This is a genomic window from Pseudoalteromonas sp. SR44-5, from assembly GCF_014163675.1.
Taxonomy (GTDB): Bacteria; Pseudomonadota; Gammaproteobacteria; order Enterobacterales; family Alteromonadaceae; genus Pseudoalteromonas; species Pseudoalteromonas rhizosphaerae.
This window is the reverse complement of sequence record NZ_JACJDT010000003.1, coordinates 1-114,509: the sequence shown is the minus strand read 5'-3', so window position 1 is coordinate 114,509 and position 114,509 is coordinate 1. Positions and strand designations below refer to the sequence as shown.

At 39.1% G+C, this 114,509-nt stretch carries 77 protein-coding genes and 1 pseudogene; 32 read left to right on the top strand and 46 right to left on the bottom strand.

The window, feature by feature from the left end; translation table 11 throughout:
• Positions 1–549 precede the first annotated feature (549 nt).
• The 3 genes from H5154_RS02535 to H5154_RS02525 all read right to left on the bottom strand — a co-directional run bounded on the left by H5154_RS02535 (position 550) and on the right by H5154_RS02525 (position 6,325).
• The gene (locus tag H5154_RS02535; RefSeq protein WP_182717282.1) at positions 550–3,696 is read right to left on the bottom strand and encodes a DEAD/DEAH box helicase; all 3,147 of its coding nucleotides are present in this window, start codon (positions 3,694–3,696) and stop codon (positions 550–552) included.
• Positions 3,697–4,108: 412 nt separating this feature from the next.
• Positions 4,109–5,071 carry a transcriptional regulator gene (locus H5154_RS02530; protein WP_182717281.1) on the bottom strand — a complete coding sequence of 321 codons (963 nt, stop codon included), beginning with the start codon at positions 5,069–5,071 and terminating at the stop codon, positions 4,109–4,111.
• A gap of 15 nt (positions 5,072–5,086) precedes the next feature.
• Positions 5,087–6,325 (bottom strand): AAA family ATPase, encoded by a 1,239-nt coding sequence (locus tag H5154_RS02525; protein WP_145239012.1) that lies wholly within the window; start codon positions 6,323–6,325, stop codon positions 5,087–5,089.
• Positions 6,326–7,096: 771 nt separating this feature from the next.
• Between H5154_RS02525 and H5154_RS02520 the strand changes: the two genes are divergently transcribed.
• Entirely contained in the window at positions 7,097–8,311 is a 1,215-nt protein-coding gene (locus H5154_RS02520) for a replication protein A (protein ID WP_145239015.1), read from the top strand.
• A 57-nt stretch (positions 8,312–8,368) separates the two neighbouring features.
• Here the strand turns inward: H5154_RS02520 and H5154_RS02515 are convergent, their stop codons facing one another.
• Entirely contained in the window at positions 8,369–9,244 is an 876-nt protein-coding gene (locus tag H5154_RS02515; protein ID WP_145239018.1) for a DNA replication terminus site-binding protein, read from the bottom strand.
• Between the two features lie 1,277 nt (positions 9,245–10,521).
• Between H5154_RS02515 and H5154_RS02510 the strand changes: the two genes are divergently transcribed.
• Positions 10,522–11,871, top strand: coding sequence for a class II 3-deoxy-7-phosphoheptulonate synthase (locus H5154_RS02510; protein ID WP_145239021.1), 1,350 nt, complete (start codon positions 10,522–10,524; stop codon positions 11,869–11,871).
• Positions 11,872–11,965: 94 nt separating this feature from the next.
• On the opposite strand, the gene H5154_RS02505 is transcribed toward H5154_RS02510, so the two are convergent.
• The gene (locus H5154_RS02505; RefSeq protein WP_182717280.1) at positions 11,966–12,775 is read right to left on the bottom strand and encodes a pyruvate, water dikinase regulatory protein; all 810 of its coding nucleotides are present in this window, start codon (positions 12,773–12,775) and stop codon (positions 11,966–11,968) included.
• Between the two features lie 154 nt (positions 12,776–12,929).
• On the opposite strand from H5154_RS02505, the gene ppsA reads away from it, so the two are divergent.
• Positions 12,930–15,305, top strand: coding sequence for a phosphoenolpyruvate synthase (gene ppsA, locus H5154_RS02500; protein WP_149980298.1), 2,376 nt, complete (start codon positions 12,930–12,932; stop codon positions 15,303–15,305).
• A 77-nt stretch (positions 15,306–15,382) separates the two neighbouring features.
• On the opposite strand, the gene H5154_RS02495 is transcribed toward ppsA, so the two are convergent.
• The gene (locus H5154_RS02495) at positions 15,383–15,592 is read right to left on the bottom strand and encodes a PGPGW domain-containing protein (RefSeq protein ID WP_145239030.1); all 210 of its coding nucleotides are present in this window, start codon (positions 15,590–15,592) and stop codon (positions 15,383–15,385) included.
• A gap of 149 nt (positions 15,593–15,741) precedes the next feature.
• On the opposite strand from H5154_RS02495, the gene H5154_RS02490 reads away from it, so the two are divergent.
• A complete protein-coding gene (locus tag H5154_RS02490) occupies positions 15,742–18,798 on the top strand; it encodes an FAD-binding and (Fe-S)-binding domain-containing protein (RefSeq protein WP_182717279.1) in 3,057 nt (1,018 codons plus the stop codon).
• 55 nt (positions 18,799–18,853) lie between these two features.
• Here H5154_RS02490 and H5154_RS02485 read toward each other — a convergent pair whose 3' ends face one another.
• Both H5154_RS02485 and H5154_RS02480 read right to left on the bottom strand, forming a co-directional pair.
• Positions 18,854–20,044: a sodium:proton antiporter gene (locus H5154_RS02485; protein WP_182717278.1), complete on the bottom strand. Its 1,191-nt coding sequence runs from the start codon at positions 20,042–20,044 to the stop codon at positions 18,854–18,856.
• Complete coding sequence (locus tag H5154_RS02480; protein WP_149980295.1) at positions 20,045–21,256, bottom strand: tyrosine-type recombinase/integrase; 1,212 nt, start codon at positions 21,254–21,256, stop codon at positions 20,045–20,047. It abuts the gene before it with no gap.
• Positions 21,257–21,398: 142 nt separating this feature from the next.
• On the opposite strand from H5154_RS02480, the gene H5154_RS02475 reads away from it, so the two are divergent.
• On the top strand, positions 21,399–21,962 hold the full coding sequence (locus tag H5154_RS02475) for a YSC84-related protein (RefSeq protein ID WP_145239042.1): 564 nt from the start codon (positions 21,399–21,401) through the stop codon (positions 21,960–21,962).
• Between the two features lie 665 nt (positions 21,963–22,627).
• On the top strand, positions 22,628–23,011 hold the full coding sequence (locus H5154_RS02470; RefSeq protein ID WP_182717277.1) for a hypothetical protein: 384 nt from the start codon (positions 22,628–22,630) through the stop codon (positions 23,009–23,011).
• Positions 23,012–23,146: 135 nt separating this feature from the next.
• Here H5154_RS02470 and H5154_RS02465 read toward each other — a convergent pair whose 3' ends face one another.
• Both H5154_RS02465 and H5154_RS02460 read right to left on the bottom strand, forming a co-directional pair.
• The gene (locus H5154_RS02465; RefSeq protein ID WP_182717276.1) at positions 23,147–24,193 is read right to left on the bottom strand and encodes a patatin-like phospholipase family protein; all 1,047 of its coding nucleotides are present in this window, start codon (positions 24,191–24,193) and stop codon (positions 23,147–23,149) included.
• 73 nt (positions 24,194–24,266) lie between these two features.
• Positions 24,267–25,673 (bottom strand): sodium:alanine symporter family protein, encoded by a 1,407-nt coding sequence (locus H5154_RS02460; RefSeq protein ID WP_182717275.1) that lies wholly within the window; start codon positions 25,671–25,673, stop codon positions 24,267–24,269.
• Between the two features lie 295 nt (positions 25,674–25,968).
• Here H5154_RS02460 and H5154_RS02455 point away from each other — a divergent pair, with 295 nt between their 5' ends.
• Both H5154_RS02455 and H5154_RS02450 read left to right on the top strand, forming a co-directional pair.
• Complete coding sequence (locus H5154_RS02455; RefSeq protein ID WP_259398438.1) at positions 25,969–26,616, top strand: helix-turn-helix domain-containing protein; 648 nt, start codon at positions 25,969–25,971, stop codon at positions 26,614–26,616.
• 50 nt (positions 26,617–26,666) lie between these two features.
• Positions 26,667–27,533 (top strand): DMT family transporter, encoded by an 867-nt coding sequence (locus H5154_RS02450; protein ID WP_182717273.1) that lies wholly within the window; start codon positions 26,667–26,669, stop codon positions 27,531–27,533.
• Between the two features lie 83 nt (positions 27,534–27,616).
• Here the strand turns inward: H5154_RS02450 and H5154_RS02445 are convergent, their stop codons facing one another.
• From H5154_RS02445 to H5154_RS02435, 3 genes are all read right to left on the bottom strand, one after another.
• The gene (locus H5154_RS02445) at positions 27,617–28,597 is read right to left on the bottom strand and encodes a patatin family protein (RefSeq protein ID WP_145239058.1); all 981 of its coding nucleotides are present in this window, start codon (positions 28,595–28,597) and stop codon (positions 27,617–27,619) included.
• A gap of 239 nt (positions 28,598–28,836) precedes the next feature.
• Complete coding sequence (locus tag H5154_RS02440; protein WP_182717272.1) at positions 28,837–29,832, bottom strand: LLM class flavin-dependent oxidoreductase; 996 nt, start codon at positions 29,830–29,832, stop codon at positions 28,837–28,839.
• Positions 29,833–30,092: 260 nt separating this feature from the next.
• Positions 30,093–30,851, bottom strand: coding sequence for a rhamnogalacturonan acetylesterase (locus H5154_RS02435; RefSeq protein ID WP_182717271.1), 759 nt, complete (start codon positions 30,849–30,851; stop codon positions 30,093–30,095).
• A gap of 421 nt (positions 30,852–31,272) precedes the next feature.
• Here H5154_RS02435 and H5154_RS02430 point away from each other — a divergent pair, with 421 nt between their 5' ends.
• The 9 genes and pseudogenes from H5154_RS02430 (at position 31,273) to H5154_RS02390 (ending at position 47,995) form a co-directional block, all read left to right on the top strand.
• Positions 31,273–33,987 (top strand): TonB-dependent receptor, encoded by a 2,715-nt coding sequence (locus H5154_RS02430; RefSeq protein WP_182717270.1) that lies wholly within the window; start codon positions 31,273–31,275, stop codon positions 33,985–33,987.
• Between the two features lie 533 nt (positions 33,988–34,520).
• The gene (locus tag H5154_RS02425) at positions 34,521–37,544 is read left to right on the top strand and encodes a TonB-dependent receptor (protein WP_182717269.1); all 3,024 of its coding nucleotides are present in this window, start codon (positions 34,521–34,523) and stop codon (positions 37,542–37,544) included.
• Between the two features lie 241 nt (positions 37,545–37,785).
• The gene (locus H5154_RS02420) at positions 37,786–39,255 is read left to right on the top strand and encodes a glycoside hydrolase family 28 protein (protein WP_182717268.1); all 1,470 of its coding nucleotides are present in this window, start codon (positions 37,786–37,788) and stop codon (positions 39,253–39,255) included.
• Between the two features lie 22 nt (positions 39,256–39,277).
• Positions 39,278–39,901: a bifunctional 4-hydroxy-2-oxoglutarate aldolase/2-dehydro-3-deoxy-phosphogluconate aldolase gene (gene eda, locus H5154_RS02415; protein ID WP_145239081.1), complete on the top strand. Its 624-nt coding sequence runs from the start codon at positions 39,278–39,280 to the stop codon at positions 39,899–39,901.
• Positions 39,902–39,992: 91 nt separating this feature from the next.
• A complete protein-coding gene (uxaC, locus tag H5154_RS02410) occupies positions 39,993–41,441 on the top strand; it encodes a glucuronate isomerase (RefSeq protein WP_182717267.1) in 1,449 nt (482 codons plus the stop codon).
• 49 nt (positions 41,442–41,490) lie between these two features.
• Positions 41,491–44,040 carry a glycoside hydrolase family 88 protein gene (locus tag H5154_RS02405; RefSeq protein WP_182717266.1) on the top strand — a complete coding sequence of 850 codons (2,550 nt, stop codon included), beginning with the start codon at positions 41,491–41,493 and terminating at the stop codon, positions 44,038–44,040.
• A gap of 106 nt (positions 44,041–44,146) precedes the next feature.
• Complete coding sequence (locus H5154_RS02400) at positions 44,147–45,361, top strand: glycoside hydrolase family 105 protein (RefSeq protein WP_259398437.1); 1,215 nt, start codon at positions 44,147–44,149, stop codon at positions 45,359–45,361.
• Between the two features lie 3 nt (positions 45,362–45,364).
• Positions 45,365–47,032: pseudogene (locus H5154_RS02395) on the top strand (glycoside hydrolase 43 family protein).
• Positions 47,033–47,038: 6 nt separating this feature from the next.
• A complete protein-coding gene (locus tag H5154_RS02390; RefSeq protein ID WP_182717264.1) occupies positions 47,039–47,995 on the top strand; it encodes an alpha/beta hydrolase in 957 nt (318 codons plus the stop codon).
• Positions 47,996–48,064: 69 nt separating this feature from the next.
• Here H5154_RS02390 and H5154_RS02385 read toward each other — a convergent pair whose 3' ends face one another.
• The gene (locus H5154_RS02385; protein WP_182717263.1) at positions 48,065–49,492 is read right to left on the bottom strand and encodes a polysaccharide lyase family 1 protein; all 1,428 of its coding nucleotides are present in this window, start codon (positions 49,490–49,492) and stop codon (positions 48,065–48,067) included.
• Between the two features lie 190 nt (positions 49,493–49,682).
• On the opposite strand from H5154_RS02385, the gene H5154_RS02380 reads away from it, so the two are divergent.
• Positions 49,683–52,646: a TonB-dependent receptor gene (locus H5154_RS02380; protein ID WP_182717262.1), complete on the top strand. Its 2,964-nt coding sequence runs from the start codon at positions 49,683–49,685 to the stop codon at positions 52,644–52,646.
• Between the two features lie 78 nt (positions 52,647–52,724).
• Positions 52,725–58,895, top strand: coding sequence for a pectinesterase family protein (locus H5154_RS02375; RefSeq protein WP_182717261.1), 6,171 nt, complete (start codon positions 52,725–52,727; stop codon positions 58,893–58,895).
• A gap of 609 nt (positions 58,896–59,504) precedes the next feature.
• Here the strand turns inward: H5154_RS02375 and H5154_RS02370 are convergent.
• From H5154_RS02370 to H5154_RS02345, 6 genes are all read right to left on the bottom strand, one after another.
• A complete protein-coding gene (locus H5154_RS02370; RefSeq protein WP_145239108.1) occupies positions 59,505–60,524 on the bottom strand; it encodes a LacI family DNA-binding transcriptional regulator in 1,020 nt (339 codons plus the stop codon).
• A 190-nt stretch (positions 60,525–60,714) separates the two neighbouring features.
• Positions 60,715–62,016 (bottom strand): TRAP transporter large permease, encoded by a 1,302-nt coding sequence (locus tag H5154_RS02365; RefSeq protein ID WP_145239111.1) that lies wholly within the window; start codon positions 62,014–62,016, stop codon positions 60,715–60,717.
• The gene (locus tag H5154_RS02360) at positions 62,016–62,504 is read right to left on the bottom strand and encodes a TRAP transporter small permease (protein ID WP_145239113.1); all 489 of its coding nucleotides are present in this window, start codon (positions 62,502–62,504) and stop codon (positions 62,016–62,018) included. Before H5154_RS02360 ends, H5154_RS02365 begins: the two co-directional genes overlap by 1 nt.
• Positions 62,505–62,513: 9 nt before the next feature.
• Positions 62,514–63,491: a TRAP transporter substrate-binding protein gene (locus H5154_RS02355; protein ID WP_259397119.1), complete on the bottom strand. Its 978-nt coding sequence runs from the start codon at positions 63,489–63,491 to the stop codon at positions 62,514–62,516.
• A gap of 41 nt (positions 63,492–63,532) precedes the next feature.
• On the bottom strand, positions 63,533–64,375 hold the full coding sequence (gene kduI / locus H5154_RS02350; protein WP_145239116.1) for a 5-dehydro-4-deoxy-D-glucuronate isomerase: 843 nt from the start codon (positions 64,373–64,375) through the stop codon (positions 63,533–63,535).
• Between the two features lie 23 nt (positions 64,376–64,398).
• On the bottom strand, positions 64,399–65,163 hold the full coding sequence (locus tag H5154_RS02345; protein WP_145239119.1) for an SDR family oxidoreductase: 765 nt from the start codon (positions 65,161–65,163) through the stop codon (positions 64,399–64,401).
• A 185-nt stretch (positions 65,164–65,348) separates the two neighbouring features.
• Between H5154_RS02345 and H5154_RS02340 the strand changes: the two genes are divergently transcribed.
• From H5154_RS02340 to H5154_RS02330, 3 genes are read left to right on the top strand one after another with little or no spacing between them, the layout of a single operon-like run.
• Positions 65,349–66,806: a tagaturonate reductase gene (locus H5154_RS02340; RefSeq protein ID WP_182717260.1), complete on the top strand. Its 1,458-nt coding sequence runs from the start codon at positions 65,349–65,351 to the stop codon at positions 66,804–66,806.
• Between the two features lies 1 nt (position 66,807).
• Positions 66,808–68,295 (top strand): UxaA family hydrolase, encoded by a 1,488-nt coding sequence (locus H5154_RS02335; protein WP_182717259.1) that lies wholly within the window; start codon positions 66,808–66,810, stop codon positions 68,293–68,295.
• On the top strand, positions 68,296–69,252 hold the full coding sequence (locus tag H5154_RS02330) for a sugar kinase (RefSeq protein ID WP_182717258.1): 957 nt from the start codon (positions 68,296–68,298) through the stop codon (positions 69,250–69,252).
• Positions 69,253–69,492: 240 nt separating this feature from the next.
• Here H5154_RS02330 and H5154_RS02325 read toward each other — a convergent pair whose 3' ends face one another.
• Positions 69,493–70,245, bottom strand: coding sequence for a siderophore-interacting protein (locus tag H5154_RS02325; RefSeq protein WP_182717257.1), 753 nt, complete (start codon positions 70,243–70,245; stop codon positions 69,493–69,495).
• Between the two features lie 110 nt (positions 70,246–70,355).
• Here H5154_RS02325 and H5154_RS02320 point away from each other — a divergent pair, with 110 nt between their 5' ends.
• The 3 genes from H5154_RS02320 (at position 70,356) to H5154_RS02310 (ending at position 72,521) form a co-directional block, all read left to right on the top strand.
• A complete protein-coding gene (locus H5154_RS02320; RefSeq protein WP_182717256.1) occupies positions 70,356–70,775 on the top strand; it encodes a MarR family winged helix-turn-helix transcriptional regulator in 420 nt (139 codons plus the stop codon).
• A gap of 82 nt (positions 70,776–70,857) precedes the next feature.
• Positions 70,858–71,271, top strand: a complete 414-nt coding sequence (locus H5154_RS02315) for a LexA family transcriptional regulator (RefSeq protein ID WP_145239137.1) — start codon at positions 70,858–70,860, stop codon at positions 71,269–71,271.
• Entirely contained in the window at positions 71,259–72,521 is a 1,263-nt protein-coding gene (locus tag H5154_RS02310) for a Y-family DNA polymerase (RefSeq protein ID WP_182717255.1), read from the top strand. Before H5154_RS02315 ends, H5154_RS02310 begins: the two co-directional genes overlap by 13 nt.
• Before the next feature lie 22 nt (positions 72,522–72,543).
• Here H5154_RS02310 and H5154_RS02305 read toward each other — a convergent pair whose 3' ends face one another.
• From H5154_RS02305 to H5154_RS02280, 6 genes are all read right to left on the bottom strand, one after another.
• Positions 72,544–73,008: a hypothetical protein gene (locus H5154_RS02305; protein ID WP_145239144.1), complete on the bottom strand. Its 465-nt coding sequence runs from the start codon at positions 73,006–73,008 to the stop codon at positions 72,544–72,546.
• A 106-nt stretch (positions 73,009–73,114) separates the two neighbouring features.
• On the bottom strand, positions 73,115–73,633 hold the full coding sequence (locus tag H5154_RS02300; RefSeq protein ID WP_182717254.1) for a DUF4240 domain-containing protein: 519 nt from the start codon (positions 73,631–73,633) through the stop codon (positions 73,115–73,117).
• The gene (locus tag H5154_RS02295) at positions 73,630–73,824 is read right to left on the bottom strand and encodes a YwbE family protein (RefSeq protein WP_145239148.1); all 195 of its coding nucleotides are present in this window, start codon (positions 73,822–73,824) and stop codon (positions 73,630–73,632) included. Before H5154_RS02295 ends, H5154_RS02300 begins: the two co-directional genes overlap by 4 nt.
• Positions 73,825–73,979: 155 nt before the next feature.
• On the bottom strand, positions 73,980–75,869 hold the full coding sequence (locus tag H5154_RS02290) for a bifunctional diguanylate cyclase/phosphodiesterase (RefSeq protein ID WP_182717253.1): 1,890 nt from the start codon (positions 75,867–75,869) through the stop codon (positions 73,980–73,982).
• 287 nt (positions 75,870–76,156) lie between these two features.
• Positions 76,157–76,435, bottom strand: coding sequence for a hypothetical protein (locus H5154_RS02285; protein ID WP_182717252.1), 279 nt, complete (start codon positions 76,433–76,435; stop codon positions 76,157–76,159).
• A complete protein-coding gene (locus H5154_RS02280) occupies positions 76,428–76,673 on the bottom strand; it encodes a hypothetical protein (RefSeq protein ID WP_182717251.1) in 246 nt (81 codons plus the stop codon). The genes H5154_RS02285 and H5154_RS02280 overlap by 8 nt, the downstream gene beginning before the upstream one ends.
• Before the next feature lie 102 nt (positions 76,674–76,775).
• Between H5154_RS02280 and H5154_RS02275 the strand changes: the two genes are divergently transcribed.
• Together H5154_RS02275 and H5154_RS02270 are read left to right on the top strand one after the other, a co-directional pair.
• Complete coding sequence (locus H5154_RS02275; RefSeq protein ID WP_182717347.1) at positions 76,776–77,582, top strand: ion transporter; 807 nt, start codon at positions 76,776–76,778, stop codon at positions 77,580–77,582.
• Between the two features lie 186 nt (positions 77,583–77,768).
• Positions 77,769–80,018 carry a bifunctional diguanylate cyclase/phosphodiesterase gene (locus H5154_RS02270; protein ID WP_182717250.1) on the top strand — a complete coding sequence of 750 codons (2,250 nt, stop codon included), beginning with the start codon at positions 77,769–77,771 and terminating at the stop codon, positions 80,016–80,018.
• Positions 80,019–80,123: 105 nt separating this feature from the next.
• Here the strand turns inward: H5154_RS02270 and H5154_RS02265 are convergent, their stop codons facing one another.
• Complete coding sequence (locus tag H5154_RS02265) at positions 80,124–82,082, bottom strand: methyl-accepting chemotaxis protein (protein ID WP_149980254.1); 1,959 nt, start codon at positions 82,080–82,082, stop codon at positions 80,124–80,126.
• Positions 82,083–82,262: 180 nt separating this feature from the next.
• Positions 82,263–83,405, bottom strand: a complete 1,143-nt coding sequence (asd, locus tag H5154_RS02260) for an aspartate-semialdehyde dehydrogenase (protein WP_182717249.1) — start codon at positions 83,403–83,405, stop codon at positions 82,263–82,265.
• Positions 83,406–83,671: 266 nt separating this feature from the next.
• Between asd and H5154_RS02255 the strand changes: the two genes are divergently transcribed.
• A complete protein-coding gene (locus H5154_RS02255) occupies positions 83,672–84,091 on the top strand; it encodes a hypothetical protein (RefSeq protein ID WP_182717248.1) in 420 nt (139 codons plus the stop codon).
• 183 nt (positions 84,092–84,274) lie between these two features.
• Here H5154_RS02255 and H5154_RS02250 read toward each other — a convergent pair whose 3' ends face one another.
• The 13 genes from H5154_RS02250 to H5154_RS02190 all read right to left on the bottom strand — a co-directional run bounded on the left by H5154_RS02250 (position 84,275) and on the right by H5154_RS02190 (position 103,548).
• Complete coding sequence (locus H5154_RS02250) at positions 84,275–86,854, bottom strand: AAA family ATPase (protein WP_182717247.1); 2,580 nt, start codon at positions 86,852–86,854, stop codon at positions 84,275–84,277.
• Between the two features lie 458 nt (positions 86,855–87,312).
• Entirely contained in the window at positions 87,313–90,036 is a 2,724-nt protein-coding gene (locus H5154_RS02245) for a TonB-dependent receptor plug domain-containing protein (protein WP_182717246.1), read from the bottom strand.
• A 72-nt stretch (positions 90,037–90,108) separates the two neighbouring features.
• Positions 90,109–91,728 carry a hypothetical protein gene (locus H5154_RS02240; RefSeq protein ID WP_182717245.1) on the bottom strand — a complete coding sequence of 540 codons (1,620 nt, stop codon included), beginning with the start codon at positions 91,726–91,728 and terminating at the stop codon, positions 90,109–90,111.
• A gap of 312 nt (positions 91,729–92,040) precedes the next feature.
• A complete protein-coding gene (locus H5154_RS02235) occupies positions 92,041–93,348 on the bottom strand; it encodes a lipopolysaccharide assembly protein LapB (protein WP_182717244.1) in 1,308 nt (435 codons plus the stop codon).
• 18 nt (positions 93,349–93,366) lie between these two features.
• The gene (locus tag H5154_RS02230) at positions 93,367–93,972 is read right to left on the bottom strand and encodes an energy transducer TonB (protein ID WP_182717243.1); all 606 of its coding nucleotides are present in this window, start codon (positions 93,970–93,972) and stop codon (positions 93,367–93,369) included.
• 10 nt (positions 93,973–93,982) lie between these two features.
• Positions 93,983–94,393 (bottom strand): biopolymer transporter ExbD, encoded by a 411-nt coding sequence (locus H5154_RS02225; RefSeq protein WP_145235576.1) that lies wholly within the window; start codon positions 94,391–94,393, stop codon positions 93,983–93,985.
• 50 nt (positions 94,394–94,443) lie between these two features.
• A complete protein-coding gene (locus H5154_RS02220) occupies positions 94,444–94,971 on the bottom strand; it encodes a MotA/TolQ/ExbB proton channel family protein (protein ID WP_182717242.1) in 528 nt (175 codons plus the stop codon).
• Positions 94,972–94,974: 3 nt separating this feature from the next.
• Positions 94,975–96,342: a MotA/TolQ/ExbB proton channel family protein gene (locus H5154_RS02215; protein WP_145235582.1), complete on the bottom strand. Its 1,368-nt coding sequence runs from the start codon at positions 96,340–96,342 to the stop codon at positions 94,975–94,977.
• A gap of 9 nt (positions 96,343–96,351) precedes the next feature.
• The gene (locus H5154_RS02210) at positions 96,352–97,104 is read right to left on the bottom strand and encodes a DUF3450 domain-containing protein (RefSeq protein WP_182717241.1); all 753 of its coding nucleotides are present in this window, start codon (positions 97,102–97,104) and stop codon (positions 96,352–96,354) included.
• A 215-nt stretch (positions 97,105–97,319) separates the two neighbouring features.
• Complete coding sequence (locus H5154_RS02205; protein ID WP_182717240.1) at positions 97,320–97,937, bottom strand: DsbA family protein; 618 nt, start codon at positions 97,935–97,937, stop codon at positions 97,320–97,322.
• 110 nt (positions 97,938–98,047) lie between these two features.
• A complete protein-coding gene (locus H5154_RS02200) occupies positions 98,048–99,937 on the bottom strand; it encodes a methyl-accepting chemotaxis protein (RefSeq protein ID WP_149980244.1) in 1,890 nt (629 codons plus the stop codon).
• A 424-nt stretch (positions 99,938–100,361) separates the two neighbouring features.
• Positions 100,362–101,633: a sugar MFS transporter gene (locus H5154_RS02195; protein ID WP_149980243.1), complete on the bottom strand. Its 1,272-nt coding sequence runs from the start codon at positions 101,631–101,633 to the stop codon at positions 100,362–100,364.
• A gap of 214 nt (positions 101,634–101,847) precedes the next feature.
• The gene (locus H5154_RS02190; RefSeq protein ID WP_182717239.1) at positions 101,848–103,548 is read right to left on the bottom strand and encodes a M1 family metallopeptidase; all 1,701 of its coding nucleotides are present in this window, start codon (positions 103,546–103,548) and stop codon (positions 101,848–101,850) included.
• A gap of 250 nt (positions 103,549–103,798) precedes the next feature.
• Between H5154_RS02190 and H5154_RS02185 the strand changes: the two genes are divergently transcribed.
• Positions 103,799–105,529, top strand: a complete 1,731-nt coding sequence (locus H5154_RS02185; protein ID WP_182717238.1) for a hypothetical protein — start codon at positions 103,799–103,801, stop codon at positions 105,527–105,529.
• A gap of 71 nt (positions 105,530–105,600) precedes the next feature.
• Here the strand turns inward: H5154_RS02185 and H5154_RS02180 are convergent, their stop codons facing one another.
• The 3 genes from H5154_RS02180 to H5154_RS02170 all read right to left on the bottom strand — a co-directional run bounded on the left by H5154_RS02180 (position 105,601) and on the right by H5154_RS02170 (position 108,514).
• Complete coding sequence (locus H5154_RS02180) at positions 105,601–106,101, bottom strand: RNA methyltransferase (protein ID WP_024605233.1); 501 nt, start codon at positions 106,099–106,101, stop codon at positions 105,601–105,603.
• Positions 106,101–106,598 (bottom strand): YcgN family cysteine cluster protein, encoded by a 498-nt coding sequence (locus H5154_RS02175; RefSeq protein ID WP_149980241.1) that lies wholly within the window; start codon positions 106,596–106,598, stop codon positions 106,101–106,103. The genes H5154_RS02180 and H5154_RS02175 overlap by 1 nt, the downstream gene beginning before the upstream one ends.
• 95 nt (positions 106,599–106,693) lie before the next feature.
• Positions 106,694–108,514, bottom strand: a complete 1,821-nt coding sequence (locus H5154_RS02170) for a DUF885 family protein (RefSeq protein WP_182717237.1) — start codon at positions 108,512–108,514, stop codon at positions 106,694–106,696.
• Positions 108,515–108,660: 146 nt separating this feature from the next.
• Here H5154_RS02170 and H5154_RS02165 point away from each other — a divergent pair, with 146 nt between their 5' ends.
• Both H5154_RS02165 and H5154_RS02160 read left to right on the top strand, forming a co-directional pair.
• Positions 108,661–109,929, top strand: coding sequence for an amidohydrolase family protein (locus H5154_RS02165; RefSeq protein WP_182717236.1), 1,269 nt, complete (start codon positions 108,661–108,663; stop codon positions 109,927–109,929).
• Positions 109,930–110,138: 209 nt separating this feature from the next.
• Entirely contained in the window at positions 110,139–112,553 is a 2,415-nt protein-coding gene (locus tag H5154_RS02160) for a TonB-dependent siderophore receptor (RefSeq protein ID WP_182717235.1), read from the top strand.
• Positions 112,554–112,600: 47 nt separating this feature from the next.
• Here H5154_RS02160 and adhP read toward each other — a convergent pair whose 3' ends face one another.
• Complete coding sequence (adhP, locus tag H5154_RS02155) at positions 112,601–113,611, bottom strand: alcohol dehydrogenase AdhP (protein ID WP_182717234.1); 1,011 nt, start codon at positions 113,609–113,611, stop codon at positions 112,601–112,603.
• A 285-nt stretch (positions 113,612–113,896) separates the two neighbouring features.
• Between adhP and H5154_RS02150 the strand changes: the two genes are divergently transcribed.
• Positions 113,897–114,442 carry a GbsR/MarR family transcriptional regulator gene (locus H5154_RS02150; RefSeq protein ID WP_169018523.1) on the top strand — a complete coding sequence of 182 codons (546 nt, stop codon included), beginning with the start codon at positions 113,897–113,899 and terminating at the stop codon, positions 114,440–114,442.
• Positions 114,443–114,509: the final 67 nt, after the last annotated feature.

Genomic DNA, 114,509 nt, shown 5'->3' with positions numbered 1-114,509 from the left:
AAAAAAGCCAGCTCAAAATGGGCTGGCTCAATCATTACTAAAATTAGTAACCAAATAGGGAAATCAACATGATGCTTGCGTAAACTGCAATTCAACAACAAGCAAAAGAGTAGACGCCCTCAAACCACTTTAGTTCAAAATAAATTTAAAATTGATGAAAATAATACTGCATGCGCCAAATAGCAGACATAAAAAAAGCCAGCTCAAAATGGGCTGGCTCAATCATTACTAAAATTAGTAACCAAATAGGGAAATCAACATGATGCTTGCGTAAACTGCAATTCAACAACAAGCAAAAGAGTAGACGCCCTCAAACTACTTTAGTTCAAAATAAATTTAAAATTGATAAAATAATATTGCATGAGCCAAATAGCAGGCATAAAAAAAGCCAGCTCAAAATGGGCTGGCTCAATCATTACTAAAACTAGTAACCAAATAGGGGGAAATCAACAATGATGCTTGTGTAAACTGCAATTTAACAACAAGCAAAGAAGTAGACGCCCTCACGCTAATTTAGTTCAAAATAAATCAGGCTAATTTGAAATAATGCTAACTTTTTATCAAAGAAAGCATTTGTTGTTCATCAAATTTTGTAAAACTCATTGATTTTTCAGTAAATAATGCATCAACAAGCGCTTGCTTATGTTGTTGCATTTTAAATACTTTTTGCTCAATTGAATTCGCCATTATCAGTTTATAAACAAAAACAGGATTTGTTTGACCGATTCGATAAGCACGATCTGTCGCTTGTTTTTCTACTGCTGGATTCCACCAAGGATCAAAATGGATCACAGTGTCCGCCTGAGTAAGATTAAGCCCTGTACCGCCAGCTTTTAAACTAATTAAAAATACCGACGTTTGACCACTGGTAAATTCTTCGATCATTTTATCGCGATGACGCGTTTGCCCCGTAAGCAAGCTGTAATTGATCTCCAGTGATGCTAGCTGCTGCGCAATAATATCTAATGCAGAAGTAAATTGGCTAAAAATAATAATATTACGACCTTCACTTAACATTACTGGTAAATGGCTACTCAACCAGTCAAGTTTTGCACTTCTAGCTGAGGTGTGTTCGTCAATCAAACGCGGGTGACAACATATTTGTCGTAACTTTAATAACGCCTCTAAAAAGGCTAATTTGCTCTTTTGCGCGCCTTGGGAAGCAAACAGGTCGACCATTTTCTCTTCTAGAGAATCAGTAATACTTTGGTAAATGTCTTTTTGCTGTGCTTCGAATTCAAACTCTTTGATCAACTCTGTTTTAGGTGGTAGCTCTTGTGCTACTTCAGCTTTTGTACGGCGTAAAATAAAAGGCAAGATCAGTGATTTAAGCTCTTTAGCACGATCACTATCAGCGTCACGCTCAATCGGAGTCTGAAAATGCTGTTTAAAATGAGCCTGTGAACCAAGCAATGAAGGCATTGCAAAATCTAACAATGATTTCAATTCAAATAAATTGTTTTCAATCGGTGTACCACTTAAACATAAGTTAAATTGTGCATTTAAACGCTTAACTAAACGAGATACTTGCGCACTGTCATTCTTTATATACTGCGCTTCATCAAGGATAATATTCTCAAAATACAACGGCGAGTAGTAAGCGATATCACGCTTGAGTAATGGATAAGTAGTAAGAATGCAATCTGCCTGGGCTAAATGTTGTAATTGCTCAATCCGCGCGCTACCAAATAGGGTCGTCACTTTAATACTACTGGCGAATTTAGCCATTTCATTTTGCCAATTACTTACCAAGCTCGTTGGGCAGACAATTAGCGTTGGGCCTGCTTGCTCTCGTTGCCGTGCGTTAGCTAAAAATGCAATAACTTGTAAGGTTTTGCCTAATCCCATGTCGTCGGCGAGGATTCCGCCTAACTGATGGCGTTTTAAGAACTGTAGCCATTGAACGCCTTGCTGTTGATACTCTCGAAGCCGCACGCCCGCATTCAAGCCATGTAACACTGTAGTAGCAGTAGCTGGTGCATCTAGCTCAGCTAAATAAGACTCTAAGCTGTCGTCGACTAAGTTAACCGCAAAACAGCTCATCTTCATTAAATGTACTAAAAATGATAAAGGTATAAGTAATTCATCGCGTGTTTTTATAAACTCAAAACGATCTTTAAAATCAGTAAGCGTATCAAAAGCTGGTTTTGTTATTACTCCAAACTGTTTACCATTTGCATAATAATAAAAAAGTTCGCTTTGACGATTAAGTGATTGAAATTCTGAATTATCGTTTGCTAATACGGTGGCAGCTTTAGCGTTTGAGATCATTATTTTACTAACAATTTGATGACCTTTACCACGTTTAACATCCAAGCTGACATTAGTGATTGATTTTTTTATCACTAGTTTTTTATCAGTTACCTTCCAACCACGCTGACGAAGTTTAGGCAAAACCTCGTATTTAAACCAATGCTGATGAATAACTGATTGTTTATTAAAAACAAACTCATTTTGTAAAGCCCCTTTACATAGTTCAAAGCCTAAATTTGTGAGCTCTGTGATAACGGTATTTTCAAGCGATGCATTGAGAATATTTGCTGGTGCTGAGTTTGGAGCGTAATTACCATCTTGATAGTTAAAGGTAAGCGTAAGCTTTAATTGGTTATTGCTATTACTAACATCCACAACAGCACAAGTATCTGCTACCCGTTTTATTTTTTTACGTTCAGATGATTGGTAATGAGGTATTACACCGTCACCAAAATTTGCAGCTAATTGCTTATAGACACGATCAAAATTAGCAGTATGAATGGCTGGGATCGCTTTGATATGAGCAACTTCTTCACCACTTAGTGGCGTACGTAAACGGCCTATGCGTAGTGACTCTGTATCAAGATAAGTCGGTGGTGTGGTTTTAAGTAAGAACCAAGATTGTTTACCCGTTAAACTTACATTTAATTGAATAAGATCTTTTTTGTGTGACCACGAAAAACTCAGATCTTCAGCACTATCTGCTTTAATCGACTGACGAGAGCGCCCAAAAAACAAACGCTGAGAAGCAATCAACTGCTGCAATGCGTTAAATCCCCATTGCCCTCTAAGCTCTAAATTACCAAGTGCATTTTGAGAACGGATCCAACTGTATAAACGAAAATCAGTTTCGAGTAAATCGGATGGTGTTACAAAACTATTAAGCTGCTGATCAGTAAGGTTTCTACCGAGGGTATACTGATGTTCTGCAGAGAAAGCGGCAATTTTTGGTGTTAAAATAACCCGATTGTTTTCTACATCAAGCACAAATAAAAGTACATTTTTAGCTTGTGCTGACTGGTTTTGCTTAAGTGTTGTTAGCTCTTCAAACCAATCATTAATTATATAGTCTTGGCCGTAATCACCAGAATGATCAATCTTCAGCTTTAACAATACAGCAGCCAAGTGGCGACAGTTAGTTTTGGCATTACATGAACAGTGTCGATCAACTGCAAAACCATTGGCTAACTTCTTTATCTCTATATGTTGGGTAAAAGTACTGCCTTGATTTCCAAACACCGAGGCATCAATGACAGAGAAATCATGATTATGCTCTAACCAATTAATTTGACCATTTGCTACGTACTCTTTTGCTTTACTGAGCACAGGAGGCTTAAACAGCTGTTTTATAAATCGCTCAGATAAAGGAAATTGAGTCGCTTGCTCTTGCTTGATCTCTTCAAAAATAGCGAGTAGGTCATTCTTAGATAAGTTAGCAGACATATTGCTCAGGGCAGTAAAAAATAAAAATAATTTTACCAGTATATGATTTATCGGCGTCGAGCTAAAGCATTAAAATGATTAAAAAGACTGGTTGGAGCTGATAAGTTAGTAAAAAAATGATCTCAATACAAAAACAGCTGAATTTAATAGTTAAACACAATTAACCAACAATAAACCCACAAGTTATAAACATATCGTTAATTATTAAGCGCGTTTACAGATCACATTTTTACTAAGGTATAAAAAAATAGCGGTAAGAGTGAAAAATATAGCTAATCAGTTAGTAAAAAAATGATCTATGAGCTCAATAGTAAGGTTTATTGATATTTCAGATCATTATTTTACTAACAAAACACAGTTTGGGATCAGAATTTTACTAACAAAAAAAGCCTTCAGATCAGATTTTTATTAACTAGTTAAATGCATTTAATAACTTAGTTAGCTGTTCTAAGCGCTTGTCAGTCATCACTTTATTATCAATTTTGATTGATAAATCACCACTTTTTAAATTACGTTGCAAGCTGATATAATTATTTTCTAGTAGTGCTTCTCGACGTTGAGCTGACTGTGGCTCAGCGGTAAGTAATTTAGTGATCGTCATTGCACGCTTATCATCACCAATTATATCTTCTAAGCTATTATCGTGTGTCAAATGATTTACTTGCTGATTAAAACTATGCTCATCACGTTCTTTTGCTGCAATCAGTTTTTTAGCTACTTCACGGCCAACATGATTTGCTGTTGGATAAAGGGCAAGTACGGCAGCAGGAAGCTTCTCAAAGGCTTTAATTGCATCAGCAATAGCTGTATGCGATACACCTTCAATGGCGGCTACTTCACGATAAGAGCCTTTTTTTCCCTGTGCAACTAATTCATCTTTTGTTTGTTGATATGCTTGGCCAAGTTCCCAGAGGCTCGGCGCAATATATTGGTCTGACGATACAGCTAAAATCTTAGCATCTAAATCTGTAAAATCACTCGAACTAAGAACCATGTAGTCAGCATTGCCAATTATACATGCCATACGACGACGTGAGCCGGCTAATACCAGTGTTTCATCACCTTTGTCCCAACATAGGGCGGGGTGTTGGTTACGACCATCTTCGGCTATTGCAGGGAGTATATCAGCAACAGACTTTTCATTGAGTAACACTTGAACACGACGATTTTTTGCGTACACCTTGGTGGTACTTTCTATTTCAGCATGCGGGATCACTTTGCAAACAAGTGTGATCTGACGATTAGGATCACTTGGTGCAGGCATTTTGATCACATCGCCTGCGTTTGCTTGTTCTAGTAATTCATCAAGATTACTATTACCAATTGAAGTAGCAAAAGGATCTAAGCTGGTGTCATTTTTACGTTTTTTAGCCATTTTTTGTTAACTACCTTACTTAGTTTCATTCAATTGAGATTGTGTTGATTGCCAGTTTGAACGGATCAGCATTTCTAATTCATCAACAACATCTTTTATATTTTCTTGAGCTCTGATCAGTGATTCTCTACTTGCTAAACTGTCAGATGTTTTTTGATCAAAAATAGTATTGAATGACGAAGAGCTCGCTGTAATTGCCGAGCTGTGGTTAATTGGGTAACTCATTACCTGACGACCAAATGCACTGCGTACATCTTTAACGATGTCACGCTGTGAATGATTGCCTTTTACGTAATTAGTTACTAAAAATTGCATAAAGTCCCAACCTTCATGACCTAAAGATGCAACGGTATGATAGATTTCGCCTAAGCGTTTTAAATATTTGTTATTAGCATCGAAATCAACGGCTTCAGGATGTACCGGGATCAGCATTGCCGTAGATGCCATTAAAGCATTGTAAAACATAAAGTTAAGAGATGGAGCTGTATCAATTAAAATGATATCGAATTGATCCTTAACCGGATCAATGACTTTTTCTAATAGTTTATGGTAATGACGGGTTTTTTCATAACTTGAACTATCTTTTAGCAACGTTGCAGTTTCGTGTTCAAAGTAAAAGTCATCCATACCAGAAGGCAAAATGCGTATATTTGGGATATGCGTAGGCAAAAAAGCATTTGTAACAAGTTGCTGCCAAGTTTCATCTGGATCTAAGTCAATGCAATCTCGCATTAAATCACCGACCGTGATCGGTTCAGGTTCACTGGGTGGGAAAAAACTCGATGATGACCCTTGCGGATCTAAATCAATAATACCAATACGGTAACGTTTAATGTTAGTTGTAGCAAGGGCTGCAGCAATATTTACCATACTGGTTGTTTTACCACAGCCGCCTTTTAGAGAGTTAATAACAATAACTTGTAATTTATCGTCAACATTGCGGTGATCTGGCTGAATATCCATTATATCTGCCATAGCAAATATATTTACCAAGGTGTAAGCGTAATGGCCGTTAGCACCGCGTTTAATGTTTAGCTCATCAAAATCACCATTGTCATGGCGGCGTTTTAAGGTACGATTGTTACAACCTAACAGATCTGCAGCTGCTTTTTGAGTGTAAGTTCGAAGCTCTTTTTCTTCAGATTTTAAGTGGGCACGATAATGCTGAATACGTCCTGCTAATGATTTTTCTGCGACTTCTGCAGTTGCTTTTAAAAGCCGATAGGTGGATAGCGCATTATTATGAATTGACATACTTTATTCCTCAAAGTTAGGTATTAAGTATAATGTCCATTCAATTGACTGTAAACAACTATTTATGACGACATGGCTTTTAATAACAAGACATTTAGAATTAATTTGTAATTTTAAAATTGCTTAGTATAAATAAAGAAGTTTAAAGGTGGTTAAATATATAAGGTAGTAAAGGTTAAGGGCATAAAATAGACATCTAAGTTTCTGATATATATAAATAATAGTAAAAAAAGTGGATCAGGTTTATACTTGGTTAAGATCAGATCTTTAGTAACTGACAGATCGTAATTTTACTAACTCTGAATCAGATACTTAAGTTATACACAGTTTGAACACAGGTTTACGCACAAAAACCGCTGTTGAGATCAGTTTTTTACTAAGATAATTAAGAACTTATCCACTTACAATCGGGATAAATAGGCTGTTCAATTAGTATAGATCTGATCTGTAGTTGGTATAGATCAGATCTATGCTAACTGATTCGATGATTATCCACAGGCATTAGTAAAAATTAGATTTATGTCGTGTATTTTTGGTTAAAAAACAAAAATACACGGACAAAAATACGCGTGAGTTAGTAAAATTTAGACTTATAACCGTAGTGTTAGTAAAAAACTGATCTGAAAATCAAGATCATTAAGGTTACTTAGTAAAATAGTGATCTGAACATATATTTTAATCCCAGATCAGTTTTGTACTAACTTAAACATTTAACTTTTTCTGTTTAATGTGTTGTTATTAGCTGTCGCAATAAAATTGGAAATAAGAACAATGAACCGAAAGGTCAACATCTCGGTAGATAACTTACCCGATACATTACGGGGTCAGATCCACGGGGTGGAAAGTGCAATAGATAACGAAAGCCTCGCATTATTTACAGACAATAAAGATGTGCGGGTTTCATTAGAAAATGCAGCGCATGGACTAAGGGCCTATTCGAATACTTTTAATCATTATGATTTGTGGGGACGTTTTGTTCGCTCAGGCCATAAAAAATTACCACTCGAAGAAGCACCTAAAAAAACCATTATTACTCGAAAAATATCCGAAAAAGTGGATGGCATTTTGTATGATGGTGAAATTAAAATTACTCCAGCGGTAGTAAGTACCCGTAAAGACGGTGAAGATGTTGAATATTTAGTTTGGCCATCAGATCGTGAAGAAAAAGTAGAACGTGCATTAATCCGTTTAGCTTCTAAAGGTAAAATTGTTAAAATCAATTTTAAGTCCGGTATTCAATATGCCGTGGTTTTTTCGATGAACGAATTAGCGCAAGAACTTAAAGCTGTTGGGCAATCAATGCCTTACCCACAAATCAAAGAAGCATTAGAAGCACTGCAAGGTTCTAAGCTATCGTTTAAGTATTCAGCGACAGATACTAAAAATACCAATATTGATGATTCATTTTACGAATCAAATATGAACTTTCTTTCTTCTTTGCACTTTAGTGGTAAAAAAGGGCAGGGCGGTAATGTTAAATGTGTTGCGTGCTTGAATGCGTTTGTCCATAACATGATCGATAACCTCGAATACAAAGGTTACTATTTCAATAGTGCGCAAGAATTAAAGCGCGGATTATCTCGCTGGATGATGTTGCGTCTTTATCATCTTTGGCGCTATGCGGCACCAGGAAAAACATATCATTTTAGATTGTTATCTATCATGGAAAAATATGGCTCAATCTATTCAACTGACGATATCACTGAAAATAAATTAAAAGCATTGCGTCGTGATATGACCACTACGATGAAAGATCTTATCGAAAAAGGTGCTATTTCAGAATATAGCATTACGAATGTTAAAGATGATAAAACTGGTAACATTGTAGATTATACATACGAGATGCATCCTTCAGATCAGTTTTGTGATGAAATACTTACTTTGAATAAGCATAACAAACGTATTGAAATTCAAGGTGGTAAACGCATAGTTGAAAATGCAGTTTTAATCGACGAAGATAAAATTGAAGAAATAGTCAAAGATTAACTTACCGCTTAAGCTTATTCTGACTAAGGCCGCTATATAGCGGCCTTTTTAACATAATTATTTATCAACTTGTTCCAAATATAATCTATCAACAAGAAAATCATACTCTCGTTTACGCGGATGGCTTTGTGGTTTTTGATAATCTGATAACGTACCTAGTTTTACATCCGGTTCAGGGTTTATCAAAATAAAAGGTAGTGCGGCACTAACATGATAACGATTTTGCGCGGTGTATCTCACATTTACTTGTGGGCTAACGCGGGTGGGGCGTCTTATTCGTAACTTATCTTTATCTCCTAAACTAGCGACACGTAATTGTTCTTGAGCAACGAGTGTTTGCCAACTGAGTTGATCTATCATTCTAGGATTGGAATAACCGGCTGATTTTTCGAGCATGGCTAGTGCCATCTTTTTTGTCAGTGTTTTAGTCGCGTGTTTGTGCATCCAGGTAAAACGAACTGAAAAAGGGGAGTTTACTTCAAAATGAATTTTACGGTACGCGGCGAGTGTTATTAAATTTGGTATCGCATTATGAACCGCTTCAAAGCGAGCATCATTATTATCAATGGCTAGAATACATTCTTTAAATGCAGCTTTAGCTTTATTTAATTGTTGAATTCGAGCAACAAGTTGTTTTTGATCCGCATTTTTTATTACCAGTAACCCAGGGTGACGTTTTAAAACACGACTACTTAAGCCTGATTTTTTATAGATATCGTTAAATGAATTTAAAATCAACTTTTGGCCCGTAGCACCTGTAATTTTCGTAACATTGATCGATTGAGGGACTATCTTTTCATCGTTACTATCAATATCAGGCAATTGATAATAATCAGCCTTTGAATAATCGCATTGCATTAAATCATCAATAAAGTGATTAGTTAAATCACTAAGTAAATCGAACTGACTGCGAATTTGTACTTTAGTTACCATAAGAACACATCATACAATATAGATGATAATAGTCTACCATAGCCGCAGTTAAACTAAAAACAAAGCAGCGCACAATCACCTGTTTATCTATCGTTTAATTTTACTCGATGCTAAGTATATATTATAAATCAAATAAAGTATGATGTGTTCTTTGTCTTGGTAAGGACCTTATAACGGATAGGTTGATAGTTTTTCTAACTTAAAAGTTCGATCATCTCTAAATAAGTATGTTTAAATATTGCCTTTGAGCTGATGATTAAGTACATCATGTTGCTGCAATTGTATAATCTCCGATGCGATATAGGTATTTACCTCAAGTATAAGTTGTGTAATTAAAGGGTGAGGACTAATTCTATTGTAGTTTTCAGTTGCCAATGGATACTGGTATATCAATGCAACAATTTACGGGAGCTTATTGATGTGACCAATTCTATAAATTACTCATAGGCACAATTTCAATTTTGCTTCAGGGGATTATCTAATTTGAAACAGCTTACAAATTATCAGTCGTGCAGTTGCAGTGAGTAAGTTTATGGCTGTGAGCACAAAAATAAACTGCGCTTACAGACTTTATAACCATGAAGCTTAAGTAATCGTCGATATAGTTAAAGAGCTGAACTACAGTGATAACAAGCTGCTAAACCTATCTAGTTTAAGCCAGGCATTATAAAAATGTTATATGAACGCTGAGAAATAGGCCAATAAGATGTATAGGAGTTGGAGTCAAACCAGCGCTCGAATTTTACAATTACATACTATTGCCTTAATTTAATTGCAGTGTCATTCAGGCTTGAATTGACAACTATCAGTAATTTGAGATACGTGCCAACATGAATCAAACAAGGTAGTTACAAGCAACATCAGACGAACTGAATTTCATTTAATTTAGGTATACCTCTTTATTACTCAGCACCCTTAGCACATATTTTAAACTTCAGCCATTTGATATAAAAAATAATCTAATTTCATCTGTAAAGTTAAGGTTACATAGCATTACAATTTAAGTATGATGTGTTCTTATTTTCAGTTGTAGAGTAGGCACTTAGTTTATTTACTAAGGTCTCGCTGTATTATTTAATTTTATGTTTTATATTAATAAGTTAAACAATACCCTGTGCATATTTTAAAAAATAAAAAGGTGGCAGAACAGTGCAAATCATCAATAATATTTATCTCATAACTAAATAATTGATAATTAGCGAATATAGTCCTTGAACAGGGGCACTGCATACGTTAATTTTCATCTATCAGGTAAATGTAGGAATGAGGAAATTAATATGCAGTCGTGGAACCCAAATAGCTGGAGAGAGCTCCCAATACTTCAGCAGCCACAGTATCCAGATCAAGAAGCGCTGAAAACTGTTGAAGGCCAATTAAAGAGTGCACCGCCACTGGTCTTCGCAGAAGAGACCCGTAGTTTATTTAAACAACTAGAAGACGTTTGTGAAGGCCGTGCCTTCTTACTTCAAGGTGGTGATTGTGCTGAATCATTTAGTGACTTTAATGCCGCTAATATTCGTGACACATTTAAAACAATATTACAGATGGCAGTCGTACTAACTTATGGCGGTAAATGCCCTGTAGTTAAGATTGCGCGCATGGCAGGGCAATATGCTAAACCACGCTCAGCAGATTTAGAAACCATTGATGGGGTATCTTTACCTTCATACCGTGGTGATATCGTAAATAATTTTGAGTTTACTGAACAAGCGCGTATTCCCGATCCACAACGCTTAATGACGGCTTATCATCACAGTGCAGCAACATTAAATTTATTACGCGCATTTGCACAAGGTGGACTTGCAGATTTACATCAGGTAAATCGCTGGAACATGGGTTTTGTTGCAGCAAACCCACTTAAAGAAAAATACCAACAACTTGCGGATAAGATTCAAGATGCGCTTGAGTTTATGGAAGTGTGCGGTATTAACTCAACAATTGCACCAAGCCTTAAAGAGACTGATTTATACACCTCTCATGAAGCGTTATTACTGGGGTATGAAGAAGCGCTTACTCGCCGTGATCATCTATCTGGCGATTGGTATGACTGCTCAGCACATTTTGTTTGGATTGGTGAACGTACTCGCCAACTTGATCATGCACATATCGAATTCTTTAAAGGTATTAAAAATCCAATTGGGGTAAAAGTTGGCCCAGGAATGGATCCTGACGACTTAATTCGTTTAATTGATGCGCTTAATCCAGATAACATCCCAGGGCGCTTAACATTAATTACACGTATGGGTGCTGATGTACTTCCTGAAAAGTTGCCGGCCTTAGTACGTCGCGTTCAACAAGAAGGCCGTAAAGTAATTTGGAGTTCTGATCCAATGCACGGGAATACTGAAAAAGCGACATCAGGGTATAAAACCCGAAGCTTTGACAATATTTTGCGTGAGATCAGTCAGTTCTTCGCAGTTCATAAAGCTGAGGGCTCGTATGCAGGTGGTGTTCATTTAGAAATGACTGGCCAACATGTTACTGAGTGTACAGGTGGTGCTTACGGATTATCTGATGACGATCTAGCACAGCGTTATCGCACACAGTGTGACCCACGTTTAAATGCTGATCAGGTATTAGAACTTGGCTTCTTAGTTGCAGATTTATTAAAAGACGCACGTAAGTAGAGTTTGTCCAAAAAATTAAAAGCCGCAGATGCGGCTTTTTTAATGTCCGATATTATTTTTATACCTAGTGTAACTAAAATTAAAAATATTGAAGTTAGTACTTACGTCGCTCAAGGTTAGTATCAGAAATGATCTTAGCGGAAATTTCTTCTACAGAATGATGGGTCGAATTTAAATACGCCAGCTTATATTTTTTATACAGCATTTCAACTTCGCGTACTTCGATTCGACATTGCTTAAGTGAAGCGTATTTTGAATTAGCCATACGGCGTTGGCGAATATCAGCCAACCTGACTGGATCAATCGTTAAACCAAACAGCTTATGCTTATAGGCTACTAAGCACTGTGGTAAGTTACCCGAATCTAAATCTTCTTCAGTGATAGGGTAGTTAGCTGCTTTAATACCATACTGTAGCGCTAAATATAAACTAGTTGGCGTTTTACCACTTCGGCTTACGCCGACCAAAATTATATCGGCTTCAGCATAGTTACTTATATTAGCGCCGTCATCATTCGTAAGCGCATAGTTCACGGCATCAATTCTGAAGTCATAACTTTTTTCATGCATTGAGTGAGTACGATGAATTTTAGGCACCGGCGCTACTTTCAGTTCTTGCTCAATTTTCTCACTAAATGTAGTTAAGAAATCATAAGTAACGGCGTTCGATGAGCGAATAATTTCACTTAAATTGTGATTAACAAAAGTAAAAAAAACCAAAGGTTTTTCGCCTTCGCGTTGTGCCGTTGCATTGATCAATGCTTTTATTTCGTTCGCTTTTTTTTCAGTTTCAACAAAAGGGATAGTTTTATGATTAAATTCAACGGGAAATAATGACAAAGTGGCGTGGCCAAATACTTCAGAAGTAATAGCAGTACCGTCAGAAATATAAAATGCAGTTCTCATATTAACCTTTTTATTACGTTTAATAGTTAAAATAGCCACCCTACGGTTTACGTAAGGTCTATTGCCAGTGTAGAATGAAGGTGACCTTTTTAGAAGGTTTTCTTTCTTAACTCTCACAGTTATTACTACAATTTGTTTTTTTGGAGAAAGATCCGTGCAAGAATACGTTCTCTGGTATCAAGAGCTTGGTATGCAAGATGTTCCTCGTGTTGGCGGCAAAAATGCCTCACTCGGCGAAATGATTTCTAACCTAGCAAACGCTGGTGTACAAGTCCCAGGTGGTTTTGCTACTACCGCAGACGCATTTAATGAGTTTCTTGAGCAATCAGGACTAAATGCAAAGATCCACGACATTTTAGACACACTGGACGTGGAAGATGTAAATACACTAGCAAAAGTCGGCGCTGATATTCGTCAGTGGATTATCGACACCCCATTCCAACCTAATTTAGACCAAGCCATTCGCGACGCATACAGCCAACTCCACGGCAATGCAGCAGACGATGTTTCATTCGCAGTACGTTCATCAGCAACAGCTGAAGATATGCCTGATGCATCATTCGCAGGTCAGCAAGAAACCTTCCTAAATGTACGTGGTATCGACTCAGTAATGGTCGCCATCAAGCATGTGTTCGCATCGCTTTTCAATGACCGTGCCATTTCATACCGTGTTCACCAGGGTTATGATCATCGCGGCGTAGCATTATCTGCGGGTATTCAACGCATGGTACGTTCTGATAAGTCATCGTCTGGCGTTATGTTCAGTATTGATACTGAATCAGGTTTCGAAGATGTCGTGTTTATCACCTCAAGTTATGGTCTAGGTGAAATGGTTGTACAGGGCGCAGTAAACCCTGATGAATTTTATGTTCATAAACCAACACTTGCTAAAGGTAAGCCATCTGTAGTGCGCCGTAATATTGGCTCAAAAGCGATTCAAATGATTTACTCTGCCGATCAAGCGCATGGTAAACAAGTAGAAATCGTAGATGTAGATGCAGCCCTTTCAAATAAATTCTCAATTACCGATGCCGAAGTTCAAGAGCTTGCAAAGCAAGCTGTGATCATCGAAAAACATTATGGCCGCGCGATGGATATCGAGTGGGCAAAAGACGGTAATGACGGCAAGCTATACATTGTACAAGCTCGCCCTGAAACAGTTCGTTCAAACGAAGATACGAATGTTATGGAGCGTTTTCAACTAAATGGCAGCAGTGCTGTTGTCGTTGAAGGACGTGCCATCGGTCATAAAATTGGCTCAGGTGTTGTTCGTGTACTTGATTCGATTAAAGAAATGGATCAAGTTCAACAAGGTGACATTTTAGTAACCGACATGACTGATCCAGATTGGGAACCTATCATGAAACGTGCTGCAGCGATTGTAACTAATCGTGGTGGTCGTACATGTCACGCGGCAATTATTGCCCGTGAGTTAGGTATTCCAGCAGTTGTAGGCTGTGGTAATGCAACTGACCTGATTAAAGCAGGCCAAGAAGTAACCGTATCATGTGCTGAAGGCGACACTGGCTTTATTTATGAAGGTATTTTAGATTTTGAAATCCTCACTTCACGTGTCGATAAAATGCCTGAACTACCAATGAAAATCATGATGAACGTTGGTAACCCAGATCGTGCATTTGATTTTGCACGCTTACCACACTCAGGTGTTGGTCTTGCTCGCGTTGAATTTATTATCAACCGTATGATTGGTGTGCATCCTAAAGCATTGCTAAATTTTGATGCTCAAACAGATGAGTTAAAAGCTGAAATCACACAGATGATTGCCGGTTACGAATCACCGGTTGAATTCTATATTGCTAAATTAGTTGAAGGTATTTCGACCTTAGGCTGTGCATTTGCACCAGAGCGTGTAATTGTTCGTATGTCTGATTTTAAATCAAATGAATATGCCAACTTAGTTGGCGGACAACAATACGAGCCTGAAGAAGAAAACCCAATGATTGGTTTCCGTGGCGCAGCACGTTATATTTCGGAAGATTTCCGTGACTGTTTCGCACTAGAGTGTGAAGCAATCAAACGTGTTCGTAACGACATGGATATGGCCAACATTGAAATCATGATCCCATTCGTACGTACCCTTGAAGAAGGTAAACGTGTTATTGAATTACTTGAAGAGCATGGCCTTAAACGTGGCGAAAATGGCTTAAAAGTAATCATGATGTGTGAACTTCCATCAAATGCATTACTTGCTGATGAATTTTTAGAACATTTTGATGGCTTTTCAATCGGTTCAAACGATTTAACGCAACTTACACTTGGTTTAGACCGTGACTCAGGATTAATTGCCCATTTATTTGATGAGCGTAACCCTGCAATCAAAAAACTACTTTCTATGGCAATTCAAACTGCCAAAGCAAAAGGAAAGTATGTTGGTATTTGTGGTCAAGGTCCATCAGATCATGAAGACTTTGCTGCGTGGTTAGTAGAGCAGGGCATTGATTCTGTTTCACTAAACCCAGATACAGTACTTGAAACTTGGTTATACCTTGCTAAAAAATTAGCAAAATAATCGTTAAAGTATAAAAAATGCCAGCGTTATTGTTGGCATTTTTGTTTACTCAATATGTTATAGCCTATTTATAACTTTTATCGGGCTAACTTCTTATCTAAGAACGCGCAAGATTTTGTCAGCGCTTTTTGGCAAATTGCTAAATAATGGCGTGCTTTAGGGTAATAAAAAGAGAAACACATAAGCCCTGCAATAAAAAAGATCAAAGAAGGGCCTGGTACAATAGCAAAAAATAATCCCAGCAACATAAATAAACTGCCGACTAAAACTAATACACATTTTTTCATTTCAATTCCCTCGCAATTAAGCATCTACTATGAGTATAAGTAATCACAGTCTTTTTACGATAAAAAGAGTGTTACAAACTGTAAAATCTTCAATTTCTATTGCTCTTTAGCATGATATAATCGAACAAATGCCTTAATTTACTACCGTCATGATAGCAACTATTAGCCAACAAGATGCCGCGACCGATTTAGTCGCAAGTTACTTAAAAACTATAATTAAACAAGGGTTTACTGGCGACACTGATGCAAGTTATGCCACTCGTATAACTGCATCAACTGATAACAGTATTTACCAGCAGTTACCGCAAAGTGTTATTTTTCCTAAAACTGAAAAAGATATTCAAATTGCCCTGCAAACTGCTGCACAAGACCCTTATCTATCGCTGACTTTTGGACCTCGCGGCGGTGGTACAGGCACCAACGGTCAATCATTAACTCCCGGGATCGTAGTCGATTTATCACGTTATATGCGAGAAATCCTCGAAATTAATCCTGAAGAAGGTTGGGTTAGAGTGCAAACGGGCGTGATTAAAGATCAACTAAATGATTTTTTACGCCCTTATGGATTTTTCTTTGCACCTGATTTATCAACGAGTAATCGCGCAACAATCGGCGGAATGGTTAATACCGATGCATCAGGACAAGGCTCACTGGTGTATGGTAAAACTAGCGATCATGTTTTAGGACTTACCACTTATTTAGTCGATGGCACACAAATGTCAACGACACCAATAGACATTGATAAAGCCAAACTAATTGCTGAACAAAACACTACAATCGGTAAACTGTACGCAACAGTGCTTGATATTTGTTTGTCTGAGCGTGATGCAATTTTAGCCAAGTTTCCACGTTTAAATCGCTTTTTAACCGGATATGACTTAGAACATGTGCTAAGTGATGACTTACAAACCTTTGATATGAGTAGGCTAATAACTGGCTCAGAAGGTTCGCTTGGTATTGTTACTGAGGCTAAATTAAACATCACACCTATTGCTGAATTCAAAACCTTAATCAACATCAAGTATGATAGCTTTGATTCGGCACTGCGGCATTCACCGTTTTTGGTCGATGCTCGTGCTACCTCAGTTGAAACCGTTGACAGCAAAGTTTTAAATCTTGCACGTGAAGATATAATTTGGCATTCAGTATCGGACTTAATAACCGATGTGCCAAATAAAGATATGCAAGGGCTTAACATGGTTGAGTTTAATGCTGTATCGCCTGATGACATAAAAGACAAAGTTGAGTCGCTTTGTGCATTACTCGATGATTGCGTTGCACAACAAAAAAATGGCGTAATTGGTTATCAACTTACCAGCAGTAAGGCTGATATTTTAAAAATTTATGCCATGCGTAAGAAATCAGTTGGCTTGTTAGGTAATGTTAAAGGCGCACAAAAACCTTTGGCGTTTGCTGAAGACACCGCCGTACCACCTGAGAATCTTGCAGATTATATTGTTGAATTTAGAGCTTTGCTCGATAGCCATAATTTACAATACGGTATGTTTGGTCATGTTGATGCCGGTGTATTACATGTTAGACCGGCACTTGATATGTGTGATCCCGAACAAGAAAAATTACTGCGAGTGATCTCTGATGAAGTTGTTAAACTCACAGCTAAATACGGTGGTTTAATGTGGGGCGAGCACGGCAAAGGGTATAGAAGTGAATATGGCCCTGAGTTTTTTGGTGAGCATTTATTTAAGCAATTACGACTTATAAAATCAGCTTTTGATCCTAACAATAGGATTAATCCCGGAAAAATATGTACTCCGATTGAAAGTAAGGACTCACTAGTCAGTGTTGACGGTCAAAAGCGTGCGTGGTTCGACAGACAAATTTCGGTTGATGTTAAAACTAGTTTTAATAATGCAATGACATGCAATGGTAATGGTATTTGCTTTAACTATGATGAAAACTCTCCTATGTGCCCATCATATAAAGTAACCGGTGATCGTCGTAATTCACCTAAAGGTCGCGCAAGTTTAATGCGCGAATGGTTACGATTACAAGAAGCAAAAGAGATTGATTTAATTGAGGTTGAAAAAGAACTTAACAAAGGTGAAGTGATCACCTGGTGGGAACGTTTTCAACATAGCCGCGATAAAAAGAAAGGCGTATATGATTTTTCTCATGAAGTTAAAGCCTCAATGGATGAGTGTTTAGCGTGTAAAGCATGTACCACAGCGTGCCCAATAAAAGTTGATGTACCGACTTTTAGATCACGTTTTTTAAATTATTATCACAGTTACTACGCGCGCCCACTTAAAGATTATCTAGTCGGTAATATTGAAGCCAGTGCACCATTAATGGCCAAATTTTCAAATGTAATAAACCCAATTGTAAAAACTAAATTAGTCAGCTCATTAATAAAAAAATCTGTTGGCTATGTTGATACACCCGTGCTTAGTTCACCACGTTTAACAAAACGGATTAATAAAACACACGAATTTAATTTTGCACAACTTTCAGGCTTATCTCCCGAGCAACAAAGTGAGTATGTACTAATTGTGCAAGATCCGTTTACCAGTTTTTATGAAGCTGAGCTGGTAGAAAGTTTTATAAAAATAATTTCCGCACTAGGTAAGAAGCCAATACTGTTACCGTTTAAGCCAAATGGAAAACCGCAACACGTTAAAGGTTTTTTAAATGAATTTAAGATCACAGCAAAAAATGCAGCAACATTTTTAAATTCATTATCTGAAATAAATGCACCACTTGTAGGTTTAGATGCATCATTAGTAATGTGTTATCGGGATGAATATAATTCTATTTTAGGTGATGAACGTGGTGAATTTGAAGTGCTACTTGCTCATGAATGGTTAGCAACACAATCTTTTAAATCATTAGCTAACAAAGTTGATAGCAATATAACATTTACGTTATTAAGTCATTGTACTGAAACAACCGCTTTACCAAAAGCGGCGAATGTATGGCAAACAATTTTTACTGACTTAGGCCTAAAACTTAATACAACAGCAACAGGGTGTTGCGGTATGGCAGGTACATATGGACATGAAGCGCAAAACCAGAAAAACTCTCGAGCATTATATGAAATGAGTTGGCAAGGTGTTGTAGAGAAAAATAAACCTGAGCAATTATTAGCAACCGGTTTTTCTTGTCGTAGCCAAGTTAAACGCTATGAAAAATTCAAACCAAAACACCCAATAGAACTACTAGCAGATAAGCTAAGCAATAACATTTAATATAAAAATGCCGCACGCTTTTAAAAAAGAATGCGGCATTTTTTATATCGTTTTTTTATTTTAAATAACTATCAGCAATAGGCTTGGTGCTCATACCATGAATAAAAACACTAAATAAAATAGTTGTCATAGCAATCGTAGCTATAAGGTATTTATTTTCGATGCCGCTATCGATCACCATTAAAGTAAATACAATAGATGCTAAGCCTCTCGGGCCAAACCAAGCAAAAGTAAAACGTTCTTTCATTTTTAATTTAGTAAATTGTAATGACAACATCACAGGGATAATTCGAATAAGCGTTGTACTCAGTAGTGCAAATACAGTAAGTGGCCATGATAATTCTGGCAAAACTAAATAGCTGCATACAAAACCAAATAAACACCAGATCAACAAACCAGTAAAGTCCGCGATGTGTTCACTATCTTCAACGAGTTTTAAGCGTAAAGCCTGATCGGTAAATCTATCAAAAATTAATCCAGCAACAAACACCGCAATAAAACCACTGCTATGCAAACTTTGTGCGATTGAAAAAATGGCCATTGCCATACCAACCACTAAAAATGGGCTACTATTATTTGAAAAATAATGACGTTGCATGGCAAATTTAATCGCGGGAATGATCAATCCCATTGCAGCAACTGCAACCAGAATAGCCACACCTAATTCACGCGCAAAAACAATGACCGTATCAAAAACCGAAAATGTAGATGCAGGCTCTTTTGCTAACAACATCAAGACTAAAAATATTGGCACACATAAACCATCGTTTAAACCACTTTCAGTATTGATCCCTTCACGAATTTTTTCAGGCACCGCGCTGCTATTTAATAATCCTTTACTAAGCGCTGCATCTGTCGGCGTTAATATTATTGCAACTAGTGCAGCTTGAATAAGTGTCAGCTGGGTAAACATTAAACTCGCAATAATAATTCCAGCAAACAAGGTAAGTGGTAAAGCAATAAAAAGTAATAGGCTAGGGTATTGAAAACTGTGTTTTAAAACCATCAGTTTGGTTTTTGCGGCATCAGTAAATAAAAATATGCTCAGTGTTAATTCTATTAAAGGTAATAAGTGATCTAAGTCTCTGGTTAAATATGCCGTTTTACTTGGTAGCATAAACCCGATCAACGCACCGATAATAACAAAAAACATAGGTCCGGTAATTTCAGCTCGCTCTAATTGATGCATAGATAATGAATAAATTAAAAAGGCTAAACCCACTGCAGCTAATACAACATATTCCATTTAGATTTTCCTTTTAAGTCCAGATTTTGCTCGTTCTTTGATATTTGTCTGAATATATATTTGATCGGTGGTGGCAATTTTTGCATGTCCTAAATCTTCTGATAAATGTTTTAAAGGGCGAGTTTGTGCATCATGCGTAGCACCAGTATGTCTGAGCCAATGCGCTGTTGCCGATTCTAGTTGCTCGGCATCATCAGTAAAGCCATCATCAAGTAAAGATTGTTTGGCTAAATCAAAACTTTGTTGAACTAAGCGACGAATTTGTCGAACGGTCATTCCGCCTTGACCACGAATTTTATGCACCAATGGATCAGATTCATCAACGCGGGGCAGGGCTGGTAAACCTCGGTACAACCTATAACGTTTTAAATAAGTTACAAAATCTTCACTGAGTGTGACATCGCGTAATTTATTTCCTTTGCCCATAATTCTTAAAAACCAAAAGCCATCATTATCTTGCCAAAAATGAGACATAACAGGCGACCATTGTGGTCGCTCTGATAGTTCAGAGATCCGTAAATAAAGACCTTTTAAACACGCTAAGGTAAATAAATTTCTTTCAAGATCAGGTTGTTGCTCACACTTATCACGTGTGACACCAAATACATATTCCCATTGAATATCACTCAAGGTATCAGGAATTTTTATTTGTGATTGCACAACTAAATAAGGGCTATTCTTTTTTACAACCGGTACAAAGTTAGCAAAGGTTTTTTCTTCTAAAATAGCAAACTTGTAAAATACATTTAAAGCAGTAAACATGGCCGCTAATGTTTGTTGGCTAGCAATAGATTCTTTGAGCATAAAAGGGCGCCAATTTTCGTTTAATCTACGGATCCCTTGCTCATCTTTATAGCGCCATTGCACTGAAGTCATCGCCCAGCTTTTATCGGGTTCGACCATAAAATCGACATAGGCTTCTATGTCTTCACGTTTTAATTCAAATACTGATTTTTCTGCGACTAACCAAGACCATAGGTAAAAGCGTTCGAGTTCGTTCCGAAAACGATTATATGTCGCTTCTGATTTTCGACCATAAACATATAAAAATTGATACAAAAATACTAATTCTTGCTTAGATTCAGCGACAGTCAAGCCAACTTGCTGTATAAAGGTGGCAAGTTCTGGGTATTCTGATTGCATTGTATCATCTTCAAGATGGGCAATTTGATACCGTAATTGTTTTAATGTATCGACCAAAGCAACAAGCATAATATAGTTATTTCTAATAAAATAAAGTAGTTACAGTTTAACTTTAAAGTCCGATACTGTCTAGTATTGGACTTAGTGAATGATTATATTGTTAAGCTGATCAGATAATATCAAAGCAATGTTGCTGGTTTAAGGAAGGCATATGAAAAAGTTAATAGTTTTAAGTTTAGTTGCACTAACATTAGTCCTGTCTGGTTGTGCTACAACAGGTAGTGCTTCTCCAACTGAAAAGCGTAATCTAGTGCAAAATATGCGAGCAGATACACTAAGTAAATTATACAAAGAAAAACCAGATGTTAAAGAGCAAATTAAAAATGCCGCTGGTTATGCAGTATTTGATAATGCTAATGTCAATGTTGTTTTAGCCAGCTTTGGTGGCGGCTATGGTGTGGTTAAAAATAATTTGACGGGTAAATCCACTTATATGAATATGGGTGAAGCTGGTTTAGGACTTGGTTTAGGTGTTAAAGACTTTAATGTTGTAATGGTTTTTCATAATCAAGCTGCGTTAAATCGTTTTATTGAAAATGGTTGGGCCTTCGGTGGCAATGCCGATGCAGCGGCAAAATACCAAGATAAAGGCGGTGCACTTGTTGCCGAAGCCATTGCAGATCAAGTAACTGTTTATTCATTAACCGAAAATGGCCTTGCATTACAAGCCGTACTAAAAGGCACTAAATTCTGGGTAGATTCTGAGCTAAATTAAGACCTCAAAACCCTTCTAAAAGTGGGCTAGTTCGTATGATTACGCCCACTTTAATTTATTTTAGACTATTTAACATAACGTAATTTATGGGGTATCAGCTAAAATAACTTATAGCTTAAATTTTCAATTAGTTTTAATTCAAATTTTTTATAGCTATACTTTTCAAACGCGTCAGCCAAACCAAATCTCAATTATGTATCGGGGCTATCTTCCTCCAACTGGCCCATCATTACCGTATAATGACTACGCCTTGGGGGAAAGTTAAACCGTCCGATCTTCGCCAGCTTTTAGATATAATTGGTGAAATATCGCAAAGAACAGGAAGTTAATATGAACGAAGAAGGTATTAATATAATTTTATTTATATTAGGCTCAATTGCTATTTTTGTAGCAATTATTTTTTATAACAGTCGTCCCGATTTACATAACTGTTATTCATGCGGGAAATATTTAACAGTTAATGCTCACAGGTATTGGTATAAAGTGAATGGTAAAGACGTACCATATTGTGCAAAATGCAACCGAAAGCGCAGATAACAGCTTCATAATATAGGAGGGGGTAATTCCCCTTTTTATTTACAACAAACTAAAATTTACTACTCACTTTACAACCACTAAAAGACAAAATTGTTATATTTTCAATTACACTATTTAAAGGATTAAATATGAATTTTAATGACCTGAAACTATACCTTATCATAGTCGTTGCTGGCGCTACTCTATGGTTTGCTAAAGAGGCATATGAATACAATAAGCTTCAGAACTACTTAAACAATATTGAAGAAAATCAAAAAACCATTAAACAAAGCAAGGAGCTTACATTTGATCAACAGCTTGAACTTGCTATGGAACGTCAGAGAAAATTTCAGATTGCGTCGAATAAAAATAAAGCTGATAAATATATGCGTGAAGTACGCTCTAAATATACCAAAGAAGGATATGAGGAAAAGCTTGCAGTCTGTAATTACTTCACCGATTTATATAAAAAGAATCGAACAAAAGAAAATGAATTAAAATACGTTAAAGCCTGTGACCCAATATATCACTAAGTCAAACTATCAAATATTACAGCAACACTAACCAACTAATAAAAAAGGGCTTTCGCCCTTTTCTTTTATATTACGTACCGTAATTTTTGCGTTGTTAACTATCAGTCATAAAACTACATTACTTGATAGATTAGATCATTCAATTATTTTCAGCTCAATATTTTCGCTATTGAGTTTTTTATCAAAATCATCGGCTAGTTTTTCAGTCTCGCTAAATACTGTTCGCCAATATTTTATACGTGTATCCGCATCGAGATCTGTAAAGTCGTTTCTGTCGGGGATTTTTCCGTAAGGTAAGCTGGCGATGAATTTTTTAGAGGGTGTGATCATAACCACGTTATCGTAATTTTCAGCGGCGACTTTACGTTTTAAGCTTTTATCAAACCACCCTGCTTTTGGATCTGAATTGAAATGTGGATATAGAATAAGTCCAGGATTGTTAATTTTAAAATCAAAGTGGTAATCAACAATACCACCATCGCGATACATACCAGGCGGCGATCCAGCTATATTTTTAATGCCTTGCATAACAAGTGGTATTGAGCCCGATGCGAGTAACGCATCCTTTAAGTTATCCGTTGTTAAGTCTAGTTGGGTGGTTTTAAATTTATAATTATCTTCAAGTTGAAAGTTACTGTTTGGAGCTTGATATATAAACCGCTCATATTGCTTTGTCAAAAATCGACGGTTAACTCGATTACTTAAATAGCTTTTTGTCAGCCCAAGCAGTTGCAACGCTTTTTGCTCACTGGCTACTAAGCCATTTGATTTAGCAACAATAAAATGTGGTTTGAAAACTGGATTATTAATTATTTCAGCAACACCATTGTCGCCAAATACATCTTCTAGTAACGCACGGGCTTTAGTGGTTATTTCTTGCGGTGTTGGTTTATTACTCGAGTAACGAGTTTCACTGTATGATTTTGCTAACCGCGTAATGGCGGCAACGGGATCATTTTGTGAAAAACACGCAGCGCGAAAAGCGCCAGCCGATGATCCAATTAAATTGAGTTGTGATGATCGGTTTTTAAAAAACTCACCAAAAATATACTTATCTAAACCAAATAAAGTAAACCATTTAGGGCCACCGGATGCACCTAAAAAGGCATTAAAAAGGTCGGGCTTAAAACCTTGTTCTGTAATTATTTTTGCCGCAGTTTTACCTGCATATATATCAATCATAAAAATACTTAATCATTTTCAACAACCAGCAAGGTGAATACTTATGCAAAAAACCTCGCAACAATAGTCATGTTTAGTGCCAAATACCCTGCTCGGTTTTACCTTGAATGAGCACATTTTTTGCATTAAATTCAGGCTCAATACCTTCAGCTCGTTGCCTATTATAATCGTCTGTGACATTTAAAATAGTCGGGGTGAGCAGTATTATGGCAATTACATTGACAACTGTCATCAAGCCAAGAGCAATATCGGCTAAATCCCATACTTCTTTTAATGTGGCAGACGCCCCCCACATCATCATTGATAGATATAAAAATGTGTAAATGCCGCGCCCTACTTTATTATCGAGCTTAAATAAATGTAGGTTACTTTCGGCGTAAGCGTAATTAGCCACTACCGAGGTAAAGGCAAATAAAGTAATGGCTGCTGCTACAAAGTACACGCCCCCTTGTGCTAAATGTGCGGTCATTGCCGCTTGTGTTAAGCGAATGCCTGCCATCTCACCACTGATATCAATATCAGCCAATAAGATAATCACAGCGGTACAACTACACAACACTATAGTATCAAAAAACACCCCGAGCATTTGAATATACCCTTGCGTTACTGGGTGATTTGGAATAGGCGACGCACTTGCTGATGCATGCGGCACACTACCTGCACCGGCCTCATTAGAATATAAACCACGTTGAATACCGTTTTTGATTGCCGCGCCCATTGCGCCTGCACCGGCTTCTTGCAGCCCAAAAGCAGATAAGAATATATCCTTCAACATAGCAGGCACTTGGGTGAAGTTAATCAAGGTAATAATCACAGCTGCCAGTACAAATACAATGCCCATCACCGGCACTACTCGCTCAGCAAAGCGGGCAATAGCTTTAAAGCCACCGAGTATAATAGAGCCTGCAAGTAGGGTTATGACTATGCCTGAATATAAGGTTGGAATTTCAAAAGCGAAATTAAGCGCATCAGTAATGGTGTTGGTTTGCATCGCGCTAAAAGTAAAGCCATAACCTAAGAACAAACACAACGCAAACGCGATAGCGAGACTACGACTGCCTATTCCTTGTTGAATATAATAAGCGGGGCCACCTCTAAATTCGCCTTGACTATCGCGTACTTTATACACTTGGCCAAGTACGCTTTCTGCAAAACCGGTCGCCATGCCCAGTATGGCAATCACCCACATCCAAAATATGGCGCCACTGCCACCTAATGATATCGCAACAGCAACACCGGCTAAATTGCCAGTTCCAACCCGCGCACTTAATCCGGTGCACAGTGCTTGAAACGAACTAATGTCGTTTTTATTGCATTTGCTACTGCCTTTGAGAAGGCTGAACATGTGTTTAAATTTTAAAATTTGAATCAGTTTTAAGCGTACTGAAAACCAAATACCTGTAAACAGTAAAATGTAGATCAGTATTTGTCCTTCACCCCAAAGCAGGTTATTTATACTGCCTACGATTAAATCAAACATGTTTGCCCTTGTTATTATTTTTCAACCTGCAATAGAATATATATGCTGAATTTAAGAATATTTAGTTGAAAATACTTTATCTTGCTGATATAAATTAGCAAGTATTGAGTGTATTAAAATAACAAAAAGTTATTTACAACACCCTACAATTCCCTTCATGATTGTTTGTCATAGCAATTATTAAATTTAATAGATGAATAGCTTATCGATTCGATACTACACACGAAAAATCCACAGCCACCAGCACCACTATCACCAACTTGTTTTACCACTTTGTGGCTATATAGAACTTGAAATGAATAATTTCGCGGCGCCTGTTGGTGTTGGTCAATGTGTTGTGATCCCTAAAAATACTCTACATGCGTTTAAATCAGATGAAAATGCACGTTTTATAGTGGCCGATTTATTAGAGCTCCCAAATAACTTAACGACGATGAATGCCCCCTGTTTCAGTATTGACGATAAATTAATGAGCTATCTAAGTTTTACCCAAAAGCAGTTGCAAGGTGTAACTAACATAGATGAAGCAGCGTTATGTTTTAATTTATTTTTGGTGTTACTCAGGCAACAAACTACCAATGCGACTATTGATCCGCGGATAAATAACGTTTTGTTATTAATAAAAAAAGATTTATCGATAGACTATACATTGAATGATATGGCTGCGGTTGCATGTTTAAGTGTTACTCAATTCAAAGCGGTTTTTAAGCAATGTATGCACACCAGCCCGGTTAAACATCACACGCAATTAAGAATGGAACATGCACGTTCCTTACTTTGTTACTCTGATTTACCTATAGCAGTAATTGGTGAACAGGTTGGTTATAACGACCCATCAGCTTTTAGTCGCGCCTTCACTTGCTACTTCAAACAATCCCCCACGAGACTTAAAAAAGCAGCTTTAACGTCAACAATATCGTCTTTTAAGCACAGTGTTAGATAGTAAAATTGATAAACTACCTTTATCAATTAATTTTTAATTAAATGTTTGCTATGTCTACAATTTTCGGCGTATTAGCTATTTTTTTATGGGGTGCATTAGCACTGTTGGGTAATTTAACTAAAGCATTACCGGCTTTTCAATTACTATTTATGTGCTTCTTTGTGTCGTTCTTATTGCTGTTTATTAAACGGCTTGTTACCAAGCAGCCTTTGTTAACTCTGCCTACACTTGGTAAGGCGCAAACAATTATTGGTATAGTTGGCTTATTTGGTTTTCATTTTTGTTATTTTATGGCACTTAAATATGCACCATTGATTGAAGTTAGCCTGATTGTATATTTATGGCCATTGTTATTGGGTGTTTTTGTCGCACGGTCTGAAAACAAAATAAATGCGATTATAGGCGGGCTGGTTGGTTTTATAGGGATCGTGTTTTTAATTAGTGATGGCAGTGGTTTTACTATCAATAGCCAGTACTTTTTAGGCTACCTATTTGCTGCGAGTTGTGCGCTATTATGGTCGAGTTATTCATTGTTCATGACTCGCTTTGATAATCACGTTGATGATATTGGTTGGCTTTCTCTTTATGTAGCTATTTTGGCCTTATTGGCACATATATATTTTGAACAAACAGTCACGCGTTTTTCATTAACGCAGACTGTAGGTATTTTTTTGTTAGGGTTAGGACCTGTCGGTGGCGCATTTTACTTATGGGACATCGCTTTAAAAAGAGGTAATAAAACGTTACTTGCCTCTTTGAGTTTTTTAACACCGTTACTTTCTACCGTGTTACTGGTTATGGCTCAACAAATACATTTTTCATGGGCAATTTTAATTGCATTGGCATTTGTTTTAATTGGCGCAGCGATCAGTAATTATAAATGCAGGCCTCGGAGCGTTAATGCGAGCCATTTATGACTCGCTTATTAATTACAAACTAACAACACCGGATACTTATCCAACTCACATACAACTGATCGGAATAAATTTATCAATACTAATTAGTTAGCTACAGCAACAGGATGGGTATTGTTTGCTGGGTATTGCTCAGTAAAATAGTTATTACCTGCCAATAAACCTAATTTATAATCACGACGTAGATCATTGGTTGAGCTACCAAGTAATTTGCTCGAAAGCTTTTGGTTTGCAAAAATTTGTATTATTTCTACATCTTTCGGAGGATTGGCAATAAATGCTAACTCATCCTCATACGCTTGTTCGTGTTGTAATAAGTAATCTAAGGTTTTTGGGCAATATCCTGATGCACAAACAAACGCTTTTAACTTGTTTACCCATGCCGATTGCGCTTGAAAGTCTTGATCAACTGTGCGGATCACCACAATTTTACGTGCACCACGATTGTAGGCCTCGCGCACTGGTAGTGGCGCAGCAAGGCCACCATCTAGGTAAAAGTCTGACTCAGCGTGTACGTCGGTTTTATCTATTTCATTAGCAGCTAATGCATTTAACCATGGCGTGAGTTTTACACCTTGTTTGTATAAGAATGGCAGTGCACTTGACGCTTTTAAAAGATCTCGCCATTGCTGGCCTTCACCGGTTGGTGATAAAAAATAAGGTTTTCGATCACGGGCATTAGTGGCAGTAATAAGTAACTCCCGTTCACCCAAACTGGCTTTTGCAGTTTTAAAATCAAGTGCTCTGTTAACTTCGGTAGTTTTATCAAAGTACCAGTCTAAGTCGACTATATGTTTACCTACTAAACCACGGCCTAATTGAAAAAATCGTTTGTGACGCGAAAGCCCTCTTATTAAGCGTTTGGCATACCCTTTTTGACGAGCTAAATAGCTAGTAAGGTTTTGTGAACCTGCTGAAGTACCAATAAATAAATCGAATGGGTCATATTCATGTTCAAGCCATGCATCTAGTACACCTGCGGTGAAGATCCCTCGTTGCCCACCACCTTCCGCGATCAATGCTGTTTTATCGAAAGTATTTGTGATTTTGGGGTCTTGAGGTTTCAAAATATGCCTTCCTTTGTAATTAATTTACTGGTTTATACCTTCATTTTAATGTGTTTAAATCAAACGTTAAAATTGATTATATAAATCGAATTGATTATAAAAACAGAACGCAAGCTTAAATAAGATTAGTGCTGTGTTTTGCACTTTTAAGTAGAGTTCAGAAACTAGTAAACTTTGTGTATTAGCTAGTTTCTGTATTGTAACGGGAGTTAAGTGTACCTTAGCTTAATTTTCAGTGGTTATGCTTTTATTGACCGTAAAATCTCCAACGCGTGATGACGGTCGCTACTTTGGTAAAGATCATTGGTAAAAATGAATTCATCGACACCAAGCTCTTTGACTATCATATTTAGCTTATGAGCAATGGTCACAGGACTCCCTACCACAGATAATCCTAAAAAGTTTTCAACTTGAGCCTGCTCTTGCTCATTCCATAATCCAGCCATGCTTTTAACGGGAGCTTTTAGCCATAAAGGATCACCACGTAACAGTGCTAAGATACGCTGTTTTGACGTGGTTGCTAAAAACTGTGCATGTTCATCGCTATCTGCTGCAACAATCGGTAAGCCAAGCATTACATAAGGTTTGTCTAACACATCAGAAGGTTGAAATTCACGGCGGTATAAAGCGATTGCATCATAAACAAAACGCGGTGCAAAGTGGCCAGCAAACACATAAGGGAGGCCTTTTTTAGCTGCTAGTTGCGCACTATATAAACTGGAACCAAGTAACCAAATAGGTACATTGGTATTCTCGCCAGGAATAGCGCGAACAGGGTGACTACCATCGTAAGGGCCAAATAAAGTTTGCAGTTCAGTGACTTCATCGGCAAAGTTTTCAGCGCGTCGTTCATCTCGGCGCAGAGCACGACTGGTTATATGATCGCTACCTGGTGCGCGACCTAAACCTAAATCAATACGCCCTGGGTATAAACTCTCTAACGTGCCGTATTGCTCTGCAACAATCAGTGGCGGGTGATTTGGTAACATAACGCCACCAGCACCTACTCGTATAGTTTTAGTTTGCCCTGCTATGTGGCCAATTAATACAGAGGTTGCCGCGCAGACAATTCCCGGCATATTATGATGTTCAGCCATCCAAAATCGGTTAAAACCGAGTTCATCAGCTTTTTGTGCATAAGCGACACTATTTGCAAGAGTACTTGAGACGGTGGCATCTTCTTTCATTGGGCTAAGCTCAAGTAAAGAAAACGGTATTGCAGATAACCCAGACATGCGTACTCCTCATTGCCTTTAATTAAGTGATAAAGATAATCAAAATAATTTAACCATCATTACATTAATGGGTCTGTTGGGGGGGGTAATTCAATCATTAATTTTAGCTAATCAATTAATCCAGTCGATTAAGCTAAGTGCACAGAAGTTATTGCATTGAATGTATTTACATCCATCCAATGCAATAACACTACACTAAATAAACTACATACGTTATTAGCTACATCATGCTTAACCGAAAAATTTATAGATAATTACTTTTATTTTAAATGTTTTGGATCAGGTATGCGTAATTGTTTAACGAGTGGGTGATTTATTTTTTTCATTTCAGTTAATACTAATTGAGCAACTTCTCGAGCACCAAGTTCATTGAAATGGGTATTGTCTTCTACGCCCATAGGGTAATTTGGATGTAAGTTAGGTGCTATATGCATAAAACGTAAGCGTGAGTTGATCCCACCAAGCTTTTGAAAATACTGTTGGGTCACCCGTTCCATGTCAATAAAATCGACCCCTGTCTGTTTAGCTACATCTCTTACTATATCAGCGTAAATAGGATGGGTGTCCTTGATCTGACCTTTTTCATCAAAATAACGACGCGTTACCGGGGTCATCAGTAATGGCTGTGCCTGCTTTGCTCTTACTTCAGCAATAAAATTAACTAGGTTTTGCTTATATTGCTCTGGTGTAGTGTAGCGGTCTACTTTCTGTTTTGACTGATCGTTATGACCAAATTGAATGATCACAAAATCATCTTTATTAAGTTCATTTATAATGCCCGCCCACAAGCCTTCACTGATAAAGGTGCGTGTACTACGACCATTTTTAGCACGATTTTTAACGTCAATTCTGTCATTAAAAAAGATACTAAAGGGCATTCCCCAACCTGTTTCAGGGTAATCCTTCACTTCTTTAATTGACATGGTTGAATCCCCTGCCATAAAAAGCTGAACTTTAGTAGTTGCTGACATACTTGAAAAACTCATCATGATAAATATTGCTGCAATTAATTTTCCCATTCTACTCGCTCTTTGTCGTTTTTAAAAAATCAGTTTAGCTCGTAATAAAATTATTTTTTGTAATTGAGTGAAAAATAATTTTATTAAAATGTAGTTTCAGTTATAAACATACCACTAACTGCCACCGGTAGCAAATAGCAAGTTAAATCATAGTGCTGAATAAAATTGAACCAGTCCTTAATGTACTTTTACTGCAAAAAAATGTAAATAAACCATGAAAAATGTAATTTATTAGGTTTGACAATACGCTTTTTTAGATATAGCTTGATTTCTATGCCACCGGTAGCATTCGTATTTAGCTGATATTGCTATCGATTCAAATCATAGTTTTATGACATTTAATCATAGACTTATATTTGACTGGCTAAATAAAGTAATAAAAATAAAAGCTCAAATCAACAGCATAAAAAAGGAACACACAATGAAGACTGCAAATAAGTTCGTTCTCAAGCCACTTAACTGCATTGTTAGTGCCTTACTACTGGGCACAACATCGTATGCAATCGCAGCCGATGAACAGCCACAAACAGATACTAAAGCCCAAAATGACATTGAGTTAATTCAAGTAACTGGATTTAGATCATCATTAAATAAATCGTTAGCAACTAAACGTTTTGAAGTAAATACCACTGAATCTATCGCGGCTGAAGATATTGGTAAATTCCCTGATCTGAATATCGCCGAATCATTACAACGTATTCCTGGGGTAGCTATTTCTCGTGAAGGTGGTGAAGGACGGCAAATTACCTTACGTGGTTTAGGTCCTGCATTTACACGTACTACCTTAAACGGTATGGAAGTACCTGCTAGTACCGATGGCACCGACTCTGGTGGCGGCGTAAATGGTGGCCGTGCATTTGACTTTAATATATTTGCATCCGAACTATTTAATCGTGTTGATATCCAAAAAACGCCCACGGCCGCAACTGAAGAAGGTGGTATAGCCGGGACTGTTGATATGTATTCTGCACGTCCGTTTGACACAACAGGCTTTCATGTTGCAGCGTCTGCGCAAGCCGGTTATAACGACCTCACTGAAGAAGTCGACCCACGGATGGTATTTATGATCAGCAACACATTTGCTGATGATACAATCGGGGCTTTATTCTCTGTCGCAAAATCTGAACGCACCGTGCGCCAAGAAGGCTTTGGGACTGTGCGCTGGACCACCCCCGTACTCGATGGTGGCGGTATTTATGCTGACACCTCTAGTACAGAAGTTATTGGCACACCCAATACTGGGGAGTGTGAGTTCGAAGGTCAAACAGTCGATGCTGTGAACTGCTTATATACGCCACGTCTGCCTCGCCCTGATTTTTTTGGTAATGAACAAGACCGTTTAGGCTTTACCGGTTCATTACAATATGCTCCTAACGATGATCTGGTCCTTACGCTAGATACATTACATTCAACCCTCGATAATGATCGTACTATGTACAACTTTTTCGAGATGTTTAGAAACACATTCAGCGAAATTACCCCTGAATCGATTACCGTGGCTGACAATGGCAAACAGATCCAAGCAGCGACATTTAACGGCGTTAAATCTCGAGTAGAAAGCCGTCAGCAGATTTCAAAAACAAAATTTCAACAATACGTATTCTCAGCTAAATATCATTTATCTGATTACCTTCGATTAGACGCTATGGTGGGCACTGCTGAATCGGATGCTCGCTCTGAGCAGTATCGTTATAACATGACTAATAACACACCTCATAGAGTATCGATGGATTTTGGCACCAGCAATAATACCGCTGTGATGAATTACGATTACGATACTCTAGATGCCAACTCTTTTGATTTAGCCGATGGGCGCTTACGTGCAACCGATGTACTGCGCGAAAATGACACCGCTAAAATTGATTTATCATACGAGATGGATATGATGAATATCAAAGGCGGTATAGCCTATAACGACAGAACGGTTAGTTACGATGAATCACAAATAAACGGTTTTCCTGATCAAGATTCTGCAGCTGGATTTTCTCAGTTAATGCCCTACGATGATTTTGGCACCGGTTATGACGGCACGTTATCACCCTTTATAGTGGCTGATTTTGATGCAATAAATTCACAGCTTTTAGTTAAAGAGTGGGTGCCACGCAGTGCACAAAGCTGGAAAGTTGAAGAAGAAACAATGGCTGCCTATGTGGAAACTAATTTTGAATATGAAATTTCCGATATGCTACTACGCACCAATGCAGGTGTTCGCTATGTAAAAACTGAAACCACATCAACAGGTTTTATTCAAACTGATGCGGTATCAATCGACAATAGCTATGACAATGTTTTACCGGTGCTAAATTTAGCCCTTGATGCAACCGATGATGTGATTGTAAGGCTGGGTTTATCTAAAACCATGACCCGCCCGAGTTTGAGTTCACTCAATCCAGGTAATCCATCGTTTTCTTATTTAAACGGCACTGTTAGTGCGGGTAACCCATTCTTAGACCCTTTCACCTCTACCAATACAGACGTTGGTGTTGAATGGTACTTTGCAGAAGAGTCGCTATTAGCAGCAACAGCGTTTTACAAAGACATTGGCTCTTTTATAAAAAGTGATAGTGAAGAAAAACTCGTCGATCCTGCTTATTTACCCTTTATTGATAATGATCCGCAATATGATCCATCAAGTGCGCTCGATCCTAGAACTACCCCTTACACACATTTCGTCCCTGTAAATGGACAAGGTACTGTGATCAAAGGGCTTGAACTTATTTATCAGCAACCTTTTTCATTCCTACCTGGGTTGTTAAAAAATATGGGGTTAGTGTCTAACTATACGTATGTCTCTGCAGGTGAAATTACCGGCCTTTCTAAAAATTCTTATAACTTTACCCTGTATTATGAAGAAGAAAACTATGGCGCTCGTGCCTCAGTAAATAAACGCGACAATTACATCACAGATTACACGGGTAACAATGGTAATGCCGAAGAAGCGACATCTGGTCCAACACATTTTGACCTATCTGCTTTTTATAATATTAATGAAAATGTCACTGTAACATTTGAAGCTATTAACCTTACCGATGAGTATGAACGCCTATATACAACAGGTGATGGCAGTTTAGATTTACCGCGTGAATATAATCATACCGGCCGACAGTTCTTTTTAGGAATACGCTACAACTTGTAAAACAGTATTTAAATTTTAAACTCCCCTAAGGTAAACAGCTTAATTAACATTTTAATTAAGCTGTTTTTTTACGCACAATACCAACAACTCAATGTTAATTGCCTTTCTTAATTGATAATCAAAAATTACTCACATACTAACAAAAATATTCTTATATTGTTTTTATACGACTAAAGTAGCGCATCCATTATTTATAATTAAAATACAATGCCACCGGTGGCAAATAATCAGTTAAATCATAGTACTTATAGATAATGTTGCACTTGAATGGTATTCGTATGCTGTTCTAAATGTAAATTAATGATGAATAATGTTATGTTTTTCATTTGACTTCGCATCAATAACGCTATATTTTTCATTTTGTGCCACCGGTAGCAAGCCATTTCATAAAACACTTTGCTACTTGCTTTCTCGTTGTTTTTCCCATTATGGATTATGAGGTTAGGTGCAATAAAAATCAGAACAAGGACATGACAAACACTCTCTTTTAAGTCATGTTAACTTAATAACAATAAGTAGAACGTGGAACCACTATGACAACCAGCACACACAATTTTAAACTTAGTAAGTTAATGACCAATTTAATACTCAGTGGCGCATTGACCAGTGGCTTAGCATATGCAGCCCCTCAAGATGAAGCTGTTGCTGATGATCAACTTGAAGTGATCGAAGTAAAAGGTTTTCGCGGTAGTATCAATGCCGCTTTAATGTCTAAGCGTGAAGCCGTAGGCACCCGTGAAACCATCATTGCAGAAGATATTGGTAAATTTCCTGACTTAAATGTGGCAGATTCTCTTTCACGCGTACCTGGTATCTCTATTGAGGAGGATGCGGGTGAAGGTCGTCAAATTACCATTCGCGGTTTAGGTTCTCGTTACGTTAAAACCACAATTAATGGCATGGAATCAGCATCTGCTGGTGCTGCTACTGATGCGGCTGGTGGTTCTAATACCTCTCGTGCTTTTGATTTTAACGTATTCGCATCTGAACTGTTTACCCAAATAGATATTAATAAAACCGTTTCTGCTGAACTTGAAGACGGTGGCATCTCAGGCAATGTTAACTTACAAACGGCGCGTCCATTTCAATATGATGGCTTTAAAGGCGCTTACAATGTCAATGCTCGTTATAGTGATGTTGATGAGGATGTATCGCCTCGTGCTTCTTTTATGCTCAGTAATAACTGGGATAATAAGTTTGGTGTACTTGCCTCTATTGCATACTCTGATGGCACAGTACAAAGTGAAGGCTCTTCAACTGGACGTTGGACTGTAAACAATCCAAGCTTTGTCGAAGATGGTTTACCTGTTGGTCAAGGCGGCTCAAATTATCTTACCGTAGCACCGAAAACATTACTAATGCCAAACGGGAATTACACCAATGAAAATTTAGATGGATTATATTTACCGCGTATTCCTCGCTATTCATTGTATTCAAAACAACAAAAACGTCTTGGTGCAACAATTGCTTTTCAATATGCGCCTACTGATGATCTCTCATTCAACTTAGATGTGTTGCATGCAAGCTTGGATAATGATTCTGAAGAATATCACTACGAAGTATTATTACGAGATCAAAAAGATATCGTCCCTGAAAACATTTATGTCGATGCCAACAACACCATAGTCGCAGGTGCATATTCAAACGCCATTATCCGTTCAGAAACACGCAAAGATACATCTGAATCAGCATTTGACCAAGTTAGCTTTACTGGAAATTGGTTTATTAACGATCGTTTTAAAATGAACTTCCTGATAGGCCAGGGTAAATCAGATTTAGACATTCCGAATATGACCACCTTTGCCCTAGATAGTAATCAATCTACCGTGGCCTATAGTTTTGATAGTAATATAGACCCATTATCATTAATTAATAACCCAGGCGGACAAGCGATTGGTAGCGGTGAATTAAACACTAATATGCCATCATTTGCATTTGCAGCAGGTCAGCCACCTGGCGGGAATTATAGTAAAGATGAAATAGCGTCGGTGATGACAGATCCAAGTAATTACACCGCTGGTTTAGTACGTAATCGCTCGCAAACAATTGAAAGTGAAAACAAAACTATTAGAGTTGATTTTACATACGAGATTAACGATGAATATACGGTTAAGTTTGGTGTGGGTCAGCGTAGTTTTGAAACAGAACAACACTATAATTTAAATAACTGGAAAGACATCAATAAAGAAACAAACAAAACATCAGGCGCAATAGCAGAAGAGCGTGTTATATCGCTAGATGCAGCCCAAATTGATGGCAGCTTGTTCAATACCACTTTAGATAAACAAGGTGTAAGTTTTGGTAACAACGCTTCAATTCCTGGTTCATCAACGCTTAACAGTAGTACTTGGTTAGCACCTGATTATAATGCCATGTACAACGCCTTTGCTGGGGCAGACTTTTTTCAAGCCAAAGAAGATTTTAGACGCACTTATTATATTAAAGAAGAAGTTGCTACAGCATTTGTCCAGTTAGATTTCAGAAACTACATATTTGATAAAGAGCTACGTGGTAATGTTGGTGTGCGTTATGTTGATAACAAAAACACCAGTCGTATCGTAAATTTAGATCATATTTACAAAGATGGTTTCACTGCGGGACGTGGCGACGGTGCAAACTATGCTGCAGGTTATGGTTGGCGTGAGTCTGTGAGTGAAGGAGATGAATGGCTGCCATCATTAAACCTTGCTTACGATATCACTGAGGACTTAGTCGGTCGCTTTAGTTATTCACACGCAATTACTCGCCCAAAACTATCTGATTTGCGTTCTTCAATCAGTATTAATACGCCGAGTATTGATGATCCATCAGCGACAATTAAGATGGGTGCAGGCCCGTCACTCAAGCCTTATAAAGCGAAACAATACGATCTAGGTTTGGAATGGTATTTTGCTGAAGAGTCACTGCTTGCAACATCACTGTTTTATAAAAATATTTCGGGTTTAACAAAAGCAAGCTCTGAGCAGGTTTTATCACAAGCCGAACTTGATAGACTTGGTATCGACCTTGGCGACACAGATCCTAGCACTGTGACTTGGCAAGTATCGCAACTTGTCAATACCGATGCTGAAGGCATGTGGGGCGCAGAATTTATTTATCAACAGCCTTTTACCTTCTTACCTGAACCATTTAATGCCTTAGGTTTACAAACTAACTACACCTATATTGATTATACACGTGATATAGAAGACCCATTTTACGGCACGCAACTTAACTTAGTAGAAGAAGAAACATCAAAGAACACATACAACATAACCTTGTACTATCAAGTAGACGATTGGTCGGCTCGTTTTTCTTATAACTACCGAAGCGGCTATAACAAACAATATTTAGACGAATATAAAGATGAATCAACCTTTGTGCGTGGTTATGATGCAAAGGCGAAGCTTAATTTCTCTGCCCGCTACAAGTTAACAGAGAAAATGAGTGTTTCATTTGAAGCCGTTAATTTAACAGATGAAAAACAAGATATGTGGAATGATATTTACACGCCACGCCCTTACGAAAACCTTTCATCAGGTCGCCAGTTCTTAGTGGGTTTAAGGGGCACTTTCTAAACTTAATCAACACATAGCCTCGTTAACTGAGGCTATGTCTGCAATATAATACTCTCCCCCGTGCATAATCGATGATTTTTACTATCGATTATTTTATTAGTCGCTAATTTTAAATAACTTTTTCAAAAACAATAAGTCTTTGAAAATTTAAACTTTGTAGTAAAATCACATTGCCACCGGTGGCAATAACTGCTAATGTTAACCTATTATAATAATTCCAATTACAGCAGCAGGATACAAAATGAATAATCAACGACGGTATTTTCTTAAAGCATTGGCTTCTAGCACGTTGGTAACAGCAACCTTAGTTGGCTGTAAGTCAGCCCCTTTGCTCAATGTTTTTGACGCGCCTATTAGCGCAGACGATTGGCAAATGGCTGAACATATAAAAGCTAAGATAGTCGTCCCAACCTTCCCTGCTAAGCAATTTAATATTAAAGACTTTGGTGCAAAAGAAAATGGCCAACATGATTGTACACAGGCCATTAAAAACGCCATTGAAGCCTGCCACTCACAAGGAGGTGGTCAGGTCTACATTCCAAATGGCACCTACTTGACCGGTGCGATTCATTTACTTTCTAACGTAAATTTACACTTGGCTGATAAGGCAATATTAAGTTTCAGCACTGATCCTAATCATTACTTACCAGAGGTATTTACTCGCTGGGAAGGCTTAGAAATGATGGGCTACTCACCACTGATTTATGCTTATGAACAAGAAAACATTGCCATCACAGGTAAAGGAACACTGCAAGGAAATGGTGATAACCAAACATGGTGGCCTTGGAAGGGACCACACAAGGAAGGTCATTGGGATTTAATTAAAGATAGCCAAGGTAAAGTATTGCACCAGCGTGAAGCACGTGATCAGTTAATGGTTGATGCCGAAGCTGGTGTGCCTGTCAGCCAACGTATATACAGTACTGGTGCCTATTTACGCCCTCCTTTTATTCAACCGTATAAATGTAAAAATATTTTAATCGAAGGCGTAACAATTAAAAACTCACCTTTTTGGTTAGTGAACCCGGTTTTATGCCAAAGTGTTACAGTTGATAACGTCAATTTTTCAAGCCATGGTCCTAATTCAGACGGCTGTGATCCAGAAAGTTGTGACCACGTGCACATTAAAAACTGTGTCTTTGATACCGGTGATGATTGTATCGCGATCAAATCGGGCCGAAATGCTGATGGTCGCCGTGTTGGGGTAGCATCGCAAAACATTGTTATTGAAAACTGCCATATGAAAGAAGGCCATGGTGGTGTTGTGATCGGCAGTGAGATATCTGGCGGTGTAAATAATGTCTTTGTGCAAAACTGCACCATGGACAGCCCCCACCTAGAGCGCGCTATTCGTATCAAAACTAACTCAGTACGTGGCGGTTTGATCGAGCATATTCGCATACGTAACATCGAAGTTGGCACGGTTAAAAATGCTGTTGTGATCAACTTTTTTTATGAAGAAGGCGATGCGGGACAGTTCGACCCAACAGTTCGTGATATTCAAATTGAAAACCTACATTGTAAAAATGTGTTGAGTAAGGCTTTTTACCTCAATGGCTTTGCACGCGCACCAATGAACGATATCCATTTTATCGACTGTCATTTTGACCAAGTGGGTGATGATTCTATTGTTGCTAATGTGAATAACATGAGCTTAACCAATGTCACTTTAAACAAACAGCCGTTAACTATGGCTCAATTACAAAAATAATAAGTATTAATAGGAAAATTGTATGACCGTGTTTTCAACATTATTAGGCAACCAACCTATATTGCCTATCATCCAAGCAAACAGTAGTGAAGAAGGTGTGGCTATTGCCACTGCAATGCACAAGGCTGGCATTCATTTAGTGGAAGTTGTGCTGCGAACGCCAGCTTCCCTTGACGCATTAATCGCGATTAAAAAAGCACTACCCGATTTATGCGTTGGTGCCGGCACGATTACTGATCAAGCATTACTTGCAAAAAGTCTTGCCGCCGGCAGTGATTTTATTGTTACTCCTGCGGTATCACCACGATTACTCGATGCCCTTAGTCAATCTTCTGTGCCCGTTGTGCCGGGTGTTTCAAACACCGCCGATATTTTACTTGCTAAAGAATATGGCTTTACTGAGCAAAAATTATTTCCTGCCTCTTTGTGTGGTGGCGAGCAGTTTTTAAAAGCAGTCAGCAGCGTATTTGCTGATATTCGCTTTTGCCCAACAGGTGGCATTAATGAACAAAACTTTAAAGACTATTTAGCACTTAATAATGTGATGGCCGTGGGGGGTACTTGGGTTGCACAACCACAATGGGTACAAAGTAAAGACTATGACAAAATCACGCAAGCCTGCCTTCAGGTACTAAACAACAACTAATTAACATATTGACTGCCATACGTTGTCAGTGTAATTTACCTTTACATGCCACCGGTGGCAATAAACAAGCAGAACAGTTAAGGAATCTTCAATGCCGAGCAATATCGAACCTTTAGAATTGCACCCAGATCGTTTATTTTCAAGCGATCCTAGCGTCGTTGCTATCGCTAGAAAGTTATATGAATCAATTAAAGACTTACCGATAGTTAGTCCGCACGGTCACACTGATCCACGTTGGTTTAATGAAAATGAAAACTTTGGCAATGCTACTGAGCTATTTATAAAACCCGATCACTACGTGTTTAGAATGCTCTACAGTCAAGGTATCCCAATGACTGATTTAGGAGTACCTGAGCATGGGCTGCAAGGCGATATGGCTCGTTCAAAAGCAGCTGATCCTGAAAAAGTATGGCAAATCTTTGCTGATAACTATCACCTGTATGCCGGAACGCCAAGTGGCTATTGGTTAGATGCGGTATTTAGTGATGTGTTTGGGTTTACTGAAAAACTTTGCTCGGAAAATGGTCAGCACTATTATCAAAAAATTACAGCTGCGTTAGCAACACCCGAGTTCAAGCCTCATGCACTGATGGACCGCTTTAATATTGAACTAATTGCCACAACAGAAGGTGCACTTGATCAGCTCCCGCACCACCGCGCAATTGCAGGCTCTGCAATGGAAAAACGTGTGATCACCACCTTTAGACCTGATGATGTGGTTGATGCTAGCCGTGAAGATTTTATCGACAACGTAATTAAACTTGGTGAGATAACCGACCAAGATACAACAACTTGGCAAGGTTATTTAGCGGCAATTCAAATACGTCGTGATTACTTTCGTATTGAAGGACGTGCAACAGCAACCGATCATGGCCACCCTACTGCATTAACTGCTGACTTACCTACCGCAGAATGTGAAGCATTATTTGAAAAATGTCGAACAGGCCATTCAACAGAGCAAGAGCAAGAATTATTCCGTGGCCAAATGCTCACTGAGCTTGCCGGTATGAGCATTAAAGATGGTTTAGTGATGCAAATTCACCCTGGCGCGCATCGTAATCATAACCAAGCGGTATTTGATCAATTTGGCCGTGATAAAGGCTGTGATATTCCAAGCCAAACTGAATACGTTAATGCACTCAAACCACTATTGAGTAAATACGGAAATCACCCTGATCTTAAAATCATCCTATTTACATTAGATGAAACGACCTATAGTCGAGAACTTGCGCCACTAGCGGGTCACTACCCTAGCCTCAAGTTAGGTCCTGCTTGGTGGTTCCATGACAGCCCCGCCGGTATGCTTCGTTTTAGACAGCAAACAACTGAAACAGCTGGTTTTTATAACACCGTTGGCTTTAATGATGACACCCGCGCATTTTTATCAATTCCAGCTCGTCATGATGTTGCACGCCGCGTTGATTGTCGCTATTTAGCAGAGCTTGTAGCAAATCATCAAATTAGCGAAAGTACTGCCCAGACTCTGGCTTATCAACTAACCTATGGGCTAGTGAAAAAAGCATACAATCTCGATAAATAACAATAATAGAGCCACTTAATTTAAGTGGCTCAACCATTGAGGACACACAATGACTTTAAAAACATCACTGTTATCAAAGCGCATTTTGATGGGAACAGCTCTAAGCTCTAGCCTATTATTGATTGCATGCCAAGAACATGCAGATCTTAAAACACCACTGCAAGCGAGCGAAACTAACTCCCTTGGAAGCGCATTAGTTGCTAAAGTGGACATTGTTAATCCATCTTCGTTTAAACGCCCTGACGAGCCTATCTATCTTAGCTATTACGATTTAGGTCTTAGCCAAACTGCTGCTTTAACTGTAAAAACAGCGCAGCAAGTATTACCAAGCCAAGCAGTAGATATTGATTCAGACGGTGAACTTGATGGTGTGTATTTTATTGTCGATTTAAATGATAAACCGATTGAAGTCACCATTACACAGCAAAGTAGCCCATCAATCACAGCACAAACAAAACGTGTTCAAGCTGATCTTGCCCATAAACAAGGTGGTCAATGGCAGCCTCATTCTCGTCCGCCAAAACACCAAGTTGGCACAGGTAAAAAAGAGTATGTAGGCGGTGAATTTAAAAATGTTGATGAGTTAACACCACCAGATTATTACACCGATCATTCAAATTGGATCCGTTATGAAGGCCCAGGTATTGAGTCGGATAAAGTCGGTTACCGTTTTTATCTAGATTGGCGTAATGGTTTTGATATTTTCGGCAAATTAACAACACAACCTGTGCTACATACTGTCGGCCTTGATGGTTATTCTTCGTATCATGACAAACAAGACTGGGGCATGGATATCCTTAAAGTGGGTAAGTCTTTAGGTGCTGGCGGATTTGGTTTGATGGGTAGTAATGATGAGCTGGAACATGTATCTGATGTTAGCAAACGTACAGCACGGATTATTGAAAATGGCGATTTACGCGCCAGTATACAAATTGAGTATCAAGGCTGGCAAAACAGCTATCAACAGCAAGATTTAATAGCCAATATTAGTATGCACGGCGGCTCACGTTTGGCACATGTAGAACTGAACACTGATAAAGATTTGCCTAATTTAGTGGCCGGTGTGGTCAAACACCCAGATACTGAGTTTATTCAAGGTGATCTGGATGCAATGAGTAATTATGGCTATAGCTATATTGCCAGTTGGGGCAATCAGAGTTTAGATAAATCAGCTTTAGGTATGGCGGTATTTTTTAAAAAAGGTGATGTTATTGATGTACGCCAAGACAAAAATAACTACCTTGCAGTGCTTAAACCTAAAGGGCAAAATACACTGCATGCTGATTACTATTTTGCCTCTGTTTGGCAACCTGAAAGTGGTATCAACGATAAAGAAAGCTTTATTGAGTACCTTGATCAACAAGCTGAAAGATTGACAATTAAACCACGCATTACTTTGCATACCACAGTTACAGCAAAAAAAACGACGCAACCGCTTAATGATAAAATAGCCCTTGAATGGGCCCGCGCCCTTGCCGATTCAGAGCTGAAAAGAAAAGCACTAGGCTATCATGCCAATGGCTGGGATGTGAACCGTAAGCGCAGCCCAAAGTTTGAATACGACATTATCGGCTTACAGCCATATGCTTACTACCAATTAGGGATGGCAACTGATGAGCAAACTTATAAGAATGTGATTGCCCAAGTTACTGGTAGCTTTATTGATCAACAAGGCAAAATCACCGCCTATAAACAAAGCAATTTTAACATTGATAACATTCCGCCTGGGCGTAATCTTATCCAGCTATACCAAGATACCCAGCAGCAACAATATTTATCTGCCGCAAAAGCTTTACGTGCACAATTACAGTTACAGCCACGTACATCACAAGGCGCATTTTGGCACAAAAACAAATATCAACATCAAGTGTGGCTAGATGGCGTTTATATGGGTATGCCGTTTTTAGCCCAGTACGGTAGCTTATTTGAAACGGGCCATCAGCAACAAGAAACCTTCGCCGAGGTTGTAAACGAATTTAAGCTCACTCGTGAAGCACTACGCGATCCAAAAACAGGGTTGTACTATCACGGTTGGGATGAATCTAAACAGCAAACATGGGCGAATAAACAAACCGGTGTTTCCGCAGAGTTTTGGGGCCGTGGTATGGGTTGGCTCGCTATGGCGGTGGTTGATGTACTCGATTACATCCCAGCAAAAAACACAGAGCAACGCGATACCTTACTCGCTATGGTAAAAGAGTTGGCCACTGATATTGCCAAAGTTCAAGATACTGATACTGGCACATGGTGGCAAGTTTTAGACAAACCAACGGCTTTAGGTAACTACCAAGAATCAACTGCAACAGCCATGTTTGCTTACTTTTATGCAAAAGCACTTAATAATGGCTATATCGATGCTGATTATCAAGACACTGCCCTTGCAGCGTATCAAGGTTTACTTAACCAATTTACATTAGTACATAGCGATGGCACGGTAAGTATGACAAACCAATGCTATGTTGCAGGCCTTGGCTTTGGTCGTGATGGTAGTTATCACTATTATATGAGCGAGCCGGTCAGCAAAAATGATCCTAAAGGAAATGGTCCCTTCATTCTAGCAAGCCTTGAAGTAGCAAAGCTTCTAGCTGGTAACAACTAACCAGCCATAGATTATTCAGCCGGAAAGCAAAGTCCATCGCATTTTGCTTACCGGCCAAAACTCACTTCCCTTCAACAACATCAGCACACTAAGCTCATAAGGATTTATGATGCGTATAATCAAAATCAATAAAAACAGCGTAAATAAAAATATTTTTTCATTTTTGCTCTGCTGCTTATTCTGCTCAATAATGAATGTGTCTGCGCAAAATAATAACAACTCTCTGAGCTATGCCGTGCAAATGGCTAACTCTGAGATGATCCGTAATCCACAGGCCTACACCATTGATTGGCGCACTGAACCGCGCTGGGATTACACCCATGGCTTAGTATTACTGTCATTTGCCAAGCTCTATCAGCATCAACCAGAACAACGCTATTTCAATTACATTAAAGAATATGTAGACGCGTTAGTAATGGAAGATGGCAGTATTAAAACCTACGTAATGAGCAAATATAATCTCGATATGCTCAATGCCGGCAAGTTACTGTTTTTTATGTTTGATGAAACAAAAGATCGTAATTATCGTCTTGCCCTCGATACTTTATATGCACAGTTCAAATTACAACCTCGCACAATTGATGGTGGCTTTTGGCATAAAAAACGCTATACCTCGCAAATGTGGCTTGATGGTTTATATATGGCAGCGCCCTTTTATGCCGAATATATCCGCCGCTTTGGGACAGTCGATCAGTATGATGATGTTATAAAACAGTTTGAATTAATTGAACAACATACTTATCGCAGTGACACCTCTCTACCTGTACATGGCTGGGATGAATCTAAACAACAGCGTTGGGCTGATAAAAAAACCGGACAATCACCTAATCATTGGTCGCGCTCTATCGGTTGGTACGCCATGGCAATGGTTGATGTATTAGATCAACTACCGAATGATCACCCTAAAAAAGCGTGGCTATCACAGCGCTTTAATACATTGATAGATAACATGTTAAAGCTGCGTTCTGACTCCGCTGTATGGTATCAAGTTACAGATAAAGGTGAATTAGACGGTAATTATTTAGAATCCTCTGGCAGTGCTATGCTCAGCTATGCGATTGCAAGAGGTGTTAATCAAGGTTACTTGTCTGATAGCTACCAAGTGATTGCAAAAAATACCTTTAATGCTGTAGTTAGCAACTTTATCAAACGTGAAGCAGATAACACCTTATCAATCCAACAAGTATGTGAAGTAGCAGGACTTGGCGGTAAACCATATCGAGATGGCAGCTTTGCTTATTACATCAGTGAAAATGTACGCGCGAACGATCCTAAAGCAGTCGGCCCTTTTATTCTTGCTAGTTTAGAAATGGAGAAATAACCGATGCTAAGCAACAAATACTATTTCTATTTAGCACTTTTTCTCGTTTGCTTAAGTAGCAGCCTAGGTTATGCAAAAGAGTCGCAATTACTATCGTCAACACACACTCAAAGCCCGTGGCAAGCAGATCTAGGTAATGGCGAATATAAAAACCCAATCTTGCATGCCGATTATTCCGACCCGGATGTAGTAGCTGTTAATGGCGATTATTACATGACAGCATCTAGCTTCAACTCTGCACCTGGCTTGCCTATTTTACACTCTACCGATTTAGTCAATTGGCAGTTAATAAATTATGCGCTGCCAATACAGCTGCCACAAGCCCACTTTGCAAAAGTACAACATGGCAACGGCGTATGGGCACCAACAATCCGTTTTCATGATAATAAATTTTGGATTTTTTACCCTGATCCTGATTTTGGTATTTATGTAACCACAACAGATGATCCTGCTGGAACTTGGTCAACCCCACAGCTTATTTTAGCGGGTAAAGGATTAATCGACCCGGCACCTTTATGGGACGACAATGGTAAAACCTACTTAATACATGCATGGGCAAAAAGTCGTGCTGGCTTTAACAATGTACTAACGCTGCGTGAAATGAAAGATGACGCAAGTTGGGTCAGTGATAAATTTACACACATTGTCGATGGTAAAAATCACCCTGGATATCGCACCATTGAAGGTCCTAAATTTTATAAACGTAACGGTTACTACTATATTTTTGCGCCTGCAGGTGGGGTAGATTTAGGTTGGCAATCGGTATTTAGAGCAAAAAAAATTACCGGTCCCTATGAAGCCAAAGTAGTAATGGCGCAAGGTAATTCAGTGATCAACGGTCCTCATCAAGGTGCGTGGGTTCACACCCAATTTGATGAGGACTGGTTTATTCACTTTCAAAGCAAACAAGCGTATGGTCGAATCACCCATTTACAACCTATGCGCTGGGACAATGATTGGCCAATCATAGGCATAGATAAAAATGGTAATGGAACTGGGCAACCGGTTTTACAGCACACTAAACCTAGAAGCAAAATTAACCCACAACCCACCAGCATAGTGAACAATGATGAATTCAACAGCGCTGAGCTAAGCTTATTATGGCAATGGAATGCAAATCCAAGTAACAGCTGGTATTCACTGACAGACAACCCCGGCTTTTTACGCTTACACTCGTAGCAAATTACAGCACAAAACAATACTAATTTATGGTCAACGCCTTCATTGTTACTACAAAAAATTCCCGCAGAGCAATTTGCTTTTACGACCACATTGCAGGTCAACAAAACAAGCTCAGCGAGTTCCTCAGGACTAATTTTATTTGGTGAAGACTATGCATGGATTGGTATCAAAACATCTTCTACTGGCGAACAACAGCTAGTCTATGTGCACTGTTTTAATGCGAGAAAAGGCTGTAAAGAAAGTATCGTAGAGCAACAACCACTGACACAACCCTATCTTGAACTAAAAGTCGTTCTACAACCAGGCGCCACAGCCATTTTTAGTTATAGAACCGCTGCAAGTGCTGAGTTTCAAATTATTGGTGAACACTTCCAAGCTAAAAAAGGCCGCTGGGTAGGTGCTAAGTTAGGCTTATTTAGCCTGTCGCAAACTCCCGGCGCTAGCAGCTATGCCGATTTTGACTATGCCCGTTACGACACTTTGGATTAAATGAATATGCTAAAACATCAAACGTTGAACTTTTTTGCCGTATTATTGCTCTGTGTTCAGCCATGCATAGCAGCTGATTACACCGTTGAAAATACTTATAAAAAACTAATCAAACACTATCCTCACATGCAGGTGCCCGCAACGACACTTCCTGACTCTGTAATCGCTCATAAAGCACTGGTTTACAAACAAACTAAAACCAGTGCACAGACTTTAGATATTTATCAGCAAACACAGCAAACACAAACGGCGCCTTTGATTATGTTGATCCACGGTGGTGGCTGGCAATCAGGCACCCCCGCATTAATGACAGCACTTGCAATTGCGCTGGTAGAACGTGGTTATGTTGTTGCAACACCCAGTTACCGCCTCAGCGACGAAGCGCCTTATCCTGCAGCAGTTGAGGATTTAGTTAGTGCGTTTCATTGGCTTAATAATAATGCTGCTCAGTATAATATAGACAGCACTAAGATTGCTTTATCGGGCGGCTCTGCAGGTGGCCAATTAGCCGCGCTGTTAGCCTACAGCGGCGGAATTGTTGATAGCAGCGACACTAACTCCAAGCGATTTAATGTCCAAGCGCTGATCAATATAGATGGCTTAAGTGATTTCACGTCTCCAGAAGCACTACCTTTTGAAAACAACTCAGCCAAATCCGTCACTTCAGCCAGCAAGTGGTTTGGGGGTAGGTATGAAACTATCCCACAGCGTTGGCACGACGCATCGCCTATTTTCTATATTGATAAAAACGCGCCTGCAACACTTTTCATTAATAGCTCAGTGCCACGCTTTCGTGCAGGTAGAGACAGCGCAATACAAAAGTTGCAACAGTTGCATATACCCAGTGAAGTTTACCAGTTTGATGATGCGCCGCATTCATTTTGGTTATTCCAGCCGTGGTTAACGCCTACGACCAGTGTTATTGATGACTTTTTAACAGCACAATTTGCTAAAACTCGTTGATCATTATTGTTGTTAAAATTAAAGCCTTGATGAGTTAATGGTTATTTTAAGTCATCAAGGCTTTCTTTGTTAGTCGCTAAGCGAATTTAAGTACTGCTGCAAAACCTGCGCTGTAGTTGCATTTTTTAATTGCAGCTGATGCTGTTTGAACCAATCATCCGCAACACCATCTTCATTAGCATCAACGATTGCAGGAACCCCTGTAAATTCCTGTTTATATGCATCCCAATTACCAATTAGCTCAAACTCATGATCAATCAAACCATTTTTCTTTATCGCGACACTATCAGCGAGCTGTTGATAAACAAGCGTATCAATACTGTCATGGAAATAGCCATGTGCATTACGACTTGCTCCTATATGTTGCCCTTTAATGGCATCACAAAATGCTTGCTTTGCACTAACATAAACCATGGTTGTTTGCATGGGTGATGTAATGATTGGTTTATCACTTAACCACTGGCTATTTTCATCACTGATAGTGCGTTTTGCTTTGACTGCTTTGCGATAATTTACACCTAAATAATTATGCTCAGTCAGTTGTGGGTTATTCTCAAGTACATTTCCCATAATATATGCCTGATTTTCTTTGATCTCTGAGGAATACCAAATATCAGCAAACTGCATGATCTTACTTGCTTTACCTGGTTTATAATAATTGTTGATCAAGTTAAAACGACCATTTTCTGATCCATAAACATTATTATGTCCCCAGTTAAAAATAATATTATTGATAAGCTCAACAAACTCTTCATCTTGTGCATACGGTGATTTAAGTCTATGACCATTGAGCCTAGGCGTTCTACTGGCATGATTGGCAATTATATTATTAATAAAGCTCGCATTTGCCCCGCCCCAAATGCCACCATAGCCATGATCGCCTTTAGGGTGAATTGAATGGCTTAAACTATGTGAAATAATGGAATTTTGTAATGTAAAGTTACGGTTATTATAGAAACTCGCAGTTTCATCCACTGACCAACTCAATGAACAATGATCAATAATGACATTCTCACTGTTACGCACCGTTAATGAATCATCAGCATAGCCAAATGTACCTAAGCGAAAGCGCATATAGCGGATAATCACATTATCTGCGGATGAGACCGTCACAGGAGCACCAACAATGGCAATCCCACCTGGCGAACTTTGCCCCGCGATGGTTATATTACCATGTGATATTTTAAGTTCCCCTGCCAATTTGATCACACCTGATACCGCAAATACGACAGTGCGAGGATGTTTTTGCACAATTGCATAGCGAAGGCTGCCTGGTTGGGGCTTATCTAAATTATCTTCCAATGTAGTCACTCTATAAAGCGTGCCATTAACTCCCCCTGTTGCGTATTTACCAAATCCTTTTGCCGTTGAAAAAGCCAATGTTGTATTGACTTGTGCAGCGTATAAATTAGTCGAAACAAAAACCGTCAACACAGTAATGATGCTTAGTATTACGATATTGAGATAGTTTAAATTATTATTCTTCAGAACTTGCATAATGTTCCTTGGCTATTTCGTTTTTAATGCTGGTTAAAATAAAAAATTGTCAATATGTAAATTGACAGTTTCATTAATACAGTGTTAACTTCATGTTATTCCATTTTGCCACCGGTGGCAAGTTGGGATTTGAATCAACGGGAATCGCATATCTTGCACACACAATTATAAGCCTGAAAAAGGAACAAAGATGAAGAGCATGAGATTAAGCACGATCGCAGCAGCATTAATGGTAGCTATGCCACTTTATGCGCAAACAACTGATCCTGCACAGCCAAAGGTAGAGAATGACAAACCAACAACAAGCGCCGAGAAAACAGCAGCTAAAAAAACCGTAGAAGCTGAAGATGATATTGAAATCATTGCTGTAACAGGCGTTTATCAAGCAGATTTAAAAGCACGTGCCATGGAGCGCGATGCTAAAGCGTTTAGCTCAGTGATTGCCACGGATGACATGGGAAACTTTGTTGATCAAAATGTCGCAGAGTCATTACGCCGTATTCCTGGTGTCACTTTAGAGCGCAGTGAAGGTGAAGGAAAATACATTGCAGTACGGGGGTTAGGTCCTAAATTCGTATCGGTGAGCATGAATGGTGCAGAACTATCTGGTGCGGGTGATGAACGTAAAATTGGCCTTGATGGTATCACTAGTGATTCATTAGGAGCCATTGAAGTATTTAAAACCCTTACCCCTGATATGAATCTAAATTCGATAGGTGGCGCAGTAAACGTCAAAGCTATCTCAGCATATGACCGTGGTAAAAACACCCTAAAAATGAAGCTGCAAGATTCATACAGTGAAATCAGAGAAGAACACTCGCCGAAGTTTAGCCTTGATGGCACACAGCTATTCTTAGACGAAAAAATAGGCGTTGGTTTTGCACTTTCTTATGAAGATAGGAAAACTCAAGTAGATGAGGTACGCCATCATAGCACTCGAGAATTAAACTTTTTACAAGGTGGCATTGGCCTCAGTGAAGAGCAATTAGGTGTTGCACCAGAAATATTGATCCCCGCGCAACTCGAAAACCGCCGTGAAATTGCTGATCGAACACGTACCACCGCAACTTTAAATGTTGAGTTTAAGCCAACCGCAGACAGTTTTTATTACATTCGTGGTAACTACTCTAATTACACTGATGATGACGTTGCACAAAGAGAGTTTTATAACTTTTATAATGGCGACCAAGCCGATGAAATTATTTATGTAAATGCTGATACAAAAGAGTTTGCCCTGTCTGATATCGATATTTATAACCAATTTTTCATTCAAGAAGGTGAAACGACTACAACCAATTACAGTATCGGTGGTGAAAACTATATTACCGACACTTTACGCGTAGATTATGAATATGCGTATTCAAAAACAGATGATAAATCAGTGTGGGATCGCCGAGTTCAGTTTCGTGAGCGTGAGAATATCGTTTACGGTCAAGCAACTAAAAACAATATTGTTGCACAGGTGCTAACTCCTGAAGAAGCTGCTGCCCTAGGTGGTTTTGCGTTAGATCCAGATAATGATGTTTTTGCCGGTGAAGCCGATGGTGATATCAGCGATTTATCAAATATGGAATACGACAACTTATTTATGGAAGACAGTGTCCGCACTGATGAAGTCACTAGTATCAAGTTAAACTTACAAAAAGACTTTGATTTTGAGTACCTTAATTTCATTAAAATTGGTGGCACTTATAACGAACGCGAACACTTCCGTGATAAAGATCGCTGGAGCTATGCAATAAACCCTCTCGATTGTGGAACGGATGAAACCTGTATTACAGTCGCCAACTCAAATGTTACTGATTATAACTTTGCGGTTCCTGAGGGTGGCTTATTTACCTATCCTTTTGTTAGCAACGAAGACCTTGAGTACATAGTTGACTCAACTAAAATTACGCGCGACAGTGCCACCGGTGGCGAGGTGTCAATTGACAGCACCAAAGAAGACTATACCTTATACGAAGATACCTACGCAGCTTATATTATGACTGAGCTGCAGCTATCAGAGCAGGTCAGTGTTATTACCGGTGTACGCTATGCACATACCGAATTTTCATCAACTGGTTATATGTCATTATCAAATGATGATTGGAATTTTGGCGGTGATCACACCTTAGATATTTCGGTACCTTTACCTGAAGCATCTATTACCTACAGTGAATTTTTTCCAAGTATGCATATACGCTACGAACCAAATCCTGAAATGTTGGTTCGTACATCACTGTGGACTAGTTATACCCGCCCTTCGTTTAAGCAAGCGCGTGGTTATGCGCGTTTTGATAGTGATATTAGTTTATGTGATCCAACGACTAATGAATGCTACAACTCACCAGATGGACAAAGCGCAATTGATTTACAAGGCTATATTTTAGGGCCAGACAATGCGTTACAAGTAGGTAACCCAAATTTGGTGGCAATGACTTCGGATAACTTTGACGCTTCGTTTGGCTGGTATCCATCAAAAGAGTTATTTATGGAAGCTGCAGTATTTTACAAAAATATTGATAACTTCATCGTCGATGTCACCGGTATTCAAATGAGCATAGATGAGCTCCCGCTTACTTTACCTGTAAACCAAGTATCTGATTTTGCAATTCCTCAAGATCTTGCTCTAAATCAGGTTGATATCACCCTCAATGGTGATAAAGCCACAGTCTACGGGATTGAGCTTAGTTACAATCAGTTCTTCGAAAATGGCTTATTTTGGCAAAGTAATATGACCTTTGTAAAAAGTGAAGCCGAACTCGACGCCACTATTCGTCAAGACAAAATGCAGCTACCAGGCCAAGCAGATATCACCGGTAACATTGCTGTTGGTTGGGAAGATGAGACTTTCTCGTTACGCCTAATTAGTAATTACCGCTCAGATATCCTTGAAGAGGTTGGCTCTTGTCCAGTATCAGCTTCTGTATCAGACCCACATACCTGTAAGTCATGGGCTGATATATACCAAGACGATATCTTAACCTTTGATATAAAAGTGAAATATGATTTTACGAAAAGCCTCAGCGTGTATTTTGACGCGATTAACTTAACCGATGAAGCAGATTTACGTTATTTCAAAGGTAATGATTTATCCGGTGGTGAAATCCTCTATCAACGTGAAGATTATGGTCGTACGTTCCAGTTAGGTATGAATTATAAATTTTATTAACAGCTACTAATAATGAAAAACGTTAATTTCACACACAATTAACGCGTTAATGACGCGCTTTCATCCTTGGAGGGATGCATGAATAATACAATAAAAATACCATCGTGTTTGCTGATCACCGCGATCTTAGCAGGCTGCGGTGAAGATAGTTCTATCAATGTCAAAGAAGCCCCGTTACCACCAATGCAAGGGGTATTTGTTGACAGCCCTGTTGCTGGTTTAACCTACAACAGCCCATCAATAAGCAATGGTGTAACAAACGCAAATGGACAATTCGATTACTTTAGAGGTGAAGCTATCGATTTCTCAATTGGTGCACTTACCTTCCCTACGGTCTCTGCCGCCAATGTATTAACTCCACTTGCTTTATTTTCGACAGATACCGTGTTTCATCCTGCTGTTATTAATAGTTTGCGTTTATTACAGTCACTAGATGTTGATGGTGATCCTAGCAATGGCATCACCATCAGCGAGCAAGCAGCACAAGCAGCCGTTATGACTTTAGCCGAAGGACAAACGATTACGGACTATTTTAGTAGCGATGAGTTTGAGGCAAACGTTAATGCGTGGCTCGCTGATGCAGGCTCAGCTAATAATACCTTAATTCCAGCTGATCAAGCGATTGTGCACTTTGTTGATTTTATTTTTAAGCAATACAACAGCACCCAACCTTTAGCATTTAATACTGCCGATTTTAGCGGAACATTGTATAACCCATTAGTACAAGGCAGTGAGGCAAGTATTGCACAGTTGATATTAACACCCGTTGATGAAGCAAACCTTAGTGGCACATTCAGCCAAGTAGTGGATGGTAGCGAAACAGTAACAGGCAATTATTCGTTTTTATTTGGTAATCGCGTACTTGCACTGACCTCAGGTGAAGGCGAATCAGCTACCACAGAGTATATAATTTCTCGTTCCCATAATACGGTTAATAATACCTATAGTGTTTGTGCCACCATCGATCCAAGTGCATTGGCAACACTGGTGCTTACTTGTGATAGTAATGATGATGCTAAAAACAATATTTTAGTGTTCTCCGAACAACAAGCTCAAGAAGAGTTAATCAAACTCAACGATTTAGCTCAGCAAGCTGGTTTAGCCTTAATTGAAGAGTTTGATACTGACACTGAAACATTTTTCTCATCGAGCTATAAAAGCTTATCGGATGAGCAAGGCAGCGGCCCGTTATATTTTAAAAGTGGCGGTAGTGCAAAAATTGACGATGTAGCAGGCCAACTAATTCTTGAAGGCGACCGTATTACCATCGGTAATACCCTGCCCGGCAAAGAATCAACAGCGACTGATAGCTCAGGTGTGGGGATTTATAATTTAAGCGAAGGGTTTACCATTAGCTTTGATGTTGTTTCTCATAATAGTGCTGGTGGATTATCGCTTTATGTTGATAATAATACTGCCAGTCAAAGTAATTCAGTGCATGGCGGTGCTTCAAAGTTTTATGGTAAAGACATAAACGAAACCAACACCCCTGCAGGTCAACGGTTTTCATATACCTACATTCCAGGCGAAGATGTAAATACTGGCCCTGATCTGACTCATGTCGATGCCCGCGGTATTTTAAATCCTGAGATTAAAAATTCATATTTCCAAATACGCACTGATTCAGCGGCAATGATTGTCATTGATAACTTAACCATTGAAACAGTGGCAACCGACGTACCAGATGTTGAACCACCGGTTGAACCACCGATTGATCCTCCTGTGGAAGGTGAGATCCCAACAGTAGAATTACCAATTACCACTGACTTTACCGCACTTACTGCGGATATTTTCTCTGTTGATCATCAAAAAATTATTGATGCAAACGGCGATGAAATCCCCATGTTTAGCAAAACAGGCGGCTCAGTCACTGTGATTGATACTGGATTAGAACTCAATGGAGGTCGTTTCACATTAGGTAACACCACCCCAGGTATTGAAACAGCAGCAACGGATACCACCACCAGTGGAGCGCTGGATTTGTCTCGTCCTTATCAAGTGGTGATGGATATTGTCAGTATAAGTGACCCTGAAGGTGATAATAAATTCCAAATTTATGTGGATAACAACTCATCAAGCAGTTCTAAATCAATCCATGGTAATGACTCACGTTTTTATAATGAATTGATCAACTCGCTTACTGCTGGTCAAACTTTAACAGTACCCGGAAAGCTTGCGACTAAAAACTCATTTTTACAGTTACGTACCGAAACAGGCGGCACTGTGGTTATCAATAACCTCAGAGTTGAGTATGTTAAAGATCCATCTGTATTTAGCTGCACGGATGCACCTGAACTGTATTTTTGTGATGACTTTGCCAATGGTGATTTAAATAATTGGCAAATTTTAGCCAAGCCAGATAACACTGAAGCCCCAATGGGTGAGTTTGATGTACTTGATATCATGGGTAATAACATGATGCGATACACCGCAGGCGGTGCTGGGGGCGAGCTAATTTTAGCCACTGAAGAAGCTATGGCAAACGTGCCTTCGACAGGTAACTACTTTGTTGAAGCGAAAATTCGCCCGCGCCAGAACTCTACCACGGCCAATAAGCAGATCTTTTTGATGGCACGCTATTTAAATGCCGGTAATTGGTACGCCGGTGGCTTAAATGTGCAAAACTCATCAAGCAGTACGCAAGTGGAAGTTGCCGTTAGTAGCGAAGGGTCGATTGCGCGTCCAGTGCAAACAAAATCACCAATCTTACTCGGTGAAAAAGGCGCTACAGAAGACGGCGTTTGGTACACCACTCGATTTGAGATGATTGATGATCAACTTACCGTATACTTAGATGGTGAGAAAATGGGCTCTGCGACTGATACCAGCTATACAGCGCGTGGCTTAATTGGTGTGTTTACGAATAATCGTTCGTTTGAAATTGATGATGTAAAAGTGGGCGACCCTAGTATCAAGCCAATTCAGTTAACCCTTGATTACAAAGAGCCTAATTGGGACACAAGTACCAGTATGGATCCATTGTTGATCAACGTTACAGCGATTAAAAACGACGGTATCACAGCCGACACCTACACGGTCACTTCAAGCAATGAAGCAGTGGTGAGCGTTACAATCGATGCAAATACGATCACCCTTACACCGATTGCTGCAGGCGATGCAATGATCACATTTGTATCGGATTCAGACCCAAGTATTACCCGTACTATTAAAGTCTCTGTTGCAGAAGGCTTTGTTATGCCAACTGCTAACTATGGTGATTTAACAGCTAAAGTAATGCCAGCGATTGCTAGCGATAACCAATTTGTTGATACCCAATTATCGCTTACTTTTGATAACGCCCCTACCTTTGGTAGTTTAGGTGAAGTTCGTATTTATAAGCAAAACGACAACACCCTAGTTGATACCCTCAAAGTGGGTAAAAATGTCGATGTGATAGGCTACACCGGCCAGGATAAAGTCCGCTCTGTGTACTACTACCCGCTCACAATTGAAGGCAATACCTTAACCATTAAACCGCATAATAATGTGCTTGAATATGGCCATACTTATCGTGTTGTCATTGGTGATGATGTGGTATTAGGCGCACAACTCAACGGTACTGATTTTATTGGCCTCGGTGATAATAGCCAATGGACGTTCACCACTAAAGTGACAACGCCGGCAAGCAATCAACTATTGGTTGATGATGACGGTGTAGCTGACTTTAGAACCGTGCAAGGTGCACTTAACTTTGCAATGGCAAATCTTGCTAAAGATGAGCAAACCACCATTTCAGTCAAAGATGGTGTATATAATGAACTGCTATTCTTACGTAATAAAAATAACGTAACTATACAAGGGCAAAGCCAAGACAATACTATTATTCAGTACGAAAACTTCGAAACACTCAATGGTGGCTCAGGTGGCAGTGCGCCTGTAGGTTCTGGCACACCGGGTGGCGGTCGTGGTGTATTCTTAGTTGAAGGTGCGGATATGTTAGTGATCAACAACCTAACATTGAAAAACACGCATTTGCGTAACAAGGTTGATTCAAACCAAGCTGAAACAATTTACTTTAATAGTAATGGTCGTTTAGTGGCTAATAATGCCAGCTTTATTAGCGAACAAGATACCCTATTACTGAAAGGTTATAGCTGGTTCTACAACAGCTTAGTTGCTGGTAATGTTGACTTTATTTGGGGCTACCCAGTTACCGCATTATTTGAAAGCAGTGAAATACGCACTATAGGTGACTCTAAAGACAATGACCCAACGAAAGACACCTCTGGAGGCTATGTATTACAAGCACGCGTACCTGTGCAAACAGATCCTGGCTTTATCTTTTTAAACAGTAGTTTTACTCATGGCCCAGGACCAATTGGCAATGATGTGTTAGATAATTCAACCTATATTGCACGCAGTGGTGGCAGTGACACATATTTCGATAACATAACGCTTATCAATAATAAGTTTGATACCCACATTGCAACCTCAGGTTGGGCTGTGCAAGGTGTTAACAGTCAACCTGCACCAAATCCAGAAATTGCAACGGCTACCAGTGGCTGGCGCGAGTATGGCAGCATGGATTTAGCAGGTAATGCCCTTGATTTAAGTGCCCGTGTTGGCGGTTACATTATGCAAGACAGCGACGTGGTTAACTTACTTGAGCGTAATGCTATTTTTGCAAGCTTTAATGATGGCCAAGGTTGGACACCAGAACCACTAGCAATCCCAATCTTGCCAGATGAGCCAATTGCAATAACACCGGTGAATAATAGTCTGGGTTTTGCTGGTTATAATTTTAACCTAACCGGTGGCGAAGGTGGAACAGTCGTGACCGTAGATAATGGCACAGCGCTTAAATCGGCTTTAGCACAAGCAAAATCATCAGGTGTTCCAGTGACTATTTATGTCGACGGTGTCATTACTGATGCAAACAGTGGCGGCGATAATTCTTCTATCGAAATTAAAGATATGGATAATATCTCAATCATTGGTGTGGCAGATCGTGGTGAGCTAAGTGGTATCGGCATTGCTATTCGTCGTGCTAATAACATCATTATCCAAAACTTAAAAATCCATGAAGTACTTACCGGCGGTAAAGATGGTATTTCGATTGAAGGTGATGAAAATAAACCTACCGCGAATATCTGGATTGATCATAACGAACTCTATTCATCGTTAAATGTTGATCAAGATTATTATGATGGTTTAATCGATTCTAAATCGGGTGCTGAAAACATTACCATTTCATATAACTATATTCACGATAGCTGGAAAACGTCACTCCATGGTCACAGTGATGATGACTCGAGCAGCAACAAGAATCGTCATATTACCTTTCACCATAACCGCTTTGAAAACATCATATCGCGTGTTCCGTTGTTTAGATTTGGTCTAGGCCATATATTCAACAACTATTATAACAATATCACCTCTAGCGCGATTAACTCACGAATGGGCGCAGAGCTACATATTGAGAATAACTACTTTGAGCATACTAAAAATCCTGTGGTCTCTTTTTACTCAAAAGTAATTGGTTATTGGAATACCTCTGGTAACTACCTAGGTGAAGGCGTTACTTGGGGTGATGTGGCTGACGGCGATGTGGCAGCAGAGGTTACTGCTACAGGTATGACACCCACCAGCTCATACCAAGCACCTTACGAGTATAAGTTAACTCCAGTAATGGACGTTAAAGCGCATGTTATTGGCCATGCCGGTATTGGTAAAATAGATCAAAGCGATTTAGACATCCCAGACATTGCAGCGCCAAGTGAGCCACCTGTGCAACAGCCGCTTGGTTTACCATTTACTGAAAATTTTGCCGCAGCAAATGCTGACGAATTTTTTAGTAATAGCTACCGCGACCTATCAGGTTTAGCGGGTACGGGGACCCCGCTGTTTCATCGTGTCACTGGCACAATCGATGTATCCGCTGGGCAACTAACCATGACAGGTGCACGTATTAGCATTGCCAATACCACCCCTGCGGTGAATACCACCTCAGCGGATGCAAGCACAACGGGTCTACTTGATTTAAGTAACAACTATCAAGTGAGCTTTAAAGTCGCGGCTGTAGCAGGTAACACCGCAAAAAGCTTCCAAATATATGTAGATAACAATACCTCAGGTAGCGCTAATTCGATCCATGGCGGCTCTTCAAAGTTTTATTCAGTAAAACTTGAAGAGCTCGTCCCTGGTCAAACGTACACAGTCGATGGGTTGGTAGCCACAGCAACCTCATTCATCACTCTCAGAACGGAAAGTGAAGCAACCATCACATTGGATGAGATAACCATTCAGTAGTTGTAATGAGAGCAGCCAAGCGCTGCTTTAAGACAATTTGATAGTTACCAATACCCTTGCCCCGCACAGCAAGGGTATTTTTTTATCCATATCATTCCTTTCTCTTTGCGCAACAAAATCTTCAAGTTAATAATTCACAAAGAGATTAACAGGCGCTGCGGTTAAAGAGCTAGGGCATGAAGTTAACGTTATTAAATTGAGTTAGTAATTTTTCAAGTACGACTGCATAGATGCAGGAGGTAGAGCAATGCAGGAGTAATTGCCAAGAACTCCCTATCAAAATTTCTGCCTTGTTATCACTGTATTTATCTGTCGCTATAAATGGTCAGTAACTTAATACAATTGATATCAGCCGGGACTTACAGCGCTCAAAATGTTCCAGATATTAAAAATGGGCGCTATGCATTTTATCCTTTAGGCAGCATATCGGCCGTTTCGTTTAACACCGATATTTCATGCTATTTTATCAAAGGTGCTCCTCAGATTTAATTAACTCATGAATTAAATCAAAAAAGTATTATTGGATTACGGATAGAAGTAAGCGCCCTACTGTCAGTAAGGCGCTTTGAATGTCTGTAACAAAAATATTCTGAGGGGGGTTAATCGGTACTATTTAGCGCATCTGTTGGTAGATTCACGCTTCACTAAGTAAGGAGTGACTACGTCATCTAATTTAATTTTTTCACTTTGTGTCGATTGGCTTTTATTGATGAGTTTTTGTACCGCCAAACATGCCATATTTTGTACAGGTCTTCGAATAGTCGTTAGCGATGGAATGATCCGTGAAGCCAAAATATTATCATCAAAACCTGCTACTGATAGCTGTTCTGGTACTTTGATATTTAAATTACTGGCAACCCGTAATACCCCCGCCGCCATTTCGTCGTTGTTAGCAACAATGGCCGTTGGTCTTGGTTCAGTGCTTAACAACGTCATAGCGCATTCTATACCACTTTCGTAACTATTTTTGCCTTCAATAATACGATTTCCAGGCAGTTGCACATTACATTGTTGCAGTTCAGCTAAAAAGCCGGCTAAGCGTTCAATTGAAGAACGATAAACCTGCGGTCCAGAAATAAAACCAATGTCTTTATGGCCAAGTTCAACCAAGTAGCTGGCCATTTCTTTCATTGCTGCGCGTTCGTCTGAGACCACAATGTTATCAGCATCATCTAAATCTACCGATGCTAAGCGCACATAAGGACAACCTGCTTCACGAATTGCTGCAGCTAACTCTTTGTTTTCAGATACTGGCGGTAAAATAATCACGCCATCAAGTTTAGAGCGAGAGATAAATGACAGGCAATCGTCAATAAATTCAGCACTTTTAGAGTAACTAGGATGAACAACCAATTCATAGCCAAGTTCAGAGCAGACGCTTAATGCACCTCGTTGCACCTGATCAATATACAATGCATCGGGGTTATCATAAATTAAACCTAATAAGTAAGAACGACTTGATGCCAGCCCCCGTGCTTGTTTGTCAGGAGAAAAACCAACTTCGCTGATAATTTTAAGCACTCGCTCCCGCGTCGCTTCACCCACAGCGGGAGAACGGTTGATCACACGTGAAACTGTGCGCTTTGAAACACCGCACAGCTTAGCTACATCATTAATCGTTACTGACATAAAAGTTCCTATTTAGGATGATTGCAAAGTTTAACACTAACCGTAGATCCATAGAAGTAGTTAGTCAGCTCTTGTTATACATTGACTACTTTGATTTAAAAGAAAAATGGAGCTGTAGAGCTCCATCACAGATTTGTTTGATTAAGTTGGCCTAAACGCTGGCAAATAAATTATCCCAAGTTCAGGTTAGTTACTCGATTAAACCAAATAAACGCGGTAACGTTTCACTGATCGCCGGTACATATGTAACCAACATCAATACCAGAAACATCACAGCATACAGCGGCATCATTGGCTTAATTATTTTATGTAACGATGTTTTCGCCACCGCACAACTGACAAACAGTACACTCCCAACTGGCGGAGACACCAAGCCAATTGATAAGTTTAATACAATCATAATCCCAAATTGAATCGGCGACATACCAAATTGCTCAGCTACCGGTAAAAAGATCGGTGTAAAAATCAATACCGCAGGCGTCATATCAATAAACGCGCCAACCAAAATTAAAATCAGATTGATTAACAACAAGATTAAAATCGGATTATCACTGAGTGTTAAAAAGAACTCACTGACCAGCTGTGGAATATGTGTGTATGACAATAACCACGACATGCCCGAAGACGCGGCAATGATCAGCATTACAATAGCCGTTGTTTCACAAGCTTTTAGTAATATAGCAGGCATTTCAGCTATATTGATTTCTTTGTAGATAAATACCGACAGTATTAAAGCATAAATAACGGCAATAGCGCCGGCTTCAGTTGCGGTAAATACACCGCCAATAATGCCGCCAATAACAATAAAAATAAGCAACAAGCTTGGCAAAGCTGCGAGTATTTTTTTCATCACAATGTTAAATGGCAGTCTTGCTGTTACTGGGTAGTTGTTTTTAATCGAGTAAATAGCGCAAACAATCATCAATGCCAGCCCTACTAAAATACCCGGTAAGTAGCCGGCAATAAATAATGCCGCAATCGACACCCCACCACTGGCGATGGCATAGATAATTAAAATATTACTCGGTGGTATTAACATGCCCGTAGTGGCTGCACTTGCGGTAACCGCCGCAGCAAAACTGGCACTGTAACCATGTTTTTTCATTTCTGGCACCATAAAACTACCAATCGCCGATGTGGCTGCAACGGCAGAGCCTGATATTGCACCAAATAACATGCACGACATTACATTTACGAGTGCCAGGCCGCCGGGTAAAAAGCCTATCATCGCCATAGCACATTCAATCAGCCGTTTAGCAATGCCGCCTTGACCCATTATCAATCCAGACAAGATAAAAAATGGGATTGCCAATAATGCGAAACTATCAATGCCACCGGCCATTTGTTGGGCTATGGTCGTAGTGGCAGGCGTAAAATCAATGTGCATTAATAGCGCTGCTAATGTTGATAGCGCAATACACAAAGAAATAGGTACATTAATAAATAACAATACAAAAAAACAAACGATTAAAACAATTGCTGTTAAGTCCATTACGCTTCCTCCGTGAATTTTTGCTGTGCATAATTGATCAGGTTTTCAATGCAATTAATCACAATCAACACCCCGCTCAGCGGTAAAACGATATACACATAACCCATGTTGATCTCAAGCGCCGCTGAGGTTTGCTTTAATTCAAAGCTCAGCATCATCAATTGGCTGCCGCCATACACTAAAATACTTAATGCTGTGATCAGCACGCAGATTTCGATTACAAATGAACACTTATACCTAAGTGACGGGATCATTTTTTGATAAAACAGATCAAGTCCTAAATGTGCTTTAGTACGATACGCATACGAAGCGCCCAAGACACCAATCCAAATCAGGATAAAACGCGCTAACTCTTCGGTGTATGAGCTCGGTGCACGTAAAATAAATCGTGAAAATACTTGCCAACAAACAACGGTTACAATTGCTATCATGGCCAAAATCAGTAATCGCTCTATGATGCGATTTAAGTGTGTGTTGAGTTGTCGCATTGTTTGCTCCTACATGCTTTTTATTTTTTTAATGTGAGCTGCAACCGCTGTATCAGCGAACGAAGCATGAAAATCAGCCACTTTATCTTGAAACGCTTGTTTGTCAGGGTAGGTCACTTGTACGCCTTCTGCGATAACTGCTTTAAGCGCCTCATCAGATGCGTTTTGCCACAATGAACGTTGGTACTCAACAGAGTCGGCCATCGCTTGGGTTAACCACTGTTGTTGTTCGTTGTTAAGTGAGTTCCAAACTTCTAAGCTTGCTAAAATTACATCTGGAACAAAGGTATGTTCGTCCAGCGAATAATATTTAGCGATTTCGTAATGACGAGATAAGTAATAGCTTGGCGGATTGTTCTCTGCGCCATCAACTACACCTTGTTGCAGTGCGGCATATAATTCGCCCCATGCAATCGGTGCTGCAGCGCCGCCTAAAGCCTGCACTGTTGCTACTGCTGTAGGGCTATTTAACACGCGAATTTTTTTACCTATTAAATCATCTGGGGTATTAATCGCGCCATTGGTGGTGTAAAAGCTGCGGCTGCCTGCATCGTAATAGCCCAAACCTTTAAGCCTTGCAGTGCTCACTTTATTAAGTAGATCGGTGCCTAAGTCACTTTTAAGTACACGCCAAAAATGTTCACTATCGCGAAACAAATACGGAATGCCAAACACTTTCATCTCAGGTACAAAGCCTTCCAGCGGGCTTGCCGATACTTTAGTGATTGATAAACTTCCAATTTGTAACAACTCAATGAGTTCACGTTCAGACCCCAACTGACCACCTGGATAGATAACAATTTCCATTGTGCCATTTGAATAAAATGCCAAACGTTCAGCCATATATTCCATTGCTTGATGCACCACATGGCGGGTGTCTAATGTATGTGCCAAAGTTAATCGCACTGTTTTTTTGTCATCAGTGCAACTAGTTAGCAAAAATAACGACAAAACTAGCATTATCTTTATGAGAAGATTTCTATTCATTATTATTTCTTCTTATCGCTATATGATCATTAAAGAGCTGATTATCTCAGCTCGCTTGGTTGATATTTATCCATATCATCATAATCGAGGTTTTCACCAGCCATGCCCCAAATAAAACTGTAGTTTTGTGTGCCAGCACCTGAGTGAATTGACCATGGTGGCGATACCACTGCTTGCTCGTTATGTACCCAAATATGGCGAGTTTCAGTCGGCTCGCCCATAAAGTGACACACCGCTTGCTGCTCTGGCACTTCAAAATAAAAATACACTTCGTTGCGACGATCATGCTGATGAGCTGGCATGGTATTCCAGACGCTGCCTGGTTTTAATTCCGTTAGCCCCATTTGTAGTTGGCATGTTTGTACTACGGTATTGATCAGCATCTGATTAATATCGCGCTCATTGGAGGTTTCAAGCGCACCTAAATGCAATACATTGGCATCATTACGTGTCACTAACTTATTTGGATATTTGTGGTGAGCTGGTGCAGAATTAAGATAAAATTTTGCCGGATTGCCACTGTCATGACTAGTAAACAGCACCTCATTGGTATCTTTACCTAAATACAAGGCATCTTTATAGCCAAGCTGAAAATCTTCTCCATCAGCAGTCACCGTGCCGCTGCCGCCAACATTGATCACACCAAGCTCTCTACCCGTTAAAAAGTTTGCTGCTTTTAAGTTGTCTACCGTTTCTAACCTAAGCGGTGCGCTGGTTGGCACCGCACTGCCCACCATAAAACGCTCGTAGTGAGTGTATAACCAATAAATGGTGTTCTCTTGCATGAGTTTGTCGACCAAAAACTCATCTCTTAACTGTTGGGTGTCATAGCCTTTAACTTCATTTGGACCAACGGCATAACGTGACTCTATTTGTGTGCTCATAACATGCTACCTAAAATTAAAAATTATCGTGCTAACCAGCCACCATCAACCGCGAGAATATGGCCATTGACATAGTCACTGGCTGTTGATGATAAAAATATGGCTGAACCAATTAAGTCTTCTGCTTCACCCCAACGCCCCGCAGGGATACGCTTTTCAATTTCACTATTACGAGCGGCATCATCTTGTAATGCTTGGGTGTTATCGGTTCTAAAATAACCTGGCGCAATAGCATTAACCTGAATATTGTGTTGCGCCCATTCGTTTGCCAGCGCTTTAGTAAGACCCGCTACCGCATGTTTGCTCGCGGTATATGCTGGGACTGTCATACCGCCGCTGTATGACAGCATTGAGGCAATATTAATTATTTTGCCAAACCCTTGTTTGATCATGTTTGGCGCAACCGCTTGGGCCAATAAAAAACTGGCATCAAGGTTTACTTTCATCACGTTCTGCCATTGCTCATACGGGTAATCCACCGCAGGGCTGCGAAATATTGTGCCGCCAACATTAACCAAAATATCAATACCGCCATGATTAGCTAAGGCTGTAGCTGCTAAGGCATTCACTGAATCCGTATTACTCAAATCAGCTGCATAATCATACGCCTCACCACCGCGCTCTTTGATCATCTGACACGTTGCTTGGCAGCCGTGCTCTTTACTACTACTGCAAATAACCTTGGCGCCAGCAGCTGCTAAACCCAGTGCAATTTGTTGACCCAGTCCGCGGCTTGCACCGGTGACGAGTGCCGTTTTTGAAGTTAGATCAAACAAAGTGGCTGTCATTTTAAATTCCTGTATAAAGTGTTTATTACGTAATTACTAATTCAATGTAAATTGAATTGTCTAAACTTGTTAACACCCATTCTTCGCTACCGGTGGCAATTTGTCAAATACTATTTGCCACCGGTGGCAAATATAGCTAAGATGTAAATATCAATCAGCCCATATAACGTTTATAGGTTCATATTATGCAAGCACTGAATAGAAAAAACTTTAATAAAAACAAATACCCAACAAAAATAATGCAATACGGTGAGGGGAATTTCTTGCGTGCATTTATCGATTGGCAAATTGATAAACTCAATGAAACAAGTGATCTAAACGCCGGCGTTGCGGTGATCCGCCCTATTGATTATGACGCAATTCCTTTACTTAATGTTCAAGATGGTTTGTATACCACTATTATTCGTGGCTTAAACGAGCAAGGTGAAACCGTCGCCGATCACCGTATTATTAGTTCAATCAATGAAGAAATTCCTGTCTATAAAGATTTTCCGCGTTATATGGCATTAGCTGAGAATCCGGATCTGAAAATTATTTTTTCAAATACCACTGAAGCTGGTATTGAATATATTGATACTGATAGACTCGATGACGCTCCCGCTAAAGCATTCCCAGCTAAATTAACGCAGTGGTTGTTCCATCGCTTTAATCACTTTAACGGCTCAGCTGACAGCGGTATGGTGATCATCCCTTGTGAGTTAATTGACTACAACGGCGAGAAACTCAAAGAAATCGTGTTTCAATACTGCCAACTTTGGCAACTACCTGAGGCGTTTTCAAGCTGGTTGAATGAAGCTAACCACTTTTGCTCAAGCTTAGTTGACCGTATTGTCACTGGCTTCCCCCGTGATGAGCATCAACAACTACAAGAATCGTTAGGTTATTTAGATAACTTTATGGTGACCGCTGAGTACTTTCACTTGTTTGTTATTCAAGGACCGCAGCATCTAGCTGAATTATTATGCTTGCAAGACAGTGATCTAAATATAAAAATTGTTGATGATATTTCACCTTACAAACAACAAAAAGTCGGTATTTTAAATGGTGCTCATACGGCTTTAGTGCCACTAGCTTACATGGCGAACATTGATTCTGTGGGCGATGCGCTGGCCGACCCTCTGTTTGAAAAATACTTAACCCAGTTAATCTTTGCTGAAATTATTCCCACTCTTGATTTACCTGAAGATGAATTAAAGCGCTTTGCCAATGATGTACTGAACCGCTTCAGAAATCCGTATATTTGCCATTTATTACTGGCTATTTCACTCAACAGTATGACTAAATTTAAGACCCGTATTTTGCCGCAGTTGCACACCTATGTGAAAACAAATAACGCCGTACCGAATATGATGGCATTGGCTATTGCAGGGCAAATTTTGATGTATAAAGGCCTACGTAATGAGCAGCAAATTGAATTGAGCGATGCCCCACAATGGTTAGAACTATTTAATACCCTGTGGCATGACTTTGATAACAACACCCTATCCTTAAACACGCTTGTTGAACAAGTACTAGGGGCACAATGGCATTGGGAAAGTGATTTAAATGGACTTCCTGAATTAACTGCCACCGTTACAGCTCACCTACGTAATATGCTCACTGAAGGTGTAGCAACTACGCTTACTAACCAGTTAGGCCAATAATATGAAACCATTAATTAAACTACACCCAACTGATGATGTTGCCATTGCAATGCGTAATATCACCGCTGGTGAAATATTGCCCGTTGATGGCGAAGAGATCTTAGTCAATGAGAACATTGATAAAGGCCATAAAGTGGCGCTGCGCGATATTAATAAACAAGAGAATGTTATTAAATACGGTGCCCCCATTGGCTTTGCCCTAGAGAATATTCAAAAAGGCGGTTGGGTGCATACCCATTGCGTTAAAACCACCCTCAATGATGAACTGGATTATCAGTATGTTCCTGAGTTTATTGAACAAAGTGAAGCGACCCCTTCGCCTGAAGTAAATATTTATCGTAGACAAAACGGTGAAATTGGCATTCGTAATGAAATCTGGCTGATCCCTACGGTAGGCTGCGTCAATGGCATGATCAACCAAATGATCAAAGAGTTTAAACTGCGTCATCCACAATTAGAAATTGATGGCATTTATGCGTTTCCTCACCAGTTTGGCTGCTCTCAGCTCGGTGATGATTTAGATACAACACGGATACTGCTACAAAACATGGCACTGCATCCAAATGCGGGTGGCGCTTTAGTCGTTGGCTTAGGCTGTGAAAATAATCAATTACCGGCATTTCGTGATGGCTTAGGGGATTACGATGAAGGCCGCATTAAGTTTTTAATCACCCAACAAGCCGATGACGAAATTGAAGAAGGCGTTGCGCTACTTGAACAAATTTATGCCCAAGTAAAACAAGATAAACGTCAACCAGGTACTTTATCTGAAGTAAAGTTTGGCCTTGAATGTGGTGGCAGCGATGGTTTGTCTGGTATCACGGCGAATCCGATGCTGGGTTATTTTTCAGATTATTTAATTGCTCAAGGTGGCACAACGGTATTAACCGAAGTACCTGAAATGTTTGGCGCTGAAACTTTATTAATGTCGCGCTGTAAAGACGAGGAAACCTTTAACAAGCTCGTTAACATGGTTAATAACTTTAAAGGTTATTACAAAGCTCATAATCAACCGATTTATGAAAATCCGTCGCCAGGTAATAAAAAAGGCGGGATCACTACCTTAGAAGATAAATCGTTAGGGTGTACGCAAAAAGCCGGCACCAGCAAAGTACAAGCGGTTTTGCACTATGGTGAGCGCCTGCAAATACCTGGATTAAATCTATTGGATGCACCAGGTAACGACCCTATTGCCACCAGCGCACTTGGTGCTGCAGGTTGTCATATGGTGTTATTTACCACTGGTCGCGGTACGCCTTATGGTGGATTTGTGCCAACGTTAAAAATTGCTACTAATTCAGAACTTGCCAATAAGAAAAAACGCTGGATAGATTTTGACGCTGGCGTTTTAATTAACGATGTCTCAATGGAGCAAGTCCACGGGGAGTTTGTTGAACTGCTAGTCAACATCGTAAACGGCCAGCCAACTTGCAATGAAATAAACGACATTCGTGAAGTCGCTATTTGGAAAAAAGGAGTGACGTTATAAATGACAGCTAAGTCCATCGCAATTATTGGCGAATGTATGGTTGAGCTTAGCGGCCAACCATTTACTGCCATGCAACAAAATTATGGCGGCGATAGCATGAATACCGCCATTTACTTAAAAAAACTCGCAGGCAATGAAGTAAACGTCAATTACGTCAGTGCCATGGGCACTGATCCACTAAGTCGTGCACTGATTGAAAAATGGCAAGCTCACCATATTAATACTGACAATGTGCTGCTCAGTCATAACAAACAACCGGGTTTGTATATGATTCAAAACGATGTGTCAGGGGAGCGTACTTTTCAGTATTGGCGTAGCGACTCAGCCGCTAAATATTTATTGCAACATGCTGATTTTAAAAAAGTACTAACCAGTCTTGCCGAAGTTGATGCTATTTATTTATCGGGGATCTCGCTGGCAATTTTAGCAGAGCAAGATTGCCATACTTTACTCAGCCATTTAGCGTTACTAAAACAGCAAGGGATAAAAATTATTTATGATAGCAACTATCGCCCTGCATTATGGTCAAGCAAAATGCACTGCCACCTTGCCAATAATAAAGCATACGCACTAGCCGATTTAGCATTAGTGACTTTTGACGATGAAGCACAATTATGGGGAGATAGTAATGTTGCGCAATGTACCGAGCGTTTGCACCAACAAGGCGCTCACGAGGTCGTTGTAAAACTCGGCGCAGATGGCTGCCAATACAGTAAAAAACACCTTGACAATTCAATTTCAGTCGAGCTGTTTAGCACTGTAAAAATAGCAAACATCGTTGATACCACCGCTGCGGGTGATTCATTTAATGCTGGTTTTTTAGCGCAGTGGCTCACAGAGCAACCTATAAAACAATGTGCACAAGCGGGTAATTTACTGGCCGCCCAAGTGATCCAAAAGCGTGGAGCAATTGTCGAGATAGACATTGCGACAATCAAACACACAATAAAGGCTTAGCTATTTTTTCTTGCTCTACATCAAAAACTACTAATACAGTGAGCGCTTTATTTAGCCCGCTAGAATGGTTAAATATTTAAATCGATTGGCTAACACTCTTTAACGTCTCGACACCGAACCTGAGTGCATACCTAAGTTTACTTATTCTAAAGTAAGTGCTGTGAGACGCTTATTTTGTTTAAGTAAACTTCCTCTCACGGGTATGCACTCTAATTCCCTTACTTGCTGCTAATAATGTGATTAAACCGTTAGCTTGCCATCTGCATCAACACCTTGCTTCCAATACGCTGAGCAGACAATCTTCTCACGCGGTATTGCATATTTATCAATCGCTAAATCTTTAATGGTGCGCACAATAGCAGCTTCTAGCGCCATGAAAATCAATGGTTTTTGCGTATATTGAGTCAATAGCACTGAAGCCTGATCAACCACATCTATTTGCGGCTGCATTGTAATTAACCAATTTATAGTGTGCTTGCTGTGTGCTTTGATTGTATCGAGCTCGATAACATCCTGCGAGTCAGTAACATGAATGATCACATCAACATCAGCTGTTTCAGGTAGTTGCTGTAAATACCCGTTAATAGCATTAACTGAGGTTAAATCAGCAATCATCAAATACTGCGAGTGACTAAAATCATCTAGCTTTTTAGGGCCAGGGCCTGCAATTGCGAGTTTATCACCAGGCTTTGCTTGTTTAGCCCAATCAGTTGCGATACCACGATGCTGATTGACGACAAAATCAAGCGTAATTGTATGGTTAATAGTATCTATAGCTCTGATTGTATATGAGCGCTTAGGTGCAGGGTTAGCGGCTTTGAGGTCAATTTCAACCTCATCTTGTCCAGCATGTGGTAATAGTACTTTTACGTACGCACCTTGTTGATCCGCAGGAAAATCATGAAACTCATCTGAGCCAACAACCAGACGCTTTAAATGCGGAGCTATCGCTGTTGTGCTTATTACGGTTGCACGACGTACTTTTCTACTCATTTTGATCTCCTCAGAAGATTTATTTACGTGTTTAATTGCACAACGCCCCATTGGTTGATAAAATCAACTATAGCAATTTAATTGACATTGTCAACCATTATGGATTTATTATGAACTCTTCATTGGCCAATACATTATTTGCTTTAATGCAAAATTATCGCGTTACCATACGCGAAGCCATTAATGCAGGTGAGCTTGGGTTAAACGCAATGCATGTGCGTTGTCTACATATTATTGCAGCGACAACTCACTGCACTGCTAACGATATTGTGAATCAAACCCAGCGCGATAAAGCGCAAATTGCACGCTTAGTTAAAGAATTAATTACATTAAATCTGATTGACAAAGATGCCAGTGAGCACGATAAGCGTTGCTTTATCTTATCGTTTACCTCTGAAGGTCATGCTCTTTATGACAAACTATTAAACGCCGAACAGCATGTTAATGAGCAAATGTGCAAAAACTTAAACTCTCAACAAATCAATGACTTTTTAGATACTGCTCAAAAAATGATTAAAAATATGCAGTGATCGCAACTTCATTACTTGGCATAAGTTAACTAAAACACATATACTGTACACTTATACAGTGCATGTGTTTGGTTAATTATTTATGTTTGTTATTCCTATTTATATCGAAGCGGGCGTATGCGGGTTTGAATCACCTGCTGCTCAGTATAAAGAACTTGGTTTATCACTGGATCAGCTATTGATCAAACACCCCGATGCGACGTTTATTGGTGTGGCATCCGGCTGCTCAATGCAAGAGGTCGGTATTTTTGACGGCGATTTATTATTGGTTGATCGCGCCGAAGAAGCTAAAAATGGTGATGTCATTGTAGCTAACTTAAATGGTTTATTTGTTTGTAAATTATTAGATAAAACTAATGCACGGCTACTCTCTGCATCGGACTTATATCCCCCAGTGCAACTGACTGATAGTGATGAATTTCAATTAGAAGGTGTGGTTACTCGTTCGATTCGATTACATCGCTCTAGTGCTGAGCTGCGCCAATGTATTGCTTAGTGGATGCAGTGGCGTTTTACGCCAGCGCTGAAAAAGTATTTGATCCAGCGATCCGCTCAAAACCTGTTGTGGTATTAACCAATAACGATGGCTGCATTTGTGCGATATGTCCTATCGCACGGCGCTTAAATATCCCTAAGTTTCAGCCCTACTTTAAAGTTAAACATTTACTGGCCAAACATAAGGTGGTTATTCGCTCATCTAATTATGAGTTGTACGCGGATCTAAGCGATAAAATGATGAATGTGATCAGCCGTTTTTGCGACACCCAACACGTATATTCGATTGATGAAGCATTTTTGCAGTTTAACGGCTTTACCCCACTCATTAATGACTGGCATCAGTATGGCCAGTTAATTCGTCGCACAGTTTGGCGCGAAACAAAACTCCCTGTTGGAGTTGGCTTTGGCCCTACACCAACATTGGCAAAAGCCGCAAATCATGCTGCTAAAAAGCTCAACGGTTTTAATGGAATTGCAGTGATTGATAGCGAACAAGCACGACAACATATTTTAGCCGCGATGGATGTAGCTGATGTATGGGGCGTTGGCAGACGTTTAGCTAAAAAACTCAAACTACTTAACATTAACAGCGCGCTTGATTTAGCCAAACAAACACCACAACGTATGAAACGTTTATTTAGCGTCGTGCTTGAGCGTACAGTTAATGAGCTAAATGGCATTGTGTGTTTAAATTGGGATGATGTACGCCAAGATAAGCGTGAAATTTTTTCGACCCGTAGTTTTGGTGAACGTTTAACTGATCCGGTTGCATTAAAAACAGCGTTGATCAATCACAGTATTATTGTCGCTCGCAAACTACGTCAGCAACGCTCCTTAACTAAACGCCTGTTACTATTTGTGGCAAGCTCGCCCCATGAGTCACATTACTATAAAAAATCATTAGTGTATGAGTTACCCGTATCTAGCGCAGATAGCCGTGTATTTGCTAAAGCAATTAGCGAAATATTTACGCAGCTATATCAACACAACGTCCGTTTTTATAAATGTGGTGTGGGTGCACTCGAGCTTAGTTCACAACAGTTTCAACAACCCGACCTATTTGCTCCTAGCCAAGACAACATAAAACTAATGGAGTGTTTAGATTCAATTAATAAGCGATACGGCTGCGATACGCTAACTCTGGCAAGTCAACAACAAAGCCAAGCATGGCATATGAAGCGTGCATTTTTATCGCCTCAGTACACAACGCGTTGGCAGCATTTACCGAAAATAAGTTGTGATTTATAAAAAACTCACATTATCGTTAAATTTAAAGTTGTAGTTCAAACTGACAACGAACATTACTGCTCTCTACACTGTACGCAAGCGTTGTAGGCGAAATAAAACGCAGCGTTTGGCTCGTGTCTAAATTATCTGTCTCGTTTTCACAGCGAGTATGGCGTAGTGACATGGTAATGCTTTGCGTGGTGTATTTATACTTAGTAGTGACCAAACAAAAGTTAGCGACTTTATTCGTTTGTGTGCCATGGTGTAAGTTATTAAAAATAATTTCATCACCGAGCTTAAAGCCAAGATCAGGCTCATTTGCATCAAGCCATGCTAACTGTCCACCAGCACACATTTTAGCCTCACCTGATACCAATTGATAACTACCAACCTTAGTATTGAATAAATTAATAAACTGACTTTTATTACTTGGCAGCTCAGTTTTAGCACTGACAACTGTAGTTAAACAAACCGACACTAAACACAGTAATACTTTACGATAGCGCATTAAATACCTGACATTTATTGATTTATATACTCAGCATAGCATAGCTACGGTGATTAAAATAAAAACCAGCCAGTATACTGAGTCATGGTTGGTTTTTAATATTATGTTACTGCCAATATTTAGCAAATAGTTGCGGATATGCCAACTTTAAAAATTTAGGCTTATCTTTAAAGCGCTTACCTTTGGGTTGATCAAGGCCTGAAGGAGCAAAGGGTAATTCGTCTTCATTACGCTGTTCATATAATAAACCAGCGATCAAGTCATACTCATCTAAGTAAGGATAAGGCTGCTCGTTTAAATGATAAACAGGTGTGCAATCAGCCAAAGAATCAGCATTTTCAAGCGCAGTATTAAAAGCTGCTTCACCACGAGAAATTAACCAACAACGAAATTCTGAGAAACCGTATTCATCATTGCAACCGGCCATTACAAACGCAGCACCGAATAGCTCCCAAGTATAACTTTGGCGCATACAAATGCTAAATTGCTTATCAAATTCAATGAGCTGTGCATCGCTTAAATCTGTAAGTAAACCTTTTAAACGTTCACTGACTGATTCTGGCTCTGCGGTTCTATCTGCAACGGTAACTAATTGCCAGAATTCGCTTAAAGTAAGTGCACTCATGACAAAATCTCTTTCACTCGCCCTACTTGACCATCCTCTAAGCGCACTTTAATACCATGCGGATGATTGGGTGATTTAGTCAAAAGGCGCTCAACAACACCTTGCGTTAATGTGCCGCTGCGCTGATCTTGTTTTAAAACGATATTAACTTCGGTGCCAGGGGTGATTTGTGAACGAGTAGGAACTGCCATAATGGATCTCTTTTACTATTTTTGTTGGATTATAGCTGTATGTCATCTTGATACCAAACTAAAGCACCGTAATCATCATTTTTTCAGGTTTAGTTGCACTGATAATAACCGCAAAATCATGCTGGTAAATTTATAGGTATCACTTAAGCCTAAGTTCATCTAAGCAGTTCAAGCGCCTGTTCAAATTTAACTGGTTTACTAAATAAATAACCTTGATAGCTATCAACTTCTAAACCTTTTAATAAAGCTAACTGATCGTTACGCTCCACACCTTCCGCTATCACTTTACAACCAATCATATGCGACATTTTAGTCACTGCTGAAACAATACTTTTATCTTTTGAGTGCTCACAAATATTATCAACATAAGATTTATCTATCTTTATATAATCAACAGAAAGTTCTTTTAAAACAGAAATCGAGGAAAACCCAGTGCCAAAGTCATCAATAGAAATACGTACGCCAATGCTTTTTAATTGTGTGATAACTTTAGATAAATAGACTAAATTTTTAATCATTATAGTTTCTGTAATTTCTAAATGTATGTTATTTGTGTTAACACAATACCGATTTAATAAATTCTTTAAAAATATAATAAAATCATGACTTTCAAGTTGCAGTACAGATACGTTGATTGATAGTGCAATCGTATTGTCGAGTTTGTTTAACTTACTCAAACTTGCAATCGCTTGCTCTAAAACAAACTCCCCTAAAAAGTTAATTTGGCCATAGCGTTCTGCTATGTCGATAAATTCTGAAGGGGGAATAAATTCATCATTTAAATGCCAACGTAACAGCACTTCGAAAGTAATTATTTTATTATCGATTATATCAACAATAGGCTGATAACAAAGATGAAAGCCTCCTTGTTCAACACTCTCTTTAATTGATCTACGTAACATCTCTTCTCTATTAAGAGCTTGCATCATACGTTCATCAAATATTGAAATTTCATTGCGATTTTTTTTACCTTCGTACATTGCAACATCAGCATATTTGATAGCTTGAGTAAGGTCAAAGTTTGTGCGAGTGTAAAACAAGCCCACTTTAAAGGAGGGTCTAATATTCAGGTTATCTTTAACGACAGGCTGGGTTAAATTATCAACAAGCTTTGTCGTGTTACTTATCAGCTCAGCTTTACTCGCGTGACACGAATAAAGAATAAATTCGTCCCCTCCCCACCTACAAGCAATCATTTCCCGTTTTTTTTCTATCGATAATAAACGTTTTCCAGTTTCAGCAAGAACAAAATCTCCAAACTCATGACCATATTTATCATTAAGTATTTTAAAGTCATCCATATCTAAAAATAGAACAGCTTTAATGTTATTGATATTTTGAGCTAAATCGAGATCGACATTAGAGAAAAAGCTCCCCCGGTTAAATAATTGAGTTAAATTATCACGTTGCTCTAAATTAATTATTTTCTCAGTACGAACTTGCACTTCTTTTTCTAGATTATGGATAAATAAATCGAGCTTAATTTCATTATTAATTGAGGTTTTTACATCTTTAGCTGCGCGTATTGCACTGACAAAACACAAAATAAACCACAATACAATTCCCAATATGCCTAAAACATTTTCATTATCGTCTGGTTGAAATAAAAGCAATATACTAAATGGGATAAGCAAAAAAGTAATATAGCTGAAGGCTGAGCGAATATCGGAGGACAGAACATTGACAGCTCCCCCTGCTAATGAGCTAAAAACAACCAGCGTGACAAATTTCTCTGACATCTGCATATCTTCAAAAAATAATATTGGGAACACAGCCCAAGTCAAACCAGTTAAAAATACACCAATAAAGTAACAATGGTACTTTATATTATTGTCATTACTTAAAAAAACATGATTTAAAATGCGCAGTGAAAATACGAAAATAAGAATACAAAACCAATACAACTTTCCTACAGAGTCACTTTGATTAATGCCACTAAAAATAACAAAAACAGCAACTATAAGATTTATAATAATAGCTGAATTGAAATAGGAACTAACGAAACTAAGTCGTTTAGCTATAAAATTTTTTGAATAAGTAGCCATTACACTAAATCACATACCCTGTCTAAACTGAGCATTCTACTTAAAATAACCAATCAATACAGTATTAATAAATCAATCGAGAGCGAAAAATACGCGCTGAGTTATTGTCTTTTTTGCAACTATTGACATGTCATTTCACATCATCGCTTAGCTCTTAAGTGAACTCTGTTAATGATCAAATAGTTACACAAATGAAAAGCCTGAATTTCAAGTGCGTCATCGCTACTATCGGTTATTTCTTAACGCAAAGCAGTGTTTAAAAAACTTATTTTACCTTAAAAACGAAACTATGATGAAAAATTAATTGCTTGTGGCTTGATGTTTATAAGCGCAAGCGGCTGCTTAATTTGCGCTTCAATTAAAGGCAATTGTTGCTCATTGTTTGCCTCTAATAGTGCTAATTCATCAATAAAAAAACAACTTATATGCAAGCTATTTCTTGGTTTTTTTAAATTGACTGTATGCGTTAAGTAACTAAAACCAGCGTGCTTGTCTTTTATATTTTCACAAGCGATGGTTAGAGTCTTACGAAGTGCTTTATCTAACAATTTTTCTGTTTTAGTCATTTTTACTGGTGTGCTCTTGGCTTGAGTCGTTTTCTGGAACTATGTCTTGCTGCTTTTTAAATTTTTTGTAACCGTCTTCTTGGCGCTTTATACATTCATGATATTCTTTATCTGCCATGTAGCTGCATTCACCTAAACGGGCAGCTTGAATTTCGTGATAGCGTGCATCTGAACTACAGCCGGTTAAAAACAGTACCGCTGAGGCACTTACAACCCATTTTAGCCTATTGAAAAGCATTAAAAATTCCTTACATTTTAAGCTGGAAAAGTAATTCATCCATGACGATTTTGCTGTATATTGCAAACGTTTTATATCTATAACCGTTAAGGGCTAATTATGATGTTGTCGCAGTTACAAAAGCTGTTCCAGCGTATCGATAAAAGTAAAATATTTCAATCATTTGTTATCGCCGTTATTGTTGTATCAGCGCTCACCGTTGGTGCACACACCTATTCGTTACACCCCACTGTTGAATTTGCTTTACATTGGATGGACGTGGGCATCACGGTGTTTTTCTTAATAGAACTAATTATCCGCTATGTTGCAAGTAAAGGCTTAAAAGACTTTTTTAGCAAAGGCTGGAATATCTTTGACTTTATAATCGTCATTGGCAGTTTATATCCTGCTGCAGGTTCGACCATTTTTATAGCCCGTTTACTACGAATATTCCGCGTACTACGTTTAGTCTCTATGGTGCCAGAACTACGTTTGTTGGTTAATTCACTATTAAAAGCCATACCGCAAATGGGCTATATTGCGCTGTTAATGTTTGTTATTTTCTATATTTATGCCGCAACTGGCAGCATGTTATTTTCTGAGATAAATCCATTTCTGTGGGGAGATGTATCAATCTCAATGTTGACTCTGTTCAGAATAGCAACCTTTGAAGATTGGACCGACGTCATGTACGAAACTATGGCTGTCTATAAACTAAGTTGGATTTACTACCTTACTTTTATATTCTTAACTGCTTTCGTATTTTTAAACATGATGGTAGGCGCTATTCTAGAAGTTATGTCACAGGAGCATCGCAATGCCCGTGAAGAGCAAGCCGATGTAGATTCCTTGCCGGCAACCCAAGGACAAATCAATGAGCTGAAGGCACAAATAGCAGAACTAAAAACACTATTAAAGCCCAAAAACTAAGTATTGATAAACTAGCACCTAAGAATATAAAAGCTTAGGTGCTAGTGCAATTATAACTAAGTTCATCTGTAGTCAGCCGATAAACCAAGCATTTATTCCTAGTGTAAAATCTAAAACTAATAAATTATTGCTTTTAGCTATTTATCAATGGTCTAATAAAAATATGATAAATTTACACCAATTATAATGCATTACTTAAGTCGCTACTTTTTACTATCAGATCACGTTAATTCAAACGTTCTAGTACCTAACTGGCGTATCAGTGCACTACGCATTATTTTAACCGCTGGTGTAATTTTATGTTTCTCAGTATTTTGCCATACTTTAAACGCCGCAATTGAGTTCAACTTAATATATATTATTGTGCTTGCTGCAAGCTTTTCTGTGACAATGGCCACCTTACTAATTGCTAGCCGTAAATACTTTACTTTATGTGCACATGCCCTGCTACTAAGTATTGTTGCCGCAACAATCTCAATGAATGTATTTTTAACAGACATCAACCTTGCAAAGGTAGGCTCTATGTATATGTATGCATGCCCTATTATTGCATTGATGCTGTTAGGTGTGAGGACCGCGCTAGGTTATGCAATTTTAAATATCGTGCCTTTTTACTTTATAATAAACAACGTTGATATTTCATCTCTGACTTCTATAAATACACAACTACCAAATTCAGACTGGTATATATCAGGGCTATTATTTTTATTCTTTAATATCTGTATTCCGCTCGCAGTTGCGCGAACCATTGTTGCTGCAAAACGCTTAAATCAAACCATGGCAGAATCAAATAGTCATCTAGCAGCAAAAAATGAGCTTTATAGAACATTTTTTACTGAATCAAGTATTGCAAAAATAATTATCGATAGTGAAAACACCGTTATAGATTTTAACAGTCAAGCGAAAATGTTATTTGATTTCAAAGCAACAGTTAAACTCGATAAATTATTACCTAATCTTGTGATTGCAGCTAACCCACAAAAGAACCAAGTATTTAAATATAAAAACACCTATAAAACTGTACATTACCAGCAAGTTACTGACTCTGATTATTGTGTGCTGCGCTTTGATGACTGCACTGAACAACATCAAATAAAACAAAACTTATTAGCAATGGAGCAAGAAAACAAACGTTTACGTTACAGCGATGGTCAAACACACCTTCCCAATAGAGAATGGTTTGAGCTTCAGTGTGAAAGATTTGTAGCAAAGTACCAAGGTGATTTCTATATTGTGATCACCCAGAGTGCAAATAATGAATATTTAAATCTCAAATACAGTAAAGCTGATGCAAAAGCACATTTAGTATCAGCTTATAAGCGCTTAAAAGACTCTAATGAAGACCTCGTTCTGTGCGCTCATGTAGGTAATAATAAATTAGCATTTATAATAACTACAAGCTCAGCTAACAAAATAGAGTATAAGCTTTTAAACGAAGTTAAACATGCGCTTGATGAACCTTATATAATGCGGGGCAGAAAATACCAACAGTCGTTTTTATTTGGTTTTTCTAACTTTCCAAGACAAGGAAAAAGCAGTGCTACTGTATTGAACAACGCAATAGAGGCATTAAAACTTGCTGATAATCATCGCCCTATTAATGGTTATGATGAGAAACGCTCACAAGCATTTTTAGAAAAACATGAAATATCAATGTTATTAGACGAAGCACTTCATAACGCCGAGTTAGAGTTACACTATCAACCTAAAGTAACACATGACGGCAAGTGCATTGGACTTGAAGCATTAGCACGCTGGAACAGTAAAACTCTTGGTGTTGTATCACCTGCGGTGTTTATTCCTATCGCAGAGGAATACCGGATGATCAGCCGACTCACAGATCTCATAATTCAAAAAGTCTGTACTCAAATTGCAACTTGGAGCAAAGATGAAATTCCACTAGTACCTGTTGCAATAAATATATCATTGCTTGATTTTGGCCAAAGCGATTTCATGTCAAAATTAGTAAAATACTTAGCGGACTTTAATGTCAAACCAAGTCAAATTGAATTAGAACTGACCGAAACGTCATTAGAAGCAAACCAAGAATATTCCTTGGCGCTAATGCAAAACCTACAATCATGGGGATTCACAATTTCTGTTGATGACTTTGGTGTGGGCTATTCAAATATTGCGCGCTTAGCCGAATATCCTATAAATAAGCTAAAACTTGATCGCTCGCTAATAAGCCAAGTTACAAGCTCAACAAGGCAAAAGAGCTTAGTAAAAGCAATTCACGTCATGTGTGATGAGCTAGGTATAAAATGCGTATCTGAGGGAGTTGAAACACAACAACAAGTTGAAATTATGGCAAATATGGGATGTAAAGAATTTCAAGGCTTTTATTTTTCAAAACCATTATCGGCCTACCACTATACCGAGCATATAAAACAACAAGGTTTGAATTTTAATCCGCAAAAAATACCAACAAGTTAATACCGGAAAAAAATAGAATCGGCTATTAAGCTGACTGGAGTATTCGCATTGAAGACTAATGAGCGGTATTGTCAGCTTGTATTTTATTCTTAGCCACTGTTATTACTACACTTTAAATTTTCCAACTAGATCAGTAAGAACGTGTGATAAGGTTTTTAATTTATCGCCATTATTACTGGTATTGGCAGCAATTTCACTAACATCATCAGCCGCATTTTTGATTTCTATAACATTGCGATTTATATCTTCAGCGACATGCTGCTGCTCTTCTGCAGCGGTTGCTATCTGCGTATTTAAGTCACTAATATTAACAATAGACGCTGTAATTTCCGTAAATTGCAGCTGTGCAGCATGGGATAGTTCAACCGTTTTATTAGTGCTGTCTAAACTGCGTTTCATTTCAGTAGTGACTTGGCCAGACATGCTACGTAATTTGTCTAATTGCGTAGCAATCTCTTCAGTGGATTCAGACGTACGTTTCGACAATGCACGTACTTCATCTGCAACGACAGCAAAACCACGACCATGATCCCCCGCTCTAGCAGCTTCTATTGCAGCATTTAAAGCAAGCAAATTAGTTTGCTCAGCAATGCCTCTTATAACGCCTAAAATTGACATGATATTTTCACTTTCAGTGTCAAGTTGCGATATATCATCCGTTGCTTTACTTATCACTTCGCTCAAAACAACCACGCTTTGAACGGTCTCTGTGATCACTGTTTGACCTATCTCTGATGCCTGTTGCGTTTGCATAGCCAGATCTGCCGCATTAGCACAACTTGAAGCTACTTCGTTGGCTGTCGCAGCCATTTGATTAATTGCAGTTGCCGCCATTTCCAGTGCTTGTTGTTGTTGGGAGGTAGAACGAGTTAATTGCGATGCTTGTGTAGAAGTTTGCTCTGATGTACCGCTTACATCTAATGCACACTCGTTGATTTGTCTTACTAAATCAGCAATCAAGTTTAAAAATAGGTTAAAACTATTGGCAAGCTTTGCCGTCTCATCTTTAGTTTTTATCGTGAGCCGTCGAGTTAGGTCACCACCGCCTTGCGCAATTTCAGCCAGGCCATCACTGACTTCAACTATAGGTGAAGAAATTACTTTTGAGATATAACTTGCGATTAAAATGAATACAATAATTAGCACCGCACTAATAATTAAAATTGTAACGGTCATGGTGTTTGCGGCGCTCATCACCTCTGACTTTTCAACTAAGCCAATAAATTTCCAGCCTAACTTAGCTGAAGTATAAATATTGGCAATAAAATCTTTGTCATTAATAACAATTTCGAACTGACCTTGGGTATTAGCCGCTAACTGCTTGTATTTCCCACCCGCAATATCAGTTAAACGTTTAAAACGAAAATCTTCATTTTTAACATCAACAAGTATGTTTCCCGTATCTTCGATCAGCATTAAGTAACCAGTTTCACCCAGCTTAATATTAGCAATAATTTCTGTCAGTCCTTGCAAAGAAACATCCATTCCCTGTACACCGATAATTTGTCCATTATCTTTTATTGCTTTTACAGTAGAGACTATAACCATGTCGTCAGCTGCCCAATAATAAGCACTAGTGCGAACCGTTTTACCACTTGCAGATTTACCTGTTAAATACCAAGGTCGAGATCGTGGGTCATAATTAGCATTAACTTCTCCCGCTGGCCACTGAATATAACCACCTTGTTCATTACCCATATAAATATAAGCAAGCCCTGGGTGAGTTTGGCCGAAGTGATCAAACTGTTGAAATGCGGCACGTTCAACACTGCTGCCTTGGAGATGTTTTAGCATCACCGAATTATTTGTATCTACATGAGTTTTGACATCTTGCTTGGCAGCTAAGACCATTTGATGGGAAGCTAGATAATCAACATTTTTTTCTATTTCGGCAAAAAATATAGCGATACCATTATCTATTTGCCGTGCTTCTCTTTCGCTCATTTGCGCAAAATTATCAATAGCTTGCTCTCTTGTTTGCGTGATAACAAGTGCTGCAATAATAAAAAGAGGTAAGGCGATGGCGGAGGCAAAAGATAGTTTTAATTTTTTTGATATATTCATATATAGGAGGCCAAATAGATACTCCCATAAAGATAGTAAGCTATTGAGTATCCAGCAAGAAACAATCTCACTAAATTAACTAAGCAGTGACAAAACTAAAGCGGTGCAAAAAGACAACAGTAAAAGGGCTGGCACATTGCCAGCCCTCCATATTAACTGTAATAAATGGCAGCCAATAAACTAATATTTATTATCAACAATAATGCGTAGCATACGACGTAGCGGCTCTGCAGCACCCCATAATAATTGATCGCCAACGGTAAAAGCACTAATATATTTAGGTCCCATTGCTAACTTACGAATACGCCCTACAGGAATACTTAATGTACCAGTTACTTTAACTGGGGTTAAATCCGTAGCAGTGATATCACGCTCATTAGGGATAACTTTAACCCACTCATTGTGTGAGGCTAAAATCTGTTCTATTTTCTCGACGCTAATATCTTCACGTAGTTTAATGGTCATAGCTTGGCTATGACAGCGCATTGCACCAATGCGCACACATAAACCGTCAATAGGCACAGGTTGCTTACTTGATCCTAAAATCTTATTAGCTTCTACTTGCGCTTTCCATTCTTCTTTTGATTGCCCTGATGGCATTGGCACATCAATCCATGGGATAAGACTGCCTGCTAACGGCACACCAAATTGCTCTTGCGGTAAATCGCTTGAGGCAATCTGCTGCGTGACTAGTTTATCAATTTCTAAAATAGCGGCCTGTGGATCAGCGAGCTTGTCAGCCACACTTGCATGAATAGAGCCCATTTGCGCGATTAGCTCTTTCATATTGCGCGCACCGGCACCCGATGCAGCTTGATAAGTCATTGGGCTTACCCATTCAATCAAGTCTTGCTCAAATAGACCACCCAGCGCTAATAACATGAGTGACACTGTGCAGTTACCACCCACATAGGTTTTTACGCCTTGCTCAAGACCTTGTTCAATCACATCTTTATTGACCGGATCAAGTACAATAATACTGTCATCGCTCATACGCAGTGCTGATGCCGCATCAATCCAATAGCCGTCCCAACCTGCTTCGCGTAATTGTGGATACACAGCTTTGGTATAATCGCCACCTTGACAGGTGATAATAATATCCATTTTTGCCAGCGATTCAAAATCCATTGCATTAAGTAATGGTTTTGCAGGACCCGCTAAATCAGGGCCAAGCTGACCGGTTTGTGAGGTGGTAAAAAAAGTGGTGTCGATATGAGCAAAATCATTTTCTTGTTGCATACGCTCTAATAACACTGAGCCAACCATGCCCCGCCATCCGACCAATCCTACTTTTTTCATTGTTTGTTCCACTGTTTGAGTCATAAGAAATACCTAATACGTTAAAAATTAAAATTCATTGCGTGAGATTTAATTTTCATTAGCATCAAAATAACACCACCAGCCCCCTAAAACTAGTGAATAAAGTAGAACTCAAATTTTTTTCATAATGTAAAAAATGCAAAGGCATACAACGATTATTTTAAACTTTAATAAAAGCTTAACCTTGCTGAAACCTGTATTTACCAAGCTTAGAAGACACATTGAAAAGACGTTTTGTGTAATTCTACATTCAACTAAAGGAAAAGATAATGAAGACACTTACTTTCGCTCTACTCGCTTTAAGTTCAGCATCACTTAATGTATTTGCAGATACAACGCTTTCAGCAAGCACAATGGAATTAAAAGAAAATGAAAAAGTATCTTTTGAACGCGCAGAAATAAATATGGAAGAGCGACAAGGCATACTAGTCAATACTGCAACAACCTATTACAGCCCGAAGGTATGGATAAATGGGCACTTAGAGCAGTTTTTTGTGGGCTCTACAAATGGGAATCAATTTTGTGAAGAGCGTGGCCACAACCAAGAAATATCTGGAAGCACAATTACTTGCGGAGAGGATGAAAGCGCCTATGGAGACTTCGATTGGTATAACCAATCATGGGACATGAAAAGCACGGGCAGTAAAAACCAATGTTATCAGCTCTATGCAACTATAAAGTGTCAATAAAATAACAAAATATAAAACTAAAAAGCCCTGTATTAAATACAGGGCAAATAACTTTTGTCTGCTTTAGGTGTCTCTTGACAGTGTAGAAGTTAGGTTCCAATCTAACCAAACGTACAGTTATGAGCAATAAGCATCCAGTTAATAATTGCGATGTATGAAGTCGAAATTTGATTCCTTTTGGCTTCATGACCTGCGTTTTTTTAATGCCTTAAAATAAACATCAAGTGCTGTAATATCAGCCAACAATTCATCAATATCTGGCATTTCCGTAACACCCAAACAAGTAGCGGTATCGTGACCTTCAAAGTAAGTACTACATTTCCCCATTCCAGCACTAATGGTAGCTACATCCTCTGGTGTACTATCAACTATATATCGGATATTTTGAGTCTGAACAGCACGACTAAACCGTTGCACAACATTTCTAATTAGCCATTCTTCAACTAACCTCTCCCACGTTTCACGCATTTTACCGTAGATATGTTTAGCATCTCGACTATAAATATCTTCAATAAAGTCATCTCGTTTAGTGTACCGTCTAAGCTCTACTTCTAACTGCCTCAACTGTCCTATCCTATCTACAGTTTTTAAAGTATCCCAAGGTGGACTTCCTTGCGGGAACCCAGAGAGCTTTCCTATACGAGTGATAGACTGGATATTAATCGGATTTGAGGATTCCTCACTCAACATCATCAAGAATGGCAAGTCGTGCGTAAGCACAATCACCTGCCTATGTAGTGCTTCATCTGCAATACGTTTAGCAAACTTTCGCCTCCACTTATGATCTAAGGAGTTAACTGGATCATCAAAAATGATGGCAGACTTTCTATTATCAATTGTTAACTCAGCCATAAAACCAGCTAGAGCGATACATTTTTGCTCACCCTCACTGGCAATATGTCCTATCTTTGACGCATTCCTTGAAATCTGTAGAGTCAATTTCTGTTGACCAGCAGAGCCTTGAGTTTTAGTTTCTACATCAAAGCTTTTAAAGTTTAACGCTACTAACTCTTTGTTAAATGCGGCATTGATTACCCCCAAACTGCCAGTTTTAGCTAACTCGGATATAAACCGCGTAATAAGTGAAAGGTTAGTTGTAGCTAAAGCTGAGTTAAAACAGCCAAATGTCTTAATACGGTTTATTTCAATAATGATATTATCTTTATGCGCAGATAACCTCTGTCGATCTTCAAGCTCTATCAATCTGTCCTGACTAAACTTAATTGTCTGAGCTAACGTACCGTCATCAACAACATCATTCATTTTTACTTTTATTGCTTCAACTTGCCGAGATAGTCGATGTACAAATCTCATATCTAGGGCTGGATGAGTAAATGTTGGGTTAGCAGAAGTTAGGCTATTCTTCCTATCAAACAATTGCTGTATACAGATGTTGAATTGCTCTATGGCATCAGGTGTAGATTGCCTTAACTCCTCAAAAATACCACTATACGGTTTAAGGTCAAAACTCAATTTAGTTATGAGGTTCATCTGTACAGTTAGTGTATTAGTTGCCTTATCTGCATCTACCTGAGACTGATATGTAATATAATTATTGAATCTAGTCATCCTTTCCGCAGCTTGCCTTCCTATCGATTGTAAGCATGTAGGACAGTATTCATTTTCAACTGGTGGGAAAGTTTTATCATCACCATTACCAATTATAAAGTTCTGCGCATGGTTCCACATTTCTTTCCAAGCATCATTGCCAATACCTTCAATTGGTAAACCATTTAAAGTGTTCTGCCTTACTTGTTCAGCAACTTTCAATTTAGTTGATTTATCACCATATAACACCCCAATTTTGGCCACATTAACATCACCCAGTTTTGAACACAGGTTGTTAAAAAAATCCAGTAACGGTTCACGGTGTTTTAATTTGGTTGCATAAAAAGCTTTTACTTGAGCAGGTGTTTTTCCACTTAGCTCTGCCACCTCTTTCTTCAATCGACCTATTTCTAGCAACTCAACTTCATCACCACATTGAGCATATAATGTAGCTTCAGTGGCAGTAGCTAGTGAGTTACAGAAAGTACTCACCTTAGATAATGGGTTTAAATCAGGTATTTTATATGGTGTTCTAAACGGAACTATTTCACGTGTCAATTCGTTTTTCACAAATAGGCAAGCACTACTCAACTCTTTTAATAATTTTATTTCTGATGGTTTGTACTCAACACTATCCGTTTTAGATATGTAATTGGAAGCAGAGTGAGAATCAAATACCCTTATAGACTTTAACTCTGGACTTGGTTCACCACCATTGGTCCAGATATTTTCAACTATTGCGGCACCACCAACTGATAGACCTAATGTAGCTTGTGATGGAACGGCAGAAGGGTTGAAAGCATTAGTAGTAATAACAGGGACATCACCCCGAGTTAAACATGCACTTTTCAGTATTTTTGCATAGCTTGATTTACCAGCACCATTATCCCCATAAACGGCTGTTAAACCCTCAATTGAAAAGTTTAGTGTTACATCTTCAATTAACGATGAGACATTCTTTACATTGCCTAAGCTTGCTAACGTTACGGGGGCAACTTCAGTTTCAAACCCTGTAGCCGCAACGGGTTTAACGTAGTTATTAAACTCAGGTGCTTGAGGAAGTAGACCAAACTCCATTTTGGCAACTTGGTAAATAAGCTGCAAATCTTGCTGCTGAAGCCCTCCCTGCTCCATGACCCTGCGGATTACCTGTCTCCACCATAGCGGCTTTTTAGCGCTATTTACCCACGTAACAACTTTCTCTATTTGTGTCATAAAAATCCTTTTGTGCCATGCGTTAGTATACGAATATTAGACTAAGAATTTAATATCCTGATATTAAAAACAATATCCGTTTGATGAATAATCTTGTAATCAAATAACTCCTGGTAATTTACCCTAATCCAAGATTGGTCTAAAGCAGGCTTAATAGTCTAATTTTGTTTCTTCCCTATTCATTAAAGAATGTACGGTAAATATAGCTAGCTGTCGAGTAGCTAGCTTTGTGAGAGCTAATAACCCTACAGCACTAAACAATCTGCCAGATTTGAACAAGGTCAGCCATAAGGCATTACCGCTTAGATAAGCCCCCCACTTTATACACTATAAGCAAAATACTATTTACCACACCCCTTACGGCACAATTATTAATTTCATAAATAACAAGCAATAAAAAGCCCTACACTTGGTAGGGCTAAGTAATGCTGACTATAAATGCTATTTATTAGATGACTTTAAAACTCGTAGCTAAAGCTCACGCTTAATTCTCTAGGCGTTTCTTGAGAACGAATTAGCACATCGTTTTGCTCTACTTCAAAGTTTTGTCCCAACATATTTTTCACTTTAAGTGTTAATGTGGTATTAAACGTTGGGTAATAACTATAAACCATGTCTAACGAGTTTAAAGGTTGTTCGTAAGCGTCATCAAAGTTATTAACACCCGCAGCTAAAATACGATCACCAAATACATTGTAGATAACAGATGCTTGATGCATGCCATCATGTGAATCGTAATTCAGTTGCAAGTTGGCAACATACTTTGAATGGCCCGTCATACGTCGCTTTAGGTTCGTGAGATCGCCACGCTGTTCTTCTGCAATTTCAACTTCTGAATCACTGAGCGTTATATTTCCAGAAGTAAAAAAAGCGCCCCCTAATAAATCACTGTGCAACTCAGTTAACCATTCAGCTTCAATACCGTAAACATAGGCTGTTTCTGCATTGTCAAACTGCAGAGTAAAACGGCCGTCGCTTTCTGTTAATAGTGCTTCGATTGGTTTATCGATATCTTTATAGAATGCGCCAACTGAGTAATTATCGCCATTGTCCATATAAAACTCGATACGTGCATCAAAGTTATCTAGGTAACTAGATTCTAAGAATGGATTACCAAGCGTTCGATAACCTGTCAGCGGATCTTGGAATTGAACAGGGCTTAGCTCTCGCAAATCAGGGCGTACAACCGTGTTGCCATAACCAAAACGAACTTGATACGATTGCTGACTATATGTCATAGATAACGAAGTAAAATACTCATCTTCCATCACACTTGCTTGTTCTATCGCATCTGCACTTAATTTATCAGCCAATAAAGCAGGATCGAATGCTGAGCGAGAAAAAGCAAGCGCAACTTGGCGGAAGTCCTCGTAACGCACACCACCGCTTAAACGCCAATCTTGAGCAAACGTTACGTCAAAAGAGCCGTAATAAGCATCAATCATTTGCGCTGCTAAGTAATCATCAGCTGTTGGTTCTTGGAACAATAACTCGACATCCGTTGAATCAACAACAGCATCGTTAGCAAAAAAACTACCAATTGACAGTGCTTCTTCTTCACTTTGTGCTAGATCTAAAGACTGAGTTTGGTTAAAACGATAGTTAAAAAAGTCAGTGCGGTAATCACGTGTTTTTTCAACAAAATAACCACCACCCGCAATTTCTACTTCGGCGTTATCAAAGTAAAAAACTTTGTTTACATTAACGCCCCAGTTTTCTACATCGTCTTCAAGCTCTACAAATCGATACAAATAAGGATTACCACCTAAGCTACCATTGTAAAAAGTACGTTGATATTTGCCATCTAAGTACTCATCACGAACCGTTACTTTAAGCTCACCAGGTATACTTGTAGTCGCTGTTGAGTCAGTATACTGCCAATCTACACCAACACCTTCAAGAAAACCCCAATCTAAATTGTGCATTCCACGAAGCTGAAGTATTTCAAGTTCTCGTTCCTCAAAAGAGGTTAAGTGACTACGCTGCAACTGCCCAGCATCAATACTTAATGACTTTGAAGGTTCTTGGTAAAGCGCAACAGAGGCTTCATCTTCAGAATCTCGTAACATCATATAAGTTGCTGTTAAATCGTGACCTCCAATTTTATAACCTAAATTTAGAGAGCTATTTAACTTTATATTATGCTTGGTTGACACTTCTTTCTCTGTTGCAGAGTAACAAGTAAAGTCATCTTGTGAACATGAGGACTCAGATGCGTCAACAGAAGAAAGTACAGCGCTAAACTTCTCAGCATTAGACCATTCATTTTCATAGGCAACTGACGCTAAGAAACCAAACGAGCCGTCTAAGCCAAATAAGTTATCAAAACGGTCGCCATACACAGCTTTAATACCGGCATCAGGATTTAAACTTTCTTTTTCCAAGCCAAAATCTCTTGGCAATGCTTTTGCTAAACTTTTATTTAAGTCTATCGCGGCAGCTTGGCCAATATCAGCCCCCTGACGTCTTGACTCTACATCTCTGATATTTCTATACGAAATATCAGACAGGCCATTGATATAGGTATTTAACGCAGTCTTAACTGAACCAGGTAATGCGCGTGTACCATCATCTTTACCTAACCAATCATCACTGCCACCATTATATGTATAGCCTTCGTCGTTTGTATCTTTATAACTGGCACCAATTTCGACTTTAAATAAAGTATCATTTGGAATGCTCTTGGTTCTGATATTAACGTCACCACCACCAAAAGCCGCAGGCATATTTGGTGAATAGGCTTTTTGTACAGCCAAGGATTCAATAATACTTGATGGGAAGATATCAAGTGGAATTACATTTCGTGTTAGATCCGGGCTTGGAACTACCGCGCCATTTAAACGTACGCTAGAGTAACGCTCACCTAAGCCACGGACATAGATAAACTTATCGTTAACTAATGATAAGCCTGTAACACGGCGAAGTGCCGAAGCTGCATCACTATCACCCGTTCTAGATATTTGCTCTGAACCCATTATATCAGCGACAAACGCCTGATTTTTACGCTCATCAATTACGGCACTAGCACTGCCTTTAAGGCGCGTACCTGTTGCAACAACTTCTTCTATCGCGTCTTCATTTATTATTTCTTGTGCCTGATCAGCGAAAGAATGAAATGAAGAAAAAAGGGAGAGCAGAGATAAAGTTATTAGATTGGTTTTAAACTGCTTTTGATGTTTCATATTTATATCCTCTAAACCTAAAATTCCCTTAAAAAAGGCGCCGTAGCGCCTTATAATTAGAGCCGGTCTAGATTAATTACTAGCGCGTTGTAAAGATGCGGCAACAAAATCAGCCCACTCACTTGATTCACCGTCTTTAAGTGCACCAATATAGCCTGCGTTAGTAAAGAAAGAGTTAACTTCACTCATGTCTTTAGCTGTTGTAGCTACTGCAGTGCCTTGTGAATCAGTAATAGTTGCAGCTGTTGAAACACCATCAGCACCAAGTACATTTGCAAAATCAGCAAAACCAATTAACTGGTTATTCTCGCCACCAGTAAACCAAGAAGCAATATCAAAACTTGCTAATGCGCCAGTTAAAGGTGTATTTACGTCTTCAAAATTCTTACCACAAGCAAATATTGAGCTCATAAATGCGATATCGCCATTATTTGCATTCGCATGCACACCAGCATCCCCTGATTGGTCTTTTTCATTATATAAATCAAGACAACCAGCACCATCTACAGATGAAGAGTTTACAAATAGCATATTAGCTAATTGCGCTTTACCCCATTCTTTCATTTCCATACCAGCACCAGTACGACGCCCTTCAGCACCTTGGTCGCCAGTAGTTACAACCGTTGCATTAGCAATTGTTGGATTAGAAACAGTTGTTACTAAATCTTGTGCATCTGCTGATAATGGATCTACCTTAGCGCCATCTGTTTCAAAGCCATGGTTTCCATATTCATTTGAACGTACAAGAATAAATTGTCCATAGCCTTTCCAGCCTTCATCCCAATCAATACCATCATCACCTGTATCAGTAATAACAATATGTTTAAGGTTAACGCTACCACCAAAAAGCTCTATACCATCATCAAAACCATTATGAACATGCACGTAATCAATCGTTGTGCCTGAACCTACAGCATTAAGGGTTAAACCATTAAGCTCATCGCCTTCAACACCAAAACCCGCATATTTTATAACTATATGCTTAAGGATACCGCTGCTATCTTGCGGATCATTACCACCATAATACGATACAATACCTTCAGCAGCGTGGTTACACATATCTTGTGCCGCAGCTGCAGCCGTACAACGGATAGAATGGCCTCGGCCATTTACCTGAACGCCACCCCAATCACCAATTTGTGCGGTTGTTGCATCATCGCCATCAACTTCTTTGATGCTTGTGAAAATAATTGGCTTATCTACTTCACCAATTGCTTCAATATTTGCACCACGTGCAATACGAATAAAACTCTCAGGCTTAGTAAAAGCTATCGTCGCGCCAGCTTCAATAGACAATGTAGGACCATTGCCATCAATTGTAGCGCCTGTTGATGTGTCTACATCATCACCAATAAATAATGCACCTTCAAATACATGTGCGCCGCCACTGCTTAATGCAGGGATAACAAAAGAGCTGGTAATTTCTTTCGCATTACTTGCAAATGCTTGACTGTAAACACAGTTAACACCCTTTGCTTCACCTGTAAATGTAGCTCCATCTAATGTATATGTAGCGCAACTTAATGTATCACCACCATTATCACCACCTGGGTTAGTCACTGAGTTGTCTACACTATTATCTACACTGTTATCAACTGTTGTAGGTGTAACATTAATATCACCACCGCCACAGCCAGCGAGTGTAATTGCAGTAGCCACAAGGCTGACTTTAAATAAACCAGATAATTTCATTGTTCACTCCGTTAAAGTATTTAATTATTTTGTTAGCGCATTAAGTAAAACTCAAGTCACTTTAAAACACGAAAAACATGCTTTAAGGTCACTTGAGCTTTAGAACGAGGACTACAATACGGGAGGTGTATGACAATACAGTTACACTTTAATAAACATAAAGTGACAATATAATTTATTTAAATAACAATTTGTTAGGAATATTTAGAACGAAAAAAACCGCCCTGAGGCGGTTTTGGTGTTGCGATTATAAAACGAGTTTTTTAATAAAATCGTTGAAGTTAAAATGGCATTTTTTAACGCCATATTTACTTATAACAAAGCGGTGCGTAATGTTTCAGCATGCAATTTTTCACGCTTCACGTATTTGATCCATTGTTCAGCTAATCGCTGCGATTTTTTATGCTTCTCGGCTTGTTCGAATGCTAAAATAGAAGCATCAAAGTTTTGTAAACTATATTGCGCCATACCTAAAGCAACATAAGCATTTGATTCAAAATCGAGTGAGCCTTTATCAAGCGCCGTTCGGGCTGCATCAGCGGCATCTTCAAATTGCTCTAAGTTAACAAGTACTTCAGCCATACGTTGATCGTACTTACCGTGATCCGAAAGCTCTGCCGCTTTAGCAAAGTAAGTAACTGATTTATTATCTTCTTTTGCTTGGACCATGGCTTCTGCGATGAATGCATAATTCTTCGCAGACTTTTCAGCAACGCCTGATTCAATCGCTTTACTCATCACATCAGCCGCTTTAAACGCTAAACCGTTGTATAAGTAAACTTGGGCAAGTTGACGTAAATCTGATTTTGACGTTAAAAAACCTTGCTGGTAAGCGGCTTCAAGTACGGCTAGTTGTTGTTTTTCTTTACCCGTTTCACCGTACATACCGCCAAGTTGCACCCAGTATTCAGGCTTGTTATAAAGCTTTACCATACGCTCAAGTACAGCAACTACATTCTCAGTTTGATTAAGTGAGTAATACATGGCGCGTTGCAGTACTAACCAGTTTTCTTTTGGCACCTTGCCTTCACTATCACTTTGGGCAATCGCTAAGTTAATATTATCAATGCCTTTTTGGTAATCTTTCAACTGATAATACGCTTGTGATTTAAGGACATAATAGGCATCAGTTTTAGGCTTAGTGTTAATTGCATCCCACTTAGCTAAAAAATCAATGACTTTATTATAATCACTGTTTGCCATCGCTAATTGCGCTAAGCTAAAAGTAGTGCTAACACGTAATGTTTCTGGAATACCTTCTTCTGCTATCACCTTTTCAAATGATGCAATTGCTTTAGGCAAATCATTTTCGTTGTAATAAATAAAGCCATAAAAATTATGCATCATGGCAATTTCATAGGAGTTCATGCTAGAAGAACGTTCTTTGATGCTATCAAGCGCCTCAAGTCCTGCTTTAGCGTCGCCATCATCGGCTAACTTTTGTGCACGAGCCAATTGGCTATACACTTTTTCACGTAGCGCAGGCACTTTCGTGGTTTTTTGCTCTTGTGCGTAAACGCTCGCAAGCGTGACTCCTGGTAACATGGAGACTAAACTTGGCAGCGCAACACTGGCTCCTATCGCAAAAGTACACACTAATGCTGTTTTTAATAATTTCATAATCGCAATCCTCTGTTTCTAGCCGTTAATTTGGAAAGAAATTTTGTTCTGTACACCCGCAACTTCAACCGCTTCACCATCGATCACGCGTGGTTTATATTTAAATTTAAGTGCCGCATCCATAGCTGCTTGATCAAACAATGATTCAGGCTCAGCTTTTACTACCTTTGCATCACGAACAGTACCTTGCTTAGTCACTGTAAACTCAACAATCACATAGCCTTCAATGCCCCGTGACAATGCTCGACGCGGGTAAACAGGTGCTACTTTTACAATCGGTAGATATTCACCATCACTAGAGTCAAGAGCTAGACCACCACTGAGACTCACGTCAGCATCAACACTGGCACCAAAGTCAAAGTTAGACGCTGCTGCATTTGGATCACTATTTTGCATTTGCGGTGAATCCATTGGCGGCGGAGGCTCTTTCGGCGTTGGCGGCTTTTGTGGTTTACGTTCTTTCTTTTGTACCGTTTCTTCTTTTTTAAGCCTTACAAAATCAAGTACATTGCCTTTAGCTGGCTCAGTCATCGCCCCTTCACCACCGGTGATAAGCGCTTGCATGCCCAAAAACAACATAAAGGTCACAACACCGGCAACTAATAATGCTACTAAATAACGCATTATGGCTTCCTTAGGCTTCTTGTGCCGCGATAGACACATCAAATACACCTGCGGCGCGTGCTGCATCCATCACTTTAATAAGGGTATCTGTAGTGGCTTTTTTGTCAGCCTGAATAACCACACTACCTTGTGGATTTTCTGCTTTTAAACGCTCAATGTTTGCTTGCACAGCACGCACATCGATTTGACGTTTATTGATCCAAATTTCACCTTGATCTGAAATCGCAACTAGAATATTTGCACGCTCTTTCTTAACGGCTGTTGCCGCTTCTGGGCGATTTACATCGATACCTGACTCTTTAACAAAAGAGGCGGTTACAATGAAGAAAATAAGCATGATGAACACAACATCAAGCATCGGGGTCATGTTTATTTCTTCAGCTTCATCTTCTTGAAAAAGGCTTCCTAATGGGGCTCTCATTTTATTCTCCTGATTGTATGTGGCTTTCGCCACATACTAAAAATTGTTGTTTAATGGTCTAAAACCATGCTGTCTTCAAGTAGGGCTACTTCGCGCTTTGCTTTGCGTTGCAAGTACGTAGAAGCAAATACACCAGATAACGCACCAACCATGCCTGCCATTGTCGGGATAGTCGCTTTCGACACACCTGATGCCATTGAACGCGCACTGCCCGTTCCGGTAATCGCCATCACATCAAACACTTCTATCATACCTGTTACCGTACCGAGTAACCCCAGCAGCGGACACAAGGCAACCATCACATTGATCAACGCTAAGTTACTATTTAACTTCATTCCAGCGCGGGAAATTGTCGCTTGGCGGATTTGCTCTGCATTCCAGCTGTTGCGCTCAATACGAGAAGTCCAGCTACTTTTCACTGCATGTTTGTAACTACGAAAACCATTAAAGAAATAAATAAATCGCTCGAGTATCAATAACCACATCGCGAAGATTAACACTCCGATGACCAACAGAACTTGGCCACCAGTGTCGAGAAAATCACGGATAGCATTGATTGAGTCAATCAATAGCACCATGGGTTATGCTCCCTTTTCGCTACGCTCAGCGATAATACCTGCGCTTTGTTCTTGCAAAATAAGCAGCAAGTTTTTAGAGCGGGTATTCAATAAGGTGTATAAAAATACTGTTGGGATTGCCACAACTAAGCCAAGTACCGTAGTAACAAGCGCTTGTGAAATACCACCAGCCATTAATTTAGGGTCACCTGTACCAAACAAGGTGATTGCTTGGAAGGTATTGATCATACCGGTCACCGTACCAAGAAGACCTAACAATGGAGCAACGACCGAGATAATCTTAATGAGCGTTAAGTTGCGGGTGATTTTTGGCATTTCACGTAAAATCGCTTCACTTAATTTAAGCTCTAAGGTGTCGTATGCTACATCTGGGTATTGATCTTTGACTTTCATTACACGACCAAGTGGATTGTCATCACGTGGCACTGAGTCTTTAAGTTGACGACGGATTTTGCTGCCCATTAGCATCAATGAAACAAATCGTTCAATAGCGATAATTAAAGCAAGTAAGCCAACGCCTAAAATAACGTAACCTACTGCACCACCTTGATGTACTTGCTCTGAAGTATCAGGTGCTTGTACCAATAAACCAAGGATAGAGCCACCGGTTGGGTCAAGCGCAAATTGTACAGTGCCTGATTTAGCTTGTTGTAAATCATTCGCCGTTGAGGTGTAACGGCCAACAGGCTGACGGGTAAGCTCGCTTAACGTATTAGTGCTGGTGTTATAATCAAGGTACTTACCTTCTGAAATTAAGTTAAAAGCCCCCACTCGCATAACTTCTTGTTTAGCTTTGTTGCCGCCTTCTACAATTACATCTGTTGTAAAACGTGACACTTTGCCTTGCTCAGTCATTTCGCGTTGCAGTTCAAACCATACTTTTTCAATGTCTTCGATTGATGCAAGTTTAGAAGTCGAGCCCATTTTTTGAGCCAATTCATCCATAAAAGCACCACGACCAGGTAGCTGTGCAGACACTACTGACGTTGCAAATTTATTACTTGAATCGCCAGCCACTTGTTGCAGCACACCAAAAAGTTCTTTCAATGAACCCATACGCTTAGATAATGTATCGGTTAGGTTAGCAAGTTTTACTTCATTTTCTTCGAACTGTGTTTCAAGACGCTCAGACTCAACCAGCATTTGATTACGTTTTGCTTGAGTGTTTTTAAGCATTTGCACTTGTTCATTTTGACGTGCAGCAAATTCTTGCTCGCGTTGTTTATTTTGTGCTGATTGCTGTGTTTTACCTTGCTCAAGTGTTTTTAATAACGAGTCTAAATCCATAGCTTCAGCAGCAACGCTGTTGCCCGCAAAACCAAGGGTGGCACCAAATAAAGCAATTTTGGTCATTTTTGTAAAAAGTTTCATTTTAACCTCTTAATCCGCAGCGTGTACTGGCAGTGTTAACATATCTGGGGCAAGTTGCTTACGTGCAATACGTAAACCTTTACTAATTTGGCTGATTGTTGAGTCATCCAGGGCAACAAACTGTTTGCTTGTTGTATCCCATGAGCCTGCTTTTTTACCATCGCGAGTAAGGTAAATAAGTTCTAAACGACCAATGCGTAAGAAATCGACTTCACGCTCTTGACCATCAACATCTAATAACGCGGTATAGGCTTCGATGGTACGGCCGTAATCAACTTCAACTTGGTACGCTTCTAAAACACGGCGGAATTTTTCACTTGAATTAATGTCAGCACGGTTCATCATGTCTTTTAATGACGCTAAACGCTTTTCACGTTCATCGGTTAGAAACGGCACATCAAGAGCAACAAATTGCTCAAGGCCTGTGATCATGCGTAGCATTAATGGGGTAATTTGACGTTCAATAATAGACACTTGATCCATAGATAAGTTAATGGCTTCCATTTCACTCATTTGGTTACTAAGCTGTTTGCTTAGTTGTGCGTTATAAACCGTTAAACCATCAATTTCTTTATTGAGGGTTTTAAACTGTTGTAAACGACCCTGCATAGAGTCTGCAATCTTGTCTATTTTTGTTTGTGATTGCACAGCTGATTGGTTAATTTCACTGCTTTTATCGATAACCTTATTTAAATCATTTGCTTGCACTGTTGCACTCATGGCTACAATACTAGCTAATATCAATGGTTTAACGCCTTTCATCGCATACACCTTTACTCGTTAAATTAGCGGATTTGCTAGTTGCTTAATATCAATGAACGAGATTCTATAGGTGAAAAATGACAGAGGTGTTGCGCTAAAAAGTCCTTTTTATGACAACTGCCATAAATACAGCTTTTTACGTTAGATAAAGCAATAGTTTTTAATATTTAACAAGCGTGTACGCTTTAATGATGAGTGAAGTGAGATTAAATAAATTAATCGGCAAGTATACGATGAATGGTGCTGAGCACAGCATTTGCGTTGGTATAGTTTACGGCGATAGCAAAGTACTGCTGTTTATGACAAAGAACTAACGATGGAAAACCCTGCACAGGTAACTGCTGAACATACGCTAACTCTTGTTGAAACGCCTGTTCAAGTTGTTCACTTTGCAATATAGCTAAAAACTCATCAGCAGCAATACCTATTTGCTGTGCACAGCTAACGAGTGTATTAAGATCCGATGGGTTTTGTGCCGATAAATAATAACTCTGCTGAATTGCACCAAGCATAACCCGCTCTTTATTAAAATAACGTGCTGCAATCACCGCCCGACATGCAGGGTAAGTGCTGCGGCGTGGTTGACAGTTTTGCCAAAAATCAAAGTTAAATTTAGCACCGGTTTGCTGGCCAATACGCTGCCAAGTTTGTTGTAAAAACTGTTGCATACTTACTGGCATTGGCTGTTCGGAATCAGCAGCAAGGCCACCTACTTTATAAATAATATCAACTTCATTCGCTAAGGCGTCTTGGATTTTTTGCCAGCACTTTTGAAAACCCCAACACCAACTGCACATTGGGTCGTACACATATATAAGCTGACTATTATTCATTATTGGCCTGTTACTGTTCACTGGAAACAACGTTATTTAGCCCTTCATCCTTGGCTTACAGGTGATTCCGGCATCATTTATTTTATCTTTTTAGTTATCGCTGATTGCATTTAGACTTTAAAACGTAGCACCATTTTTTCAAGTTCATCAAATTGCAGTTTTAAACGAGTACACTCAGCTAAAGTGTTATTTAAGTTTAGCTGACCTTGTTGAGATAACTCACTAATTGTATGAATATCATTATCTAAAGAGTGTATTACCTGATTTTGTTCAGTGGTCGCATTTGCAACACTATGATTTACATCATCAATTGCTTTTATAGCTTTGGTTACTCCTGCCATTTGCTCACCGGCTGCTTGCGCTTGTTTTACAGTATTTTCGCTTTCAACTAAACTGGCTTTCATAACCGCAACGGCACTGCCTGAACCTTGCTGTAATTGGCTAACGGTATTTTCAATTTCTTGGGTTGATTGCTGAGTACGGTGAGCTAACTGGCGCACTTCATCTGCAACAACGGCAAACCCACGACCAGCCTCTCCGGCACGAGCGGCTTCAATTGCGGCATTAAGTGCAAGTAAATTCGTTTGCTCGCTGACTCCTTTAATAACTTCGAGTACTTGACCAATACTTGCAGAGTGTTCAGCAACACTACTAATAATTTGTTGTGCTTGTTCCATATTTTGCGATAACACACCAATGGCATTGATATTATCATTTAACGTACTTTGACTTTGTACTGACTGTGTATTCGCATCAGTAGCAAGGGTTGATGCATGACTTGCGCTGCTTGATATTTCAATCGCACTTGATGACAGCTGATTAATCGCTGTTGCAACGCTGTCTGTGCGTTTAGTTTGGTCACTGTACATCGTTAGCGTTGACTCTGTTTGCTCAACTAAGCTTTCCACTGAACGTTCCAGTTCAACCGTGGTCGTTTTTACTTGGTCAATTGAGGTATGAATTTTATCTATAAAGGCATTAAAATAACCTGACAGTTCACCAAATTCGTCATCGTTTTCAATCTCTAAACGACGAGTTAAATCCCCCTCACCTTGGGCTATATCTTTAATTGCATCGTTTAAACGCTGCATAGGCCGCATCAAATAACGCAATGAAAATTGCATCATTAATATCGTCGCGATAACTCCCAAACACATATATATCGCAGCCATATTTCTAAATGAAGCCACTGATGAATAAGCAATATCTTTGTTGATCACCACACCTAAATACCAATCTACATTTTCAATACCTTTGATATGTGTAAATGATACAAGATGATCAATACCAGCGATTTCTTGCTCCACAAACTCAGCTTTTAAAGCAAGGTTTTTACCAAACAGCTTCGCCATACTCTGATCGTTTAGTTTGATATCTGGATGGCTTAGAATACGACCGTCACTGTCTAATAGAAAACCATAACCAAAACCTAAAAAATCAATTTCGTTGACTATTTGAGTAATGGTTTGCATATCAATATCGGCACCTGCGACACCACTAAAACGGCCATTATTTAAAATGGGCGCAACCGCTGAAATAGTTAGCTCATTGGTGGTTACGTCGATATAAGGAGTCGTAAACGCTGTGGTGGTTTTATTTTCTACCAGCTTATACCAAGGACGGATTGTGGCATCATAATCAGCAGGTAATACAACAGTTTGATCATTGAGTACAAAAGTACCATCAGGTTTGCCTATATAGGTGTTTTTAAACTTACCTGCCATTTCTGCGCTATTGAGTTGGCTAAGAGTTAATTCCTTAGTGTCATTTTGCTGATGCGTTTTCGCAACAGACTGAACGATTGCTAATTTATTATTGAGCCAATTAGCAATATTTTGTGAAACCGATTGAGAGCTTTCTTGTAATATTAGAGACAGTTGCTGCTGCGTTTGTGAGCGCATTGAAATAAAGTTATTGATGGTAAATAACCCCAGCACCAACACTAATACCACAGATGCTGCGATAGTTACCTTAGTGGTAAATTTTAGCGAGCTTTGCATGACACACCTATTTATTTTTTTTATCGTTGTTAGCTAACTACTTTTTAACAAAAATAACGCTATTTGTCTTATCTTATCGCCAACAGTTGCTATGTTATAGCCAAAAACAATAATAAAGCATGGTAAAAAAATTAGTTTAGCGCTTACTCCTATAACAAATTCATAAAGTAATTAATCGATAAGTAAAGACAGTCAATGTCGTAATTGCACCGAAGAAATAACAAACTCAAAATTGGAAGGTTCCAGTGATTTTTATAAACAATAGCTATTGAATACGTATTCAGTGCATATCCGTCGTTATTTTGTAATGAACTAAACTGCGAGGTTTTACTTTAGAGTGCGATTGATTCATTGAGAATAATAAGAAAATAAATGCATTTACAGTGCTGCAAATGCATTTATCTAAAGAGGTTTTACTATTAGCTTAGTTTATTTTTTGTTGCCACTTGCTCGCAAGTTTTACAACATTCAACCCGTACCAAGCGATAAAACAATAGCAAAGTGCTGGGATAATAAAACTAACTTGAATATTCATTGCATCAGCAACAACGCCTTGAATTAACGGTACTAATGCACCACCAACAATCGCTAAACAAAGCCAACCAGATCCTTTACTGGTTAATGAACCTAGCCCTTGAATAGCGACTGAGAAAATTGTCGGAAACAAAATAGAATTAAATAAACCAATCGACAGCACAGCATACAAAGCAACGTCACCTTCAGTGAAGATTGTAATTAAAAGTAACGCAATGACCGCAAATGCATTAAAAGCAATTGCTTTTGATGGTGCAATTTTTTGTAATGCAGCAGAGCCAATAAAGCGCCCTACCATCGCCCCGCCCCAATAATAGGCAATTAATGCGGCAGCGGTATGCTCTTCGAGCCCTGCAATATGAGCTTCACCGAAAAAGTTAACTAAAAAGCTACCTATTGCCACTTCACCACCAACATAACAAAAGATACCTAACACCCCCATAACTAAATGCGGGGCTTGCGTTAAAGAATGACCTTTTGCTTTGCAATCGAGTTCTTCTTTGTGTGATTTGATTTCAGGTAATTTTAAAAATGCAAACACAACAGCAATAGTAAGCAGTGCTGCAGCAAGCATTAAATAAGGAATTTTTACCGATTCTGCTGTCGCCGCAGATGCAGTCAATGAGCCTGCTGCGCCAAAGAACAAAATGCCACCAACATAGGGCCCAATAGTCGTTCCTAATGAATTAAGTGCTTGCGCTAAATTTAACCGTGACGAAGCTGTTTTTTCAGGCCCAAGCGCCACAACATAAGGGTTAGCCGATACTTGTAAAATGGTGACACCACCGGCTAGTACAAATAATGCGGTTAAAAATAGCCAATATTCATGTACGACCACTGCAGGATAAAATAACATACAGCCGATAGAAGCCACGATAAGACCGCTAAGCACACCATTTTTATAACCAAATTTCTTAACCAATATCCCCGCGGGTAAAGAAACAATAAAGTAAGCACCAAAGAAGCAGAACTGCACTAACATCGCTTCCGTATAACTAAGATCAAACACCCCTTTTAAACGCGGGATCAGTACATCATTTAGTACTGTGATAAAACCCCATAAAAAAAATAGAGTTGTCATTGCAGTCAAAGGTAACAGGTAATTATTATTTTGCTGCGGCTGCTCAGTGACAAACGTTTTATTTATATTTATTTCACTCACGTGATTTTCACTCCATTAACAAGTTGTGTGTGATTCTACACATTAGTATAAAAAAATCACAAAAATTAAATTGGAACGATCCACGCATTGATATACAACCGTAACAAATAGTTACTAACGTGACACGTATTTTTGAAACACGTAACAGCAGAGTTACTCACGACGATTGATACCACAGTAAATATCAATTTACTGTGGTATCAATCGCAAAGTATTAATCCTGCTTTTTGTTACATTTAGAAATAATAGGTAAGTAACGAAGAACCTTCATATCAGGATCAACGACTACGTGATCATCTGGATTGATATTTAAAATAATTTTTCCGTCTTGCGGATAATAAACATCCTCTTTACCATTGATAGAGATAGGTAAAGGCATAGGAAAAGGCTTATTATTTAAAGATTTCACATCCCAGTTAAGTGTAATAACTCCATCCACTTGTCGTTTATTTAAGATTGGTAGCTCAGCTTGCTTTAAATAAATATCGAATAGCCAATTATAATTATCACCTGTTAGTTTGTTTACAATATCAATAAAATGTTCTGTATTACGATATCGTGGTTTTATTGGATACTTTATGTCTGAGGTATTATCGATACCATACAATAATTCTCGTGTTGCACGCCAGAATAACTGCTCTCCAATTAACCAACGTAATGTATGTAACGTCCAGCCACCTTTACCATAAATATCCGAGTTAAATGCTTCATCAGAAGTAACTTCTCCTTCACGAACAACTGGCTGACAATTTTTTAACCCCAAATACGATTTGTACATCGTATAGCTATATGCGGCATTGCCAAATTTATTTAAGCTGTAAGCAGGCTGCATGTAAAAACCAAAGCCCTCATGAAGCCAGGCATCATTTAATCTCTCATGGGTCATTAAGTTCCCAAACCACTCATGTGCTAACTCATGCTGTAGTAGCCAATCATAGCCATTTTCATCACGTTTATACTTTTTTCCATAAGCATTAATCGTTTGATGTTCCATACCTAAATGAGGTGTTTCAACAAAGCCTAGCTTTTCATTCCCCCATGGATAAGGACCTAAATGACTTTCAAAAAATTGTATTTGATTGATCAAATCAAAATCGATCAAATCCTCTGCTTTTTGTTTGTTTTCAGGTAAGACCCAAAACTCAATAGGTACCTGTGTACCATTAATACTGGTATATGATTTTTGAATACGTTCGTAGTTACCAATATTTAAGGCTATATTATAATCACTGGCGGGAACAGATAACAGCCAATCAAATTGTACCTTATCATTTTGCAGCTTTTTGACATCTTGCAGCACACCATTAGTCACGGCACTAAGACCGTTAGGAACAGTTAAACGAATACGCATTGAATCCGCTTTATCACTAAAATGATCTTTGCAGGGCCAAAATAAATCGCACCCTTCTCCTTGTACTGCCGTTGCAATCCATGGTTTTCCATCAGACGACTTATCAAATACAAAGCCACCTTCCCATGGCGCATTGTTCGCAATATGTGGCTTCCCTGAATATTGAACTGCAACATCAACCAATTCACCCGGCGTTTTAACTTCCCCTAAGTTAATCGTAATAATACCACCTAGCCTTTTATAACTTGCGCTCTTTCCAGCTACAGTTACATCACTGATATTAAATCGACTGTCTAATTTTAGTTCTACATATTGGTTTGCTTTAAGCATTAAAAATGAGGTTTTACCAATACCGGCTATTTTTTTATCCGTAGGAAAAACTTCTAACTCTAAATCATAAAACTTCACATCACTACTTAACGCAATATCTGACAAAACTTGCCCCGTGTCTCCTACAATAGGATCTAATGGCACTTCGCTTGAGGTGCAAGCAGCTAATGAAACTGAACTTATAAGTACTGCAATATAATTAATTATACTTTTTCGAGAAAAAAGATTATTCATGCTAATCCCATCTATCTTTATTATGAAGTAAGATAGTCACATAACAACAAACAACATTCGATAATTTTGCGTTTAAACAACAAATTATTTATATAAAATTAATAATTTTATATAAATACCGTGCCCTCACTAAAACCAACACTAATAGTGCTTTTCCTCGCTAGGCTACGCACTTTTATGATATCGTTTTACAAAACATAAATACTACAGAACGTACCGCTTGGTACTGATACAAAAAAGGAATTTCCAAATGAACACCAAACTACTTGCTGGTTGCGCAGTTGCTGTAGCGGCGGGTGCAATAATCTATACACAAACTGACAGTTCAACAGCCTCATTAGAACTTGCTCAACTTGATTACGTCCCTGCTGATACTGCTTTATTTTATGGTCAGCTAAAACCATTTCCCTATAGTAAATATTTCAATTTGATTCCAGATCAAATGAAAGGTGCTGACGATTTTACGCCATTGATCGAAAATTTAGCGGCAAGTAACGATAACAATGCACAGTTTTTAGCGTCTCTATTAGATCAATATCAAACATCATTGTCATCTTATGAAACACTAAAAGCAGCCTGGGGATTCGCCGATGATTATAAAGCTCTAGCCTATACAATTGGTCTAATGCCAGTATTACGCTATCAACTTGAAGATGAAACAGCTTTATTTAATACAATTAATAGCTCAGCTGATAAAGCGGGAATTAACTTCACAACACAAACCATCGAAGGTGTTGACTACAACACGTACCCTTTAGTACTTGAAAATGACATTACATTAAACTTAATTGTGTCTGTTAAAGATAACTGGGCTACCATCACGTTTGATACAAAACTTAATACAATTAAAGATTTACGTCTTGCTTTAGCAATTGATAAACCAACAAAATCATTAACGCAAACCGCTAAACTTGAAAACTATATTACTAATTATTCATTTGATGGCCACTCTATTGCGTATATAGACCATGTTGAGATTGCTAATGCTATTACCGCTAGAACACCATCACGCCTAGGTGAAATGCTTGATGAACTATTAAAAGAATTGGGTGATCCAAATGCTTTAGAGGTAGCTAGAACACCACAGTGCCAAAATGACATTACCAATCTTGTTAGTTATTGGCCTGCATCAGTAACCGGTAGCACGTACATACAAGTAACAAACTCTGATGCTCATTTTAAAGCAGATGCTATTTTCCAAAGCACTGCTACAGATATTATTAAAACATTAAAATCTGTGCGGGGTTTTGTTCCTGAGCATACAACTAAACTTGACGGGCAAATGCTAAGCGTTGCTTATGGTGCGGATATTTCAAAAATTCCACCGCTTTTAAATATACTCTCAAGTACATTTAAAAAAGCTGAATTTGAGTGTGCACCTCTTGTTGCTTTACAGCAACAAACTCAAGACTCAAATTTAGCTGCACTATCAATGATGACCGCTATGGCTAATGGTATTCAAGGTGTCAGTGTAAGTATTCAAGATCTTGCTTTAGGAGCCGATGCAAATCAACTGCCACAACTAAAAGCTTTAGACGCGCTAATCACACTTTCTGCGACAGATCCTGATAATTTACTTTTTACTGCTAAAGGATTTTTACCCGCATTAGCGGAGCTTGAAATACCAGAAAACGGCGATGCAATTAGTGTCAATGCTGCAATTCCTTATCCTTTACCTGCTGGCCTTGATATAAGGTTAGCTAAAAAAGGAAAGCATATTGTTTTATTCACTGGTGAAAAATCAGCGGCTATTGCAAATACATTATCAGAACAAGCACTTGAAAAAAATGGATTTTTAAATACCGCAGTTGATCTGAAATCATTAATGACTCCTGTCATCGAAGTATTTAAAATGACAGGACAAGTGATCCCGGAAGAACTTGAACAATTAAAAAATCAAACAATGTCTGTGTATTTTGCAACAGATATAAAAGATGAAGGGATTGTTATTAATTCAGAGATCAAAATTACTAAAAAGTAATAACTTTTTTGGAATTAAACGAAAAAAGGGGCATTAATTGCCCCTTTTTCAATTGTTTAATTCAGTTTGTACTATTTCTGCCATATCATTTTATTATTGGTGTCGCGGCTTTGAATAATCGTTTGATCAGAACTTTCTACACCACCGAGTTTGGCTTGTCGATCGTAAAGAACCACATTACAGGTAGCTGCTAAATTCATACAACCGATTGTGGGGATATACACCACTTCATCGCACCAGTTCAGTACATCTTTGCTAATAGAGCCATCTTCAGGGCCAAAAATATAAAATGCGTTTTCAGGATGAACAAACTCAGGCAAAGGGGTTGCACCTTCTATTAGTTCAATCACCACAACAGTCGCACCTGCGGGCTTTGCTGTTGCTAAATCGTCAACGCAAGTCAGGGGGATGCGTTCAGCAACATTTTTTGTGTCGGTATGAAACTTTTTAGCATTTAAATAACGCGTGCCAGTAAAAAATACTTGTTCAGCCCCATAGCAACCCGCAGCTCTTAACACTGCGCCAACGTTAGAGGGGCTTTTAGGATTGATCAAACCAATCTTCGCAGTCATTAATCGCAATCCCTCGTTGGCCAATCTGCTTCATACAGATCAAAGTCATCTAAAGCTACATCACAATCTTTTACTGTTTTGTCTTTTACAGAAATACCCAATGTATGCATTAGTTCTTTGCTGCCACCGTTATTTAGTGGATGCCAAGACGCTAAACCACGGCCTTCGTGCAAACGGCGGTAACTACAACTTTGCGGCATGAAGAAAATGCTGTCGAGGTTTTCTTTAGTTAATTTTACACATGACGGGACTAATGTTTGTCGATTTTCATACTCACTACAACCACACGTATTATTATCTAAGTATTGGCAAACAATATTAGTAAAAATGAGTTCTTCACCATCGCGAAGTTGATCTGTGGCGGTAAACTCATCTTCATCTTCGCTGTCTATAAAGGTATTTAAACAGCATTTTCCACAGCCATCGCAAATGGCTTCCCACTCATTTTGTGACATTTGCTCAAGTGATTTCTCAAGCCAAAATTGGTTTTCAAACATGGTATAACTCGGTGCCCCTAATAGCGCGCATTTTAGCTTAATTGAGCACCGCGCGCAAAGCTACATTCAGCTTTGCGCTATTTCAAGTTTAAAAGTTAGCGCTGCGTATCAACCCAACGTTTAATTTTCGCTTCTAGTATTGGCATCGGCAAAGCACCATCAATTAAAATTTGCGTATGAAACTCTTTAATATCAAATTTATCACCTAATGCTTGTTTACAATAATCTCGCAGTTCTTGAATTTTAAATTGCCCTAATTTATACGACAATGCTTGTCCTGGCCAAGCTATATAGCGCTCAACTTCTGCGGTTACATCACTTAAAGCCATTGAGGAATTAGCCAGCATGTAATCAATACCTTGTTGACGAGTCCAGCCTTTAGCATGGAAACCTGTATCGAGCACTAATCGCATAGCGCGTAATTGCTCATCAGATAAACGGCCATACCACATATATGGGTCGGTAAATAAACCCAATTCTTTACCTAGGCTTTCAGCATATAATGCCCAACCTTCGGCGAACACTGTGTAACCACCAAATTTTCGAAACTCAGGTAATGACTGAACTTCTTGCTGTAAGGCGATTTGAAAATGGTGCCCTGGGGCTGCCTCATGGATTGACAATGTTTCGAGTAGAAACTTAGGCTGCGCTTTTAAATTAAAGGTATTAATATAAAAAATTCCCGGACGAGAGCCATCCGGCGCAGGTGATTGATAAGATGCTCCTGCCGCAGACTCAGCACGAAAATCTTCAACCGCTTTTACAACGTAATCAGCTTTGGGGGCAATGTTAAATAATTTAGGCACACGCGCGTCAATTTTTAACTTTACGGCTTCATAGGCCGCAATTAATTGCTCAGGTGTATCAAAATAAAACTCATCAGAATCTCGTAAATGAGTAAAAAACTCACTTAAACTGCCTTTAAAACCAACGGTTTCCTTTACTTTTTTCATTTCATTAAGGATACGCGATACTTCTTTTAAACCAATTTCATGAATTTCATCAGCAGATAAACTCAAGGTGGTGTTTTTCTTTATTTGGTATTCATACCATGCTTTACCATTTGGTAAATCGCTATAACCTACTGTTGCACGGCTATTTGGTATATAAGTGGTCGCTAAAAACTCGCTCATTTTTGTATACGCTGGGACCAACTTATCCATAATAAGTGCACTATATTGGTCAGTGAGTTGTTGCTTTTGCGCTGCTGTGAATTGCTCTGGAAGCTGCTTTATCGGACTATAAAATAAAGATTGTTCTGCACTGGTAACTATATGCGCTTGAAATTGCGGTAATAACTTTTCAGCTAATGGCTTTGGTAAAACAATACCTTCATTTACCCCTTGCTGCATAGCATCTTGCACACTGCTTAACCAACTTACAAAACCTTCAGCACGCGCGACGAAATTTTCATAATCTTGGTAGCTTGCAAATGGCTGCGCACTTTGCGCCGATCCAAAGCCTGCAAACGTATTGTGAGCGCCAGACATTTGGTTAATTGGTAATAAGTAACTCGGGAATTGAAAACCTTCGATTGTTAATGCTAAATCCCGTGCCAGTATTTCATAACTTAATAAGGCTTGACCGGTTAACTGCTGCTGGTCAATCGCCGCTAAACGTTGCTGATAATCTTTATAAAAAGCAAGCTGCTGAGCTCGGTTTTGCTCGGTAATCGGTGCTGTAAATTGGTTGTTGTATTGGTTATAGCCAATATAAGTGGCATCAAGAGGGCTAAATTGCAACGAATCCACAAAGTACTGCTCAACCAAGCTATTTAATTGTTGTGTTGTTGCGCTGGCAGTTTCACTTGTTAATGCTGATTGTGGCTTATTTAAATTATTATTAGCCGTATTTGAACACGCAGACAAAGCGCTGAGTACACCAGCGACAAGCAAGGTTAACTTAAATTTTTTCATAATGATCCCTGAGTATAAGAAGTTAGCGCAAGTATGCAGCTTTCAAATCGCTAAATAAAGAAAATACGATACTTATCGCGTTTTGTTTACAGCCTAAAAACTGCTTGCTACATTGCTATATAAAATAATCAAAAATTAGAAAATAAATGAATAAATTATCACTTTCTGTCCCTTTGGGCTTACTGTGTGTCAGCGCTTTTAGCGCACAAGCAACAACGTACGTTAGTGCTAAAGCAATGCTAGACGTAAATAATGGCAAGCTTATTAATGCACCGCTTATTCAAATTGATGACGGTATCATTACTAAAATCAGTAGTGGCACCATGCCAACCCTACAACAAGGTGATGACCATATTAAGTTGCCCGAGTTAACCATTCTGCCTGGCCTGATGGATATGCACGTACACTTAACCAGCGATCCAACAGTCCCTCGTAGTGAACGTATCGGTCAGTCAGTGCCACGTAAAGCGATTAAAGCGGCCTATTTTGCAGAAAAAACCTTAAAAGCGGGCTTTACAACTTTACGTAACGTGGGCGCCGAAGGTTACAGTGTCATTGCAGTACGTGACGGCATTAATGCAGGCGATATTATTGGCCCACGCATCTGGGCTGCTGGTCCCTCTTTGGGTGTAACGGGTGGTCACTGTGACAACAACCGTCTACCTCCTGAAATGAAATACACTGCCGAAGGTGTGGCTGATGGCCCATGGGCTGTTCGTGCAAAAGTACGCGAAAACATCAAGTACGGTGCCAATGTTATTAAGTTTTGCGCCACTGGCGGAGTATTTTCTAAGGGCACAAAAGTAGGTATTCAACAGTATTCATTAGAAGAAATAACTGCCATTGTTGATGAAGCACATATGCGCGGTTTAACGGTTGCTGCACATGCACATGGTACCAGTGGTATTACCGCAGCCATTAAAGCCGGTGTAGACAGTGTTGAACATGTCAGTTTTGTTGACGATGAAGCAATTAAACTGGCAAAAAAACACGGCACTTGGTTTTCAATGGATATTTATAACACTGAGTATACCCTCACGTTTGGTGAGCAAAATGGTGTAGCCGAAGAAAACCTAGCAAAAGAGCGCCAAGTATCTAAAAAGCAACGCGACAGCTTTAGCCGTGCCGTAAAAGCGGGTGTCAACATGGTATTTGGTACCGATGCCGCAATTTACCCACATGGTGATAATGCAAAACAGTTTTCGAGAATGGTTGAGTTTGGCATGACGCCACTACAGGCTATTCAAGCAGCAACGATTAATGGCGCAAAACTGTTAAAAGTTGAAAATCAACTAGGGCAAATTAAAACAGGCTTTGCAGCAGATATCATTGCCGTTAAAGGCAATCCACTGCAAGACATAACCTTGCTAGAAAATGTAGCATTTGTGATGAAAGCAGGTGTTGCTTATAAATAAATGTGTGGAGTTAGCGTTAAGCTAACTCCATCATTAAGCAAGGGTTAAACTAACAGCTAACTAAATACGTTGTTAATATATTAATATTTTGAAAGCAAAAGGTAAGCAGCTTGGGGTAGGTTTAAATAATTGCCTTTTTTAGATAATTAAAACTTGAAATACAAATGCCACACATTATCATTACGAAAAATTTTTTAATGGTAATGACTATGACAACGCATAAATTCTCTCTAATTACCCTAGCCTGTTTAACAGCATATAATGCAACTGCGGCCGAACAATCCGATCTTGAACGCATCACGGTTTATCAAAAGCAAAATCATGTTGTATTAAATTCGGGTTTAGCAACAAAGTCTGATATGTCGTTAATGGAAACACCTGCGCCTATTGTTATCGTCGATCAAGAGCTTATCAACTCGCAAGGCGTTGATAACTTACAAGACTTAGCCCGTAATATCAGTGGTGTAACCCAAGCAGGTAATAACTACGGAATTGGCGACAATTTAGTGATCCGTGGCCTTGGTGCAAATTATACTTATGATGGTATGTATGGCGGTGCGGGCCTAGGAAACACATTCAATCCAACTCGATCACTAACCAATGTGGAGGCCGTAGAAGTATTAAAAGGCCCCGCCACTGGTTTATATGGCATGGGCAGCGCAGGTGGCGTAATTAACTTGATTGAAAAAAAGCCACAGTTTACCGAGCAGCACAACGTACAAGCGGAAATTGGTCAATGGAATACCTATTCATTATCAATTGATAGCACCAATGCAATTACCGAAAATCTAGCATACCGAGTTAATGCAAAAACAGCACGTAGTGATGGCTACCGTGATTTAAAAGATGACCGCGATGAAATCTACGGCGCATTAAAATATGTGTTTAATGACCGCCAAAATATTATGATCTCAGCCGCTTATATTAAAGATGCCATTGCAGTTGATTCAATTGGCCACCCTATCCGTATTTATAATGCGCAGTCGGTAAATGGCAAAACCGCCGGCCAAGTGGCTGCGGATGATTTAGTCAATGATCCAACCACTGCTGGGCTGCAATTATCTGATGCGCAGCGCCAACAATTAGCGAATTCACTTGCAGCGTCTGATGGTTTAACACCGTATAAATTTGGTCATCGCGGTATTATCTCACCCATGGCAAAAGACAACGAAGGTGAAGAGTTACGCTTTAAACTTACTCATAATTACTATATAACTGACAATTTATTTTTAAACCAACAACTGCAATACCGTAATTATGAGTCAAGTTTTGCACGTCAAACAGGCGCCTATAATTATGTTTATTGGCGGCAAAAAAATGGCGTCATAAATCAAGACCCTCGTGCGCCATTGGTAGTTGATGATGTACTTTATCCATTTGCTGCACGCCGTCAAGAATATCGCCAAGTAGAGGCCGATGAAAAGTCATGGCAATACTTTGCAGATTTACGCTATGACTTTAGTTTAGGTGATATAGAAAACGAATTTTTGGTCAATGCTAATTATGAAGACCGCGATATACGCTTCACGCAGTATTCTATTTGGGATAAAGACTATATTCTCAAAGATAAAAATGGCGATATAACCTATCAAGGCTCTTTACCCTATATTCTAGATATTCGTACACCGGTTTGGTCAGACGGGCAATTTAGCGACTATGATCCGCTTAAAACCAGTAACTATAGTAAAAAAGTGCAAGCATGGGGCTTAGGACTGCAACATGTTGCTTATATCAATGACAGCTTCACAACCCGTATTGGTGTTGCATACAACGAAATTACTCAAAAATATGAACATTTAGGTGTTGATGCACGTTACCGGGCCAGTGCCGCTGCTGCGACGCCAGAAGCAAGTACCTCGGATAATGGTTTAACCTATAATTTAGGCGCGACATACAAACCGACTGATGACCTGTCTATATTTATAAATCATTCGAAGGGTCGCACTGCGTATAGCGTTTTAGGCTCTGTTTCAGGCAATGAAGCTGACCGTGATGATGCGCAATCTCTTAGTACTGATTTAGGTATAAGAGTAAAAGCCTTTGATGATCAGGTACTCGCCTCATTAGTGGTATTTGACACTGCACGTACTAACTTAGAATATGTAAACCCTGCCTATGATGATACAAAGCCAGATCCATCGGTACCAAAAAATTACTTTGATGGTGAAGAAAAAACCCGTGGTGTTGAGCTTGATTTAAATGCCTATTTAAATGATCAATGGAAGGTCAATATCAATGGTGTTTATCAAGATGCACGTGATCAGAAAAACCCTAATGTGAGCACATTTGCTGCCCGTCAAAAAGGTGTGCCTTATGTAACAGCAAGCACATGGTTAACATACAGTGCTCAGTGGTTTGAACTAGCCCAGCCACTAAAAGTAAGTGCAGGTGTTAAGTACGTGGATGACCGTAGTACTAACTCGTCATCATTCGGCATTCCTGATGGTTATGTACCAAGCTATACTATTTATGATGCTGCGTTAAGTTATAACACTGATAAATGGGGCTTACAGCTAAATTTAAATAATTTGTTTAATAAAGTTTATTACTCAAAAGCAATGTTTTTAGGTGGTATGCCAGGCGAAGAACGCAATGCGAAACTAACTTTGAGCTATAAGCTTTAAGTTATAAGCTGTAAAAGCGCACAAAATGCTTGTGCGCTTTTTTAACTTTATATAGTGACTACTATACGGCCATTAATTTCACCTTTGAGCATATCGTCAAATATGTCATTGATATCTTCAAGACGTTTTTCTTCAATAATTGCTTTAACTTTGCCCTGTGCAGCAAACTCTAAACATTCTTGTAAATCTCTACGTGTGCCAACAATTGAGCCAACAACAGCAACACCATTGAGTACAGTATCAAAAATAGGCAACGGCATATCCTCTGGAGGCAGACCAACTAACACGCATTTTCCACCACGGCGAACACTCTTATAAGCTTGCTCAAACCCCGGCTTGGATACAGCGGTACATACCACAGCATGTGCGCCCCCTACCTGCTCAAATATAGCCTCACTAGGCACACATTCTTTAAAGTCCAGTGTGATATCTGCACCTAACTCTTTTGCTAAAGCCAGTTTTTCAACACCAGTATCCACTGCAATTACATTAAAGCCCATTGCCTTTGCATATTGCACCGCAAGATGCCCAAGCCCACCTACACCAACAATAGCGACCCATTGTCCTGGCTTAGCACCTGACACTTTTAGCGCTTTATAGGTTGTAACACCGGCACAAAATAATGGCGCAGCTTCTGAAAAACCTAAGCCTTCAGGGATCTTTACAACATAGTTCCCATCAGCTAAGCAATATTCTGCGTAACTACCATTAACTGAGTAACCCGTATTATGCTGAGAAAGACATAAGGTCTCTTTACCTTCTAAACAAAATTCACAATGACCACATGCACTGTATAGCCAAGGAATGCCAACACGATCACCAATTTCCAAATGAGTAATATTACTACCCAGCTGTTCGATCACTCCAACACCTTCATGCCCTGGAACTAACGGCATTTTAGGCTTTACTGGCCAATCACCATGACAGGCATGTAAATCAGTATGACACACACCACATGCGGCTATTTTAACTAAAACATCATTGACTCCAACGGTTGGAATGGGTAAGTCTGAAATTTCTAATTTGCCTTTGTAAGTACTATTAACGGCTGCTTTCATTGCTCGTTCCTTGTTGTTGCGAAGTTGTTATTGAGTAGTTGTTAAGAAATTAGTTGTCGTAAATTAGTGTACACCTTACGCGACTCTAGATGAGCAAAAATTAATCTAAATCAAACTTTAGTGATATAACTTGTTCTGAACGACTAAGAACGACTATTAGTACCAACACATAATCCCATAGGCTTGATTCAGCCAAGGAAAATTCAGCGTATTGCTCAGTAAATCTTGCTAAACATATTCAGCGTGCTAGCATTAATTTCATTATTTATTGAAACTTGAGAAGCAATGACGCTATCAGATAAGAACTTTGCCTTTGTAATGCACTGTGGCGAAATGGGCAGTCGTTGGGGTTTTAATCGCACCATTGGCCAAATGTGTGGTTTATTGATCATAACCAAAGAGCCAATGACAGCGAACGAAATCGCCGACGCCCTGAGTATATCTCGCGGTAATGTCAGTATGGGTATCAAAGAATTACAATCTTGGCGCTTAATTAAAGTGCAGCATATTCCAGGTGACAGAAAAGAATACTACGCACCCGCTGGCAGTATTTGGGATATGGCAAACCGCGTATTTGAAGAGCGTAAAAAGCGTGAGATTGACCCTACTCTCAGTTTACTCAGAGATAATTTGCTAGAGCCTGCAACCAACGACGATGAAAAGTTTGCCCAGCAACAAATGCATGAAATTCATGATCTACTCGAAACCGTCACTAAGTGGTCTTCAGAACTACAGCGCTTAAGCCCTGAACAGCTACAAAGCTTAATGAAGCTAGGCTCAGGTATTGGTAAAGTACTCGACTTTAAAGATAAGATATTGAAAAAATCGTAGCAGCGATTTTATATCGCGACTGAGGTTCTAGGTTCTAGGTTCTAGGTTCTAGGTTCTAGGTTCTAGG

Excerpts from the sequence above, each read along its gene's own strand:
- H5154_RS02460 (WP_182717275.1), bottom strand. The coding sequence starts at position 25,673 with ATGTTTGATTTAATCGTAGGCAGTATAAATAACCTGCTTTGGGGTGAA.
- H5154_RS02340 (WP_182717260.1), top strand. The coding sequence starts at position 65,349 with ATGCAAGCACTGAATAGAAAAAACTTTAATAAAAACAAATACCCAACA.
- H5154_RS02185 (WP_182717238.1), top strand. The coding sequence starts at position 103,799 with ATGAACACCAAACTACTTGCTGGTTGCGCAGTTGCTGTAGCGGCGGGT.
- H5154_RS02300 (WP_182717254.1), bottom strand. The coding sequence starts at position 73,633 with ATGAGTGCACTTACTTTAAGCGAATTCTGGCAATTAGTTACCGTTGCA.
- H5154_RS02335 (WP_182717259.1), top strand. The coding sequence starts at position 66,808 with ATGAAACCATTAATTAAACTACACCCAACTGATGATGTTGCCATTGCA.
- H5154_RS02315 (WP_145239137.1), top strand. The coding sequence starts at position 70,858 with ATGTTTGTTATTCCTATTTATATCGAAGCGGGCGTATGCGGGTTTGAA.
- H5154_RS02280 (WP_182717251.1), bottom strand. The coding sequence starts at position 76,673 with ATGCTTTTCAATAGGCTAAAATGGGTTGTAAGTGCCTCAGCGGTACTG.
- H5154_RS02270 (WP_182717250.1), top strand. The coding sequence starts at position 77,769 with ATGCATTACTTAAGTCGCTACTTTTTACTATCAGATCACGTTAATTCA.
- H5154_RS02520 (WP_145239015.1), top strand. The coding sequence starts at position 7,097 with ATGAACCGAAAGGTCAACATCTCGGTAGATAACTTACCCGATACATTA.
- H5154_RS02230 (WP_182717243.1), bottom strand. The coding sequence starts at position 93,972 with ATGCGTTATTTAGTAGCATTATTAGTTGCCGGTGTTGTGACCTTTATG.
- H5154_RS02165 (WP_182717236.1), top strand. The coding sequence starts at position 108,661 with ATGAATAAATTATCACTTTCTGTCCCTTTGGGCTTACTGTGTGTCAGC.
- H5154_RS02310 (WP_182717255.1), top strand. The coding sequence starts at position 71,259 with ATGTATTGCTTAGTGGATGCAGTGGCGTTTTACGCCAGCGCTGAAAAA.
- H5154_RS02265 (WP_149980254.1), bottom strand. The coding sequence starts at position 82,082 with ATGAATATATCAAAAAAATTAAAACTATCTTTTGCCTCCGCCATCGCC.
- H5154_RS02275 (WP_182717347.1), top strand. The coding sequence starts at position 76,776 with ATGTTGTCGCAGTTACAAAAGCTGTTCCAGCGTATCGATAAAAGTAAA.
- H5154_RS02530 (WP_182717281.1), bottom strand. The coding sequence starts at position 5,071 with ATGGCTAAAAAACGTAAAAATGACACCAGCTTAGATCCTTTTGCTACT.
- H5154_RS02515 (WP_145239018.1), bottom strand. The coding sequence starts at position 9,244 with ATGGTAACTAAAGTACAAATTCGCAGTCAGTTCGATTTACTTAGTGAT.
- H5154_RS02215 (WP_145235582.1), bottom strand. The coding sequence starts at position 96,342 with ATGAAACTTTTTACAAAAATGACCAAAATTGCTTTATTTGGTGCCACC.
- H5154_RS02440 (WP_182717272.1), bottom strand. The coding sequence starts at position 29,832 with ATGTCTGGGTTATCTGCAATACCGTTTTCTTTACTTGAGCTTAGCCCA.
- H5154_RS02160 (WP_182717235.1), top strand. The coding sequence starts at position 110,139 with ATGACAACGCATAAATTCTCTCTAATTACCCTAGCCTGTTTAACAGCA.
- H5154_RS02190 (WP_182717239.1), bottom strand. The coding sequence starts at position 103,548 with ATGAATAATCTTTTTTCTCGAAAAAGTATAATTAATTATATTGCAGTA.
- uxaC (WP_182717267.1), top strand. The coding sequence starts at position 39,993 with ATGCCGAGCAATATCGAACCTTTAGAATTGCACCCAGATCGTTTATTT.
- H5154_RS02465 (WP_182717276.1), bottom strand. The coding sequence starts at position 24,193 with ATGATTGATATATATGCAGGTAAAACTGCGGCAAAAATAATTACAGAA.
- H5154_RS02290 (WP_182717253.1), bottom strand. The coding sequence starts at position 75,869 with ATGGCTACTTATTCAAAAAATTTTATAGCTAAACGACTTAGTTTCGTT.
- H5154_RS02420 (WP_182717268.1), top strand. The coding sequence starts at position 37,786 with ATGAATAATCAACGACGGTATTTTCTTAAAGCATTGGCTTCTAGCACG.
- H5154_RS02330 (WP_182717258.1), top strand. The coding sequence starts at position 68,296 with ATGACAGCTAAGTCCATCGCAATTATTGGCGAATGTATGGTTGAGCTT.
- asd (WP_182717249.1), bottom strand. The coding sequence starts at position 83,405 with ATGACTCAAACAGTGGAACAAACAATGAAAAAAGTAGGATTGGTCGGA.
- H5154_RS02250 (WP_182717247.1), bottom strand. The coding sequence starts at position 86,854 with ATGACACAAATAGAGAAAGTTGTTACGTGGGTAAATAGCGCTAAAAAG.
- H5154_RS02150 (WP_169018523.1), top strand. The coding sequence starts at position 113,897 with ATGACGCTATCAGATAAGAACTTTGCCTTTGTAATGCACTGTGGCGAA.
- kduI (WP_145239116.1), bottom strand. The coding sequence starts at position 64,375 with ATGAGCACACAAATAGAGTCACGTTATGCCGTTGGTCCAAATGAAGTT.
- eda (WP_145239081.1), top strand. The coding sequence starts at position 39,278 with ATGACCGTGTTTTCAACATTATTAGGCAACCAACCTATATTGCCTATC.
- H5154_RS02450 (WP_182717273.1), top strand. The coding sequence starts at position 26,667 with ATGTCTACAATTTTCGGCGTATTAGCTATTTTTTTATGGGGTGCATTA.
- H5154_RS02505 (WP_182717280.1), bottom strand. The coding sequence starts at position 12,775 with ATGAGAACTGCATTTTATATTTCTGACGGTACTGCTATTACTTCTGAA.
- H5154_RS02480 (WP_149980295.1), bottom strand. The coding sequence starts at position 21,256 with ATGCTTGTTGCTTTGGTCGATACATTAAAACAATTACGGTATCAAATT.
- H5154_RS02405 (WP_182717266.1), top strand. The coding sequence starts at position 41,491 with ATGACTTTAAAAACATCACTGTTATCAAAGCGCATTTTGATGGGAACA.
- H5154_RS02305 (WP_145239144.1), bottom strand. The coding sequence starts at position 73,008 with ATGCGCTATCGTAAAGTATTACTGTGTTTAGTGTCGGTTTGTTTAACT.
- H5154_RS02360 (WP_145239113.1), bottom strand. The coding sequence starts at position 62,504 with ATGCGACAACTCAACACACACTTAAATCGCATCATAGAGCGATTACTG.
- H5154_RS02430 (WP_182717270.1), top strand. The coding sequence starts at position 31,273 with ATGAAGACTGCAAATAAGTTCGTTCTCAAGCCACTTAACTGCATTGTT.
- H5154_RS02475 (WP_145239042.1), top strand. The coding sequence starts at position 21,399 with ATGAAAAAGTTAATAGTTTTAAGTTTAGTTGCACTAACATTAGTCCTG.
- H5154_RS02175 (WP_149980241.1), bottom strand. The coding sequence starts at position 106,598 with ATGTTTGAAAACCAATTTTGGCTTGAGAAATCACTTGAGCAAATGTCA.
- H5154_RS02490 (WP_182717279.1), top strand. The coding sequence starts at position 15,742 with ATGATAGCAACTATTAGCCAACAAGATGCCGCGACCGATTTAGTCGCA.
- H5154_RS02345 (WP_145239119.1), bottom strand. The coding sequence starts at position 65,163 with ATGACAGCCACTTTGTTTGATCTAACTTCAAAAACGGCACTCGTCACC.
- H5154_RS02255 (WP_182717248.1), top strand. The coding sequence starts at position 83,672 with ATGAAGACACTTACTTTCGCTCTACTCGCTTTAAGTTCAGCATCACTT.
- H5154_RS02470 (WP_182717277.1), top strand. The coding sequence starts at position 22,628 with ATGAATTTTAATGACCTGAAACTATACCTTATCATAGTCGTTGCTGGC.
- H5154_RS02510 (WP_145239021.1), top strand. The coding sequence starts at position 10,522 with ATGCAGTCGTGGAACCCAAATAGCTGGAGAGAGCTCCCAATACTTCAG.
- H5154_RS02285 (WP_182717252.1), bottom strand. The coding sequence starts at position 76,435 with ATGACTAAAACAGAAAAATTGTTAGATAAAGCACTTCGTAAGACTCTA.
- H5154_RS02220 (WP_182717242.1), bottom strand. The coding sequence starts at position 94,971 with ATGGTGCTATTGATTGACTCAATCAATGCTATCCGTGATTTTCTCGAC.
- H5154_RS02535 (WP_182717282.1), bottom strand. The coding sequence starts at position 3,696 with ATGTCTGCTAACTTATCTAAGAATGACCTACTCGCTATTTTTGAAGAG.
- H5154_RS02400 (WP_259398437.1), top strand. The coding sequence starts at position 44,147 with ATGATGCGTATAATCAAAATCAATAAAAACAGCGTAAATAAAAATATT.
- H5154_RS02325 (WP_182717257.1), bottom strand. The coding sequence starts at position 70,245 with ATGAGTAGAAAAGTACGTCGTGCAACCGTAATAAGCACAACAGCGATA.
- H5154_RS02170 (WP_182717237.1), bottom strand. The coding sequence starts at position 108,514 with ATGAAAAAATTTAAGTTAACCTTGCTTGTCGCTGGTGTACTCAGCGCT.
- H5154_RS02375 (WP_182717261.1), top strand. The coding sequence starts at position 52,725 with ATGAATAATACAATAAAAATACCATCGTGTTTGCTGATCACCGCGATC.
- H5154_RS02210 (WP_182717241.1), bottom strand. The coding sequence starts at position 97,104 with ATGAAAGGCGTTAAACCATTGATATTAGCTAGTATTGTAGCCATGAGT.
- H5154_RS02180 (WP_024605233.1), bottom strand. The coding sequence starts at position 106,101 with ATGACTGCGAAGATTGGTTTGATCAATCCTAAAAGCCCCTCTAACGTT.
- H5154_RS02365 (WP_145239111.1), bottom strand. The coding sequence starts at position 62,016 with ATGGACTTAACAGCAATTGTTTTAATCGTTTGTTTTTTTGTATTGTTA.
- H5154_RS02200 (WP_149980244.1), bottom strand. The coding sequence starts at position 99,937 with ATGCAAAGCTCGCTAAAATTTACCACTAAGGTAACTATCGCAGCATCT.
- adhP (WP_182717234.1), bottom strand. The coding sequence starts at position 113,611 with ATGAAAGCAGCCGTTAATAGTACTTACAAAGGCAAATTAGAAATTTCA.
- H5154_RS02225 (WP_145235576.1), bottom strand. The coding sequence starts at position 94,393 with ATGAGAGCCCCATTAGGAAGCCTTTTTCAAGAAGATGAAGCTGAAGAA.
- H5154_RS02295 (WP_145239148.1), bottom strand. The coding sequence starts at position 73,824 with ATGGCAGTTCCTACTCGTTCACAAATCACCCCTGGCACCGAAGTTAAT.
- H5154_RS02455 (WP_259398438.1), top strand. The coding sequence starts at position 25,969 with ATGAATAATTTCGCGGCGCCTGTTGGTGTTGGTCAATGTGTTGTGATC.
- H5154_RS02390 (WP_182717264.1), top strand. The coding sequence starts at position 47,039 with ATGCTAAAACATCAAACGTTGAACTTTTTTGCCGTATTATTGCTCTGT.
- H5154_RS02380 (WP_182717262.1), top strand. The coding sequence starts at position 49,683 with ATGAAGAGCATGAGATTAAGCACGATCGCAGCAGCATTAATGGTAGCT.
- H5154_RS02495 (WP_145239030.1), bottom strand. The coding sequence starts at position 15,592 with ATGAAAAAATGTGTATTAGTTTTAGTCGGCAGTTTATTTATGTTGCTG.
- H5154_RS02425 (WP_182717269.1), top strand. The coding sequence starts at position 34,521 with ATGACAACCAGCACACACAATTTTAAACTTAGTAAGTTAATGACCAAT.
- H5154_RS02485 (WP_182717278.1), bottom strand. The coding sequence starts at position 20,044 with ATGGAATATGTTGTATTAGCTGCAGTGGGTTTAGCCTTTTTAATTTAT.
- H5154_RS02525 (WP_145239012.1), bottom strand. The coding sequence starts at position 6,325 with ATGTCAATTCATAATAATGCGCTATCCACCTATCGGCTTTTAAAAGCA.
- H5154_RS02320 (WP_182717256.1), top strand. The coding sequence starts at position 70,356 with ATGAACTCTTCATTGGCCAATACATTATTTGCTTTAATGCAAAATTAT.
- H5154_RS02240 (WP_182717245.1), bottom strand. The coding sequence starts at position 91,728 with ATGAAATTATCTGGTTTATTTAAAGTCAGCCTTGTGGCTACTGCAATT.
- H5154_RS02435 (WP_182717271.1), bottom strand. The coding sequence starts at position 30,851 with ATGGGAAAATTAATTGCAGCAATATTTATCATGATGAGTTTTTCAAGT.
- H5154_RS02205 (WP_182717240.1), bottom strand. The coding sequence starts at position 97,937 with ATGAATAATAGTCAGCTTATATATGTGTACGACCCAATGTGCAGTTGG.
- H5154_RS02245 (WP_182717246.1), bottom strand. The coding sequence starts at position 90,036 with ATGAAACATCAAAAGCAGTTTAAAACCAATCTAATAACTTTATCTCTG.
- H5154_RS02355 (WP_259397119.1), bottom strand. The coding sequence starts at position 63,491 with ATGAATAGAAATCTTCTCATAAAGATAATGCTAGTTTTGTCGTTATTT.
- H5154_RS02235 (WP_182717244.1), bottom strand. The coding sequence starts at position 93,348 with ATGAAATTATTAAAAACAGCATTAGTGTGTACTTTTGCGATAGGAGCC.
- H5154_RS02385 (WP_182717263.1), bottom strand. The coding sequence starts at position 49,492 with ATGCAAGTTCTGAAGAATAATAATTTAAACTATCTCAATATCGTAATA.
- H5154_RS02370 (WP_145239108.1), bottom strand. The coding sequence starts at position 60,524 with ATGTCAGTAACGATTAATGATGTAGCTAAGCTGTGCGGTGTTTCAAAG.